107 protein-coding genes, 4 tRNA genes and 2 rRNA genes (2 of these 113 running past the window's edge) are annotated in these 112,329 nt (G+C 40.9%); 51 read left to right on the top strand and 62 right to left on the bottom strand.

Features of this window, described 5'->3' with window-relative positions; all coding sequences use genetic code 11:
• On the bottom strand, positions 1-272 hold the start of the coding sequence (locus tag D2V08_RS09320; protein ID WP_119607819.1) for a hypothetical protein. The gene continues 1,609 nt to the left of window position 1, outside the view; the window shows 272 of its 1,881 coding nt (coding positions 1-272); it begins with the start codon at positions 270-272; the stop codon falls past the left edge of the window.
• Between the two features lie 226 nt (positions 273-498).
• Between D2V08_RS09320 and ftsY the strand changes: the two genes are divergently transcribed.
• Positions 499-1,455 (top strand): signal recognition particle-docking protein FtsY, encoded by a 957-nt coding sequence (gene ftsY / locus D2V08_RS09325; RefSeq protein WP_119607820.1) that lies wholly within the window; start codon positions 499-501, stop codon positions 1,453-1,455.
• A gap of 6 nt (positions 1,456-1,461) precedes the next feature.
• Positions 1,462-3,123: an amidase family protein gene (locus tag D2V08_RS09330; protein ID WP_119607821.1), complete on the top strand. Its 1,662-nt coding sequence runs from the start codon at positions 1,462-1,464 to the stop codon at positions 3,121-3,123.
• Here D2V08_RS09330 and D2V08_RS09335 read toward each other — a convergent pair.
• Positions 3,120-4,208 carry a serine hydrolase domain-containing protein gene (locus tag D2V08_RS09335; RefSeq protein ID WP_119607822.1) on the bottom strand — a complete coding sequence of 363 codons (1,089 nt, stop codon included), beginning with the start codon at positions 4,206-4,208 and terminating at the stop codon, positions 3,120-3,122. The genes D2V08_RS09330 and D2V08_RS09335 overlap by 4 nt on opposite strands.
• A 127-nt stretch (positions 4,209-4,335) precedes the next feature.
• On the opposite strand from D2V08_RS09335, the gene rimO reads away from it, so the two are divergent.
• From rimO to D2V08_RS09350, 3 genes are all read left to right on the top strand, one after another.
• Complete coding sequence (rimO, locus tag D2V08_RS09340) at positions 4,336-5,637, top strand: 30S ribosomal protein S12 methylthiotransferase RimO (RefSeq protein ID WP_119607823.1); 1,302 nt, start codon at positions 4,336-4,338, stop codon at positions 5,635-5,637.
• Between the two features lie 312 nt (positions 5,638-5,949).
• Positions 5,950-6,429, top strand: a complete 480-nt coding sequence (locus D2V08_RS09345) for a DoxX subfamily (protein ID WP_119607824.1) — start codon at positions 5,950-5,952, stop codon at positions 6,427-6,429.
• Positions 6,426-8,045, top strand: a complete 1,620-nt coding sequence (locus D2V08_RS09350) for a Gfo/Idh/MocA family protein (RefSeq protein ID WP_119607825.1) — start codon at positions 6,426-6,428, stop codon at positions 8,043-8,045. The genes D2V08_RS09345 and D2V08_RS09350 overlap by 4 nt, the downstream gene beginning before the upstream one ends.
• A gap of 111 nt (positions 8,046-8,156) precedes the next feature.
• Here D2V08_RS09350 and D2V08_RS09355 read toward each other — a convergent pair whose 3' ends face one another.
• Both D2V08_RS09355 and D2V08_RS09360 read right to left on the bottom strand, forming a co-directional pair.
• Positions 8,157-8,912: an anti-sigma factor domain-containing protein gene (locus D2V08_RS09355; protein ID WP_119607826.1), complete on the bottom strand. Its 756-nt coding sequence runs from the start codon at positions 8,910-8,912 to the stop codon at positions 8,157-8,159.
• Entirely contained in the window at positions 8,909-9,472 is a 564-nt protein-coding gene (locus D2V08_RS09360) for an RNA polymerase sigma factor (RefSeq protein ID WP_119607827.1), read from the bottom strand. Before D2V08_RS09360 ends, D2V08_RS09355 begins: the two co-directional genes overlap by 4 nt.
• A 118-nt stretch (positions 9,473-9,590) precedes the next feature.
• On the opposite strand from D2V08_RS09360, the gene D2V08_RS09365 reads away from it, so the two are divergent.
• Positions 9,591-10,109: a fasciclin domain-containing protein gene (locus D2V08_RS09365; protein ID WP_119607828.1), complete on the top strand. Its 519-nt coding sequence runs from the start codon at positions 9,591-9,593 to the stop codon at positions 10,107-10,109.
• Between the two features lie 64 nt (positions 10,110-10,173).
• Here D2V08_RS09365 and D2V08_RS09370 read toward each other — a convergent pair whose 3' ends face one another.
• The 3 genes from D2V08_RS09370 to D2V08_RS09380 are packed head-to-tail and all read right to left on the bottom strand — an operon-like array spanning position 10,174 to position 12,036.
• Positions 10,174-11,307: a serine hydrolase gene (locus tag D2V08_RS09370; protein ID WP_119607829.1), complete on the bottom strand. Its 1,134-nt coding sequence runs from the start codon at positions 11,305-11,307 to the stop codon at positions 10,174-10,176.
• Positions 11,308-11,319: 12 nt separating this feature from the next.
• A complete protein-coding gene (locus tag D2V08_RS09375; protein ID WP_119607830.1) occupies positions 11,320-11,577 on the bottom strand; it encodes a hypothetical protein in 258 nt (85 codons plus the stop codon).
• Between the two features lie 6 nt (positions 11,578-11,583).
• Complete coding sequence (locus D2V08_RS09380) at positions 11,584-12,036, bottom strand: SRPBCC family protein (RefSeq protein ID WP_119607831.1); 453 nt, start codon at positions 12,034-12,036, stop codon at positions 11,584-11,586.
• A 191-nt stretch (positions 12,037-12,227) separates the two neighbouring features.
• Here D2V08_RS09380 and D2V08_RS09385 point away from each other — a divergent pair, with 191 nt between their 5' ends.
• The 6 genes from D2V08_RS09385 (at position 12,228) to D2V08_RS09410 (ending at position 18,954) form a co-directional block, all read left to right on the top strand.
• Positions 12,228-13,034 carry a peptidyl-prolyl cis-trans isomerase gene (locus D2V08_RS09385; RefSeq protein WP_245980554.1) on the top strand — a complete coding sequence of 269 codons (807 nt, stop codon included), beginning with the start codon at positions 12,228-12,230 and terminating at the stop codon, positions 13,032-13,034.
• Complete coding sequence (locus D2V08_RS09390; RefSeq protein WP_119607833.1) at positions 13,018-14,418, top strand: peptidylprolyl isomerase; 1,401 nt, start codon at positions 13,018-13,020, stop codon at positions 14,416-14,418. The genes D2V08_RS09385 and D2V08_RS09390 overlap by 17 nt, the downstream gene beginning before the upstream one ends.
• 4 nt (positions 14,419-14,422) lie before the next feature.
• Positions 14,423-15,376 carry an AAA family ATPase gene (locus D2V08_RS09395; RefSeq protein ID WP_119607834.1) on the top strand — a complete coding sequence of 318 codons (954 nt, stop codon included), beginning with the start codon at positions 14,423-14,425 and terminating at the stop codon, positions 15,374-15,376.
• A gap of 105 nt (positions 15,377-15,481) precedes the next feature.
• Positions 15,482-17,749: an aconitate hydratase gene (locus D2V08_RS09400; RefSeq protein WP_119607835.1), complete on the top strand. Its 2,268-nt coding sequence runs from the start codon at positions 15,482-15,484 to the stop codon at positions 17,747-17,749.
• 81 nt (positions 17,750-17,830) lie between these two features.
• Positions 17,831-18,391: a TlpA family protein disulfide reductase gene (locus D2V08_RS09405; RefSeq protein WP_119607836.1), complete on the top strand. Its 561-nt coding sequence runs from the start codon at positions 17,831-17,833 to the stop codon at positions 18,389-18,391.
• Positions 18,388-18,954 (top strand): TlpA family protein disulfide reductase, encoded by a 567-nt coding sequence (locus D2V08_RS09410; RefSeq protein ID WP_119607837.1) that lies wholly within the window; start codon positions 18,388-18,390, stop codon positions 18,952-18,954. Before D2V08_RS09405 ends, D2V08_RS09410 begins: the two co-directional genes overlap by 4 nt.
• 1 nt (position 18,955) lies before the next feature.
• Here D2V08_RS09410 and D2V08_RS09415 read toward each other — a convergent pair whose 3' ends face one another.
• The 5 genes from D2V08_RS09415 to D2V08_RS09435 all read right to left on the bottom strand — a co-directional run bounded on the left by D2V08_RS09415 (position 18,956) and on the right by D2V08_RS09435 (position 22,865).
• The gene (locus D2V08_RS09415; protein WP_119607838.1) at positions 18,956-19,408 is read right to left on the bottom strand and encodes a sterol desaturase family protein; all 453 of its coding nucleotides are present in this window, start codon (positions 19,406-19,408) and stop codon (positions 18,956-18,958) included.
• Entirely contained in the window at positions 19,405-20,247 is an 843-nt protein-coding gene (locus D2V08_RS09420; RefSeq protein WP_119607839.1) for a phytoene/squalene synthase family protein, read from the bottom strand. Before D2V08_RS09420 ends, D2V08_RS09415 begins: the two co-directional genes overlap by 4 nt.
• Positions 20,244-21,704 carry a bifunctional phytoene desaturase/3,4-desaturase gene (gene crtID / locus D2V08_RS09425; RefSeq protein WP_119607840.1) on the bottom strand — a complete coding sequence of 487 codons (1,461 nt, stop codon included), beginning with the start codon at positions 21,702-21,704 and terminating at the stop codon, positions 20,244-20,246. Before crtID ends, D2V08_RS09420 begins: the two co-directional genes overlap by 4 nt.
• 6 nt (positions 21,705-21,710) lie before the next feature.
• Positions 21,711-22,610 (bottom strand): MerR family transcriptional regulator, encoded by a 900-nt coding sequence (locus D2V08_RS09430; protein ID WP_119607841.1) that lies wholly within the window; start codon positions 22,608-22,610, stop codon positions 21,711-21,713.
• Positions 22,611-22,781: 171 nt separating this feature from the next.
• Positions 22,782-22,865, bottom strand: a tRNA-Leu gene (locus tag D2V08_RS09435).
• 210 nt (positions 22,866-23,075) lie between these two features.
• Between D2V08_RS09435 and D2V08_RS09440 the strand changes: the two genes are divergently transcribed.
• Positions 23,076-24,326 (top strand): mechanosensitive ion channel family protein, encoded by a 1,251-nt coding sequence (locus D2V08_RS09440; protein ID WP_119607842.1) that lies wholly within the window; start codon positions 23,076-23,078, stop codon positions 24,324-24,326.
• A gap of 126 nt (positions 24,327-24,452) precedes the next feature.
• Here D2V08_RS09440 and D2V08_RS09445 read toward each other — a convergent pair whose 3' ends face one another.
• Both D2V08_RS09445 and ftsH read right to left on the bottom strand, forming a co-directional pair.
• Positions 24,453-24,842, bottom strand: coding sequence for a hypothetical protein (locus D2V08_RS09445; RefSeq protein WP_119607843.1), 390 nt, complete (start codon positions 24,840-24,842; stop codon positions 24,453-24,455).
• A 67-nt stretch (positions 24,843-24,909) separates the two neighbouring features.
• Positions 24,910-26,916, bottom strand: a complete 2,007-nt coding sequence (gene ftsH / locus D2V08_RS09450) for an ATP-dependent zinc metalloprotease FtsH (protein WP_245980556.1) — start codon at positions 26,914-26,916, stop codon at positions 24,910-24,912.
• 227 nt (positions 26,917-27,143) lie between these two features.
• Between ftsH and D2V08_RS09455 the strand changes: the two genes are divergently transcribed.
• From D2V08_RS09455 to D2V08_RS17320, 4 genes are read left to right on the top strand one after another with little or no spacing between them, the layout of a single operon-like run.
• Entirely contained in the window at positions 27,144-27,755 is a 612-nt protein-coding gene (locus D2V08_RS09455; RefSeq protein WP_119607844.1) for a flavin reductase, read from the top strand.
• Positions 27,752-28,924 (top strand): M20 family metallopeptidase, encoded by a 1,173-nt coding sequence (locus tag D2V08_RS09460; protein ID WP_119607845.1) that lies wholly within the window; start codon positions 27,752-27,754, stop codon positions 28,922-28,924. The genes D2V08_RS09455 and D2V08_RS09460 overlap by 4 nt, the downstream gene beginning before the upstream one ends.
• A 10-nt stretch (positions 28,925-28,934) precedes the next feature.
• Entirely contained in the window at positions 28,935-29,963 is a 1,029-nt protein-coding gene (locus D2V08_RS17315; protein ID WP_182835512.1) for a hypothetical protein, read from the top strand.
• Complete coding sequence (locus D2V08_RS17320) at positions 29,960-31,675, top strand: adenosylcobalamin-dependent ribonucleoside-diphosphate reductase (protein WP_182835513.1); 1,716 nt, start codon at positions 29,960-29,962, stop codon at positions 31,673-31,675. Before D2V08_RS17315 ends, D2V08_RS17320 begins: the two co-directional genes overlap by 4 nt.
• Before the next feature lie 8 nt (positions 31,676-31,683).
• Here the strand turns inward: D2V08_RS17320 and deoD are convergent, their stop codons facing one another.
• The 4 genes from deoD to D2V08_RS09485 all read right to left on the bottom strand — a co-directional run bounded on the left by deoD (position 31,684) and on the right by D2V08_RS09485 (position 33,910).
• Positions 31,684-32,388, bottom strand: a complete 705-nt coding sequence (deoD, locus tag D2V08_RS09470) for a purine-nucleoside phosphorylase (RefSeq protein ID WP_119607846.1) — start codon at positions 32,386-32,388, stop codon at positions 31,684-31,686.
• 8 nt (positions 32,389-32,396) lie between these two features.
• Positions 32,397-33,035 (bottom strand): deoxyribose-phosphate aldolase, encoded by a 639-nt coding sequence (gene deoC, locus D2V08_RS09475; protein WP_119607847.1) that lies wholly within the window; start codon positions 33,033-33,035, stop codon positions 32,397-32,399.
• 1 nt (position 33,036) lies between these two features.
• Positions 33,037-33,441: a hypothetical protein gene (locus D2V08_RS09480; RefSeq protein ID WP_119607848.1), complete on the bottom strand. Its 405-nt coding sequence runs from the start codon at positions 33,439-33,441 to the stop codon at positions 33,037-33,039.
• A gap of 88 nt (positions 33,442-33,529) precedes the next feature.
• Entirely contained in the window at positions 33,530-33,910 is a 381-nt protein-coding gene (locus D2V08_RS09485) for a hypothetical protein (protein ID WP_119607849.1), read from the bottom strand.
• 211 nt (positions 33,911-34,121) lie between these two features.
• Here D2V08_RS09485 and D2V08_RS09490 point away from each other — a divergent pair, with 211 nt between their 5' ends.
• The 3 genes from D2V08_RS09490 to D2V08_RS09500 are packed head-to-tail and all read left to right on the top strand — an operon-like array spanning position 34,122 to position 36,677.
• On the top strand, positions 34,122-34,904 hold the full coding sequence (locus D2V08_RS09490; RefSeq protein ID WP_245980557.1) for an MlaE family ABC transporter permease: 783 nt from the start codon (positions 34,122-34,124) through the stop codon (positions 34,902-34,904).
• On the top strand, positions 34,904-35,686 hold the full coding sequence (locus D2V08_RS09495; protein ID WP_119607850.1) for an ABC transporter ATP-binding protein: 783 nt from the start codon (positions 34,904-34,906) through the stop codon (positions 35,684-35,686). Before D2V08_RS09490 ends, D2V08_RS09495 begins: the two co-directional genes overlap by 1 nt.
• A gap of 19 nt (positions 35,687-35,705) precedes the next feature.
• The gene (locus tag D2V08_RS09500) at positions 35,706-36,677 is read left to right on the top strand and encodes an MlaD family protein (RefSeq protein ID WP_245980558.1); all 972 of its coding nucleotides are present in this window, start codon (positions 35,706-35,708) and stop codon (positions 36,675-36,677) included.
• A gap of 8 nt (positions 36,678-36,685) precedes the next feature.
• Here the strand turns inward: D2V08_RS09500 and D2V08_RS09505 are convergent, their stop codons facing one another.
• From D2V08_RS09505 to D2V08_RS09515, 3 genes are read right to left on the bottom strand one after another with little or no spacing between them, the layout of a single operon-like run.
• Entirely contained in the window at positions 36,686-37,363 is a 678-nt protein-coding gene (locus D2V08_RS09505; protein WP_119607851.1) for an ABC transporter ATP-binding protein, read from the bottom strand.
• Positions 37,364-37,371: 8 nt separating this feature from the next.
• Positions 37,372-38,634: an ABC transporter permease gene (locus D2V08_RS09510; protein WP_119607852.1), complete on the bottom strand. Its 1,263-nt coding sequence runs from the start codon at positions 38,632-38,634 to the stop codon at positions 37,372-37,374.
• Positions 38,631-39,716, bottom strand: a complete 1,086-nt coding sequence (locus D2V08_RS09515) for an efflux RND transporter periplasmic adaptor subunit (protein ID WP_119607853.1) — start codon at positions 39,714-39,716, stop codon at positions 38,631-38,633. The genes D2V08_RS09510 and D2V08_RS09515 overlap by 4 nt, the downstream gene beginning before the upstream one ends.
• A 178-nt stretch (positions 39,717-39,894) precedes the next feature.
• Here D2V08_RS09515 and D2V08_RS17495 point away from each other — a divergent pair, with 178 nt between their 5' ends.
• The gene (locus D2V08_RS17495; RefSeq protein ID WP_119607860.1) at positions 39,895-40,380 is read left to right on the top strand and encodes a hypothetical protein; all 486 of its coding nucleotides are present in this window, start codon (positions 39,895-39,897) and stop codon (positions 40,378-40,380) included.
• Between the two features lie 12 nt (positions 40,381-40,392).
• Positions 40,393-40,764, top strand: coding sequence for a GerW family sporulation protein (locus D2V08_RS09525; protein WP_100817613.1), 372 nt, complete (start codon positions 40,393-40,395; stop codon positions 40,762-40,764).
• A 97-nt stretch (positions 40,765-40,861) separates the two neighbouring features.
• On the opposite strand, the gene D2V08_RS09530 is transcribed toward D2V08_RS09525, so the two are convergent.
• Entirely contained in the window at positions 40,862-41,482 is a 621-nt protein-coding gene (locus D2V08_RS09530; protein WP_119607862.1) for a WG repeat-containing protein, read from the bottom strand.
• 359 nt (positions 41,483-41,841) lie between these two features.
• Between D2V08_RS09530 and D2V08_RS09535 the strand changes: the two genes are divergently transcribed.
• The 6 genes from D2V08_RS09535 to D2V08_RS09555 all read left to right on the top strand — a co-directional run bounded on the left by D2V08_RS09535 (position 41,842) and on the right by D2V08_RS09555 (position 47,523).
• Complete coding sequence (locus D2V08_RS09535) at positions 41,842-43,086, top strand: spondin domain-containing protein (protein WP_119607864.1); 1,245 nt, start codon at positions 41,842-41,844, stop codon at positions 43,084-43,086.
• Positions 43,087-43,324: 238 nt separating this feature from the next.
• Positions 43,325-43,468, top strand: a complete 144-nt coding sequence (locus D2V08_RS17330) for a hypothetical protein (RefSeq protein ID WP_182835515.1) — start codon at positions 43,325-43,327, stop codon at positions 43,466-43,468.
• Between the two features lie 283 nt (positions 43,469-43,751).
• Positions 43,752-45,140, top strand: coding sequence for a mercuric reductase (locus D2V08_RS09540; RefSeq protein WP_119607971.1), 1,389 nt, complete (start codon positions 43,752-43,754; stop codon positions 45,138-45,140).
• 6 nt (positions 45,141-45,146) lie between these two features.
• On the top strand, positions 45,147-45,428 hold the full coding sequence (locus tag D2V08_RS09545; RefSeq protein ID WP_182835516.1) for a DUF427 domain-containing protein: 282 nt from the start codon (positions 45,147-45,149) through the stop codon (positions 45,426-45,428).
• Positions 45,428-46,576 (top strand): ergothioneine biosynthesis protein EgtB, encoded by a 1,149-nt coding sequence (egtB, locus tag D2V08_RS09550; RefSeq protein ID WP_119607868.1) that lies wholly within the window; start codon positions 45,428-45,430, stop codon positions 46,574-46,576. The genes D2V08_RS09545 and egtB overlap by 1 nt, the downstream gene beginning before the upstream one ends.
• Before the next feature lie 5 nt (positions 46,577-46,581).
• Positions 46,582-47,523 carry an L-histidine N(alpha)-methyltransferase gene (locus D2V08_RS09555; protein WP_182835517.1) on the top strand — a complete coding sequence of 314 codons (942 nt, stop codon included), beginning with the start codon at positions 46,582-46,584 and terminating at the stop codon, positions 47,521-47,523.
• A 113-nt stretch (positions 47,524-47,636) separates the two neighbouring features.
• On the opposite strand, the gene D2V08_RS09560 is transcribed toward D2V08_RS09555, so the two are convergent.
• The 5 genes from D2V08_RS09560 to D2V08_RS09580 are packed head-to-tail and all read right to left on the bottom strand — an operon-like array spanning position 47,637 to position 53,267.
• The gene (locus D2V08_RS09560; RefSeq protein ID WP_119607869.1) at positions 47,637-48,665 is read right to left on the bottom strand and encodes an alpha/beta hydrolase; all 1,029 of its coding nucleotides are present in this window, start codon (positions 48,663-48,665) and stop codon (positions 47,637-47,639) included.
• 10 nt (positions 48,666-48,675) lie between these two features.
• The gene (locus tag D2V08_RS09565; protein WP_119607871.1) at positions 48,676-48,987 is read right to left on the bottom strand and encodes an AtuA-related protein; all 312 of its coding nucleotides are present in this window, start codon (positions 48,985-48,987) and stop codon (positions 48,676-48,678) included.
• Positions 48,988-48,990: 3 nt separating this feature from the next.
• A complete protein-coding gene (locus D2V08_RS09570) occupies positions 48,991-50,337 on the bottom strand; it encodes an acyclic terpene utilization AtuA family protein (RefSeq protein WP_119607873.1) in 1,347 nt (448 codons plus the stop codon).
• Between the two features lie 3 nt (positions 50,338-50,340).
• Positions 50,341-51,642, bottom strand: a complete 1,302-nt coding sequence (locus D2V08_RS09575) for a CitMHS family transporter (protein WP_119607875.1) — start codon at positions 51,640-51,642, stop codon at positions 50,341-50,343.
• On the bottom strand, positions 51,639-53,267 hold the full coding sequence (locus D2V08_RS09580; RefSeq protein WP_119607876.1) for a carboxylesterase/lipase family protein: 1,629 nt from the start codon (positions 53,265-53,267) through the stop codon (positions 51,639-51,641). Before D2V08_RS09580 ends, D2V08_RS09575 begins: the two co-directional genes overlap by 4 nt.
• 91 nt (positions 53,268-53,358) lie before the next feature.
• On the opposite strand from D2V08_RS09580, the gene D2V08_RS09585 reads away from it, so the two are divergent.
• Positions 53,359-54,096, top strand: coding sequence for an NUDIX hydrolase (locus tag D2V08_RS09585; RefSeq protein WP_119607878.1), 738 nt, complete (start codon positions 53,359-53,361; stop codon positions 54,094-54,096).
• Positions 54,097-54,327: 231 nt separating this feature from the next.
• Positions 54,328-55,365: a sugar kinase gene (locus D2V08_RS09590; RefSeq protein ID WP_119607880.1), complete on the top strand. Its 1,038-nt coding sequence runs from the start codon at positions 54,328-54,330 to the stop codon at positions 55,363-55,365.
• 122 nt (positions 55,366-55,487) lie between these two features.
• Here the strand turns inward: D2V08_RS09590 and D2V08_RS09595 are convergent, their stop codons facing one another.
• Genes D2V08_RS09595 through D2V08_RS09605 form a run of 3 tightly spaced genes read right to left on the bottom strand, consistent with a single transcriptional unit; the run spans position 55,488 to position 59,997 of the window.
• Positions 55,488-57,140, bottom strand: a complete 1,653-nt coding sequence (locus D2V08_RS09595) for a sodium:solute symporter (protein ID WP_119607882.1) — start codon at positions 57,138-57,140, stop codon at positions 55,488-55,490.
• Between the two features lie 34 nt (positions 57,141-57,174).
• Positions 57,175-58,500 carry a xylose isomerase gene (gene xylA, locus D2V08_RS09600; protein WP_119607883.1) on the bottom strand — a complete coding sequence of 442 codons (1,326 nt, stop codon included), beginning with the start codon at positions 58,498-58,500 and terminating at the stop codon, positions 57,175-57,177.
• 12 nt (positions 58,501-58,512) lie between these two features.
• Complete coding sequence (locus D2V08_RS09605; protein WP_119607885.1) at positions 58,513-59,997, bottom strand: xylulokinase; 1,485 nt, start codon at positions 59,995-59,997, stop codon at positions 58,513-58,515.
• A gap of 272 nt (positions 59,998-60,269) precedes the next feature.
• Here D2V08_RS09605 and D2V08_RS09610 point away from each other — a divergent pair, with 272 nt between their 5' ends.
• Entirely contained in the window at positions 60,270-61,307 is a 1,038-nt protein-coding gene (locus tag D2V08_RS09610; protein ID WP_119607887.1) for a LacI family DNA-binding transcriptional regulator, read from the top strand.
• Here the strand turns inward: D2V08_RS09610 and D2V08_RS09615 are convergent.
• Genes D2V08_RS09615 through D2V08_RS09640 form a run of 6 tightly spaced genes read right to left on the bottom strand, consistent with a single transcriptional unit; the run spans position 61,304 to position 68,449 of the window.
• Positions 61,304-62,590, bottom strand: coding sequence for a TRAP transporter large permease (locus D2V08_RS09615; RefSeq protein ID WP_119607889.1), 1,287 nt, complete (start codon positions 62,588-62,590; stop codon positions 61,304-61,306). The genes D2V08_RS09610 and D2V08_RS09615 overlap by 4 nt on opposite strands.
• The gene (locus D2V08_RS09620) at positions 62,580-63,056 is read right to left on the bottom strand and encodes a TRAP transporter small permease (protein WP_245980559.1); all 477 of its coding nucleotides are present in this window, start codon (positions 63,054-63,056) and stop codon (positions 62,580-62,582) included. Before D2V08_RS09620 ends, D2V08_RS09615 begins: the two co-directional genes overlap by 11 nt.
• Positions 63,056-64,030 carry a TRAP transporter substrate-binding protein gene (locus D2V08_RS09625; protein ID WP_119607891.1) on the bottom strand — a complete coding sequence of 325 codons (975 nt, stop codon included), beginning with the start codon at positions 64,028-64,030 and terminating at the stop codon, positions 63,056-63,058. Before D2V08_RS09625 ends, D2V08_RS09620 begins: the two co-directional genes overlap by 1 nt.
• Positions 64,027-64,698 (bottom strand): bifunctional 4-hydroxy-2-oxoglutarate aldolase/2-dehydro-3-deoxy-phosphogluconate aldolase, encoded by a 672-nt coding sequence (locus D2V08_RS09630; protein ID WP_119607893.1) that lies wholly within the window; start codon positions 64,696-64,698, stop codon positions 64,027-64,029. The genes D2V08_RS09625 and D2V08_RS09630 overlap by 4 nt, the downstream gene beginning before the upstream one ends.
• A gap of 53 nt (positions 64,699-64,751) precedes the next feature.
• Positions 64,752-66,170, bottom strand: coding sequence for a glucuronate isomerase (gene uxaC / locus D2V08_RS09635; protein WP_119607895.1), 1,419 nt, complete (start codon positions 66,168-66,170; stop codon positions 64,752-64,754).
• Positions 66,171-66,190: 20 nt separating this feature from the next.
• On the bottom strand, positions 66,191-68,449 hold the full coding sequence (locus D2V08_RS09640) for a glycoside hydrolase family 3 N-terminal domain-containing protein (protein WP_119607897.1): 2,259 nt from the start codon (positions 68,447-68,449) through the stop codon (positions 66,191-66,193).
• 176 nt (positions 68,450-68,625) lie between these two features.
• On the opposite strand from D2V08_RS09640, the gene D2V08_RS09645 reads away from it, so the two are divergent.
• The 5 genes from D2V08_RS09645 to D2V08_RS09665 all read left to right on the top strand — a co-directional run bounded on the left by D2V08_RS09645 (position 68,626) and on the right by D2V08_RS09665 (position 75,511).
• On the top strand, positions 68,626-70,806 hold the full coding sequence (locus D2V08_RS09645) for an alpha-glucuronidase family glycosyl hydrolase (protein ID WP_119607898.1): 2,181 nt from the start codon (positions 68,626-68,628) through the stop codon (positions 70,804-70,806).
• Between the two features lie 16 nt (positions 70,807-70,822).
• The gene (locus D2V08_RS09650) at positions 70,823-71,563 is read left to right on the top strand and encodes an SDR family NAD(P)-dependent oxidoreductase (protein ID WP_119607900.1); all 741 of its coding nucleotides are present in this window, start codon (positions 70,823-70,825) and stop codon (positions 71,561-71,563) included.
• 27 nt (positions 71,564-71,590) lie between these two features.
• A complete protein-coding gene (gene uxuA, locus D2V08_RS09655) occupies positions 71,591-72,751 on the top strand; it encodes a mannonate dehydratase (protein ID WP_220473398.1) in 1,161 nt (386 codons plus the stop codon).
• 152 nt (positions 72,752-72,903) lie between these two features.
• A complete protein-coding gene (locus tag D2V08_RS09660) occupies positions 72,904-73,140 on the top strand; it encodes a carbamoyltransferase N-terminal domain-containing protein (protein ID WP_119607904.1) in 237 nt (78 codons plus the stop codon).
• Positions 73,141-73,387: 247 nt separating this feature from the next.
• Positions 73,388-75,511 carry an elongation factor G gene (locus tag D2V08_RS09665; RefSeq protein ID WP_119607905.1) on the top strand — a complete coding sequence of 708 codons (2,124 nt, stop codon included), beginning with the start codon at positions 73,388-73,390 and terminating at the stop codon, positions 75,509-75,511.
• Positions 75,512-75,719: 208 nt separating this feature from the next.
• Here D2V08_RS09665 and D2V08_RS09670 read toward each other — a convergent pair whose 3' ends face one another.
• From D2V08_RS09670 to D2V08_RS09690, 5 genes are all read right to left on the bottom strand, one after another.
• Positions 75,720-76,022 carry a type II toxin-antitoxin system RelE/ParE family toxin gene (locus tag D2V08_RS09670; protein WP_119607907.1) on the bottom strand — a complete coding sequence of 101 codons (303 nt, stop codon included), beginning with the start codon at positions 76,020-76,022 and terminating at the stop codon, positions 75,720-75,722.
• Positions 76,009-76,260, bottom strand: a complete 252-nt coding sequence (locus D2V08_RS09675; RefSeq protein WP_119607909.1) for a type II toxin-antitoxin system ParD family antitoxin — start codon at positions 76,258-76,260, stop codon at positions 76,009-76,011. Before D2V08_RS09675 ends, D2V08_RS09670 begins: the two co-directional genes overlap by 14 nt.
• 270 nt (positions 76,261-76,530) lie before the next feature.
• On the bottom strand, positions 76,531-76,992 hold the full coding sequence (locus D2V08_RS09680; RefSeq protein ID WP_119607911.1) for a nucleoside deaminase: 462 nt from the start codon (positions 76,990-76,992) through the stop codon (positions 76,531-76,533).
• A gap of 138 nt (positions 76,993-77,130) precedes the next feature.
• Entirely contained in the window at positions 77,131-78,303 is a 1,173-nt protein-coding gene (locus D2V08_RS09685; RefSeq protein WP_119607913.1) for an alpha/beta hydrolase-fold protein, read from the bottom strand.
• Between the two features lie 62 nt (positions 78,304-78,365).
• Entirely contained in the window at positions 78,366-79,247 is an 882-nt protein-coding gene (locus D2V08_RS09690; protein ID WP_220473394.1) for an MBL fold metallo-hydrolase, read from the bottom strand.
• Positions 79,248-79,909: 662 nt separating this feature from the next.
• On the opposite strand from D2V08_RS09690, the gene D2V08_RS09695 reads away from it, so the two are divergent.
• The 3 genes from D2V08_RS09695 (at position 79,910) to D2V08_RS17570 (ending at position 85,241) form a co-directional block, all read left to right on the top strand.
• On the top strand, positions 79,910-81,817 hold the full coding sequence (locus D2V08_RS09695; protein WP_119607917.1) for a 2-oxoacid:acceptor oxidoreductase subunit alpha: 1,908 nt from the start codon (positions 79,910-79,912) through the stop codon (positions 81,815-81,817).
• A 161-nt stretch (positions 81,818-81,978) separates the two neighbouring features.
• On the top strand, positions 81,979-82,800 hold the full coding sequence (locus D2V08_RS09700; protein ID WP_220473395.1) for a thiamine pyrophosphate-dependent enzyme: 822 nt from the start codon (positions 81,979-81,981) through the stop codon (positions 82,798-82,800).
• Entirely contained in the window at positions 82,800-85,241 is a 2,442-nt protein-coding gene (locus tag D2V08_RS17570) for a ferredoxin (protein WP_119607921.1), read from the top strand. Before D2V08_RS09700 ends, D2V08_RS17570 begins: the two co-directional genes overlap by 1 nt.
• Before the next feature lie 232 nt (positions 85,242-85,473).
• Here the strand turns inward: D2V08_RS17570 and D2V08_RS09710 are convergent, their stop codons facing one another.
• From D2V08_RS09710 to D2V08_RS09755, 10 genes are all read right to left on the bottom strand, one after another.
• Complete coding sequence (locus D2V08_RS09710; RefSeq protein WP_119607923.1) at positions 85,474-85,689, bottom strand: DUF6500 family protein; 216 nt, start codon at positions 85,687-85,689, stop codon at positions 85,474-85,476.
• A gap of 14 nt (positions 85,690-85,703) precedes the next feature.
• Complete coding sequence (locus D2V08_RS09715; protein ID WP_100818064.1) at positions 85,704-85,997, bottom strand: type II toxin-antitoxin system RelE/ParE family toxin; 294 nt, start codon at positions 85,995-85,997, stop codon at positions 85,704-85,706.
• Positions 85,984-86,226: a type II toxin-antitoxin system ParD family antitoxin gene (locus tag D2V08_RS09720; RefSeq protein ID WP_100818947.1), complete on the bottom strand. Its 243-nt coding sequence runs from the start codon at positions 86,224-86,226 to the stop codon at positions 85,984-85,986. The genes D2V08_RS09715 and D2V08_RS09720 overlap by 14 nt, the downstream gene beginning before the upstream one ends.
• Positions 86,227-86,369: 143 nt before the next feature.
• Positions 86,370-86,657 carry a hypothetical protein gene (locus tag D2V08_RS09725; RefSeq protein WP_119607925.1) on the bottom strand — a complete coding sequence of 96 codons (288 nt, stop codon included), beginning with the start codon at positions 86,655-86,657 and terminating at the stop codon, positions 86,370-86,372.
• A 28-nt stretch (positions 86,658-86,685) separates the two neighbouring features.
• Positions 86,686-87,189, bottom strand: a complete 504-nt coding sequence (locus D2V08_RS09730) for a hypothetical protein (protein WP_119607927.1) — start codon at positions 87,187-87,189, stop codon at positions 86,686-86,688.
• 45 nt (positions 87,190-87,234) lie between these two features.
• Positions 87,235-88,260 (bottom strand): hypothetical protein, encoded by a 1,026-nt coding sequence (locus D2V08_RS09735; protein ID WP_119607929.1) that lies wholly within the window; start codon positions 88,258-88,260, stop codon positions 87,235-87,237.
• A gap of 88 nt (positions 88,261-88,348) precedes the next feature.
• A complete protein-coding gene (locus tag D2V08_RS09740) occupies positions 88,349-89,863 on the bottom strand; it encodes a fibronectin type III domain-containing protein (RefSeq protein WP_147374085.1) in 1,515 nt (504 codons plus the stop codon).
• Positions 89,864-89,986: 123 nt separating this feature from the next.
• Entirely contained in the window at positions 89,987-90,529 is a 543-nt protein-coding gene (locus D2V08_RS09745) for a hypothetical protein (protein ID WP_119607933.1), read from the bottom strand.
• A gap of 82 nt (positions 90,530-90,611) precedes the next feature.
• Positions 90,612-91,286: a recombinase family protein gene (locus tag D2V08_RS09750; protein ID WP_119607935.1), complete on the bottom strand. Its 675-nt coding sequence runs from the start codon at positions 91,284-91,286 to the stop codon at positions 90,612-90,614.
• A 270-nt stretch (positions 91,287-91,556) separates the two neighbouring features.
• Positions 91,557-91,629: transfer RNA gene (locus tag D2V08_RS09755), tRNA-Lys, on the bottom strand.
• A gap of 118 nt (positions 91,630-91,747) precedes the next feature.
• Between D2V08_RS09755 and D2V08_RS09760 the strand changes: the two genes are divergently transcribed.
• Positions 91,748-92,260 carry a shikimate kinase gene (locus D2V08_RS09760; protein ID WP_119607936.1) on the top strand — a complete coding sequence of 171 codons (513 nt, stop codon included), beginning with the start codon at positions 91,748-91,750 and terminating at the stop codon, positions 92,258-92,260.
• On the opposite strand, the gene D2V08_RS09765 is transcribed toward D2V08_RS09760, so the two are convergent.
• Both D2V08_RS09765 and D2V08_RS09770 read right to left on the bottom strand, forming a co-directional pair.
• Positions 92,252-92,749 (bottom strand): phosphoribosyltransferase family protein, encoded by a 498-nt coding sequence (locus D2V08_RS09765; RefSeq protein ID WP_119607938.1) that lies wholly within the window; start codon positions 92,747-92,749, stop codon positions 92,252-92,254. The two genes, D2V08_RS09760 and D2V08_RS09765, sit on opposite strands and share 9 nt — an antisense overlap.
• A 36-nt stretch (positions 92,750-92,785) precedes the next feature.
• Positions 92,786-93,157 carry an RNA-binding S4 domain-containing protein gene (locus tag D2V08_RS09770; protein ID WP_119607939.1) on the bottom strand — a complete coding sequence of 124 codons (372 nt, stop codon included), beginning with the start codon at positions 93,155-93,157 and terminating at the stop codon, positions 92,786-92,788.
• 78 nt (positions 93,158-93,235) lie between these two features.
• Here D2V08_RS09770 and D2V08_RS09775 point away from each other — a divergent pair, with 78 nt between their 5' ends.
• Positions 93,236-94,183, top strand: coding sequence for an FKBP-type peptidyl-prolyl cis-trans isomerase (locus D2V08_RS09775; protein ID WP_119607941.1), 948 nt, complete (start codon positions 93,236-93,238; stop codon positions 94,181-94,183).
• Between the two features lie 67 nt (positions 94,184-94,250).
• Here D2V08_RS09775 and D2V08_RS09780 read toward each other — a convergent pair whose 3' ends face one another.
• Genes D2V08_RS09780 through D2V08_RS09790 form a run of 3 tightly spaced genes read right to left on the bottom strand, consistent with a single transcriptional unit; the run spans position 94,251 to position 96,730 of the window.
• Entirely contained in the window at positions 94,251-94,862 is a 612-nt protein-coding gene (locus tag D2V08_RS09780) for an outer membrane beta-barrel protein (protein ID WP_119607943.1), read from the bottom strand.
• Positions 94,863-94,914: 52 nt separating this feature from the next.
• Positions 94,915-95,868 carry a transketolase family protein gene (locus D2V08_RS09785; RefSeq protein ID WP_119607945.1) on the bottom strand — a complete coding sequence of 318 codons (954 nt, stop codon included), beginning with the start codon at positions 95,866-95,868 and terminating at the stop codon, positions 94,915-94,917.
• Positions 95,869-95,884: 16 nt separating this feature from the next.
• On the bottom strand, positions 95,885-96,730 hold the full coding sequence (locus D2V08_RS09790; RefSeq protein ID WP_119607946.1) for a transketolase: 846 nt from the start codon (positions 96,728-96,730) through the stop codon (positions 95,885-95,887).
• 156 nt (positions 96,731-96,886) lie between these two features.
• Between D2V08_RS09790 and tgt the strand changes: the two genes are divergently transcribed.
• From tgt to D2V08_RS09815, 5 genes are all read left to right on the top strand, one after another.
• A complete protein-coding gene (gene tgt / locus D2V08_RS09795) occupies positions 96,887-98,017 on the top strand; it encodes a tRNA guanosine(34) transglycosylase Tgt (RefSeq protein ID WP_119607948.1) in 1,131 nt (376 codons plus the stop codon).
• Positions 98,017-99,099, top strand: coding sequence for an LptF/LptG family permease (locus tag D2V08_RS09800; protein WP_119607950.1), 1,083 nt, complete (start codon positions 98,017-98,019; stop codon positions 99,097-99,099). The genes tgt and D2V08_RS09800 overlap by 1 nt, the downstream gene beginning before the upstream one ends.
• Positions 99,100-99,213: 114 nt before the next feature.
• Entirely contained in the window at positions 99,214-100,167 is a 954-nt protein-coding gene (locus tag D2V08_RS09805) for an acetyl-CoA carboxylase carboxyltransferase subunit alpha (RefSeq protein ID WP_119607952.1), read from the top strand.
• 167 nt (positions 100,168-100,334) lie between these two features.
• On the top strand, positions 100,335-101,882 hold the full coding sequence (gene dnaB, locus D2V08_RS09810) for a replicative DNA helicase (protein ID WP_119607953.1): 1,548 nt from the start codon (positions 100,335-100,337) through the stop codon (positions 101,880-101,882).
• Positions 101,860-103,173: an asparagine synthetase B gene (locus tag D2V08_RS09815; RefSeq protein ID WP_119607955.1), complete on the top strand. Its 1,314-nt coding sequence runs from the start codon at positions 101,860-101,862 to the stop codon at positions 103,171-103,173. The genes dnaB and D2V08_RS09815 overlap by 23 nt, the downstream gene beginning before the upstream one ends.
• On the opposite strand, the gene D2V08_RS09820 is transcribed toward D2V08_RS09815, so the two are convergent.
• Complete coding sequence (locus D2V08_RS09820) at positions 103,170-104,057, bottom strand: dienelactone hydrolase family protein (RefSeq protein ID WP_119607957.1); 888 nt, start codon at positions 104,055-104,057, stop codon at positions 103,170-103,172. The genes D2V08_RS09815 and D2V08_RS09820 overlap by 4 nt on opposite strands.
• Before the next feature lie 82 nt (positions 104,058-104,139).
• On the bottom strand, positions 104,140-104,931 hold the full coding sequence (locus tag D2V08_RS09825) for an HAD family hydrolase (RefSeq protein ID WP_119607959.1): 792 nt from the start codon (positions 104,929-104,931) through the stop codon (positions 104,140-104,142).
• Positions 104,932-105,030: 99 nt separating this feature from the next.
• Between D2V08_RS09825 and D2V08_RS09830 the strand changes: the two genes are divergently transcribed.
• Entirely contained in the window at positions 105,031-105,453 is a 423-nt protein-coding gene (locus tag D2V08_RS09830; protein ID WP_119607960.1) for a secondary thiamine-phosphate synthase enzyme YjbQ, read from the top strand.
• A gap of 118 nt (positions 105,454-105,571) precedes the next feature.
• Here the strand turns inward: D2V08_RS09830 and rplT are convergent, their stop codons facing one another.
• From rplT to thrS, 4 genes are all read right to left on the bottom strand, one after another.
• The gene (gene rplT, locus D2V08_RS09835) at positions 105,572-105,916 is read right to left on the bottom strand and encodes a 50S ribosomal protein L20 (RefSeq protein WP_014033571.1); all 345 of its coding nucleotides are present in this window, start codon (positions 105,914-105,916) and stop codon (positions 105,572-105,574) included.
• Positions 105,917-106,007: 91 nt separating this feature from the next.
• Positions 106,008-106,205 (bottom strand): 50S ribosomal protein L35, encoded by a 198-nt coding sequence (rpmI, locus tag D2V08_RS09840; protein WP_014033572.1) that lies wholly within the window; start codon positions 106,203-106,205, stop codon positions 106,008-106,010.
• A 48-nt stretch (positions 106,206-106,253) separates the two neighbouring features.
• Positions 106,254-106,805, bottom strand: coding sequence for a translation initiation factor IF-3 (infC, locus tag D2V08_RS09845; protein ID WP_198519716.1), 552 nt, complete (start codon positions 106,803-106,805; stop codon positions 106,254-106,256).
• 36 nt (positions 106,806-106,841) lie between these two features.
• A complete protein-coding gene (gene thrS, locus D2V08_RS09850; protein ID WP_119607962.1) occupies positions 106,842-108,782 on the bottom strand; it encodes a threonine--tRNA ligase in 1,941 nt (646 codons plus the stop codon).
• 431 nt (positions 108,783-109,213) lie between these two features.
• On the opposite strand from thrS, the gene D2V08_RS09855 reads away from it, so the two are divergent.
• The 4 genes from D2V08_RS09855 to D2V08_RS09870 all read left to right on the top strand — a co-directional run.
• Positions 109,214-110,739 (top strand): 16S ribosomal RNA (locus D2V08_RS09855).
• 108 nt (positions 110,740-110,847) lie between these two features.
• Positions 110,848-110,921, top strand: a tRNA-Ile gene (locus D2V08_RS09860).
• A gap of 100 nt (positions 110,922-111,021) precedes the next feature.
• A tRNA-Ala gene (locus D2V08_RS09865) sits at positions 111,022-111,098 on the top strand.
• Between the two features lie 170 nt (positions 111,099-111,268).
• A 23S ribosomal RNA gene (locus tag D2V08_RS09870) occupies positions 111,269-112,329 on the top strand; it runs 1,759 nt beyond the window's last position.
• The 16S and 23S rRNA genes sit together here with 2 tRNA genes alongside, the layout of an rRNA operon.

The following is a 112,329-nucleotide window of genomic DNA, read 5'->3' on the forward strand; positions in this document are numbered from 1 at the left end:
GCTGTAGAATAGGAACTTAAATCTGCCGATCTTCTAATATTTTCAGACCATATATATGCAAACCTTAACTCATTGTTGGTTACCCTTATATAACCATTTGCAGGATTGTTGTTATCATTGAACTCTTGCCAATTGGAGGACCAATTTTGGGTTCCATCATTGTTTGCGTATGATACCGAGCTAAAGGTATCCGAAAATGTATCTTGTGCTGTAATTGTTATGGAAAACAATGCCAACAACAATATTACTATCCTTTTGATTGGATTTTTCATAGAATTTTGAGAGAACTAAACCAAGATAAAAGTAAACAAGTGTCCCAAGGCACTCTAATATTTGTTGTGTAGGTATGCATTACATCGGCAAAACCTTGAGGAATTGAGGTTTGTACTTTTTTATAAAATAAGATTATGTTTATGCGATACTTGTATTTTGGGTGCATTTTGACTTAACATAACTCCCCTTACTTTCCTATCTTTGACTATTCTCAAAGAACATAGGATGAGCTTATTCAAAAATATATTTTCAAAGGACAAAAAGGAGACCTTGGACAAGGGGCTCGAAAAATCCAAGACCAGTTTTTTCGGTAAGTTGGGGAAAGCTGTAGCAGGTAAATCCAAAGTGGATGATGAGGTGCTGGATAGTCTCGAGGAAATCCTGGTTACTTCAGATGTAGGTGTGAATACCACTCTAAAAATTATTGATCGCATTGAAGAGCGTGTTTCTCGTGATAAATACATGGGAACCGATGAACTCAATACCATTTTGCGTGAAGAAATAGCCGGACTACTTTCTGAAACCCAAGCAGGGGAGGACAGTGAAATTACCATCCCAAAGGATAAAAAGCCTTATGTGATTATGGTGGTGGGCGTAAACGGTGTAGGTAAAACAACTACGATCGGTAAACTGGCCCATAAGTTTAAAAACAAGGGAATGAAGGTGGTTTTAGGAGCAGCCGATACGTTTCGAGCAGCAGCCATTGACCAATTGGAAGTTTGGGCCAAGCGAGTTGATGTACCCATCATAAAACAAAAAATGGGAAGTGACCCTGCTTCTGTAGCGTTTGATACCCTAAACTCTGCTGTGGCGGAAAATGCCGATGTGGTTTTGGTGGATACCGCTGGACGTTTGCACAATAAGGTCAATTTGATGAACGAACTTTCCAAGATAAAGCGAGTAATGCAAAAGGTTGTTCCAGATGCCCCACATGAGGTCCTTTTAGTGTTGGATGGTTCTACGGGACAAAACGCTTTTGAACAAGCGAAGCAATTTACTAAGGCGACCGAGGTAACCAGTCTGGCTGTGACCAAATTGGACGGAACCGCAAAAGGAGGAGTTGTTATAGGTATTTCCGATCAATTCCAGATTCCCGTAAAATATATCGGAGTTGGCGAGGGTATTGAAGATCTTCAGGTGTTCAATAAATATGAATTTGTCGACTCATTTTTCAAAATATAAGCTACTATGTACAAATACCTTTTTTGTTCTTTTCTACTGATAGGATTCATTTCATGTAAACAAAAAAACTCGGAACCAAAGGAAGATATTGTCCTATGGACACCTTACAATGATTCATCGGAAGTAGCTGCTAGTGTGGATAACAAAAGTCCACGGATGCGCTATAAGTTTATCCAGAGCAAGGTCTTGGATAAGAACGAGGTGTTTTTACCCTTGTACGATGAAGTGTCCAAATTTACTGAAGAGCAATACGAAAAAATGAAACCTTTGGTTTTGGAGCAGGATATTCCAACCATTCAAAACCATATAGATTCAGGAGCGTTTACCTACGAAGATTTGGTGTTGTTCTATTTGCACAGAATCTATAAATATGAATTGCCTAACAATACAACCCTCAATACCATAATTGCACTGAATCCCAATGTGCTGGAAGAATCACGACAGCTGGATGAAAGCAAAGGGACCCACCACCTTATTTATGGTATGCCTATTTTATTGAAAGATAATATCGGAACAGCCGAAATGAAGACTACGGCTGGTGCCATCGCTCTAAAGGAAAACCAGACTGATGATGCTTTTATCGTAAAACGTTTGAAGTCAAAAGGAGCATTGATATTGGGGAAGGCAAACCTTAGCGAGTGGGCCAATTTTATATGTGGTGTATGTCCCAATGGACAAAGTGCCGTAGGTGGACAAACTTTGAATCCTTACGGTAGGAGAGTCTTTGATACAGGAGGTTCCAGTGCAGGTAGTGGAACATCCACAGCGGCCAATTATGCAGTTGGTGCCGTGGGAACCGAAACTTCAGGGAGTATACTTTCCCCATCGAGCCAGAGTTCAGTGGTAGGATTAAAACCAACCATTGGTTTATTGAGCCGAACTGGAATCGTACCTATTTCCAGTACCTTGGATACCCCTGGTCCGATGACCAAAAGTGTGACGGACAACGCTATTCTCTTGGATGCGATGTTGGGCAAGGATGAGGCAGATTATAAATCGATAAGTGCAGAACCCGGAATTTTATCCGCTTGGATGCATCCTGAGCTTCTTAAAGAAACCCGTCTTGGGGTAATGACAAGCTTAATGGAAAGGGATTCCATTTATGCTGCCAATGTGGAAGCTTTGCGAGAAGCAGGGGCGCAAATCATAGAATTTGAATCAGAGAATATTCCATTGGAAGGTTTCACCACCTTGTTGAACTTGGATATGGAACAGGATTTACGTGCTTATTTGAACGCAGAGGTGAAAGATAGGGACGCTGTGAAAGTAGAATCAGTGGAGGATGTGGTCATCTTCAACAAGCAAGATTCTCTAGTTAGGATACCCTATGGACAAGCTCGTTTTGATGGTATCTTGGCAGATTCGACCACCGCAGAACAATTTGAAAAAATAAAAAAGGATTTAAAAGAATCAGGAAGAGCCTTCTTCAAAATAATGGAAGACAAGCAGCTAGATGCCGTGTTGAGTATCAATAATTACCATGCAGGCTACGCCGCTGTGGCAGAATATCCGGCCCTGACCATTCCGATGGGGTACAAAACTGATGGCGAGCCCGAAAGCTTGACCTTTATCGGAAAACCATTTTCAGAAGCACACTTGCTTCGCATTGGAAAGGCATTTGAAGAGCTGACCAAGGCTCGAAAAATTCCAGAAGGGTATCAGAACTAATCGATGTAGGCACTTAATTTTTCCCAAAGCTGATTATCAAAACTGGAGAGGCCGAGCGAATTTTCACCAGCATCTTCGCCCATCCTTACAATCACAAGGTTTTCACTGGGGACGATGTATAGTTTTTGGTCATTTTTGCCCAACCCTGCATACAAATCATTAGGCGCATTAGGAATTAACATACCTTCAAATTCAATTTGTAGACCCGGTCCACGATAACTTTCTTTGCCGTTCAACCACCACAAATACCCATAAGATTTGTTTAAACTTTGGGAAGTATTCTTCATGGCACTTAAATAATCTGTATCAGCTAATATAGTTTCTCCATCCCAAACACCATTGTTCAAGTTTAGTAGGCCAAATCGAGCCATGCTACGAGCTGTGCTGAAATAGACATTGTTGGTCCCCGAAGTGGAAAACCAAAATCCATTCATGCCAATTCTATCCCTTAAGCGAGAATTAAAATAATCGGTCCAACCCATATCCGAGGCATTGGAGACAACACTTTGTAAAAGGGTGTAGGGCCCATTGTGATAGGCCCAGCGAGTTCCCGCATCTGCCAAATACGTAAGGCATTCTGGCGTAACGCAATCAAATTCTGAATCATCCATGCCACTGGTCATTGTTAGTTGATGCCAAATGGTGATCAAGTTTTCTTTTTCCGTGGTTAAACTGGTCCAACCTTCACCCAAATAGTCCGATGAGGAACCTTCAATGTTCAGTAAACCCTCTTCTTGGGCCAAACCTAAGGTGAATGTGGTCAAAGTTTTTCCTGCGGATGCCCAATACCAACTCGTGTTTTGGTCGTGGTCATCAAAATACCATTCCACTGCAATCTTTCCATCTTTTAAAATTATAAATGCCTTGGTGGATTTTTCAACCAATAGGTCTTGAAGTTCTTGTTCTGCATCAGTATTCCAAGATAAATCCGAGGGAGACACTGTTTCCCATTCAGCTGTTCTGGAAGGAGGAAAGTAGAATTGGCTTTCTTCAGGGTTAGGAGCAGGGTCACTTACTACTTCGTCAGAAGCGCAACCCAAAATAAGGAACAAACCTGTAAGAAATAGTAAGTAGAAATGCTTCATGGTGCTGGAATTTAGACTTTTGACTACAATCGGGGCTATTGGTTTAACGAAGAAGTGCTAAAAATATGCAGGCAATTCGATGTAATGCCCTGTGTTATTGTATTTTTGCACTCCATTTAAAAGATCTATGCGCACAAAATCACTCAAAAAGAATAAAATCAATGTAGTAACCTTGGGTTGTAGCAAAAATGTCTACGATTCCGAAGTATTAATGGGACAATTACGTGCCAACAATAAAGAGGTAGCTCATGAAGAGGAAGGCAATGTTGTAGTGATCAATACCTGCGGATTTATTGCCAATGCCAAAGAGGAAAGCGTTAATACTATTTTGGATTATGTGCAACGCAAAGAAGCAGGCGATGTGGACAAGGTTTTTGTTACGGGTTGTTTGAGCGAACGTTACAAACCGGATTTGGAGAAAGAAATTCCCAATGTGGACGAGTATTTCGGTACCAGTGATCTTCCCAATTTGTTGAAAGCACTGGGTGCCGATTACAAACACGAGTTGATAGGTGAACGTTTGACGACTACACCCAAAAACTACGCTTATCTTAAAATTGCCGAAGGTTGTGATCGACCTTGCTCTTTCTGTGCAATTCCTTTGATGCGTGGAAAGCATAAGAGCACACCCATTGAAGATTTGGTGGCCGAGGCTGAAAAGTTGGCAGCAAACGGCGTAAAAGAGCTCATTTTGATAGCTCAGGACCTTACCTATTACGGTCTTGACCTGTATAAGAAAAGAAACTTGGCAGAATTACTTAAAGCCTTGGCCAAAGTTGAAGGAATTGAATGGATTCGTTTGCACTATGCTTTTCCAACAGGTTTCCCGATGGATGTTTTGGAAGTGATGCACAGCGAGCCCAAGATTTGTAATTATATTGATATTCCGCTTCAGCATATTTCGGATTCCATACTTAAAAGTATGCGTCGCGGTACCACTCAGGCCAAAACAACTAAATTACTGAAGGATTTTAGGGAAGCCGTACCCGAAATGGCCATTAGAACTACATTGATTGTTGGTTATCCTGGAGAAACAGAGGAAGACTTTGAGACCTTAAAAAAATGGGTGCAGGAAATGCGCTTTGAGCGTTTGGGTTGTTTCACTTACAGCCACGAAGAGAATACCCACGCTTATAATTTGGAGGACGATGTTCCCGAAGAAGTGAAACAGGAAAGAGCCAATATTATCATGGAAATTCAATCCCAAATTTCTTGGGAATTGAATCAAAAGAAAATCGGGGAAACTTTTCGTTGCATTATCGATAGAAAAGAAGGAAACCACTTTGTGGGCCGTACCGAATTCGATTCACCTGATGTGGACAACGAAGTACTTATTGATGCCACTAAACATTACGTTAAAATCGGGGACTTTGTGAACACTAAAATCACGGATGCTTCGGATTATGACTTGTTCGGGGAGCCTGCCTAAATTTCCGCCAAAGACAATACTTTTTTTTAAAGCATAGTTGCCAATATTCATACATAGGTGACCGTATGTCTTTACATTGCTTTTAACTCTTCTTAAAATAGATACGGCTTAAAGTGTTTTAAGCACTTAAAATCTATTTTGTATCTTTTTCTGTTTTTTAAAACTGACAATGGTCATGTTAATTATACATGGGTATAGGTACTTTTAATACTTCAAAAAAAGTATCATTCATTCAGGTGTATCCCAATTCATGATTCCAAGCTCAGAAAAAGAAGATAACGCAAAGATTATGTACAATTAACTATAATAACTATGAACCAAAATCAAAATAAGCTGAAAGCAAGTGTTACCCTGCTTCGAATTTTTATAGGGTGGCACTTTTTATTTGAAGGTGTGGTAAAGATGTACAATCCCGAATGGACATCCTTTGGGTATTTGGCCACCGCACAAGGACCATTTGAAGGGGTTTTTACGATGCTCTTAGGAGATGCAACCATTGGCTGGGTGGATACTTTGAACATTGTAGCCCTTATGATTGTAGGAGTAACCTTTACGTTGGGAATTTTTGAACGTATCGGAGCCATTGTGGGTGTTGGTCTATTGGCGCTTTATTTTCTGGCGCATCCACCGTTCCCTGGTTTAACACAAATGAATGTGGAAGGGAACTATTGGTTTGTCAATAAGAACCTAATTGAACTTGTGGCAATTATTGTAATTTATCAATTACCAACTGGCGCGTACTTCGGCCTGGATTACCTTAGAAAAAACAAACTTAAAACTCAGGAACAATGAAATGGACTAGAAGAGACCTTTTAATAGGATTGGGAGGCTTGCCCGTACTTGGAGCTGTATGGTGGGCTGGGGCCGCAACTGCTGTTGGGTCAAGAAACAAACGCTCGGAAATATTGGAACAACTCAATATAAAACCTTCATTGCCACCTGCGGTTCCTGGAATAGGAGGAGACCCTGTTCGAATTGGTGTAATTGGTTTTGGTATTCGAGGCGAACAATTAACAAGAGCCTTGGGTTTTGCTACCGATGAATGGAAAGAAGAAATGCGTTTGGCGGCCGAAGAAGACCCCAACAATAAAAGGTTGGAAGATTTTGAAGCACAAGAACGACTCAATGTAAAACTAGTAGGTATATGCGATGTGTTCGATGTGCGAGCAGAAAAGTTCATCAACTCGTTTTCTACCGATGATAATAAGATTAAAAGATACTTGACCTATAAGGACATGATTCAAAGTGGTGAGGTGGATGCCGTGGTAATTGCAACGCCAGATCATTGGCACGCACCTATGTCCATTGAAGCTTTGAATAACAATGTGCACGTTTATGTAGAAAAGCCTATGACTCACACCGTTAGTGAGACTTATACGTTGCGTGAGGCTGCTCAAAAATCAGATGCGGTTTTTGCCGTAGGTCACCAGCATAGACAAACATTGAGTTTTAGCACTGCCCGTGATATTGTTGAAAAAGGAACGCTAGGTCATGTATCCTTGATTCAAACAAATACAAATAGGAATGATGACAATGGAGCTTGGAACTACGATATCCACGAAAAGGCCAGTCCCGAGACCATTGATTGGGAACAATTTCTAGGATCAGCACCAAAAGTACCTTTCAATAAAAATCACTTTTTTAGATGGCGTAAATGGTGGGCCTACGGCTCTGGACTTTCTGGAGATTTGTTGACCCACGATTATGATCGTTTAAATTGTGTGCTCAATATGGGTATTCCAACTTCCGTTAGTGCTTCGGGTGGTATTTACACTCATAATGATGGAAGGAACGTTCCGGATGTGATACAAGTGAACATGGAATTTCCGGATTATAGTACAGGAAGTAGTCAAACCAAAGGCAAAGAAAAAGGTATGACCTTCTGCTATAGTGCTACTTTGGGCAACGGATTTAACAGACCTACGATTTTAATGGGGCACGATGCTACCATGGAACTGGGTAATAGATTGACCGTATGGCCTGATGGTGCATCCACCCGATATGCCGATATGCTTGAAGCTGAAAAAATGAGGCCCAATGTGCCTATCTATCAATATGATCCGGCGGCCAATGCTACGGATGCCGTTTCATCAGCTACATCACAATATTTTGCAGACAAAGGGCTTATGTGGACCTATATTGACGGGGTTCGTGTAGATTCTACCTTCCTCCACATGCGTGAGTGGTTGAGCGTGATAAAAAATGGAGGAAATGTAAGTTGCGGTATTAAAGAAGGTTTTGATGAAGCTATATCTGCGCATATGGCAGGTTTGTCTTGGAAATTGGGAAGAAAAATAGAATGGGACCCAGCAAGTCAAACATTAAAGCCTATTGAAGGAATTGATTTTGACCAAGTACTCTTGGCAAATGGAACCTGGAACGTGCAACCAGAAGAAATGGTTGGATAAAGTTTCATGATTTTAAATGATTCTAGTCCAGAAAGTGGGATGTTGCCGATAAGAATTTGATTATCGGAGTAATGTCCCACTTTTGATTGCAAATATTCAGAAATTGGTCGATTATAGTATGACGTAGGACACTAATTCTTCCACCGTTGGGTGGTCGCTCCCACCGGCTGGTTCAATAGTGATATTTAACGATTCGGCATTTTCAATATACTTTAGAGGCACTAGCTCGTTGTCGGTGTTTAAAGTTCCCATATTGATCATTTCACCATTAACATCACTCCACATTTGATACGTTTTATCCTTTGGCAATGAGGGCAGTCCTTTGGGGTTAACAAGTACCAGTTGACTTTTATGGTTAACGTAGGCTACTGCTTTTCCATTGGGTGCCTTTTGGTTTCCGTAGAGGACCAAAGGAAGAACATCAGCGTTATTGATGCTTTTAAAACGATTGGAAGTGAGTCTAAACTCTGATTCTAGGTTGCCCACTTGACGCTGTAATTGACTGGTCTGTGATTGAAGCGTACTTAAGTTGCTTTCTGCATTTTGCCACTTAACGTATAACCAAAAGGTGCTTAGGCCAAAAATCAAAGCAAAACCTGCCGCAATCGATAAGGGCAACCAGTTCGTTTTTGTTGTTTTTGTTTGATCAATGGTATTATTTAGCCTAATTTTTACCGCAGTTGACGGGGCTATGGCCTGTTCCATGCCCATTCTTTCAAAATCGGCTTCCAACGCATCAAAATGCTCCTTGAGCGATTTGTCTTGCTCAAGGGCTTCTTCAACAGCATCCGTTAGTTCCTCTGAGAGCTCTCCGGTCAGATAAAGCTCTAGAAGTCCTTCTTCCAATATCTTTTTCTTTTCCATCATGCCATTAATTCTAAAAAGATCCAAATATAAACCAACTTCTTAGTGTAGGTTTCCCTCAATTGTTTTAAAGCCTGTCTTACATAAGACTTAAAGGTGCCCAGAGGTACGCCCATGGCCTTGTGAGCCTGTTTATGGGTATAACCTCTATAATACACCAGGGTTATTGCTTTTTGGTGATGGGGTTCCAGTGTTTTTATGGAACCTTTTAGTTCCGTATAGTCCGGTACCTCTTCGTTCGTCTCCTTATTATCATATACACTCAAATCATCGGTTTGGATGAGCTTGTCCTTGGTGCGCATCGAATTTAACGTGGTGTTGCGCGCTATCCGATAGGCCCAGGTGTAAAACCTTCCTTTGGAAGCATCATAGGTATCGATACTGTTCCAGATTTTCACAAAAGTTTCCTGAAGAAGGTCTTCTGCCTTTGTCCGATCTCTGCACATACGGAGAATTACCCCGTAAAGCGCTCCGGAATATTTATCATATAACTGGTAGAGGGCCGTGTCGTTACCTGAAATCAAACGAGTGATTACCTCATGGTCTTCAAAACTGTTCTTCATTGTTATTGTTAAAGATATGATAAAAATCCACGGTCTTCATCCATTAGGTAAAACCATGTGTAAATAATAGTAGAAAGCGCTTTAAAACAATAATCATTAAAAATTTAAAACAGAAAAAATGAAAAAATTAATCTTTGCTTTAGTTGCCTTTACAATATTGATAGGCACGCAACAAACCACAGCTCAAAAATCAAACGATATTGTAGATGTGGCTGCTTCTGTAGATGACTTCTCAACATTGGTAACAGCCTTAAAAGCCGCCGATTTGGTCGGCGCACTAAAGGGGGACGGACCTTTTACCGTGTTCGCTCCTGTTAATTCCGGTTTTGCCAAAATCGATTCTGAAACTTTGAATGCCCTATTGCAACCGGAAAACAAGGAAAAGTTATCTGCAATTCTAACTTATCACGTGGTGCCGGGTAAGTTAATGGCTTCCGACGTAGCTGCTGCATTGACTAAAGGAAATGGAAAAGCAGAACTTACAACTTTGAACGGTGGGAAATTAACTGCTATGAAAAAGGACGATGGCATTTATTTAAAAGATGCCAATGGAAATTGGAGTAAAATCTCCAAAACAGATGTCGTAGCCTCAAACGGAGTAATCCATATTATTGAGGACGTTGTAATGCCCAACTAATTAAAGGTTGTTTGTTTTGATGTTGAAAAGCACCGCATTGCGGTGCTTTTTTATTTTGGTCCTATTATCTTTTTCGGGCCAATTCCATTTGATAAAGCTCTCTACCTAACTGTGCTAAAAATGGTATGCCCACTTCGTCGTATTCGTAGGTGTTGTCGTTAAAAATACCGTTGCTGTTGACCAGTATGGTTGCAGTGACCATAAAATCGACATTGTTTTTTGTGTCTTTAATATAAGCGCAATCTGTAAGTGTGCCATAAGCATAACCTACCTTGTTGTAAATTTTAATGTGCTTGGGCATTGGTTCCGTGCTATCCCCGAACATGAAGAACTTTACATAACTGTCATAAAACGCTTCTGCGTCATACCCAAGTTTTGAAGGTAGCGTGTGCATAGCGGTCAACAAATACTTACGTTGATTGACGCTCAGGTTGAACTGCTGTTCCTTTGGAAATGCTTCTGGAAAAATAATACGTTTCAATAAAGCACTTTGAGCCTTGATGGGATAATAATTCTTTAAACTGAAATTAAAAGGTCCTTCTTGGTATGATTCATCGGCAATAAATCCGATCCCTTTTCTTATTCTATTTAAGTCAAGGGGATTTATCGCCGAGTTTATTATGGGGCTGCTTAATGAAGTTGTGGAATCATTAAGATAAAATACAAGAGGTTTTGTGGTCACATCATCCGCATTGTTAGTGGATAAACGATGGGCAATCCGAATGGGGGGAACACCTCTTTTTTGAATTCTTTGATTCAGGGCATCCTGCCCTAAAAATTCGATTAACCGATTGTTGGCGGCATTGTCCGAAACGGAAAAAATTTCTGAAATTGACTTGGCAAATGTGGTTTGTACCGAATCTCCTTCCACAAAAAACCGGGTTTTGATGGAGAACGAATCAATTTCGTTGAGTTTTTCCAAAGCGGCTACTGCTGCAGGAAACTTTACGGTGCTGGCAGGGTAGAAATAGTTATTTTCATCGACCTGAAAATCGAAATCAGTGAAAATAATACTGTCGTTTCTTCGGTCAATTTGGGTGTATCGGATTTGCACCTCATGCTCTTCAAGATCATCCATCACATTTTTAATTTTGGTGTTCTGTGATGAAAGCGCTTGTACCAAAGGGTTGGTTGGAGGGTTGCTGGAGCAAGATGTCACCAACACCAATAAACTTAAACTTACAAACCTATCCAACATAGGCGCAAACTTTTAAATTTCCTTGTTGTACACTTGGCCCCGATGAGGCTTGAGTATGCTTCGTACTTCTTCCAATTCAAACTCGGCAACTACTAAATAAGCAATACTATGGGTGGGACTAAAATGCTCTACGCCACCAAGGTCATATTTTAATTCTTCTACTTCTACAAATTCCTTGAGGTGCTTTAGGTAGTGTTCGGCAGTATGTGCTGCAGCTGGGCCTCTAAAATCCCAAATAATTTTAATTTTTCTATCCAAAAGTTTTTCCATTGTGTTTTATGAGTTAAGCACAGATTCACCTTTCTCGGCGAATGCCTTATAATCTTGCATATATTTTAGTGATTGTTTTTTAAAAGCGCCCGGCATGAAAAATGCCATAAGTTTCATTCCAAATCCAGAGAATTGGAACTCAGTTTCAGAAACCCATCGGGTTTTGTCACCTTCTTCCTTAAAATAGTTCTTTTGGATGTTATGGACTCCTTTGGTATCGTAGGTCATATACAGTTCATCTGGCAGGTTCCTTTTTATAATGGTCTCCACTAAGTTCATTTCTCGTTTGCCCATTTTATAGCTAAGACTCATGCGTGCACCTTCTTGTCCAGGATTTGTGGACAATTGTTCGTAGCCAATAAGCCCCTGTTGCCAATGCTTCATGTTTTCGGGGTCGTCCATTTTTTTGATAAATTCCTCCCGCGGAACATCAACCACAATTTCGGTAGTGTACTTCATGTTTGGATTGGTTTTGTACTAAAGTAGCGATTTCTGGCCATCTATTTCTACTAAAAAATCTGTTAATGAAATTAGAACCTTCTTGTAGGGGATTTTGTAATTGTTATTTTTGCGAAATGCTTAAGCTCCAAAAAAATACGCTGTACTTCCTTTGTGCCTTGGCAGCAATGTTAGTTTACTCATGCGAGGGTATGTTTAATAAGGTCGAAGAGAAAGAACCATTGGCAAGGGTTGACGATACTTTTTTATACAAAGAGGATGTTGCCTCTTTTATCCGTGATGACATGACGGATGAGGACAGTACTATTTTTGTGACCAATTACATCAATAATTGGGCATCCAAGCAGTTATTATTGTCCAAATCAAAAATAAATTTGCCCGATGAAAAGTTGGCGGAGTTTGACCGTTTGGTTTCGGACTATCGTGCAGACCTATACACTAGGGCCTATATTGAGGCTTTGGTAAATCAATCCCAGGACACGGCCGTCACTAAAAGTCAGCTAGAAGAATTCTACGAACGTGAAAAGGAAAATTTCAAGCTGAATGAAAAATTGGTCCAGCTTAGGTTTGTAGGTATGTCCAATCAATTTTTAGACAGGGATGGTGTAGAGGACAGAATAAAAAAATGGGACGATTCCGATAAAAGATATTTGGATTCCATAGCGGTTCAGTTCAAAAAAATACATTTTAACGATTCCATTTGGGTAAGTGCCACGCGGGTAATTGAAGAAATTCCCCCATTAACTCGGTCAAATGAAGAAACCCACTTAAAAAAATCACAATTTTTTGAGCTACAAGATTCCTTAGAGGTATATTTGGGCTTGGTGACCAATGTATTGGAAGTCAATGAAACAGCTCCGTTCGATTATGTGGAGCCAGATATAAAGCAATTGATTTTGAACCGGCGAAGATTGAATTACGTAAAGAAACTGGAAACCGAAATTATTGATGAAGCTATTAAGAAGAACGAATTTGAGGTTTATGATAAAGAAAATTAAAGGACTTTTCGTTGTATTTATTGCAATGATGGGAATGGTCCAAGCACAGGAAACCGATGAGGCAATGGGCGTAAAAGATTCCACAAGCTCGACCAAAAAAGTAAAATTGGACGGTATTGCCGCAGTTGTAGGGGATTATGTGATCTTGGAGTCGGATATTGATAAAACCTTGATCGACCTTAAAAACCAAGGCGCATCAACAGAAGATATTACCCGTTGTAGTCTCTTGGGTAAACTTATGGAAGATAGGCTTTATGCACACCAAGCTGTGCAGGATAGTTTGTTGGTCTCCGATGATATGGTAAATGCCCAAAGTGATAGACAGATTCAGCAACTTACCCAACAAATTGGAAGTGTTGAAAAGATGTTGAGTTACTACAAAAAGGCAGATATGGAAAGTTTCCGTGAAGAGCTTTTTGAAATCAACAAATTGCGAATGCTCTCGGAAAAAATGCAGAGCAAGATTGTTGAAGAAATTGAGGTGACACCGGAAGAAGTGCGCCAGTTTTTCTACAAAATCCCGGAAGATGAAAGGCCTGTTTTTGGTGCTGAATTGGAAATAGCCCAAATCGTTAAGCTGCCTGAAGCTCCCGAAGAAGAAAAGCAGAAAGTAATCAATCAATTAAAGGAGATTAGGCAAGATGTGTTGGAGAACGATGCCAGCTTTAATGTAAAGGCAATTTTGTATTCTCAAGATCCAGGTTCCAAATCCAAAGGTGGATTCTATAGCATGACAAAGGAGACTCCATTTGTAAAAGAATTTAAGGATGTTGCCTTCAGTCTTCAAGAGGGAGAGATTTCGGAGCCTTTTGAAACTTCATTTGGATATCATATCATCTACATTGAAAAGATAAGAGGTCAGGAATTAGACCTTCGGCACATACTTATGATTCCAAAGATTCCTCAAAGTGCGATTGATAAAGCAACCCATGAACTGGACACTATCCGTCAACAGGTTTTGGATGGAAAGTACACTTTTGCCGAGGCGGCTTTGAATTTTTCAGATGAGAAAGAGACCAAGTTTGATGGTGGATTACTTCGTAACCCCATAAATTTTGATTCCCGTTTTGAACTTACTAAAATGGACCCAACCCTTTATAACCAAGTAAGGGATTTAAAGGATGGCGAAATATCTAGGCCTATTCGTGAAGATGACCAAAGAGGAGGTCCTCCCAAGTTTAAGATCATGAAGATTTCCAATCGTTATGACGAGCATGAGGCAGATTTCGCAAAAGATTACATGAAAATTCAGGAACTAGCGTTAAGGGAAAAGCAGTTCAAAGCTATAAAGGAATGGATGGAAGAGCATATCGATGATACTTACATTCATGTAGATGCTGAAAGTCGAGATTGCGGTTTTGCTAACAATTGGGTAAAGGAATAAATATATGTCGGATGTAGATGCGGTAGAAAAGCTGGTAAAAAAACACCAAGACTTAAAAAAAGAGATTGCCAAGGTCATTGTAGGCCAAGAAGAGGTGATTGAACAAATACTGTTATCCATCTATACAGGAGGACATTCCCTCTTGATCGGGGTTCCTGGTTTGGCAAAGACCTTAATGGTCAATACCATTGCGCAAACATTGGGATTGGACTTTAAAAGAATACAATTTACCCCGGATTTAATGCCCAGCGATATTTTAGGAAGCGAGGTATTGGACCAAAACCGAAACTTCAAATTTATAAAGGGACCCGTTTTCGGAAACATTATTCTTGCGGATGAGATCAATAGGACACCGCCCAAAACGCAAGCCGCTTTGCTGGAAGCCATGCAGGAAAGGGCTGTAACCATAGCTGGGAAACAATACAAGTTAAAGCGGCCCTACTTTGTTCTGGCCACCCAGAACCCAATAGAACAAGAAGGAACCTATCCATTACCGGAAGCACAGCTGGACCGTTTTATGTTCGCCATAGAACTAAAATACCCTTCAATTGAAGAAGAAATACAAGTAGTAAAATCCACTACTACCGATGATGAGGTCCGGATAGATACACTTTTCAATGCAGACGAGATTATAGAAGTACAGCATTTGGTTAGGCGAATTCCTGTACCGGATAATGTTGTGGATTATGCGGTAAGATTGGTAAACAGAACACGCCCAGATCAAGAAGGCGCTTCTGATTACGTAAAAAATTACATTGATTGGGGGGCTGGACCAAGAGCATCACAGAACTTGATATTAGCTGCCAAGGCACATGCAGCCATCCATGGAAAATTCTCTCCGGACATCGAGGATGTTAAGGCAGTTTCCTTGGGAATTCTTCGACACAGGATACTAAAAAACTACAAAGCAGAAGCTGAAGGTATCACTGAGGAAAAAATTATCACGGAATTGTTGTAAAAAATAAGAAAGTCAACACTTATTTAGTGCGATTCTAATTCCAAATTACTACTCGATTTAGTAAATTTACCGAATTACGAAAATCTTAAAAAACTCAATTGTACAATGGCATTTGATATAGACATGATTAAGGGTGTTTACGCTTCCATGGGGGAACGTGTAGAAAAAGCCCGTGAATTGGTAGGTAAGCCCCTGACTCTTTCCGAAAAGATTTTATACTCCCATCTTTGGGACGGTAAACCTGAAAAAGCCTTTGTAAGAGGTAAGGATTACGTTGATTTTGCCCCAGATAGAATTGCTTGTCAAGATGCAACGGCACAAATGGCCTTGCTTCAGTTTATGCAAGCTGGTAAAGATAAAGTAGCAGTGCCTACAACGGTTCACTGCGATCACTTGATTCAAGCTAAAGATGGTGCTGCCGCAGATTTAAAGCATGCCAACGAAACTAGTAAAGAGGTGTTTGATTTCTTGGGATCTGTATCTAACAAATATGGTATTGGGTTTTGGAAACCAGGTGCTGGTATTATTCACCAAGTAGTATTGGAAAATTATGCGTTTCCAGGAGGTATGATGATTGGAACCGATTCTCACACGGTTAATGCTGGTGGTTTGGGAATGGTCGCTATTGGTGTAGGAGGAGCAGATGCTGTGGATGTAATGGCCGGAATGGCTTGGGAGCTTAAATTTCCTAAATTGATCGGTGTAAAATTGACAGGTAAACTTTCCGGTTGGACAGCCCCAAAGGATGTTATCTTGAAAGTAGCTGAAATTCTTACCGTAAAAGGTGGAACAGGCGCTATTGTAGAATATTTTGGCCCAGGTGCAACATCTATGTCTTGTACAGGTAAAGGAACCATTTGTAACATGGGTGCTGAAATTGGAGCAACAACTTCAACTTTCGGTTACGACGAATCTATGGAGCGCTACCTAAGGGCTACGGATAGAGAAGATGTTGCCGATGAGGCAAACAAGGTTAAAGAACATTTGACTGCTGACCCAGAGGTGTACGCTAACCCAGAGCAATATTTTGATCAGGTTATCGAAATTAACCTTTCAGAATTGAAGCCTTTGTTAAATGGTCCATTTACCCCTGATTTAGCTACAGAAGTAGGAACAATGACGGATAAAGCCACCGAAAATGGTTGGCCTTTGGCTGTTGAGTGGGGATTGATAGGTTCTTGTACCAACTCTTCTTATGAAGATTTGTCGAGAGCGTCTTCCATTGCACAACAAGCTTTGGACAAAAAATTAAAAACAAAAGCTGAATTTGGTATCAACCCAGGTTCGGAACAAGTAAGATATACTACCGAGCGTGACGGTATCCTTGAGATATTTGAAAAATTGGATGCCAAGATATTTACCAATGCCTGTGGACCGTGTATTGGTCAGTGGGGCCGTTATGAGGACCCAAAGAACGCTCCAAAGAACAGTATTGTGCATTCTTTCAACCGAAACTTTGCAAAGCGTGCCGATGGTAACCCGAATACACATGCATTTGTGGCTTCACCAGAAATGACTGCAGCAATTGCGATTGCAGGTCGTTTGGATTTTAACCCGTTGACAGATACGTTGATCAACGAAGATGGCGAAGAAGTAATGTTGGATGAACCAACAGGATGGGAATTGCCGCCAAAAGGTTTTGAAGTAAAGGAAAACGGATACGAAGATCCACTTGAAGACGGAAGTGGAGTAGAGGTTAAGGTAGCTTCAGACTCTGAGCGCCTGCAATTGTTGGAGCCTTTTGTTCCAATTAAGGCAAGTGACCTTCAAGGGATGAAATTGCTGATTAAAGCCTTTGGTAAGTGTACAACTGACCACATTTCCATGGCAGGGCCATGGTTGCGTTTTAGAGGTCATTTGGATAACATTGCCAACAATACTTTGATTGGAGCGGTAAATGCCTTCAACCAAAAAACCAACTTCGTAAAAAACCAGTTGACAGGAGAGTACGGAGGTGTTCCGGATACGCAACGTGAATACAAGAAAAAAGGAATCATGACTGTTGTTGTGGGAGACCACAACTACGGAGAAGGGTCATCAAGAGAACATGCAGCTATGCAACCAAGGCACTTGGGTGTTGCCGTTGTTATTGTAAAATCTTTTGCAAGAATTCACGAAACCAACTTGAAGAAACAAGGAATGTTGGCTTTGACTTTTGCCAATGAGGATGATTACGATTTGATTCAGGAAGACGATACATTCAACATTGTTGATGCGGCAGAGTTTGCTCCGGACAAACCTTTGACACTTGAAGTGGTGCACGCCGATGGAAGTAAGGATACCATAATTACAAACCATTCGTACAATGATGCTCAAATCAAGTGGTTCAACGAAGGTTCGGCCTTGAACTTGATTAAGAAACAGAATGCTTAATAGTATTTAAAATAATCTGTAAAAAACTCCTGATGTTGTTTAAGATGTCAGGAGTTTTTAATTTTTGATAAATAATTTTCAATGAAGATTAGTAAAAAGACCATTCTCAATGTAGTACTGATTCTTTTTATCCTGTCGTTTTTTGTGACTCCAATTGGTTACTACGGGAAAATTTGGTTGAACAGAGTGTTTGCATTTTCTCCTGGAATCATCGAAAAAACCGAGCAGAAAAAAATCAACGATTACGATTGGAAACTAAAGGATGAAGAATGGAACTTTTTCAACTTTGAAAAATCAAGGGGCAATGTAATCCTGATCAACCTTTGGGCCTCATGGCGATTGCCTTCAGAAGCCGAGCTTGCAAGTATTCAAGAGTTATACGACAAATATAAAGGCAAGCTGGATTTCTATATCATCACTAATGAGGAGAGGGAGCCTGTTGAAGCCTTTATTGCAGAGCATGAGTTTACATTTCCCGTAACGTATTTGATCATAGGTGATAAAATGCCTATTGATGCTAGCAAAGTACCTGCTTCTTATTTGATTGATAAATCGGGAAACATTGTGATTCATGAAGAAGGAATTTCTGATTGGAGCACAGGAAAAGTATATAAACTATTGGATGAATTGATTGCAGAATGAAAATTACGAAGGAACAGATCAGCAATGGAATATGGATTTTGGCCATTGTCCTTATATTATTTACCCCCTTGGGTTTTTACCCACGTGTATGGGTAAATAAAATCGTGGTGACTGTGCTAAGTCCTAGCACTATTGACAAGGACGAACAAACCACTTTGAAAGATTATAATTGGAACCTTGTTGATTTGGATGGTAAGCAAACTAATCTACAATCCAAAAAAGGTGAGGTAGTGGTAATTAATGTTTGGGCAACTTGGTGTCCGCCTTGTGTGGCTGAACTACCTGGCTTTTTAGAACTGTATGAGGATTATGGTGATAAGGTGACCTTTGCTTTTGTGGCCAATGATGAAAAACAAAAAGTTGAGGCATTTCTAAAGAAAAAAGAATATAATTTACCCGTGTATTTTCAAGCTTCCACTACGCCACGAGAACTGGAGAGCAGCAGTATTCCAGTTACTTATATTCTTGATAAGCAAGGTAATATTGTGGTGGACAAAACTGGTGCTGCCAATTGGAATTCCGATAAAACCAGGTCTCTCTTGGACAAACTAATAGCGGAGTAGTTTATTTTTTTCTAAAATATTTAAAGGGAACCAAAAGCATCCCAAAACATTCCCCGTCTTCTTTCCCCAAGTGTTTATGGTGTATTTTGTGAGCTCTTCTTACCCCGCGGGCATACCAATTATTGGCATTTCTAAACATCTTAAAGCGTTGGTGGATAAAAATATCATGAACTGTAAAGTAGGCAATTCCATAAGCAAGTATGCCAAAACCTAAAGGCCATCCATACCAAAAAGTAGTATAACTGCCTAGGTAGAATAGCGTCATGCTCACTATAGCGTAAAAAATAAAGAATGCATCGTTTCGCTCAAACCACGAATCATGATCTTTTTTATGGTGGTCTTTGTGGAGACTCCATAAAAAACCATGCATTACATATTTATGGGTAAACCAAGCCATGAATTCCATAAAGCAAAAGGTTGCCAAAAATATCAATATCCAAAGTGCTACTTTCATTGTACCAATTGTAATTTATAATTAACATAAGATTGTGCCAATAGTCCAAATTTTTGATAATTGGGCACACGAATCCGTGTGTTTTTAATTTCCAAGGGAGGAGTGCTCTGTAATTTTTGAAGCAACTTTTTATAATAACGATAAGCCGTATATACGCCAAACTTTGCCTGTTCCGGGAGATGGATAATACCAGAGTATCCAAGTGCAAAATCTGCCTTTATTTCATCTACGATACGTTTTTTGGACAGTTCATCAAGTTCCATCAAATCGGTATTTGGAAAATAGGTCCTGTTCAAATCTTCGTAGTCAGCTTTTAAATCACGAAGAAAATTTACTTTTTGAAAGGCGGAACCCAAAGCCATGGCTGATTCTTTCAGCTCTTCGTATTTCTCTTTGTCCCCTTTTACAAAAACACAAAGGCACATCAACCCAACAACATCGGCAGAACCATAAATGTACTCACGGTATTCATCAAAGGTCTCGTACCTTTTTTTGGTAAGATCCATTCGCATACTCTTCATAAAGGATTCCACCAAGTGATGGGGGATGTCGTATTTATGATATGTATGTTGAAAGGAATTTAAAATTGGATTCAGGCTAATTTTATCCTCGATAGCTTGTTCCATATCTTTTTCAAAAGCATCGAACAGTTTTCTTTTATTGTAGTCGTGGAACGTATCCACAATTTCATCTGCAAAACGTACAAATCCATAGATGTTGTAAATATCCAAACGGATGGAAGGAGCCAACATTTTGGTTGCCAACGAAAAAGAGGTACTGTAGGAACTGGTTACAATTTTACTACAGCTATAAGAAACGTTATCAAAAATAGTTTTCATCTTTTTTCTTCTTTAATGATTAAATCAGCCACCAGTTTACCGGATATCAGGGATGGTGGGACCCCTGGTCCGGGAACGGTCAACTGACCGGTAAAGAACAAGCTTTTTACTTTGCTACTTTTGAGATTAGGTCTTAAAAAAGCAGTTTGGCGCAATGTGTTTGCCAAACCATAGGCATTGCCTTTATAGGAATTGTACTGCTCAATAAAATCGTTAACACAGAAACTTTCCTTAAAAATTACTGAATTTTTTACAGTTTGCTTGGTTAAATTTTCAAATCGGTCCATCACAATATCAAAATATTGGTCTCGTAGTTGTGGTGTATCCTCCAACCCAGGAGCAATGGGTACCAAGAAAAACCCTGTTTCTTTTCCTATGGGAGCCATTGATGCATCTGTTACGGATGGGAAATTGGCATAGAACAATGGGTTACTGGGCCATTGCGGGTTGTCATAGATTTCTTGGGCGTGTTTTTCAAAATCGGTGTCAAAAAACAAATTATGGTGATTGATGTTTTTTAACTTTTTATCAAAACCGATATAAAACAATAATGAAGATGGGGCATAAGTTTTTTTGTCCCAATACTCCTCGGAATATTGTCTATATTTTTTATCGAGCAAAGTCTCGGAGTGATGGTAATCTGCACCACTCACTACATAATCACCTAAATGATTTTTTCCTTGGCTCCGAATGCCTAAAACTTCTCCATCCGAAACTAAAATATGGGTTGCGGGACTATTGTTATGTATGGTAACGCCCAGTTCCTCGGCCACGCTTTTCATAGCTTTTATAATTTCGTACATACCACCTTTTGGGTGCCAAGTACCCAAACCAAAGTCTGCAAAATTCATAAAACTGTAAAAGGATGGAGTGTTACTTGGTTTGGCTCCCAAAAAAAGTACGGGAAATTCTAATGTGCTAACTAATTTTGGATTTTTGAACCGTTTTCGTACTTGCTGACTAATGGTTTTAAAAAATTGGTCAACTTTTAAAACCGTCTCTTTGGTTACCAATTCCAACGGGGAAAGACCCGGACGAAGAACTACTTTATTTATAGCAATATCGTAGTTTTCCTGTGCCTGGCCTATAAACTGTTTCAAGTGTTCACTACTACCAGCCTCGATACGTTCAAACTCTTCACAAATACTCTCCATACAATCACCAATGGTAACAATATCGTCTTGGAAGAAAATTTTATATGCAGGATTCAATTTGTCCAAGTGATAGTAATCGGAAGTCTTTTTGCCAAAGTCACCAAAAAACTTTTCAAAAATATCGGGCATCCAATACCAACTGGGGCCAATATCAAAAGTAAAGCCATCTTTAACCAACTGCCTTGCCCTTCCTCCGACGGTATCATTTTTTTCGAACATTTCTACCTCGTACCCAGCTTTAGCCAGATAACAGGAAGCGGAAAGCGATGAAAAACCAGAACCAATAACTATTACTTTTTTCATTTGGGATTAGAGCAATTCTATCAGTTGATTAATAGATTTAAATATTTTAATGGGTCCTTTAGGCTTATTTTCACCAATCTCTTGAATCTGGTGGCCGAGAACCCAAAGTTTAGAATCTGGAGACTTCTTCAATACCTCTCCAAACTTTTTAAAATAATCATCAATATCGTCCTTTGTCGGTGAAACGGTGAAATAGGAGACAAACCTTATATTATGGTAATATTTGAGCAAATCTTCTAGGCTATCAATAGGCATTGTCTGTCCTAAGTATATGGTTTTATATCCATGTAAGGCCAACTGATAATTAATATACAAAAGGCCTAATTCATGTATTTCGTTCTCAGGGAGAAACAGCACGTAAACCTCGTCATTTTTTGTGGGGGCCTCAAACTGGAGTTTCTCTGTATGGATATATACTTTTTGTTTGATTAAATTAGATATAAAGTGCTCGTGGGCAGGACTTATGGTATTGGTTTGCCATAATAATCCAAGTTCGTTCAACAATGGAATAAAGACATCATTAAAAATCTGAGTGAACGACTTTTCTTCCATCAGTTCGTTATAGGTACTTAGGAAGAGCGATTGGTCAAAATTGAGCATCGCCAATTTAAAAGAATTTATGGCGTGGCTCTTTTCACTTTTTAGAGTAATAATTTCGTTGACCAGTAAAGGTATTTTTTCATCACCTAACTTGGCAATTTTGGAAATTTTATACCCATTCTTATAAAGAAGGGTAACGTTCAATAACTTTTGTAGGCTTTCCAGATTGTAAGTGCGGATGTTGGTATCCGTTCGTTCGGGACTGAACAAATTGTATCTCTTTTCCCAAATTCGAATGGTATGGGCCTTGATTCCTGACAGGTTTTCCATGTCTCGAATACTAAAGGAAGTTTTTACGTTGTTCATCTTTTAAGTTTAAACGTTAAACAAATTTACGATTTAAAAGACGTCATCCTAGTTTTTTATCATAAAATTTAGATTCTTCCTTATAAATATCAGTGTTTTGGGAAAAGATTTAAGGATTTTTCAGGGAGTGTTTAAAACAAAAAAACCGCAATCTCTTGCGGTTTTCTTTCGTGCCCACGACTGGAGTCGAACCAGCACGTCCTTTCGAACACTACCCCCTCAAGGTAGCGTGTCTACCAATTCCACCACGTGGGCCTTTGGAATTTTAGGTGTGCAAATATAATTTTTTTGCCTAAAACGGCAGGATTTAAATGGTATTTTATGATTAGTTAAATGTCTTTGGTTTTTTAATCGAATTATTTTTTGCTCTATAGCCATTAGCCCTTACATAAAATGATAATTTACTTCTATTGGGAGGTGGATTAAATCCCTTAATTTTGTATTGTATTTCTTCAATGGAAAACTATGGACAAAGACCTAGGTCGTTTACTGTACAATTATCTTTTAAAAACCGGAATGGGGGAGGGATTGGCCGCTTATCTCAATCTGTTTCTTCTTTTGATTGGGGTGCTAATCCTTGTATTGATTTTGGATGTGCTTATTTGGAAAGTTTTACGGGGTTTATCCGTTAAAATAGCTAGAAAGTCCAAAAACAATTTTGATAATTTTTTGGTAGCCCACCGTGTGCCTAGGTATGTGGCGCATATTGTGCCATTTATAATTGTCCTTGAGTTTATTCCAGTGGCCTTTATAGACTTCGATTATGCCGAGAATATTGCATTGAAGACTACCAAAATCCTCTTCGTTTTTCTAATATTGATTATTTTCCGGAAGTTTTTTAAAAGCGTAAATAGCTATTTAAAAACACTTTCCAGATTTAAGGATAAACCAATAGATAGTTACGTTCAGGTTTTCATGATTTTTGCCTGGGCAGTCGGTTTGTTGACCATTTTTGCCATTGTTACCGATACCACGGTATGGAAATTTTTCACCGCTCTCGGTGCCGCTTCGGCAGTAATCCTTCTGATATTTAAAGACTCTATTTTAGGTCTTGTGGCCAGTATTCAGGTTACTATTAATGATATGGTCCGCATTGGTGATTGGATTACATTTGAAAAGTATGGTGCCGATGGTGATGTGGTCGAGATAAGTTTGGCCACTGTAAAAGTTCAGAACTTTGATATGACCACCACTACAATACCCACTTATGCCCTGATTTCCGATTCGTTTAAAAACTGGCGCAGTATGCAGGCTTCGGGTGGTCGACGAATAAAAAGGTCTTTGGTTATCCGCCAAAATAGTATCAGGTTTTTAACGGATGAAGACATAGAGGGATTAAAAAAAATTCAGTTGGTGGGAGCTTATATCAACACTAGAAATGAGCAAATCAATTCCTATAACGAATCAAACGAAATTGATAAGGAACTATTGGTAAATGGAAGAAACATGACCAACTTTGGTGTATTCCGTAAATACGTGACCAATTATCTTGAAAGTCATTCCGCTATTAACAAGCAAATGACCTTGATGGTTAGGCAATTACAGCCTACTTCGCAAGGTATTCCTTTGGAGGTTTATGCATTTAGTTCCGACAAACGTTGGGAAAACTATGAATACGTAATGGCCGATATTTTTGATCATCTATTGGCTGCCTTGCCATACTTTTCCCTTGAGCTGTTTGAGTTGCCTGTTTCATTGGACTCCATGCATAAATAAAAAGTCTATACCTTGAGTGATTTTGAGTAACTACATAGGTGACTTTACCCTGGTCATTTATAGGTGACACAGAGTATAGATTGATGTTGAAGATAACGGCCTTAGGATTTTAAGAATGTCATGTGACTATGTCCAGTATTCGGTTAGAAATTCAAAAAAATCCTTTTTAAGCTCAGCATAGATTTGACGTTGGGCTTCCATTTTCTTTCTAAATTTCACATGCTTTTCAACTAAAGAGACATCTAAAGCCTCTTCACCCACCTTACTATGTTCGGCCATATTGGATTCGTGCTCTTCGATGGTTTCCTTAAGATCGTTTATGACCCCTTCGTGTAAAATGAATTCATTTTGATAATGTTCCAATTTGGCAAGCACTTTTTGGTCTTCGTATCGGCCAATAAGTTCACTTAATCGGTTCTTAAAAGTTTTTAGCTCGTCTTTCCAAAATTCAAGCTCACGTTCCCATTGTTTGTGTTCAAAATGGAGGTCCAAATCGTAAATTAATGTATTTTCCATGACTCTTTATTTTATGTTCAAAAAAGCTTGTAACTGCTTATTTGAATGGTTCTCTAAATTTGTTCTTTTAATCATTAAAATAATTTACCAGAAAGTTGGGGTTACTTGGTTTTTCAGTACCCTTACCCAATAATTTTTCACCTCTCTTACCCAAGAGTTTTTCAAGATCATCTTTATCTACCACTTCTTTTTTTAATAGCAGTTGTGCTAAATTGTTTAACTCTTCTTTATGTTGTAACAGTAATTTTTTGGTTCGTTCATAGGCAGATATGATCAAATCACGTACTTCATGGTCAATTTGCTTGGCCATATCTTCACTATAGGGTTTTCCAAGTAAACGTTCGTTATCACCTGTAGAGTCATAAAAACTGATAGGGCCTATTTCATCATCCAAACCATAGTAGGACACCATGGTATAGGCTTGTTTGGTTACTTTTTCAAGATCGTCCAAGGCCCCGGATGAGGGTTCTTTAAAGATTATTTCCTCCGCGGCCCTTCCACCAAGCGAGGCGCACAGCTGATCTATAAATTGCGATTTGGTTACAATTTGCCGCTCTTCCGGTAAATACCAAGCAGCTCCGAGTGATTTCCCCCGAGGGATTATCGAAACCTTTACAAGGGAATCTACATGTTTTAGGTGCCAACTTGCAACGGCATGACCGGCTTCGTGGTAGGCAACAATTTCTTTTTCTTTTGGAGAAATGATCTTGCTTTTACGCTCCATCCCCACAATGACCCGGTCTCTTGCGGCCATAAAATCCTCTTGCTCCACTTCATTCTTTTTATTTCTTGCAGCAATTAGGGCGGCTTCATTACAAATATTGGCAATGTCTGCTCCGGAGAATCCCGGACTTAATTTGGCCAGAACTTCAATGTCTACATTTTTTGAAAGTTTTAAAGGACGGATATGAACCTTAAAAATTTCAGCACGTTCCGATTGGTTGGGCAGCTCCAAATAAATATGACGATCAAACCTTCCTGGGCGTAAAAGTGCCTTATCCAGCACATCGGGGCGGTTGGTGGCGGCCAAAACAATAACACCTGTGTTATCCCCAAAACCGTCCAACTCGGTAAGTAGTTGGTTCAAGGTGCTTTCGCGTTCATCATTGGCTTGAAATGCATTGATTTTTCCTCGAGAGCGTCCAACAGCATCAATCTCATCAATAAAAATAATGCTTGGTGCTTTTGCCTTAGCTTTTTTAAACAAATCTCGCACGCGCGATGCGCCAACTCCAACAAACATCTCTACAAACTCGGAACCCGACATGGAGAAAAAAGGAACTTGAGCTTCACCCGCAACAGCTTTGGCCATCAAGGTTTTTCCCGTACCGGGTGGTCCTACAAGCATGACACCTTTGGGGATTTTAGCACCTAACCTGGTGTAATCTTCCGGGTTTTTAAGGAAATCCACAACTTCCATTACTTCGGCCTTGGCTTCTTTGAGGCCGGCAATATCATTAAAGGTTACCTTGCTTTTGGTTCCTTTTTCGGTAAGTTTTGCCGTTGATTTCCCAAAATTGAACAAAGGGTTACCTCCTTTACCTCCTCCACCTATTCTTCGGAGTAGGAACATCCAAATAAAGATGAAAAAAGCTAAAGGTAATAACCATGATAAAATCGTAATTAAATTGGTCCGATTTTCATACCGTACATCAATTTTTTCAGATATACCGGCATTCTCTTGTGCTCTTTGTAGTTTGTTCTCAAAACTTTCGACGGAACCAATGGTGATGTAGTATTGGGGTCCCGAGTTAGAGGAAAGTAAACCGTCATTGTCCTCTTTGAAATCCGGGTCATCCAGAAAACTTTTTTTAAGGTATATCTGTGCCACCTCTTTATTGATGACAATAATCCTTTCAATGGCGTTTTTGGCCAAAAGGGTATCTTCTAATTTAGACCAGCCAATTTCTTTGGATGCCCCAACGTTTTTGGTGAAAAATGGAAAAGCTATAAGAAAAAATAGAACTACCCAATATATCCAACTTATATTGCTTCTCCCTTTGGGAGGTTTTGGACTTTCATCCATATTCCTCTCATAGTTCTTGGTGTCCTTATATTCGGAATTGGTAGACATTTTGCTCCCATTTACTTACTCATGTGGTGATGTAACCCATCGTAATGGATTATCTCAAATCTAGCTTACAATACTTTCATTTGAAATGATTTAGGTCATTCATGTTAACTTGAATTCTGTACTATAAATATTTGATAACCCTATTATTTGCCTAGAAGTGTTCCTGATTTAGGTCATAGGAGACCCTGATTCATAATTGTATTTTTAGAAAGACCAAAGCAGTTGTCATGGACCTTCTTCAGGATAAAAAATACGTTTCATTGGATACCCGTAATCCTATATGGGATAGGATATTCACAGTGGCTCCTTTGGTGGTGGTGGGGACTAAAGAAAGGGATGGTTATGACCTGGCTCCAAAACATATGGCAACCCCTCTTGGGTTTGACAACTATTTTGGATTTGTGTGTACCCCTAGGCATGGGACATATCAAAATGTAAAAAAGACTGGAGAATTCACAGTGAGCTTCCCTACACCTGATCAAGTAACAACCACTTCCTTGAGCGCTTCGCCCAGAACGGAAGCATTGGCCAAATCACAACAAATTGTAGAAGCCTTGCCCTTGATTAAAGCGGCCTCCATGGATGCCCCTTTGGTAAAGGATGCTTATTTGTACTTGGAATGTGAATTGTTCAAGATTATTGATGGTTTTGGTGAGAATAGCATCATAACGGGAAAAATAAAAGAGGCCTATGTGCACATTGATTATTTGAGGGTTTCAGAAAAGGACGAACAAGAACAATTAAAAAATAATCCGTTGCTGGCATATATTTCATATGGTCGTTTTGCCAAAATCGAAGAAACCTACAATTTTCCTTTTCCAAAAGATTTTAAAAGATGACTTCCAAGGTAACACATATTGCAGATGGTATCTTGAATCAGCTCAAATCAAGGGAGAAGGAAATGTTGAATTTTTTGGAGGAACTTGTTTCGTTGGAATCACCTTCACGTGACCCTAAGTCCCAATATCAGATTTTAAAATTTATTGCGGAAGAGTTGAAGAAACTTGGTTTTTATACACTTCATGTACCAGGAAAGGAAACAGGTGGATTTTTATATGCCAGACCTTTAAATAGGGATAAAAGCAAAGCTTCACAATTAATGATAGGCCATTGTGATACCGTTTGGGCACTCAATACGCTAAAGAAGATGCCATTGCGAAAAGATGGCCAAACTTTGAGCGGCCCTGGTGTTTATGATATGAAAGCGGGGCTCACCCAAATCATTTTTGCCTTGAAGGCTATTGATGCATTGAATCTGAACTTGCCCCTAACACCGGTTATTTTAATCAACTCCGATGAAGAAATTGGAAGCAGGGAATCCCGAAGCGCCATTGAACGATTGGCCAAAGTTTGTGAGCGTGCCTATATTATGGAGCCTCCTTTGGGCTTGACGGGTAAACTGAAAACCGCCAGAAAAGGCCTTGGACGATTTACGATTACCGTAAAAGGTAAAGCTGCCCATGCTGGATTAGATCCTCAAAAAGGAGCCAGTGCTATCGTAGAGCTTTCCCATCAGGTACAGCAGTTATATGCCATGAACGATTTTGATAAAGGTATTACGGTCAATGTAGGGATGATTGAAGGCGGTGTCTCGCCCAATGTAATTGCACCAGAAAGCAAAGCGGTGGTGGATGTCCGAGTGTTGAACAAAAAAGATGGAGAAAGGATTACAGAACAAATTCTTTCTCTCAAACCTACCTTGCCAGAGGTTGAAGTACATATAGAAGGAGGAATAGGAAGACCCCCAATGGAGCATACGGCAGGTAATCGTATGCTGTGGAAATTGGCCAAGGCAAAAGGAAGCCTTTTAGGCTTGGACTTGGAAGAAGCCACCGCAGGTGGAGGGTCGGATGGCAATACCACAAGTTTGTACACCGCCACCTTGGATGGATTGGGTACAACAGGGGATGGGGCCCATGCCCAACACGAACACATTTTATTGGACGAGTTTCCGGTTAGGACAGCATTACTGGCTCTTCTTATGCTGGCTGAAGCAGGAGACAATTAAACTTTTTGTTATGGACCACAAATATATTTATGCATCATTGACCCGAATATCCGATTTGGCAGAAAAAGGATTCGAACTAAAAGCGTTGCCCAGGGACAAATGGGGAACAGGCGATTATATCGTTTGTGAAATTTTGAACGAAGGTGGGGAGAGCTTAAAAATGGAACTTCCCAATGGTAGGATGCGAGGGGTTATAGCTGGCGAGCATATTGTCGGCGCATTAGGGGAACGTTATGCTACTTTGGAAGCCACCGGGAGCTGGAGAAATGTAGCGGACGATTTAAAAATGACGGTGCTTACGGGTGCAGGGCTTCTGGGGAAATTGACGTCCAAGTCCATGTTTATTCCCAAAATGATCAAGGTGATTTATAAGGGGCATGCCTTTAGGGATGGCAAAAAAGTAACTATGGATGATTTTGTTGAGAAGATACCTAGGATTCCTTTTAATACACCAGTAATCGTGTTTGTGGGAACCTCTATGTCAGCGGGTAAAACAACATCAGCCCGAATTGTAACAAACATTTTTAAGCAAGCAGGATATAAAGTGGTCGGTGCAAAACTAACTGGAGCAGGACGTTATAAGGATATTTTGGCCTTTAAGGATGTGGGGGCAGATAGGATATTGGATTTTGTGGATGTGGGACTTCCTTCGTCCATTTGCCCAAAAGAGCGCTACAAAGAAAAGTTTGAACAGATGCTCAGTAGAATAGCCCAAGAAAATGCTGATGTTGCCATTATAGAAATTGGAGCCTCGCCTTTGGAGCCTTACAATGGGGATGTCGCCATAAATGCGCTAAGGGAACATATTAAGTGCACTATTTTAAGTGCTTCGGACCCTTATGCTGTTTATGGTTTGATGAAAGCCTTTGAACTGGTTCCAGATATTGTTACCGGGGTGGCCTCGAATACTTTGGCGGGAGCTCGAATGGTAAAGGAATTGTGTGGTGTTAGAGCGTTGAACTTGATAGATTCCACTACCACAAAAGCATTAAAAGAAATTTTGACGGAGAAAACAGGTATGTCACTCAAAACAAAATGAAACTTTCAGAAAACGCAAAGCAATTACTCAATGCCAGGTATTTGCTGAAGAATACGGAGGGAAAAATAGTGGAATCCCCGAAAGAACTTTTTTGGAGAGTGGCCAAGTATGTGGCAAGTGTAGAAAAAGAGGATAGAAAAAAATGGGAAAATAAATTTTATGCCCTACTGGCCAATCTCCATTTTTTACCCAATTCACCAACCTTAATGAATGCTGGACTACCGAATGGACAATTGAGCGCGTGTTTTGTTTTACCAGTGGAAGATAGTTTGGATAGCATATTTACTACTTTAAAAAACATGGCCATGATTCATCAAAGTGGGGGAGGAACAGGATATAATTTTTCCCAGCTTCGTCCGCATGGAGATATGGTTTCATCATCGGGAGGGGTTTCCTCGGGCCCCATGGCGTTTATCAAAATTTATGATACCGCAACGGAACATGTAAGGCAAGGAGGAAAACGAAGAGGAGCCAACATGGGAATTTTGAATGTGGACCATCCCGATATCGAAGAGTTTATCCTTTCAAAATCTGAAAGTAACACATTGCAAAATTTTAACCTTTCCGCGGGGATTACCGATGATTTTATGAAGGCGGTCCAAAGTGGGACAGATTGGAAATTGATAAACCCGAGGACAAAAAGGGTTACGAAAATCATCAAAGCCAGTAAGCTCTGGGATCAAATAGTTTCACAAGCTTGGGCTACAGGAGACCCAGGACTTATTTTTTTGGATACAATAAACAAACACAATCCAGTACCCGAACTAGGTAGAATCCAGAGTACCAACCCCTGTGGTGAAGTTCCCTTGTTCGAATATGAAAGTTGTAACCTGGGTTCCATCAATTTATCAAAAATGGTAAAACTTGAAGGAGATCAGGGAGAAGTGGATTGGAAGGTTTTGGAAAATACCATTGTCGTAGCCGTTAGGTTTTTGGACAATGTGATTTCGGCAAACCATTATTTATTGTCTCAAATAGAACAAGAGACCAAAAGCAATAGAAAAATTGGACTTGGAATAATGGGGTGGGCCGAAATGTTAGCTTTGCTTAATATTTCCTACGCCTCGGAAGAAGCAGTTTTACTGGGAGAAAACCTTATGAAATTTGTTCAGGAGAAAAGCTATAGGACATCGGCAGAATTGGCTAAAGAACGGGGTGAGTTCCCCAATTGGAACAAAAGTGTTTTCTACCCTAATAAACCCATGAGAAATGCTACATGCAATAGTATAGCGCCTACGGGCAGCATTTCAGTAATCGCGGACACCTCGTATTCTATTGAACCTTTGTATGCCTTGGCCTACAAACGTGTTGGTATATTGGAAAACCAAACACAAATGGAGGTAAATCCGATTTTTGTGGGTAAAATGAAAGAATTGGGCTTATGGACCGATGAGGTTAGGGAAGAAGTACTGGGTACAGGAAGTATTCAACAACTGAAGCATATTCCAAAAGAAGTAAGAAGAGTGTTCGAAACCAGCTTGGAGATTCCATGGGAATATCATTTGCAACATCAACGAGCTTTCCAGAAATATACGGACAATGCCGTATCAAAAACCATTAATCTTTCGAAAAATACCTCAAAAGAAACTGTTTCCAATATTTATAAGACTGCTTGGAAGTATGGACTAAAGGGAATAACGATTTACAGGGATGGGAGCAAGGCCAATCAGGTTTTACAGGCCTGCCATTTAAATAAAAGCGCCAACTGTTGAAAGTTTCTTTAGGATATGGCAGCGGCCAAAGCAATTTGGACCATGTCTTTAAAAGTGGTTTCACGGTCATGCGCAGAGAGTTTTTCATCTGTTACCAAAGAGTCGGAAATGGTTAAAATAGTCAATGCCTTAATGTTATATTTAGCTGCAATCGTATATAATCCAGCGGTTTCCATTTCAACGCAAAGCACGCCATATTGCGCCCAAAGCTTGTATTCTTCTGGGTCATCGCTATAAAACTCATCCGAAGAAAGTACATTTCCTGCTTTTATGGGTATGTTGTTTTCTCGAGCATAATTGACGGCTTTTATAAAAAGATCAAAGTCAGCAGTTGGGGAATAATCCGAGTTAATGAACCTGGAATTGTTCATGCCCGAAGTGGTAGAAGCGGCCATGGCCAAGACTACATCATTGAGCTTTACATCTTTTTGGTACGATCCTGCAGACCCTACACGTATTATGTTCTTGACTCCATAATCGTTGATAAGCTCGTGAAAATAAATCATGGCAGAAGGCATTCCCATTCCACTTCCTTGTACAGAGACTCTTTTTCCCTTATAGGTACCGGTATAGCCCAACATTCCCCGAATTCGGTTGTAGCACACGGGATTTTCCAGAAATGTTTCCGCAATCCACTTGGCCCTTAATGGATCTCCGGGCATTAGAACGGTTTCGGCAATTTCGCCTGGTTTAGCTTCTATATGCGTGCTCATGGATTTTCTTATTTGATTAAATTAGGGCCGGAAGATGTACCAATTCTAGATACACCTAACTCAATATATTTTTGGGCAGTCTCTTTGTCTTTGACCCCTCCAGATGCTTTTATTTTTGCCTTGTCTCCTGCAGCTCTTTTCATCAGTTTTACATCTTCAAAAGTAGCGCCACCGCTTCCAAAACCAGTTGAGGTTTTTACAAAATCTGCATGGGCCTCGACAGCCAAAACACATGCCTTTTCTTTTTCTGCCTCGGTGAGGTAGCAGGTTTCAATAATTACCTTCAAGATTTTATCCCCGATAGCCTGTTTTATAGCTTTGATTTCATCGCGAACGGCATCGTACATCTCCGACTTCAACCATCCAATATTGATGACCATATCAACTTCATCCGAACCATTTTCAATACAGTCCATAGCCTCAAATACCTTGGCTTTGGTAGACATAGCTCCCAATGGAAACCCAATTACTGCAGCAACTTTTACGGGGCCATTTTTCAATGCCTTTTTGGCGATAGGCACATGGCAACCACTTACGCATACGGCATAAAAACCATAGGTTTTGGCCTCCTCGCATAATTTTTGAATATCCGCAATAGTAGCGGTAGGCTTTAAATTGGTGTGATCTATAAAATCTGCTATTGCCATATTAGTGGTTAAAGAGCTGTTTGAGCTTAAATATAGTCAACATCTCCGATCTATTTTTTCCAGCAAACGAACTAGCAATGGACTCAGCAGTTTCAACAATCAGCTTCTTGATGGTTTCCGGAAATTTTTCATGATGTTCCTTGTAGAACTCCTTAAACTCCTTAAAATACTCTTCCCCGTCTTTTTCCTCCTCATCCAACCAATCAAAAACAATCTCAATTTGATAGGCCGCATCTGTATGGAATTCATCCTCAAATTTGTCTACCTCTAACCAATATTGTCGTACATATTTTCGTAACCGCTCCACCTCTTTGGGCCTTACATTGTTGTCGGCCATGGCTACGGCATAAAATAACTTTCCAAGGTTTTGGTAGAATTCGTTTCCTATTTTCTCAGAATTAAGCATAACCTTAATTTTTAGTTCATATTAAAATTAGAACTAATACTACTTAATTTTTATGACATTACTCAACAAAAAGTTTGGTGTAGGATGTTTAATTATTCTTTCGGCTTACACTTTTATTGCTACGTCCTCTATTGCTATTGTTTTGATTATGGTAACGCTCGATATTATCGTCGTAGTAGTTATGTACCCTCTCGTATCTTGATCTATTCAGGTTGTAGGAGCGGTAACGTGAAGGCAATACCCTGTTCCTTCTCCATACGCCACTATCTAAATAAATATAGTTTCTTGTTGAGAGATCATAGTAGATACTGAACTCCGGAAAAAATACATATCGAACGGTTTCAACCCTATTCGGATAAAACCAAGGGGGTGGTGGGTCTGCCAATCGATGCGAAACAATCACGGGGCCACAGGCCTGAAATCCTGATAATGCCAAGAATAATCCAATGAGTAAAATTGTCTTTTTCATGATGCTAAATTTTATTCAGTAAGGTAGTGTTATCATGAAATCCAGTAAATGACCTGAGTCATTTCAATCTTTTGGCTATCTTAAATTCAGCATCAATAAAAGGTTGAGTTCTTGTTTGCATCTCGTTGATTGAAAGTTTCTTAATGACATTGGTCATTTGAAAACAACCACAACAAACCTATTTTTGAAAGGACCGAAATAGGTGATACATATGGCCATGGCATTGGAAATGATCAAAAAGACCAAGGAGTTTTTTATTGAAATAGGAGACCTTTCCTATTTCGCCCTGCGTTTTTTTAAACAAGCAGCAACACCTCCTTTTGAGTTTAAGGAATTACTTAAACAAAGCTACCAAGTTGGTAACAGGTCTTTATTATTGGTGGCCACTACTGGATTTATTATTGGTTTGGTATTAACGCTCCAGACTCGTCCCACCTTAATTGAGTTTGGAGCGGTCTCTTGGATGCCCAATATGGTTGGTATTTCCATAGTCAGGGAGGTTGGTCCAGTGATTACAGCCTTAATATGTTCTGGGAAAATTGCCTCTGGTTTTGGGGCTGAATTGGGTTCTATGCGGGTGACAGAGCAAATTGATGCCATGGAGGTTTCTGGCACCAACCCGTTCAAATATTTGGTAGTGACCCGAATTTTGGCCGCCACGTTAATGCTACCTTTATTAGTAGTATTTGGAGATTTAATAGCCCTTTTTGGTTCGTCCTTAGTTGAATTTATGAAAGGGAACGTATCCTTTAGGTTGTACTTTAATACCGTTTTTGACGCATTGTCCTATGGAGATTTGATTCCGGCGACCATAAAATCCTTTTTCTTTGGCTTTGTAATAGGGTTGACCGGCTGCTACAAGGGTTATAAAACGGGAAGAGGCACCGCAGGTGTCGGTATTGCGGCCAATACAGCTGTGGTAATGGCCTCCCTGCTTTTGTTTGTGGTGGATTTTATCGCCGTATTCGTATCTGATATTTTTTATGAACTGTAATGGATGTAAAAGAAAACATAGCGCCCCTTCAAAAGGAGAATACCTCAGAAGAGATTGTAGTTCGAATACAAGATCTTTATAAGAGTTTTGGTGACAACAAAGTATTGAATGGTTTTAATATGGTGTTGCGCAAGGGTGAAAATTTGGTGGTGATGGGAAAATCCGGGTCCGGAAAATCGGTGATGATCAAATGTCTTGTTGGTTTGATGGTTCCAGATAGGGGGGTAGTTGAGGTTTTGGGTGAGGACATAGCTCGTTTAAATCAAGTAGATTTGGATGAACTTCGTTCGGATATCGGATTCCTTTTTCAAGGAAGTGCCTTGTACGATTCCATGACAGTAAGGGAAAACCTGGAGTTTCCGATGAGGCGGCACCGAAAAAAGTTTGAAGGGGTTACAGATACGCTGCCATTGGTGCAAGAGGCTCTGGAAAATGTGGGCTTGGCCCATACCATGGATTTAATGCCCGAAGAATTATCAGGAGGTATGAAAAGGCGTATTGCGCTGGCCCGGGCAATAATACTAAAGCCAAAACTGATACTATATGATGAACCTACCAGTGGTCTGGACCCCATAACGGCCAAGGAAATAATTGGACTTATGAGGAGTATCCAAAAAAAATATGGTACCTCGGCACTGATTATTACACACGATGTGGATTGTGCAAGGGTAATTTCCGAGAGAATGATTTTGTTGGTCGATGGAATTAATTATGCAGAAGGTGCTTATCAAGAACTGGTGACATCATCAGACCCTAAAATAAATGCTTTTTTTAAAAAATGATATGACAACTAAAACTCCAATGCAGAATCTGAAACTGGGCATTTTTGTTGTGCTCGGGACCGTTTTGTTGATAATTGCGGCCTATCTTATCGGAAACGGTCAGAGCCTGTTTGTGAAGAAATTCACCGTCAATGCGGTATTCAGTAATGTAAATGGATTGCAAGTTGGAAACAATGTGCGTTTTTCGGGTATTGACATTGGTACTGTGGACAATATTGAAATGCAGAACGACAGCACCATAATTGTTTATATGGCCATCAACAAAAAAATGAAAGCACACATTAGAAGCAATGCGGTGGCAACTATTGGTTCCGATGGCCTGGTAGGAAGTATGTTGGTGAACATTGTGCCCGGTAAGGGACAGGCTTCTTTGATAGAAGATGGTGCTAGGTTAAAATCCTATAGTAAGATTTCTTCCCAGGACATGCTTAATACGTTAAGTGTTACCAATGAAAATGCCGCCTTGTTAACCTCGGATTTATTAAAAATTACCCAATCGTTAACGGAAGGGAAAGGTACTTTGGGATATTTACTGAACGATACTGTGATGGCCAATGACCTGAAGCAAACCATCACAAACTTAAAGCTAAGTAGCAATCGGGTGAATACAACTTTGAATGAGCTGCAAAAAACAGTAAAAGCCATTAACTCAGGCGATGGTGTTGCGGGAGTTTTACTGTCCGACACTTTGTCTGCACAAAAAGTTAGAAGCATCATCCAAAACTTGGAAGTTTCAAGTAATGATATAAACAGGATGACCACAGATTTGAATTCGGTAATAGGAGATATAAAGGATGGTAAAGGAGTTCTCAATAAGGTTGCAGCCGACACCATTCTGGCCAATCAATTAATGAAAACCATGAAGAATATCGAAGAAGGCACCGAAAAATTCAATGAGAACATGGAGGCCTTAAAGCACAATTTTTTGACCCGAGGATACTTTAGAAAATTGGAAAGGCAACAAAAAAAACAAGCAAAACAAAATCAGTGATTCCTGCTTTAATGTCGGATAATCATACCATCCTCCATTTCTATGATACGGTCGGTGCGGTTGGCAAAATCTACATCGTGGGTAACTACCAAAAGCGACAGACCTTGCTGTTCCTTTAAATTTTTAAAGATGTTGAACACATTTTCTGAGTTATGACTGTCCAGGTTTCCCGTGGGCTCATCACCCATTAAAATGGCAGGGTCATTGATCAGGGCCCTTGCAATGGCGACCCGTTGTTTTTCACCCCCTGAAATTCTGGAGGCTCGTTGGTTGGCCAAATGGCCAATATGCAACATTTCAAGCTTTTGTTTTGCATTCTTCTCGATTTCCGCATGCGACTTTTCTGCAAGTTTTTTGGCAGGAAGCATTACGTTTTCCAGAACACTGAATTCAGAAAGCAAGTAATGGAATTGAAATACAAAACCTATGTTTCTGTTTCTGATTCTTGACAGTTCTTTTTGAGACTTACCCGTTACAAGTTGGTCGTTGAGGTGCAGCTCACCCGTATAGTCGGTATCCATTGTGGAAAGAATATATAGCAAGGTGGATTTTCCCGAACCTGATTTCCCCATAATTGAAGCAAATTCACCTTGTTTTACCCCAAATGAAATATTTTTTAGCACATGGAAGTCCTTCGGCTTATGAAAATGCTTGTTGATATTTTTTGCTTCTAGTACAAAGTTCATATGTGGTGCTAAGTTCCTCTAATAATTTTTACGGGGTCTATTCTTTTGGCTCTGTTTGATGGCAAATATCCTGCTATACAAGTGGAGATTAGAGCAAATGCAATCCCTATCACATAATAGGTGGCATCAAAATTTACAGGGTATGTTGTTATCGTGGGTAGGGCTTCGGTTTCAAAAGGGGTGTTGTCTATAAGATGAGAAAGGCCAAATCCAATCAATAACCCCAGAACACCTCCTAGAACTCCAATTAGTAAGGCCTGGGCCATAAAAATGTATTGTACATCTTTACCGGAAAATCCAGTAGCCTTTAAAATGGCAATATCTTTCATTTTTTCATAAATGAGCATGTTCAATATATTGTAAATGCCAAACCCTGCCACAATAAGAAGGGTGATGGAAACCGCATAGGTGATAAGGTTCCTGATATTGGAGCCTGTTTCGAATTGTGCATTGGCTTCATTAATGTCAACAGCCTTTACATTGAATTGTTTTTCCAAGATACGGGCCATCGGTTCGGACTCATCAATATTCAACAATTTGATATTGATGTCGGTCACATAGTTTTCGGACTCTCCCAATATGCGCTGTACGGTGTTCAGATTGGCAAAACTTTGCACATTGTCTATTTCCGCGATTCCACTTTGGTAGATACCGACAATTTTTAGAGGAAAAATATCTCCCTTTACAGTGCTTATCTGAACCCTGTCTCCCACGGAAAGGGACATCTTTTTTGCTAGCCCAGCACCCAAAACAATCCCATTAATATTATTTCTTAGTGCTTCCGGAGTGCCTTCTACAATGTTATCCTGAATGTTGGAAAGGCGAACTTCCTCCATGACATCCACTCCTCCAAGGTTGCCACCAAGTTCTATGGAGCCAGACAGGTAAAAGATTTGTGCCCATAATTGGGGGGTCGCTCCCCGTACATTGGGGTGTTTTTTTAGGTAACTTAGAATGGGGAGGGCATTGTGTATTTTTTCTTGGTTTTGTTTAGGCTTTATGGAGTGTACAAAATTCATGGCACCCTTAAAGTCTTGGTAACGGGAAATGGGCTGGGTATCCGAAGGACGAATTTCGTTGTACATGTGTATATGGGGTGTTTGGTTGAGTACCAAATCATCCAGCATACCATTTAGTCCAGTCATAAAACTTACCAAGGTAATATAGGCCCCTATTCCAAAAGTAACCCCGAGTGTTGCGGTAACCGTGGATTTCATCTTGGTGACAAGATGGGTTTTGGCGATGCCCAATATCACGCTCCAATTGATCATTGCTCAGGTTTATAGATTGCGGTGTTTTCATCAATACCGTCCAAAATTTCTACCCTATCCAAATTTTGTAATCCCACACTAACCTCCATTTCACCATTATCTGTAAGTACTTTGGATGTATCGATGAGATATTCTTTTGGAATGGTCAGGGTTTCCTCCTTTTTTGAAATAACAATGTTCCCTTCACCAGATAATCCAGGATATAATGTAATGGGCGGGTCTTTGAACAATGCCTCAACCTTAAAAGTTTGGGAACGTTCATCTTTTCTTGGATAAATTTTGTCCAATGTGGCTTCGAATACTTTGGAATTGTAGGAGTCCAGCGTCAGGAATACTTGTTGTCCTATTTTCAGTTTTACAATATCCACTTCATCCACCAACAACTCTATAATAAACTTGTCACTTTTGCCTATAGCTGCAACAGGTTGTTGAGTATTTACTATTTCGCCTGGATTTTTGTAGATGGCATATACGGTACCATTTATTTTACTTTTTATAGTGAAATCTTCCGAGGTGGTCAACGAAGTTCTGTAATTGTTCTCAGATTGTTTTAATTGGGTTTCGAGCTCGTTTTTTGTTTGCCAATATTTTCTTTGGAGCAGGTTAAGGTTGTTTCTTGACAGTTCATAATTGAGCTTTCGGTTATCGTACTCCACCTTGGAGCCAATATTTTGGTCCCAAAGATTTTTTTGTCTGAAATAATTAATAGAATCATTGATGAACTTGAGTTCTGCAGCTTGAATCTCATCTTGTATTCCGCTTAGTACAGCGGCATTTCCGCTATAATTTTCGCGGGCAAGCTGTAAGGCCAATTTGGCGTTCTCTGCATTTAATTCCGGCGAGGTGTTGGTGATTTGAAGGATAGGGTCACCTTTCTTTACCTTATCGCCTTCTTCGACCCATGTTTTATCCAAAATACCGATTACTATGGAATAAGCTTGGTATAAACTATCAGGTTGAACCGTGGCCGATGCATATACGGACTCGGTCAAAGGCATTTTGGTCGGGTAGGTTTTCTCTTTGTTTTCACTACAGGAGAAAAGATTGAAAGTTATAATATAAATAAACAAGGAATACTTCATTGGTCGCAGTATAATACTGCTATCAAATTACCGATAAAAAATGGATTTGGAATATGAGTTAGGTCAGTCTTAAAATCAGCCTAAAAAAAGTTATCAACTTTATCCAATTATTTAGGCTATCCTGACCTAGATCATTGCATAAACAGCAGTGTCATGGTTCCTTTGCAGCAAAAAGCTAATGATACTGACCGTGGTAATATTATTAGTTGTGCTCCTTGCCCTTGGGCTACTATTTGTTCCAATACAAATTTTTATTGATACCGATACAGGAAAGTATTATGCAGGCTTAGGGGGCTTGGCAAAGGCGAGTTTCGAATCTGATGAGAAAGAGCTTTTAAGAGTACGGTTAAAAGTACTTTTTTATGAACACTGTTTTTATCCCTTAACAAAACCTTCAAAACCAACCAAAAGCAAGAAAACCAAACCAAAGAGGAGGATCAAGTTTAGGCAGATGGTTCGATTGTTAAAATCGTTCGAGGTTAAACGATTTGCTTTGGATATGGATACGGGCGATTATGTGGTCAATGCAAAAATGTATCCCATTTTTGTATTCCTCAATCAATATGTAGCTTCTTTCCATATCAATTTTGAAAACCACAACAGATTGGTCGTGGATATTCGAAACAGACCTTACAGAATTCTAAAAACATTTATTAATCATTAAAAATTTAAGGTCATGGAATTACATTTTGAAGAATTATTAAGCAAGGTGACTGACTTTATCAAGTCAGAGGCCAAAACAGAGACCATTATTGGTGAACCCTTTCAGTTGGGTGAATTTAAGTGTGTGCCTGTAATTAAAGTAGGTTTGGGATTTGGCTCTGGAGGAGGCGAAGGAGTTGAAGGCAAAACAAGAAAAGGTGAAGGAGCAGGTGCTGGAGCCGGTATTGGTATTCAGCCTATCGGCTTTTTGGTAACCAAAGGGGATGAAATCTCATTCTTGGAGGCAGGAAAAACCCACGGTTTGGCGGCCGCATTTGAAAAAGTGCCCGACTTAATTGAAAAAATTGTTTCTGAACGAAACAAAAAAGAAGAGGTTGTTGCCTAATCGAGGTCATCAATTAAAAAGAACTGGATTGTCTATTCTTTAAAGTTTAGACAATCCAGTTCCGAATGTTTACGAGACTTGTTCGCTTTCTGTTTGATTATAAATCTAATTTTTTGATTTCCCAATGGTTGTCCTTTTCAACCGCTATTAAGTTTCCGTTTAAAATTTTAGATCGTATTTCGGGAATATTATATCTTCTTTTTGTCATTTGAATGTTATGCCTGCGGTTCAGGAACTCGATAATGTTTCCGTCGGCATCCATCAATACTTCATGAAACTTGAACTCGTAAATATCTAGCTTGAATTCATTTTTACCTCGGAAAACCTTTTCAAAAATGATTCCAGTGGTTAGACCATTTTGGAATGGGGCAACATTTAGAAAATTATGTTCGATCACTAATTGTCCGGTAGTATCAATAAAACCAAACATTGGTATACCGTCCACTATTTTTTGAACCACACATCTACCGCTCGAAAATTGAGGGTAGGCCATGGCTCTAATATCATTATAAGATGCTTTGGCATCTGTATTCCAATAAAAGTCATCCCTATAGTCAATAGCGATGTTTCCGGTATCATCCACAAAAGCCCATTTGTTTTCTTTTTGTATTGCTGCAAATCCTTCATGGAACGGGCTAACATAATCCAAACTGTCAGGAAGTTGGGCGCTTAGGCCCATATAAATAAAAGCAGCAATTAATGTTGTTATTTTTTTCATGGCAATTGCTTTTTATCATCCTACTAATATCCTATGAATTGGTTGTAAATCAAATGACTTGCGTCATCTTAAAAAATGACTTCGCAATAGAGGGAGAAGTACAAACAAAAAAACAGGTAAACTTAAGTTTGTTTGCTTTTTAATGTGGTCTGACTGCGTTCAGAACCTTGAATTACCAAATACGTTTCTAAACAAAAAGCTACCAACTGAAGTCGATACCCGTCCGATAACAAAAACGCTGAAATTTACTATTGCCGTAAAAAAACTTATTACACATTTTAGTAAGGTGCCCTAATCATAGCCGACAAGATTCCAAGTCGGGACGATATTCCGATGTTTTTTAAACAAAAAATAAATAAATGAAAACAAATTTAATTTTAAGGCTCTTAGCCTTGACTACATTATTTAGTTTAACAAGTTGTAGTGATGATGATGATTCCACAGAGATAACAACTGGCAATTTTGTAGTTACTATTGAAAACACATTTGAAGGCAAGGAGTATTTTGCAAATGGCACTACTGGATTTATAGCGCCGGGAAATTCAGAATCCTTTTCGTTTAATGCGGGTAAAGGACATTATTTAAGCTTTGCCACCATGTTCGTTCAATCCAATGACTTGTTTTATGGTTTTGATGAAATGGGAATCGCCCTTTACGATGAAAATGGCAATGCATTGACTGGTGATGTTACCTCAATGGTAAGTCTTTGGGATGCTGGAACGGAAGTCAATGAGGAACCGGGAGTCGGACCGAATCAAGCTCCACGACAAACAGGACCAGATACGGGTGCCGATGAAAATGGGACTGTAAAACGTATTACCGAAGTGAATGATGGTTTTGCCTATCCTAATGTATCCGATGTTATAAAGGTAACATTGGTCCACGATGGGGGAACAGAATTCACAGTTACCCTAGAGAATGTTTCGGGGTCTGCAAGTATCACGACACCTTTGGCACCAGGAGTATGGGTGGTAAACGGTGCAGAACAAACACCTTTGTTTACAGTGGACAATGCAGCTTCAGAAGGTTTGGAACGAATTGCAGAAGATGGTGACAATAGTATTTTAGATACAGATTTTACTATGGCGAGTGGCCTTGTGTCACCCTTTGCTCCGGGTGCTTATGGTATTAACAATGCTGTATTTGTTATCGATGAAAGCGCTACGGGAGCATTGGAAGCACTGGCAGAGGATGGTAATCCGTCAGGATTTTCAAACATATTTAATACTCCTGTAGGTGCATCGGGGCCAGGACCAATTTTTCCGGGAGAATCTTATTCTTTTGAGTTTACCGCAAGTGAAGGTGACGTTCTATCGTTTGCAACCATGTTGGTTCAATCTAATGACTGGTTCATTGGTGCCAATGATATCGAGTTGTTCAACAACGGAATCTCCACCACAGGCGATATTACAAATATGCTGGAACTTTTTGATGCAGGTACAGAGGTTGATGAATATTCAGGAGCTGGAAATAACCAAGCGCCACGTCAAAATGCTGCAAACACGGGTGCTGATGAAAATGGAAATGTAGCAATGGAAGAAAGTGCCAATGCTCATGTACCATCAGTAGCCGAAATGATAAAGGTTACCATTACGACTAACTAAAAAGTTGTTGATAGTTTAGGTTTTTGGAAAGGCCATTTTTTTAAAAAAATGGCCTTTTTTTGGTGGGTTGAAAAATAAAAACCGCTAAAGCTGTTACATTGTAATATCTTATATTTTAATCTAGTGAATTGTTTTTCAGTAATTTAACTGCAATGATTTTTTCCCGCCGAAGGTGATAAACCGTATTCTTTTTTTATATTCTGGATGCTTAATTCATTAACCGTTTAATATTATTAAAATGAAAAATACATTACTGATTCTTTTAATTCTTATAGCCATCGCTATGATTTTCATCTCTTTTAAAGGGGGCATTCCTGCTCCAGGTCTTACAGGTGTAGGCTTTATTGTCATCGCAGCCTTGTTGTACCAAAACAAGGAATAATAAAAACCCAGAGCGAAGGAGAAATACCATTTCATTGCCCAAATTTCCAGTGGATGGCATAGCCTTGCGGCCTATGAATCAAAGTACATGATCTAAAAGAAGTTTACAATCCCTATGGGTGTTGTGAGAGATACCTTTGTTGAAGAAAAATAGAAAGTAGCACAAAAAAAGTGGCGTTAGATGACAATTTGACCTAAGAAAAGCGACAAAGACTTATAGGAATCGTAGCCAAATACCCTGTCAACAAAACGCTTCGTTTGGGGTAACATTAAAACAGTAAATGATGAACAGTAATAAAATTAAGACCTTCGATGCTATTGTAATCGGCTCAGGGCAAGCAGGGACCCCTTTGGTTTTCAAACTAGCTTCCCAAGGTCAAAAAGTAGCTTTTATTGAAAAGGAGCATTTTGGAGGAACTTGCCTGAATGTAGGTTGCACACCCACCAAAACCTATGTGGCCAGTGCTAGACGTATGTGGGATGCACAGCACGGCGAAGAATTAGGGATTGAAATTCCAGCTGGAGCCAAAGCCAATCTTCAAAAAATTAAAGCAAGAAAAGATGCATTGATAAAAAAATCTGTAGATGGTATTGCTCAAGGTGTGGAAAAAAATGAAAACATTATCTTTTTTAAAGGTAAAGCCCGTTTTGATGGCAAAAAAATCGTTGCGGTAAACAACGAACTATTGACTGCTGATGAAATTTATATCAATGTTGGCGGTAGTTCTTTTATTCCCAATGGATATGAAGACATTCCTTATCTTACAAATCAAAGTATTCTGGAATTGGAGGAACTGCCCGAACATTTAGTGGTGATCGGTGGAAGTTATATCGGTTTGGAATTTGGTCAAATGTTTGCCCGCTTGGGCTCCAAAGTCACTATTATCGAACAAGGAAACTCAATTATCGGTAGGGAAGACGATGAAACCAGCCAAACCATTCAACAAATTATGGAAGAAGAAGGTGTAGATTTCAGGCTAGGAGCAGAATGTGTTGCTGCAACTAAAAATGAGAATGGAGGCATTTCTGCCCGGATTAATTGTTCCAAGGATGGAGTGATAGAAATTAAAGGAAGCCATCTTCTGCTGGCCGTTGGTAGACGCCCGAATACAACAAATTTACAACTCGAAAAAACAGGTGTAAAAACAAGCGATAGGGGATTCATAGAAGTAAATGACTACTTGGAAACCAACGTGAAAGGAATTTATGCCTTGGGAGACTGTAATGGGAAAGGATCATTTACACACACAGCTTACAATGACTACGAAATTATTGCAGAAAATAAATTTGAAGAAAAAAATCGTAAGGTTTCGGATAGACTTATCACCTACGGGCTTTATGTAGATCCGCCCCTTGGCAGAGTAGGTATCACCAAAAAGGAAGCATTGCAAAAAGGATTGGATGTACTGATTGGTCATCGTCCGTTCAGTAGAATTGCTCGCGCCAAAGAAAAAGGGGAAACCAAAGGTTATATGAGTGTAGTGGTAGATGCAAAAACCAAAAAAATATTGGGTGCCACCGTGCTTGGTGTGGGTGGAGATGAAATCATAAGCGGAATTATCAACATTATGAACGCGGACAAGAGTTATGAAGTAATAAGGGACTCCGTACAACCACACCCTACCGTTTCGGAACTTATCCCTACGATGCTGGAATCACTAACAAGAGTATAGAACATTATGAAAGCTATTTGGAACAATCAAATTGTCGCAGAGAGCGCTGACACAATTCTTATAGAAAACAATCACTATTTTCCTCCCGAAAGTATCCATTCGGAATATTTTAAGGATAGCGACACCAGTACCTCCTGCCACTGGAAAGGTACGGCCGAGTACAAAACACTCGTCGTGGATGGGGCGGTCAACGAGGATGCCGCGTGGTACTACCCAGAACCCTCGGCATTGGCAAAAGGAATCAAGGACTACTTTGCTTTTTGGAAAGGCGTAAAAATTGAAGAATAATGCAACTTTTAAAACAGTTTTTAAAAACTCGACTGGAAACAGAGACCATTTGTAGTCCATTACAAACGGAAGATTATTTGGTGCAGCCCATTACCGATGTGTCTCCGCCAAAGTGGCATTTGGCACATACCACTTGGTTTTTTGAGCAGTTTATTTTGGTAAAATATGACGAAAACTATGAGGTGTTCCATCCAGATTTCGCCTATTTGTTCAATAGCTATTACAACAATATGGGCGAAAGAACAATTCGGCAAGATCGTGGATTAATGACCCGACCCGGTGTTTCTGAAATTTATGAATATCGGAAATATGTCACCGCAGCCATCAAAAAAGTATTGGAAAACAAACCTGGTGCTGAAGTGTTGCACTTAGTGGAAATAGGTGTCAACCACGAACAGCAACATCAAGAATTATTGGCGTACGATATCAAATATATTTTGGGAACACAACCCACATTTCCCGACATTGGAAAATATTTCACCTTAGAGGAAGAAAGCCAAAGTCACCAATGGCTCTCCTTTTCGGAAGGCATATATGAAATTGGCCATCAAGGAAATGATTTTTGTTTTGACAATGAATTACCTGTGCATAAGGTCTATGTGCAAGATTTCGACATCAGTAACAAGTTGGTAACCATTGGCGAATTTTTGGAATTCATGGAAGATGGTGGATATGATAACTTCAACTATTGGCATGATGAGGGATGGCATTTTATTCAGAATAATGGCATAACACACCCGCTTTATTGGCATTTCAGGGATGGAGAATGGCAGCATTACCATTTCAATGGCTTGGAAAAGCTAAATCCCAACCTGCCACTTTCACATGTTTCTATGTACGAAGCCTATGCATTTGCCAATTGGAAAGGAATGCGATTACCTACCGAGTTTGAATGGGAAGTTGCAGCTCAGAAATTACGTTGGGGCCAACTCTGGGAATGGACAAATTCGGCCTACCTGCCTTACCCTGGCTTTACCCAGGCCGAAGGTGCACTTGGGGAGTACAATGGCAAATTTATGCTCAACCAAATGGTATTGCGTGGTGCTTCGGTTGCCACGCCCCAAGGTCATCAAAGAGATACATACCGTAATTTTTTTCACGCTTCCAGCAGATGGATTTTCTCTGGAATAAGACTTGCAAAAAAGTAATCGAAATGCAGGAATTTTTTGAACACGTAAAAAAGGGGCTCAGTAAATCACCAAAAAAAATTGCTTCTCGCTATTTTTATGACGCCAAAGGGGATGCTCTTTTTCAGCAAATAATGCAATTGGAGGAATACTATCTTCCACGTTGCGAAATGCAGATTATTGAAAACAAAAGTGAGCAAATAGGCCAAGATATTTCAGCAGTCCATTCCAATTTGCAAGTTGTAGAGTTGGGTGCGGGCGATGGTACAAAAACCAAACATCTGATTAAACAGTTTGAACCACATTTTGATTCACTGGAGTATGTTGCCATGGATATTTCCGATAACGCATTGTCCATTAACAAAAAAGAAATAAGTAGCGAAGCCGAACAGGTCAAGTATATAGGTGTAGCAGGTAATTATTTTGATACCTACAAAAGCTTACCATCAACATCTGATGGAAGATTGGTACTGTTTTTAGGAGCTAATATTGGTAATTACCCTACTCCAGATGCCATTGGATTTTTTAGGTTTATTCAATCAAAGCTAAAAGAAGAAGATTATTTTTTAGTTGCTTTCGACCTTGTCAAGCACCCTAGAAAAATCCTGGCCGCCTATGATGACAGCCAAGGCATAACCAAACAATTCAATCTTAATTTGTTGGAAAGAATGAACAGGGAATTAGGAGCTAACTTTAACATTCATCAATTTGATCACTTTCCCTTTTACGATCCATTGACAGGTATTGCTTCCAGTCAAATTGTAAGTTTGAAAAAGCAAACGGTAGAATTTTCTGATGGTTTCTCAGTTTGTTTTGATCTTTTTGAAGCTGTTCACACCGAAGTTTCCAAGAAGTTTTTTTGGAGCGATATAGAGGAAATTGCCAATAAGTCAAAAATGGACATCGCTCAAACTTATTATAATGCCAACAAAGGATACACTTTTGTTTTGTTCCGTCCCCAAGGATAAGCAATTATAGAGTTAATAGATCAGTCATCTCGACTTAACCTTTTCACGTAAAATCAAAACAGTATTAATCATTTGATTAATACTGTTTTGTGTTTTTATGCATATAGTTTGAACTATTGAAACTCAAGGTAGTATTCAAAAAACGGCAACACCTGTTGTGGAATACGTCCATCTTTCGTGTATATATTGTTCACGTGTGTTCCAATATATTCTTCTGCAAAATGTTTTATACCTAAATTCTCCAACTTTATACTGAACATCTTGCATTGCTGGGTAAATCGCTCTCCAGCGTTTCGTCCCCAATCCATTTTAATGGCTTTTAAACTTTTGAGGTTGTCTATGTAATTTTCAAGATTATAGAAAGGCATGTTGTCTTGCCATTTTTTAAGTGTTTCTTGGTGTATGACCAATTCTTCATTTTCATATCCGAACGGAAAATCACAATAAAAAGGCGGATTATCGGGATTAGGCGACCAAGAGCGGGCAAAGGCCACCATAACCTTGCCAAAGTAGGTTTTTTCCAACTCTTCATACGTAGATATTTCGGCAAGTTCTTTAAATGTATTGCTGTTAGGTCCATATTCACGCACTATGGCCAAAGCTCCTGGACTTATGGCATATACGGTATTGAAAACATCAGGGTGTTTCATGGCAATGTTCAAAGCGCCATAACCACCCATACTGTGCCCGGTTATTCCACGGCTTTCCTTTTTTGCTATGGTTCGATAATTCTCGTCCATATAAGATACCAAATCCTGAACGGTAAAGTCTTCCCAGTTTCCAAATACACCCGAGTTGGAATAAAAACTGCCTTCATAGGTCGTTTTTTGGTTGGGAATGACCAAAATAAAGGGCCGGATACGTTTGGTCGCTATGGCGAAATCCAAGATTTCCTTCATGGGTTCCAACATCGTATGATCACCATAAAATCCATGTAAAAAATAGATTACGGGATATCTTTTGGTTCCCTCCCCGTAGTTTGGGGGCAGGTATACACCAACTTCCCGTGTAGGGTTTTCTTCAAAATCATTGACCAAGTTCTCCGAGTATATGGAATCGATTACAATGGTTCCTTTTGCAGTTTGTGCTTGAGTCACCTGAAAGGTAAGGATGACCAATATTAATTTTAAAAACGTTTTCATCAATCTGGTTTTAATGTTTAGTATCCATGGTCATTTCCAACAAAATCGAGGATAATGTTTTGCCATGTTTGTCCATTCGCAGTGAGCGGGTGACTCCGCCTCTTAGGGCTTTTTGCACGACAAAATTCATCGCTGCCAATGTAGGCAGCTCATATCGGGTCACTTCACCCAGTGCGGTCCCCCCAAGAAACTCCTTCACTTTTGTTGAGGTAACCTGTTCTAACAATAAGGGATAATCCTTTTCATCAAAGGCAATTACAGAGATATTGATAATATCTCCCTTGTCCCCCGTACGTGAATGTGCTATATCTTTTAGTTTCATAGGTCAACTTTTAAAGTATTCGACTTTTGGTGCCACCTTGCTTTTGTTTATTAAAATGGATTGTATGGCTATGATTTCCGTAACAACTTTTGAAACACCGCCCCCAGCTGCTGGACCATTGGTATATAATGTTTCTACTTCGTTCAACAATTGTACTGCAGCTTCCCTGGTCTTTGTTTTGGCCGCTACGCGCAACCGTATTTCTTGGGGAATTGCAGGGGAGGTAGCTTCTTTAAAAAGGCTATTGAGTCCGATAAGGTCGAAAAGGATATCCTCTACCACTAGATTCTTGGTGCGAAGTCGCTCCTTTATAATTTCAATGGCCAATCGGCTTCTTTCTAGCGCATAACTGCCACCATAGCTTATCTGGGCATCTGCCATATATCCGTCACGATAGCCAACGGATACCTTTAATTTTCCAGTCAATGGTTTTCCTGTCGCGCCAGTGACCTTTACTATATCCTTGTCCAATTCTTGGAATGAAACTCCAGAAAAATCAGCAATCACGTCCGGTGTCAGATACTCAGCAGGGTTATGTACTTCGTACAATAGCTGTTCTTTGCAGGTTGCAGTGGTCACCATTCCTCCAGCATCTTTTAATTTGGTAATGTAAAAGGAGCCATCTTCTAAGATTTCTGCGATAGGAAAACCAAGATTTCCCAGATTTGAAACCTTTTTTTTGGCCCCATCTGCAAAATATCCCCCACATACCTGTCCGGCACATTCCATTAAATGACCTAAAGCTGTTCCTTTTCCCAATAAGGGATAATTCTCCAATGACCACCCAAATTCATGGACAAGGGGAGCCAAAAACAAAGAAGGGTCGGCGACTCTGCCGGTTAAGATAACATCAGCTCCTTCTTTTAGCGCCATTAAAATTCCTTCTACACCTAAATAAGCGTTTGCGGAAATGATTTCATCCTCTAAAACCGATAAGGAATCGCCACTTTCCAAAAAGTTCTGTGTATTGAAGTTGAGCATCGATATAACATCATCACCATACACGGCTGCTATCTTTATTTTTTTTAGCCCCAACTCTTTGGCCAAGGCGGCTGTTTTTTTGGCTGCCGCTGCAGGATTCGCGGCACCCATATTGCTTATGAGTTTCACGCTGTTTGAAACGCAAAGCGGTAGGCAGGCTTTCATTCTGTCTTCCAACAAAGGGTCATATCCCAATGTTGGATCCTGCATCTTCTGTAATTGAGCCAATGCTATGGTTCGCTCCGCTAGGCATTCAAAAACGATATAATCTAAATCGCCTTCTTTTATAAGGTCCGCAGCGGGTTCGATACGGTCTCCCGAATAGCCTGCCCCTGATCCAATGCGAATTGTTTTTTCTTGTTTGATCATAATTTATATGGGAATGGTTCCGATTAAAATGGAAACAATGGTCATGACTATGGTTATGCCAAAGGCATATTTAAAAGTGAACCGTTGGTGTTCCGCTAAATCTACTTTTGCCAAACCAATGAGCAAAAATGTTGTAGCTGTCAATGGGCTCAATGGAAATCCAGTGGTCATTTGTCCCAAAATAGCGGCCTGTCCTACGCTAATGGGCTCCACACCAAACTGGCCCGCAACTTCCGACAGTACTGGTAGAAATCCAAAATAGAAGGAATCCGGGTCAAAAACAAAGCTCAAGGGCATACTGGTAACCGCCATGATGACTGGAATTTGTTTTCCTGCACCGGCAGGAATGATATCTGCGGCCGCACTTGCCATTTCAGCAATCATACCGGATTCGGTCATGATACCTGTAAAGACACCTGCAGCCAATAAGATACTCGCCATCAGCAAGGAGGCTTTGGCATGCGAATCTATTCGGGATGCCTGGTCTTTAAGATTTGGATAATTTACAGTTAGGGCAATAATGGTACCCAACATAAAGGGCAGAGCAGGGGCAACAACACCCGTAATCAGGAATGCGATGACAGCAATAGTTAACAGGATATTGAACCAGAATAATCGAGGTCTCCTAAGATGCATTTCATCTTCTGTTATTTTTCTCGAATAACTCTTGCCTCTATTTTCCATGGAATCCAAATGAAGTCGTTTGGCTTCCTTGGAGCCTAAATACCATGCAATGACCAAAACGAACAATATCCCGAACAATTGGGGTATCATAACAGGAGTGTACAATTCTGTAATCTCGACCTGCAATGCCGTAGCTGCCCGAATGGTAGGGCCTCCCCAAGGAACCAAATTCATTGTTCCAGCACCGAGGGCAACTACACAGGCCAATACCCGCTTATCCATTTTAAGTTCCTCAAAAAGGGGTAGCATGGCAGGAATGGCAATTAGAAAAGTAACCGCTCCGGAACCATCTAAGTGAACAATCATTGATAGAATAGCCGTACCTATGGTAATTTTAACCGGATTGCGCCCCACCAACTTAAGGATGGTATTGATAATGGGGTCGAACATGCCAGCATCAGTCAAAACACCAAAAAACAATATTGCAAAAACGAACATGGCCACCACGGGTGCAATGTTTTTGATGCCCTGTATGGCAAAATCAGCAGTATCCAGACCGAAGCCTGCCATCAATGAGCCTATAATGGGCACAATAATCAAAGCGGAAAGGGCACTTACCTTTTTGGAAAGAATAAGTGCCAGCAGTACCACTGTTATCGCTATGCCCGCAAATAGTATCAATTTTTGTAGACTTTGTCCAAAAAGTTATAGCGCGCATCGTTTTCCGCCTTGGTCGATCCGCTCTCCGTATCGATGACCATTACGGGAGGCTCACTCTCATTTGCTTTGGCAGCATCCCAGTTGGGAACTTCATCGCCATTGGGATTTCCAGTTTTAATGAAATTGGCAAAAAACTCTTGCATAGTGCTGGAGGTTTTGTAATCATCCGCTGTCCAGGCATAATCATCTACAAGAGGCAAATTGCCCATGGCATACTCTATTTCTGCAGCATGTGGTGCCCCAATCGCTTTGGGCATTTGAGGCGCATTGGAATCCCGTTCCACGGTTCCGCCCGCTAATCCCGAGGCCAGGTTTTGATCACGCAAAGGTGGGCGTATCTTACTGTATAGATAACGGTAAACGGGTTGGTCTGAGTTTTTACGATGTAAATCGAACCATTTCCAGGTACTGTAAGCAATAAAGTTATCGGATGCCAAATTGGTCGCAGCCCATTCAACCTCCGTGGATGTACCATGAGGGTAGAGTTCCAAAACCTCCTCGTATTTCTTGGGGTAATTTTGCTTTACCTTTTCCACAAATGCTTCTTTTGTAATCGGACCCTGTGTAAATGCCATACCGGGTATTTCCGCAGAATTCCAACCTACCAATAAAGGCACTTGGGCTTGTTGTTCCGAGGCAAATATTTCGGGCAGTGTTTTTGGCAGTAGATAACCATCAATAACCATGGGGAAACCAAACCTTTGGGTGTCGTTGTACTTTTCATAAATCTCTCTTGTACTCAGTTTTCGCAATGCATCTATGCTTTCTACACCTATGCTTTCAAGAAATTGTGTTCCTTGTTTTTCCGCTTCTTCCAAGGAAACGGGCGCCATGGTCGGAGTAATGGCTGCCCCGCTTTCCCCAATCGCTCCTGCAATAAGATTTTTTGATAGGGGAGATGCCATCTGGACACTGACCCCTATTGAACCGGCAGATTCCCCTGCAATGATTACTTGTTCTGGGTTTCCCCCGAAAGCGGCAATATTGTCCTGTACCCATTGAAGGGCCATGTTCTGATCCAACTGGCCATAATTTCCAGAGGCTTTATATGGGGCCTCCGCTGTCAACTCTGGATGGGCCAGATTTCCAAAAACGTTCAAACGATAGTTGGTAGTCACCACTACAATGCCTTTTTTGGCCATACTCTCACCATCATAACGGTATTCAGAGGCATCGCCTGCCACATTGCCCCCACCATAAAAGTAAACCAAAACGGGAAGATCCTTGTCATCGTGCTTGGCAGGTGTCCACACGTTGAGGTATAAGCAGTCCTCGCTCAACCCATTCGATCGAGATTTCATATCCCCGAACACCATGGCCTGTACTGGACGTGGCCCAAATTCTTTGGTTTCCTTAATGCCTTTCCAGTTATCTAAGGGTTGTGGAGCTTTCCATCGCAATTCGCCCACAGGAGGCTTTGCAAAGGGAATACCAAAATATTTTTGAATGCCGGTATGGGTGTCGTAGAGTCCCTCTATCGTTCCGTTCTTTAGGTCAATCTGAACGGGAAAAGCATTGTCGTCCTGAGCTGTTATCGTAAGGCCAAAACCCAGTATAACCAGAAAGCTTATAGCTAATTTTTTCATTGTGCGTTTGATTATTCGTTATTGTAACAATTTGTTACAATAATAATTTGTTTTTACGACTTTTCATGCTTTATTTACAAAAAATCTTATTTTGAATACTGATAAGCATTCGCAAAACCTTAAAAAAGAAGACTATCTTTCTCATATCGCATTTGATTCGGTCATATTCGGTTTCAATGGAAAAGATTTAAAAATACTGGTATTGCAATACCATAACACAGGCCTATTTGCATTGCCCGGAGGTTTTGTGCGGCGAAACGAAAGCTTGGACGAGGCGGTATCTAAAGGTGTGGTAGAACGAACTGGAATCGACAATATATACTTGGAACAGTTCCAAACTTTTGGAGGACTTGATAGATTTGATTCCAAAGCTATGGAGAGGATATTGAAAATGAACGGGCTAGACCCCAAGGCCAATGAATGGCTATTGGACCGATTTATATCCATCGCCTATTATGCACTGATTAATTTTGAAGAAGTCAATCCAGTGCCTGATGCCTTGGCTGACAGCATTGAATGGTATTCCTTTGAGGAACTTCCCCCTTTGATGATGGATCATGAGGAAATTGTACAAAAAGCACTTGAGACCCTACGCGCAAATCTCGACAGAAAATTATTGGGGATGAACCTGTTGCCTGAGAAATTTACGATGAGAGAGCTGCAAAATGTCTATGAAAAAATCATGGGCGAACCGTTCAAGCGAACCGCTTTCCAAAGAAAAATGTTGGCAACCAACGCCTTGATCCGTCACGAAAAAAGGTTTACGGGAGGTGCCCATAGAGCCCCTTACCTGTATAGCTTCAAAACCATGGTAAAGGATAGGAGTTGATATGTAATCCATTGAGAAAACATTCCTGAATGAACAAGCTGTTTAAACCTAACATTTGAAAGGTCTGATATTTCCCAAAGTGCCATTCAAATTTGTACTAGAACAGATATGTTTTTGAACTTTCAAAATGAGTTGAAATTGTTCCAAAAATCTTGATGAAATCCAATCATATTTCCCAAGAATATAGTAGTTTGCTTGGTCTAGTAATTTATGTTTAACAAAACAGCTAAAATGAAGAAAATAGTAACATTTGGAGAGATTATGCTGCGATTAGCGCCCAAAGAAAACCTCCGGTTTTCACAGGCATCGGAGTTTAATGTGATCTATGGGGGTGGCGAGTCCAACGTTGCGGTATCCTTGGCCAATTATGGCCTGCCGGTGGAGTTCGTGACGCGTTTGCCAAAAAATGACATCGGGGAATGCGCACTCATGGAAATGAGAAAACGTAATGTCGGAACCAATCATGTTGTGTTTGGTGGCGACAGATTGGGTATTTATTTTTTGGAAACCGGAGCCGTAAGCAGGGGAAGCAAGGTGGTTTATGATAGGGCACATTCTGCAATGGCTGAGATTGAACCCGGTACCATTGACTGGAAATCCGTGTTCAAGGATGCCCATTGGTTCCATTGGACGGGAATAACCCCTGCAATTTCACAAGGAGCGGCAGATACATGTTTGGAAGCAGTAAAGATGGCAAGTGAGATGGGACTTACCATTTCCACCGATTTAAATTATCGGGCAAAATTGTGGAACTATGGTGTGGAACCCGAGACCATTATGACTCCCTTGGTTTCTTATTGCGACGTGATTTTAGGGAATGAGGAAGATGCCCACAAACACTTTGGAATTCATCCAAAAGGCTTGGACGTACATAAAGATGGAAAGGATGTTACAGCGGAAGCGTTCCTATCCGTTTGCGAACAAATGATGGAGAAGTTTCCAAGGGCAAAAAAAGTAATCACCACATTAAGAGGTTCCATCAGCGCCTCTCACAATACATGGGCAGGTGTGATGTACGATGGACAAAAAATGTACAAATCCCCAACATATCAAATTACGCATATTGTAGATAGAGTAGGGGGAGGAGATAGCTTTATGGGAGGTCTGATTTATGGTTTGAATACTTACGAGGATGACCAAAAAGCATTGAATTTTGCCGTGGCAGCTTCTTGCTTGAAGCATACCATTTATGGCGATGCGAATTTGGCGACCATTGCGGAGGTTGAGAAGTTAATGGAAGGTGACGCTTCCGGACGAGTGGCCCGATAATTTTTTTATTTACTAGGCTACGCAATCGATTGTGTTTGCGAGTGAGGAGTAATGGAAGTTGGATGTCATTAAATAAAAAGCCCCGTACAACGGGGCTTTTTTATATAACTTTTCTAAGCTCCTTATCCCGTAAAGTAGGATAGAATGGCAATTACTATAATTACCAATAAAACTGAAAGTATTATATCAACGGTACTGTAACTGTCCTTGGAGTTTACACGATCTTCTGGAGATAGTGTCCCAAAGGATAAGCCTTTGATCGTAGCATAGTTCGGTGGAGAGGTTGCCAAGGTGACCGCAATACACAGTGCCACTGAAAATATGAACATAAAAATGGCCATATGAGCAAAATTGACAGTTGCAAATTGGAACATAAAGCCAGAAGCCTCTGTTCCTGTCGTAATCTGTGGCTGATAGTAAATCTCGGACCCCAATCGTAAAATCAATAGTATTAACCCAGCAAATAATGTGGTAATGGCCGCTTTGGAATTTACCCTTTTCCAAATGATTCCCAACAGGAATACCGTGGTCACAGGTGGAGCAATGTAAGATTGTACATTTTGCAAATACTGGTACATGACTCCGCCACCAATTTTGTCCATAATAGGAATCCAAATGATACCAAGTACTACAATAATCCCAGTGGCAATCTTACCTATGGTCAATAGTTCCCTTTCAGATTTTTCTGGACGTAACTTTTTATAGATATCTATGGTGAAAATCGTAGAACAGGAGTTAAATACCGATGCCAACGAACTCATCAAGGCTGCCATAAGACCACCCGCTACCAAACCTTTCAATCCTACAGGAAGAAGTGTTTTTACCAACATGGGGAAAGCCCTATCGGCTCTTTCAACACTAAAAACCTCAGGATTTTGGATGGTCAATGCAAATGCAATGATACCGGGAATCAAGAAAATCAAAATAGGCATCAATTTAAGATAGGCCCCAAAAATGGCCCCTCTTCTCCCAATTTTAATATTATTGGCCGCTAAGGTTCGTTGCACAATATATTGATCCGTACACCAGTACCAGATACCCACAATGGTTCCACCGAACAACAATCCTGTCCATGGAAAGTCGGGGTCGCTCATAGGTCTCCACATATTAAAGTGGTCAGGGCTTACCGATGTTACCGTTTCATGCAGTTGGTTCCAGCCACCTACTTCTTGCAATCCTAAATAAGTAATGATCAAGGAACCCATTATCAGGATTACCGTTTGCAAGGTTTCGGTATAGATTACGGCCTTCATTCCACCTATAACTGTGTATATTCCAGTGAATATCACCACTCCGATGGCTCCATACCAAAATGGAATCCCCAAAAGTTCGGAAACTACGATTCCACCGGCATAAATGGTCACCGAAACCTTGGTCAATACATAGGCAACCAAAGAAAAAATGGACAAAAACCAGCGCGATTTGCTATCGAAACGTTTTTCCAAAAACTCGGGCATTGTAAATGCCCCGCTTCGAATGTAGAAGGGAAGGAACAACCAGCCCAGCAGCAGTACGATCCATGCGTGCAGCTCGTAATGGGCCATTGGGGTACCTGATTCAAATCCGGTACCTGCGAGTCCCACAACATGTTCTGAGCCAATGTTGGAGGCAAATATGGAGGCACCTATGACGAACCATCCCACGTTTCTTCCAGCCAAAAAATAGTCTTCCGTGTTCTTATTTTTCTGTGATACTACCCACACAGCAACTCCTATCAAGGCCAAAAAATAAATGCCAAGTACGATCCAATCCGGCCTTTCTAATACTGATTCCATTTTAACTATTGGTTTGCTTGATCAAAATCCGCAATTAAATATATTGGTTGATAATGTTCTCAAACAATTCCTGCTTACCGCTACTCTTTTTAATGTCTTGGTTTGCAGAGGCATGTTTGTGAAGATCTTCCAAACGGAGTTTGCCATCTTCAAATGACTTTCCGGAACCGGAGTCGAATGATGCATAGCGCTCTTTGCGCATTTGGCTGTATTTTGAATTTTCAAGAATATCGCTGGCTGCCATCAAAGCTCTGGCAAAAGCGTCCATACCGCCAATGTGAGCGTGGAAAATATCCTCCAAATCGGTCGAATTCCTTCTGATTTTGGCGTCAAAGTTTACACCACCTCCTTGGAAACCGTCTGCTTCCAAAATAATCAACATGGCTTGGGTAAGTTCATAGACATCCACGGGAAACTGATCGGTATCCCATCCGTTTTGGTAATCGCCTCTATTAGCGTCGATACTGCCCAGCATGTTGTTGTCCGCGGCAATTTGAAGTTCGTGCTCAAAGGTATGTTGGGCCAATGTTGCATGGTTTACCTCTATGTTAAGTTTGAAATCGTTTTGGAGGCCATATTTGTTCAAAAAGCCCAGTACAGTAGCTGAATCAAAATCATACTGATGCTTTGTGGGTTCCATGGGCTTTGGCTCAATAAAGAAGGTTCCCTTAAAACCTTGTGCACGGGCGTAGTCCTTGGCCATATGAAGGAATCTCGCCATATGATTCTGTTCACGGCCCATATCGGTGTTGAGCAGCGACATATATCCTTCACGTCCTCCCCAGAAAACATAGTTTTCACCACCTAATTTTATAGTGGCATCCAAAGCATTCTTTACTTGGGCACCGGCGTAGGCCACCACATCAAAATCTGGATTGGTCGCAGCACCGTTCATATATCTTGGGTTACTGAAGCAATTTGCCGTTCCCCATAGCAGTTTTACTCCGGAATCTGACATTTTCTGTTTGGCATAGTCAGTAATGATTTCCAATCTTTTTTCGGATTCGGCCAATGTTTTTCCTTCATCGATCAAATCAAAATCATGGAAGCAGAAGTAGGGAGCTCCAATTTTTGTAATGAACTCAAATGCCGCATCCATTTTGTCCTTGGCCTGTTGTATAGGGTCTGTGTTGGTCAACCAAGGAAAATCTTGGGTAGGTGCTCCGAAAGGATCGCCACCAGTTCCGGTAAAGGTATGCCAGTAGGCAATGGCAAATTTAAAATGCTCTTTCATTGTTTTACCAGCGACTACTTTATTCTCATCGTAATATTTAAAGGATAACGGATTGTCCGATTTTTTCCCTTCAAATGAAATTTTACCTATTCCCTTGAAAAATTCCTTATCTCCTGTTATAATCATAATATTTAAAATTCAATTGTGTATGTATTCGTTTAGATTATTTTTCCATGATTGATAAGCTTCTTGGTATTTTTCTGCAGAAGCATCTGGTTCGTATGTCTGTTGAACCTTATCTGTGGCCGTTGCTTCTCCAATACTGTTGAACTCACCGGAGGCATAGGCCGCGGCCCTCGCGGCTCCAACAGCACCCGTGGTTTCAACAATATCAATTTTACTATTGGAAAGTGTGGCTATTGTTTTTGAGAAAACACCGGCCCTAAAAAGATTGTCGTTCCCTGCTTTGATAGATGTGATGTCTACACCATCATTTTTTAAAATTTCCATCCCATATACAAACGAAAAAGCAATCCCTTCCAATGCAGCCCTGTATATGTGGGATGCTTTGTGAACGTTGAAATTGATGTTCAACATGCGAGATCCTTTGTTGATATTGTTCAACATGCGTTCCGCGCCGTTTCCAAAAGGTAAGATATGAAGTCCGTCCGACCCTATCGGAACCGACTCGGCTTGTTGGTTCATAACATCATAACCGATACCTTTGCTCAGTTCGGAACGTACCCAACTGTATTGTATTCCTGTACCGTTGATACATAACAGTTTGCCTATTCTTGTGTCTTCTTTTGAATGATTTACGTGGGCAAAACTGTTGATTCGGGTGTGTTCCTGTGTTTTTTTCTGTCCCGATATGGCATACACTACGCCCGATGTTCCCCCGGTGGCAGCAATTTCGCCTGGTTCCATAACATTGAGTGCCAATGCGTTGTTAGGTTGGTCGCCGGCCCTGTACATTACGGGTATTCCATCGGGCAGCCCCGATTCGGCAGCCCCTTGTTTGTTTACAACCCCTTGTTCAGAAAAGGAGGGACGAATTTCGGGGACTGAAGCTGGATCTATACCGGCATCTTCCAACAACCATGAGGCTACTTTGTTTTCATTAAAATCCCACATGATTCCCTCGGAAAGCCCCGATGGCGTAGTGACACATGAGCCGGTAAGCTTCATGGCCAAGAAATCACCGGGCAGCATAAACTTATCTATTTTGGCAAAGGTGTCAGGTTCGTTATCCTTTACCCACTTTAGTTTGGAAAGGGTAAAATTGCCAGGAGAATTCAATAGATGGTCTACGCATTTGGATTTTCCTGAGTTTTGGAACAATTGTTCGCCAATGTCCACGGCCCTGCTATCGCACCAAATAATGGAAGGCCTAAGTACATTTTGGGACTTGTCCACCACGACCAATCCGTGCATTTGGTAGGATATTCCAATACCTTTGATCGTATTTTTATCAATGGAGTTCTTTGAGATGATTTGCTGTGTTGCCAAGCAGGCATATTTCCACCACAGGTCGGGGTTTTGTTCGCCCCAGCCAATGTTTATCGAATCGATTGGCATTTCTTTTTTAGGTTCTTGCACAACGTCCTTTACTTTGCCAGTCTTGGCTTCCACCAGGGCAACCTTTATCGAGGAACTACCAATATCATAACCTATCCAATACATTGATCAAAAATTACGTATTTTTTAATTATATTTTTCAAATATAGTTAACGGAATCGATTGCGTAAATTAAATTTTAATTTTCTTTTTGTGAAGTAGCCAATATAGAGGGTTCCCCGTCTTTTTACCATCCTGTAAATGTGTTCAAAAGCGGAGATTTTAGAAATTCGATTTTAAAAAATTATTGTATAAAAAAACTAAAAGTTAATTTAGTCACCAATAGTTCAAGTCCATTAGCATTCCTCGACTTGAATAATCTAATTGCAATTTGAACAATGAAGATTAAAAAAGAGGTTACCATATACGATCTTGCTAAAGAGTTGAATTATTCTCCCTCTACCATTTCAAGGGCACTGAACAACCATAAGAGCATTAGCAAAAAAACCGTAAAACTGATTAAAGAGGCCGCGGAAGAAATGGGGTATCGACCCAATAACTTGGCAGCCGGATTAAGAAGCAACAAAAGTAATACCATTGGAGTGCTCATTTCCAGGATAAATAGGCCATTTGTCTCTTCACTGATCAGCGGTATCGAAAATACGGCCCGAAAGGCAGGTTACAATGTGCTGATAAGTCAGTCCAATGATAAATACCAAAGTGAAATCAACAATAGCAATGCCCTTTATGATAGTAGGATCAGCGGTCTTATTGTCTCTTTATCCATGGAGACCATCGATATGGGGCATTTTGAAAAATTTATGGAAAATGGTATTCCAATCGTTTTTGTGGATAGGGTTCCCAGCAATTTCAATTCTTACAAAGTGGTCATCGATAACTATACTGCAGGATATTCGGCTACAAAGCATTTGATAGAGCAGGGCTGTAAAAGAATTGCACATTTTGCGGGAGCCAAGCACCGTAATGTATACTTGGAACGAAAAAAGGGGTATTTGGATGCACTTCGTGAACACGGACTTCCCATAGAGGATAAACTAGTAGTTAATTTTAAGACCTTGAGTTTTGATGAAGGTACCAAAGCCACCGAAAAATTGTTAAAAATGACCAACCCACCGGATGGTATCTTCGCTGCCAACGATACTACGGGGGTTAGTGCGATTATGTGTGCTAAAAAATTAGGGGTAAAGGTTCCGGACCAATTGGCAGTTATCGGTTTTAACGATGACCCTATTTCATCAATCGTGCAACCATCATTATCCACAGTATCGCACCCTGCAAGTAAAATGGGTGCAATCTCTGCCAAAAGAATACTTGAGCATTCGGCACAGAGTTACGATGCCGACCTTTCTGAAATCACCGTATTGGGAACCGAAATTATTGCACGTGGTTCCTCATTGAGAACGGTAAAATCTTAAAACCCGAAGAGGCTTGGAAGCCATAGGCTCAATTCTGGAAAAACACTCACCAATATAAGCGCTAAGATCATAGCCAAAAATAACGGGAGCAATGGGCGTATCACTTTTTGGATGGTCGTTTTGCCGACCCCTACACCTATAAAGAGCACAGAGCCTACCGGGGGCGTGCATAGACCTATACACAGATTCAAAACCATTATGATTCCAAAATGTACAGGATCTATTCCTATAGCAGTCACCACTGGCAAAAATATGGGGGTAAATATTAATACCGCAGGTGTCATGTCCATAAAAATACCAACGACGAGCAGAATAATGTTGATTAGGATGATCACCATGATCTTATTATCGCTCAATCCCAACAATAACTGGGTCACCGTTTGGGGGATGTTCTCGTAAGAAAGTACCCAGGACATGGAAATGGAGACTGCAATAAGTAGCATCACAATGGCAATGGTGGATGCCGATTCCACCAAAATAGGCCTAATGTCCTTGAGGGATATTTCCTTATAGGCCATTGCCAAAACAAGGCAATAGATAACTGCTACCGATGACGCTTCCGTTGCCGTAAATATTCCAGCTACGATGCCTCCTATTACTACAATCAAAAGAAACAAACTGGGAAGAGCATTTAAAAAAGTGGTCAATATGGTCTTGAAAGAAGTGCGGTCTGCCGTAGGATATCCTTTTCGTTTGGCCCAGATGTATGCCACGATCATTAAAAAAAGCCCAGTGATGATTCCCGGGAGATAGCCAGCCAAAAACAATGCCCCGATACTTACACCCCCACTTGCTACCGAATAAATAATGAATATATTGCTGGGAGGGATTACAAGCCCTGTAGTGGCCGAGGTAACGTTCACAGCAACCCCAAATCCCTTATCGTAACCTGATTCTTCCATTTTGTCGGACATAAATCCTCCAATTGCAGCGGCAGCCGCACCGGCCGATCCTGCAATGGCCCCGAACAACATGGCGGCCACAATGTTAACATGGGCCAATCCGCCAGGTAGGGCGCCTACCAAACTTTTTGCAAAGGCAATCAACCGCTCAGCAATACCCCCCTTGTTCATGATGTGCCCTGCCAAAATAAAAAATGGAATGGCTAGGATGGAAAAACTGTCCAACCCCGTCACCAATCGTTGTGCAATGGTGGTTAATGCGGGAAATGTATCAACACTGACCAATAAGGTCAACATGGATGAAACCCCGAGGCTCCAAGCAACAGGTACCCGGAGGGAAATCAATATGAGAAAGCTTAGGACAAGAATACTAATTTCCATTCTTCATGTTTTTTAATAGATCAAAGAGTTCTGAAAGTTTGTAGTAAAGGATAAAAATACCTGATATGGGTAATACCATATTTACAAAGCCTATAGGTAGTTGTAGCGCCGGTGAGGTTTGGCCCAACGCAAAGGAAATATAAACGTACCGCAGTCCTCCTATCAAAAAAACCAACACCGCAAAAAGCAATACCATACTATGAACAATGAGGTTCAAGTAATTTTTTTTCTTGGGGTCAAGGTTTTGGGGCCAAAGATCAATTGCAATATGTAGTTTTCTTCCCGAAGCATAAGCGGCTCCCAAAATACTGAGCCAAACCAATAAAAATCGAGCAAGCTCATCGGTCCAAGAACTTTGGCTTTCCAACAAATATCTGGTGAACACCCCCCAAACAACATCAAGGACCATCGCCGCCAATATTATGGCCAGCACCCATTCCAGAAAAGTATCAATGCGCTTTTTCATTAGTGTACTTTTTTAATTTCTTCCACCAGCTCATATAAATGGCTGTCTTTTTCTTTTAAGGACTGGAGCATTGGTTCCGCTTTTTCTTCAAAACTAGATTTGTCAGGGTGTGATACATGCACCCCCGCCTTTTTTATTTCGCTCAAGGCTTCGCGTTCGGCTTTTTCCCAAAGCTCCCGTTGCAAAACTGTAGCTTCCTGAACCGCTTCCATCAACCACTCTTTCTCTTGTGGGTTCAATTTGTTCCAAGTTATTGTTCCGATCACCAAAATATCCGGTATGGAGCTGTGTTCGTTAAGGGAGAAATATTTACAGACCTCATAATGTTTGGACGTGTAGAAGCTGGGGAGATTGTTCTCTGCGCCATCCACAACACCTTGCTGCAGCGAGGTATAAAGCTCTGCCCAGGAAATTGGAGTAGGGGAGCCACCGAATTGTTTAACCATTTCAATGGCAGTGGGGCTTTGCATCACCCGAATTTTTAGTCCCTGAAGATCTTCAGGTTTATTAATTGGGGTATCCTTGGTATAAAAAGATCGGTTTCCGGCATCAAAATAAGTCAATCCTTTCAACCAATATTGTTCAGACCCCGAAAGCAATTTTTTTCCGATACTACTGTCGTATATTTTAAATCGATGTGCATTATCACGAAATATATATGGGTAACCCAGAACTTTAAGGTCCGGTGAAAAGTTCTCCATTACCGCAGCGGATACCTTGGTCATGCCCAAACTTCCAATTTGTAACAATTCCAAGGATTGCTTTTCCGAACCCAATTGACTACTGGGGTAAATTTCAATTTTAAGCTTGCCCTCTGATTTTTTTTCTACCAGGTTGGCCATATACACCATCGCCTCGTGTACAGGATGGTTTACACTGAGACTATGTGCCAATTTAATGGAATTGACATCCTTGTTCTCTGGTCGGCAGGAAAGGAGAAAGACAAAAATTATGGGGAACCACCACGATTTCATACTTTTTTAATCTGTTGTATGATAGCAAGTACTTCCTTCACTTTTTGGGTGATGAGGTTGAAATTCCCTTCAACCAATGCTTGTTTATCTATGAGCTTGGAACCCATGCCAACACAGGTAGCGCCAGCATCGAACCAACTGGTCAAATTTTCCTTGGAGGTGTCCACTCCACCCGTGGGCATAATATTGGTCCAAGGTTGTGGTCCTTTGACCGCTTTGATAAACTGTGGCCCATAGACTTCTGCAGGGAATAGCTTTACCACTTCGCATCCCAATTCCTCCGCCCTTGTAATTTCGGTAAGGGTACCGCACCCAGGAGACCAGAAAATCTTTTTTCGATTACAGATAATGGCAATGTCCTCGCGCAATACGGGGGTTACCACAAATGAAGCTCCCATATTGATGAAATTGGATGCTGTGGCAGCATCGGTAACGGAACCTACTCCCAAGATCATTTCCGGGCATTCCTTATTGCAGAAGTCCACCAATTGGGAAAATACCCGCTCTGCATTTTCACCACGATGGGTAAATTCAAATAATCTTGCACCGCCATCATAACAAGCTTTTACCACCTGTTGTACCATTTTGGGGTCGGAATTATAGTATAGTGGGACAAATCCTGTATCGCCCATGGTTTTAAAAACCTCGTTTCGGGTATATTTTTTCATGTATCTACTAATGTTTATTTAGTCAAAAGATTTTTTAGGTAACGGTATGATTTTCAGCTATTTTTTACTGCATTGGGAAGTTGAAAAAATGTTTTAGCATTCTTGTAGGTTATGTCCTCCACGATTTTTCCGATCCATTCAATGTCATTGGGTAGAAGTCCCTCCTTAAGATCATTGCCCAGCATGTTGCAGAGCACTCTTCTGAAATATTCGTGCCTGGGAAGGGACAGTAAACTTCGGCTATCGGTGAGCATACCTACCGAACAGCTTAGCAATCCTATATTGGACAATGTGTTCAATTGGTTTTCGATACCTTGTTTTTGATCTAAAAACCACCAAGCAGCACCAAATTGAACCTTCGATTTGATTCCTTCTCCCGTAAAATTTCCGGCCATAGTGGCAAAAACCTCATTGTCCGATGGGTTGGAATTATATAGAATGGTCTTGGGCAGACTGTCGTTCATGTTCAATTGGTTCAGTAAACTGGCCAGCTGTTCAGCATGTTGATAATCCCCGATGCTGTCCACTCCGGCATCGATACCGACTTTCTTCAGGATTGCTTTGTTGGTATTCCTTATCGGGCCCAAATGCAATTGCATAACCCAATTTTTCTCATGGTATAATTGTCCAAGGATATTTAGAATTGCAGTTTTGTATATGGCAACCTCCTTCTTGGAAATTGATTTTTCACCCAAGCGAAGCGATAAAATAGTATTCACTTGATCTTCGGTATATTCAACTCCATGCGCATGAGATAAACCGTGATCGGAGAGTCTACATCCATTTTCATGAAAATAATCGACTCTTTTTCGAATCACTTCTTTTAAGGAATCAAAATCGGTGATTTCGATACCTGTAATCTTGGACAAGGTGTTTAGATAGTCAATAAAATCGACCTTTTCAATGTCAATCAATCCATCGGGCCTAAAAGTGGGCAGTACGTTTACGGAATAGTCAGATTCCGCCAGTTGGGAATGATAACGTAAATCGTCCAAAGGGTCATCCGTTGTGCAGACTACCTCCACATTCATGCGCCGAATTAGATTTTGTGATGAAAAATCTGGATTTTCAAGTTGTTTGTTGCAGTCACGGTAAATATCGGAGGCGCTTTTGGCATCCAATAGCTCATCAATGCCGAAATACCTGCTCAATTCCAGGTGTGTCCAATGATACAATGGGTTTCTAAGTGAATAGGGTACCGTCTCGGCCCACTTTTGGAATTTTTCTTCGTCGGTGGCATTGCCCGTAATGTATTTTTCTTCGATACCCAAGGCTCGCATGGCCCTCCACTTATAGTGATCCCCTTGGATCCAAATTTTGGTCAAGTTTGCAAAATTTTTGTTTTCTGCAATTTCATTGACTGGAAGATGACTGTGGAAATCTATTATGGGTTGATTTTTTGCGAAGTTGTGATATAGTTCTTTTGCGTAATCCGTTTGGAGCAAAAAATCGTCCTGTATAAATTTTTTCATGCTTTGATTTCTAGATAGGTTTAATTTAGGGTGATGGTTCCAGTGCTCATTTGTGGAGCTCCCAGTTCAAAGCTCCGTTGCATGGGACTGCTACCACCTACATACACCTTAAAATTTCCCGGTTCAAAAACCCTTTCGCCCTCGTTGTTCACCATTTGGAAAACCGAAGGCTCTAAAGTGAAGGTAATTTTTTTAGAGCTTTTAGGTTCCAGACTTACCCTTTGTACCCCGAATAATTGAAAATTTGGAACAGCCACAGAAGCCTCGGTATCTGATATATAAAGTTGTACTACGTCATCAGCTGTAACCTCGCTTTCATTCGAAATATCAAGGGATACAGATACTTGGTCATTCTTGGTAATGGATGTTTTTGAAATACTGAGGTCGCCATATGAGAATTCCCCATAGCCAAGGCCATAACCGAAAGGGTAAAGTGGCTCTTGATCCATGTATTTATAGGTTCTTCCTTGCATGGTATAATCTTCATAATCGGGGAGTTGGTCCAAGGATTTTGGAAAGGTAATGGGCAATCTTCCAGAAGGGGAAACATTGCCAAAAATAATATCGGCTATGGCGTTACCACCTTCTTCGCCGGGATACCAAACCAAAAGCACGGCATCGGCCAGGTCATGTACCTCTGCCAAGTTGATAGGGCTACCACCCGTAACAACAGCAATAATAGGGCGCTCTCCCGCGGCGTCGCGCAACTTTCTTAAATAGGTAATTTGGTTTTGTGGAAGGTTGTAGTCCAGTCGGTCTCCTGCTGTGGCGGATGCCAGAGCGGCTCCTTCTTCACCTTCCAAAAGATTGGAAATGCCCAATACCGCAATGGTGGCATCGCTTGTACCCGCATTTGGGGAAGCCCAATCCTGAGGATTAAGTGATTCCCTGTCCAATAAGGCTCCCTTTCTATACTGTAATTGGCTTCCTGGATGAATAGCACCGGCCACTCCTTCCAAAACGGTCACCATTTTTGGATTTACACCATAATAGTTGCCTAAAAGGACTTCGGTATTGGAAGCGTTGGGACCTGTTACAAAATATCTGGAAAGGTCATTCTTTAAGGGAAGCACGCCATTGTTCTTTAGCATAACGATACTTTTCTGTGCTACTTCCCGCGCTAGATTTCTATGCTCGTCGCTGTCAATCACATCGGTCGGGATATCGTCGTAGGGATTGCTTCCTTTTGGGTCGAAAAGTCCCAATTTAAAACGGGTGCGAAGCAAAATGGCAAGTTGCTCATCAATCTCTTCCTCGGTAATGAGTCCTTGCTTTACAGCCTCTGGTAATCCTTCTAAATAGGTACTGCCACAATTAAGGCTCACACCGCTTTTAACGGCAAGGGCTGCTGCTTCGGCCGGAGTATTCACGACGCCATGTCCGCCATTTTCCGGAGAATTATAGAAATCTTCCAGTGCCCAGCAATCGCTTAGCACATGGCCTTCAAAATTCCAAGTGTCCCGGAGTACATCCGTGATCAAATAATTATTGGAACAACAAGGTTCTCCGTTGGTGCCGTTGTAGGCACACATTACGGCTTCAACATCGGCGTCCACTAAAGACTTGAAAGCGGGCAAATAGGTTTCCCAAAGATCTTTTGGGCTAGCTGTGGCATTGAACTCGTGGCGTAGTTTTTCAGGTCCGCTATGCACGGCATAATGTTTGGCACATGCAGCGGTCTTTAAGTATTTTGGATTCTCCCCTTGAAGCCCTTTAACGAACGAAGTGCCCAGAATCGAAGTAAGAAAAGGATCCTCGCCATAGGTTTCCTGGCCGCGACCCCAACGAGGATCCCTAAAAATATTAATGTTGGGTGTCCAAAATGTGAGTCCGCTATACCTAAGATGGTAGCCTTTGTCCTTTGCTGCATTGTGCATGGCTCGGGCCTCGTCAGAAATGGCAGAACTCACCCTAAAAGCAAGGTCGCTGTCAAAAGTAGCACCGAGTCCAATGGCCTGCGGAAAAACAGTGGCAGTACCGGACCGTCCTACTCCGTGCAATGCTTCGTTCCACCAGCCATATGGAGGTATTCCCAAACGTTCTATTGCAGATGTGTTGTGCATCATCTGATCCGCTTTTTCTTCCAATGATAATCTCGAAATCAAGTCCGTTACGCGATCATCTATAGATAATGAAGTGTCGTAAAAAGGGAATTCATACTCTGTATTCCCTTCGCCGGTTGCTATATTGTTGGTGGTTGAATTATCCGTTTTTTGGTTGCATGATGAAGATAATAGGGGGATCACAGCATACAAGAAGAGTATCTTAAAATGTTTCATTGGTTGGCATTTTTTAATATTTTTCTTCAAATAAATTTCAAATTTCGTAAAAATATCGATTTTTGCAATCGATTGCACTGTACATTTTGTTAATCTATGAATTTTTTAGTTATTTTACTCAACGCAATTGATTGATTTAATAATAAATCAATTTTTTTTTGTGCATTTCCAAAATGATGAGACATATTCTTAAAGTAATAAAGCTATTCCTTTTTTGTTCTACTATTCTTCTGAGCACCACCGTGTTTTCCTTTTCCAATGGGTACGATTTATGGCTCAAATACCATATAATTTCCAATGTTGAACTACTTGAAAATTACCGAAAAAACCTTGAAAGTGTTTATTTGGAAGATGGAGGGGAGACCTTGGACATTATTCGTAAAGAGCTGTCCATGGGTCTTGGAGGTCTTTTGGATGAAACGGTTAGTTTTAAAGCTTTTGATACGGCTGAAAACCAATTGATTGTTTCCAAGTTTGGAACCCTCCCGGAAGTTTTTAAGAATGAGGTCAAAATGGATCTTTTGAAAAAGGAAGGATACATTATCAAATCGATAAAACAGGGAAATCAATCCTATGTTTTGGTTACCGCAAATAGCGATCTAGGGCTACTTTATGGTACCTTTCATTTACTTCGTGCCCTGAAAATGCATGAATCTTTGGACGGGCTTGATATAAAAGAGTCTCCAAAGGTCGATGTACGGATGTTGAACCATTGGGACAATTTGGATAGAACTATCGAAAGGGGTTATGCTGGATTTTCTATATGGAACTGGCAAACCTTACCCGATTACATTGATCAGCGATATATTGATTATGCCCGGGCAAATGCATCAATAGGAATTAATGGTACGGCCTTGACCAACGTCAATGCAAATGCCCTTATTATAACTCCGCAATACCTCGAAAAGGTAAAAGCTTTGGCCGATGTTTTCAGGCCATATGGTATAAAGGTATACCTCACGGCTAGATTTTCCGCTCCCATGGAAATAGGTGGACTGAGTACCGCAGATCCTCTTGACCCCGAAGTGATTCAGTGGTGGAAGGATAAGGCAAAGGAAATCTATAAAAGTATACCCGATTTTGGAGGATTTTTAGTAAAAGCAAACTCTGAAGGCCAGCCAGGTCCTCAAAATTACGGGCGAACCCATTTAGATGGAGCCAACCTTTTGGCTGATGCAGTGGCACCTTATAATGGAGTGGTCATGTGGCGGGCTTTCGTTTATTCCGAACACGATGCCGAAGACAGGGCCAAGCAGGCTTACACTGAGTTTGTTCCGGACGATGGAAAATATAGGGACAATGTATTGATTCAGGTAAAAAATGGTCCCATAGACTTTCAGCCAAGAGAACCGTTTCATCCATTATTCGGGGCTATGCCCAATACCCCGCTGATGATGGAGTTTCAGATAACAAAGGAGTACTTGGGTTTTGCCACACATTTGGTATACCTCCCCAAACTATTTGAGGAAGTGCTGCAGAGCGACACCTATCAAAAAGGGAAAGGTTCTCTGGTCGCCAAGGTGGTGGACGGTTCCCTGAACAACAAAAAACTAACGGGAATGACAGGTGTTGCCAATATTGGAACAGATATCAATTGGACAGGCCATCCGTTCGGACAGGCAGATTGGTACGGATTTGGAAGGTTGGCATGGAATCCTTACATGGACTCCAAAGAGATAGCTGATGAATGGTTGCGCTGTACTTTTGGCAATGAAAAACAATTTTTGGAACCCGTCAAAAAAATGATGATGGAATCTAGGGAAGCGGTAGTCAATTACATGAATCCGCTTGGCTTGCACCATATTTTTGATACCAGTCACCATTATGGTCCAGGTCCTTGGGTGGGCAATCTATCACGTCCAGAATGGAACCCTGTTTATTACCATAAAGCAGATGAGGAAGGTATTGGTTTTGATAGAACAAAAACAGGCAGCGATGCGTTGTCACAATACGCTCCAGAGTTGGAAAAAATGTACGCCGACCTAGATACCTGCCCCGAGGAATATCTGCTGTGGTTCCACCATTTGCCTTGGGACTATAAGCTCAAAAGCGGAAGAACCTTATGGGATGGTCTTGGAATAAAATATCAAGAGGGAGTGGACCAAGTACGCGAGATGATCACAATTTGGGAAAATATGAAATCTTACGTTGATAGTGACACCCACCATCAGGTAAGCATGTTGTTGGATATACAGCTCAAGGAAGCCAAATGGTGGCGAGATGCTTGCATGCTATATTTTCAGACATTTTCAAAAATGGATTTTCCGAAGGAAATGGAAACTCCGGAGAATACCTTGGAATACTATAAATCTTTGAAATTCCCCTATGCGCCAGGTATACGCCCGCGCTGGGATTAAATTTTAACAATACCTAATGAATAAAAAAACAGCCATAGTAACTGGAGGTAACTCTGGACTTGGATATGCAACTGCCAAGAAATTTTGTGACCAAGGCATCAAAACCTATGTGATAGGCCGCACCAAGGAACGTACCGAAAAGGCCTGTGAGGAAATGGGACCAAATGCAGTCGCATTGATCTTTGACTTGACAAAACTGGATGAGATTCCACAAATCGTTCAAAAAATATACGATGATGAGGGACATATTGATATACTTGTCAACAATGCGGGTATCAATATGAAAAAACCATTCATAGAGGTAACCGATGAAGAATTTGAACGAATAGTGCATACCAATCTCTTTAGCGTTTTCGCCATCAGTAGGGAAGTGGTTAAAAAAATGAAAGAAACCGGTGGTGGAAGTATAGTCAATATCAGTTCTATGGCCGCACAATACGGTCTACCTCAAGTAATCGCATACTCGTCCAGTAAAACGGCCATTGAGGGTATGACACGTGCCATGGCCGTGGAACTTGCCCAGTTTGGCATAAGGGTGAATTGTATAGCCCCAGGTTTCATCAAAACAAAAATGACAGCGAAGGCATTGGACTCCGATGCAGATCGTAAAAATAAAGTGTTTTCCAGGACACCAATGGGTAAAATGGGACTGCCGGAAGATATTGCGGATGCCGTTTACTTTATGTGTTCAGATGAATCCAAGTTCGTGACAGGGACCGTTTTGCCTATTGATGGTGGGAACAGCATTGGTTTTTAAAATATGGGAGAGAGACAGATGATCACCATGCAGCAAAATATGCGTTGGTATGGCCCCCATGATGGTATACGTCTTCGTGATATCAGACAATGTGGGGTAACGGGTGTAGTTACCGCACTGCACCAAATTCCCGTAGGGGAAGTTTGGAGTGTGGACGATATTCAGGAAAGACAGCGCATGATTGTTGAAGAGGGCATGGAGTGGACCGTAGTGGAAAGCTTACCGGTCCACGAGGATATCAAAAGACAAGGAGGGGACTACCAGCAATATATTTCCAATTACAAAAAAAGCCTTGAGCATTTGGCCGAATGTGGCCTAAAAGTGGTGGCATATAATTTTATGCCCATTTTGGATTGGGTCCGCACCGATCACGCATTTGTTAACCCCGACGGAACCAAAGCGCTTCTTTTTGATGAGATAGCCTTTATATTTTTTGATGTCTTTTTGTTGAAAAGACGCGGAGCGGAAAGCGATTATTCCAAAGATAAGGTGGAAGAAGCTTCGGAATATGGAAAAACTTTGAGTAAAGATCAAAAGGACCAACTATTTAAGAATGTATTGTTGGGATTGCCTGGAAGCGATGAAAGTTTTACCCCAGAAAAGATTTTGGAGCTACTGGATGCCTACAAGGGAATTGATGACCAAACACTGCGGAGCAATTTGGTTCATTTTCTTTCCGAAGTCGCTCCTGTCGCTGAAAGAGTGGGCATAAAGTTGGCGATACACCCGGACGACCCTCCTTTTTCGGTTTTGGGCTTGCCAAGGGTGGTATCCACAGAAGAGGATTTAGCGCAAATTTTGTCGGAAGTTCCTGTAAATGCGAATGGACTGTGTTACTGCACAGGTTCTTTGGGTGCACATCCCGATAACAATCTTTCACGAATTATAGATACACATGGTGACCGCATTCATTTTTTGCATTTAAGAAATGTCAAAAGGGAAGATGGGAAACGCTTTAGGGAATCCGAGCACCTTTATGGTGACAATCCTATGGAAGAAATTATTGAGAAACTACTTTTGTTGATGGACAAGAACGGAGCAGCACTCCCAATGAGGCCCGATCATGGATTCCTGCACTCTTTGGAAGGTGCGGAAAAGTACCCTGGATATTCTTTAATAGGAAGACTTAAAGGATTGGCGGAAATAAGAGGAGTGGAGCTAGGATTGGCCCATAAACTAAAAATATAGGTCAGGTCTGACTCGGTACATATGTAAAACAATGGTTGCCAGTGAAGCTTTCATAGGAGGCTTAAACATCATTGTATCTCTAATAAGAAAGCATTTACAACTATTTCTTGTTATTTTAAAGTTCATATTGCCCAAAAACATAAGCAAAGGGTATGAAAATTCTTGGTATTTCGGCTTACTATCACGATTCCGCAGCGGCTATTATTGTTGACGGTAAAGTGCTGTTCGCAGCCCAGGAAGAAAGATTTACGAGGATAAAGAACGATGCATCCTTTCCCGAAAATTCAATACAATTTTGCCTTTCCGAATCAGGGTTTGCCATTAACATGGTTATCGATAAAACTATAGTCACCTTGAATAATTTTGCGGTTTTCTTCCTGCCTAACTAAAAAAAACCTGATGACATGGACCACCTTAATCAAAGTCCGGTCCATCCCATGCCATATCTTCGTTCATGCTCTTTGTCCCGTTTATTTCTGGCCGTTGGCTATGTTTTGAGATAATATCGCTTTCAGGATCCAATCAAAGGATAGGACCACACTCTTTTTTTATTGATACACGTGGATAAAAGTCATGTTTTTTGTTAATCCGTAGCTTTATTTTTAACAATACGAACTGAAAAAACAAATAACAATCATGAAAGTTTACGATGACAAGCATATCAAAAATGTGGTATTTGTAGGTGCCCATGGAAGCGGTAAAACCACGCTCGCCGAAACAATGTTGTTCGAGGCGGGCCTGATCAAACGCCGCGGAACGGTAGAGAACAAGAGTACCGTATCAGATCACCATGATATAGAACACGAACGCGGGACTTCGGTCCTTGCCACCCCACTGCATACCGAGTGGCGAAACTACAAGATCAACATTATCGACACCCCCGGACTTGACGATTTTATCGGCGAGATCCTTTCTTCCATTCGCGTGGCCGATTCTATCGTAACCGTCATCAATGCCCGGTATGGAGTGGAGATAGGCACAGAGATCATTTGGAACTATATTGCCCGCTACAACAAACCCACCATCTTTGTCATCAATCAAATCGATCACCCCAATGCGAATTTCGACGATAGTTTTAAAGGAATCCGTTCCCTTGTGGGATCCAATGCCGTAAAAATTCAATATCCCTTGGTCATCGATGGGTCACAGTGTATCGTAGACGTACTTAAAATGAAGCTTTACAAATTTGGTCCCGACGGTGGGAAACCCGAAAAATTGCCCATCCCCGATAACCAAAAAGAACTGGCGAACCAATTGCACAACGAATTAGTAGAAAAGGCCGCTGAAAACGACATGGACCTATTGGAACTTTTTGTGGAGAAGGGAACTTTGAGCGAAGAAGAATTGCGACAAGGCATTAAACTAGGCATGCTCAATCATGAACTTTTTCCTGTTTTCTGTGTTTCGGCCCTTCAGGATATGGGCAGCGGCCGACTTATGGGCTTTATTGATAATGTAGCCCCGGCTGCGGCCGATTTGAAACCGGAGCAGAGCGTAGAGGGTAAAGCGGTTAAGCCATTGCCTACGGAACCTACAGTGCTTTTCGTATTTAAGACGGAATTTTTGCCAAATGTGGGCCAGATTACGTTTTTTAAAGTAAAATCCGGAGAACTCAAGGCAAACGACAGGCTGGTCAATGTCCAGAACGGTGAAACGGAGACATTGAATCAATTGTTTATCATGGACGGCAAGGAGCGCCGGCCCGTTTCAAAATTGAACGCAGGTGATATCGGCGCCTCGCTCAAACTAAAACATACCAAAACCAATGATACTTTGCATGCCGAAGGGCATCCGGTAACCATCAAGCCCATTCAATATCCCGAGGCCCGTACCCGGAAGGCGGTGGCTGCTGTTGAGAAGCACGATGAAGAAAAAATGATGGAGGCCCTTAAAAAGATACACCTTGAAGATCCCACGGTCGTCGTTTCCTATTCTCATGAATTAAAACAGCAGATATTGGCTTGTCAAGGCGAGTTACAACTATCCGTTATCAAATGGTCCTTAGAAAACGAGTATGGAGTCAAGGCTGATTTTTCACGGCCCCGTATTGCGTACCGCGAAACCATAACCCGACCTGTTACGACCAGCTATCGCCATAAGAAACAATCGGGCGGGGCCGGTCAGTTTGCGCAGGTACATATGAAAATCGAACCCTGGCACCAGGATATGGCCGAGCCCGAGGGCTTTAGTATACGGGGCAAAGAAGAGGTAGAACTGCCCTGGGGCGGTAAATTGGTCTTTTATAACTGTATCGTTGGCGGCGTTATCGATCTGCGGTTTTTGCCTTCGATAAAAAAGGGAATTTTGGAAGTGATGGAATCCGGTCCTTTGACCGAATCCTATATCCGTGACGTTCGTGTCATGGTCTATGATGGCAAGATGCACCCGGTCGATTCCAACGACATTGCTTTCAAGATTGCTGGAGCCCACGCTTTCAAGTCCGCCTTTTTGAATGCAAGGCCCAAACTTCTGGAACCCATCCGTAACCTTAACGTAAAAGTTCCGGAAGATACTGTTGGGCAGGTCATGACCGATCTGCAATCGCGTCGGGCCGTTATTTTGGGAATTGAAAGTGCCGATCAGTATCAGATTCTCCGATGTACCGTCCCTGAAGCGGAACTTTACGGGTATTCTACCGAGCTAAGGTCGCTTACCCAAGGTAAAGCCACATTCCATGCTACATTTTCGGCATTTGAGCCCGTTCCAGGAAACATTCAGGAAAAAATCGTAAAAGAAAAAGATCAACCTGTGGATGCATGATTTGGATTTAGTCTCCAAATAGGGTGTCGGACGCTACGGTTGATCCTTCTCGGTCTTTTGTACTGATGGGCTGGAGCTTTTTGACCATGCCGGATATTGGCAAGCATTAAAAGCAACCTCATGAAAAAAGTCTATGGTTTAATTTGAAGAAAGTCTAAATGAATGAAACCACATTTTGAATGAGTAAGAAGAATCGTTTATTTGAACTTTACTTAAGGTGTTTTGGAAAATCCATCCGACCGCCCAAAACTCTTACAATGAATATTTTCTCATTTTCCACAAAATAGAATATGACATGTGCCTTGTACCTATAGCGTAGCAACATTTTGTCCTTTACTGCCACATATCTCTTTCCGAGTTCAGGGTTGTCGCCCAAATCAGTTATAATAGTTTTGAGTCCCTGGGCATATTTTAAAGATTGCCCCTCACCGAACTTTTTTATTGTGTATTTGGCAATGGCCTTCAAATCTGCCTTTGCCTTTGCACTAATGACAAATTTATTTTCCGGCATTGTGCTCGTTTATAGCTTCTTCCCAAATACTATCGATAGTAGCATCGGTCGGACCGCTTTCAATTCCTTCGATCAACGCTTCGTTCAAATCAACGATACGTTTTCTACGCTCTTGATCCTTTCGAATTATGTCCCTGATATATTCACTGTCGTTCGTGTAGAACCCTTGCTCGATCAAACTTTTGACAAAGGCATCTTGTTGTTCCGTAAAAGTGATAGATTTTCTAATTACCCCCATATTGAACCAATATTATTAATAATGATTCAATTTAAGCAAATAATTTGGTATAGACAACAATGGAAAAAGTAAACTCTTTATGATTAATGAAGTTATATTAAGGTGAAAGTTAAATAAAAACGGTGATTTAAATTTAATTAATAAAAATTGTCTCCAAATTTTATTATCCTGGTAACAGAAAGCATATCCATATGGTCAAAAGTTACCTATTCGGTAACCTTTTTTTTTGGATAAAAGGGTTAATATTTTTGTTACCGTATCTGATTTCCGTTACATTTTATGAAGCCTGGAAGCCTCTTTCTCTAAAAACGGCCCAAGGACCTCTACCTTTCTTCCTCCTTTTGCCAACACATCCCTAATGGGAATTTCAAAAACCCAATTGGGGTCATTTCTACCTACAATTTGATAATAGGTTTCTTTGCTCAATCCATAGACAATTTTACCAATGCCGCTCCAGTAAATGGCCGATGTGCACATGGGACATGGCTCATCACTGGTATAGATGGTACAATTGTTCAAAAAGGAATGATCATATTTTTTGCTTGCTTCCCTGATCAAATTAATTTCGGCATGGGCCAAACAATCCTTATCAGTGGCAATGGTGTTTTCACCTTTCAAGAGTACTCGACCATTCCCAGTGACCAGAATACAGCCAAAAGGCAGATTACCTTTTCTTTTTGATTTACGGGCGGTTTCAATCGCCATTTGGATAAATTTTTTATGTTTCTCCATGGATTGATTTTAATTTTGATGTCTTATCGCTTTTGCTCATTGCACTTCAATACCACCTACATGATTTCCTCCCCACTTATTCGACATGACTTGCTATATTTTTTAAAAACTATATCGAAATCTTTTAGCAACACTGTTTTATTCCCTTTTTTCCAGTTCTGATAATTTCATCTTGACATGTTCGTTCTTTGGATTCAGTTCAAGGGATTTTGAGTAGTTGTCTATGGCCTTTTTCTTATCTCCAAGCGCTTCATAGGCTTCGCCCAGACTATCAAAAGCATTGTATGAATTAGGGAAATTCTCCGTATTCAGGATAAAGAATGCCAAGGCCTTCGACATTTCACTTTTATTCCTGCTTCGAAGCAATCCATATCCTATTCGGTTGACAAGCTGTTCCGGCGGTCTAAAATCCCACGAAAGTCGGTGTGAAATCGATTGAAAGTGCTGAATCAACTGTTCCTTGCTTTTCACATCACGATAAGAAATACCATAACCATCAAATAGAGTGGAGATGCCATTGTAAAAAGCGATTGGGGGCACAGAAGCATGGTTTTCATTTTCGAAATATTCCATTTTGGCCGGAAAATCACCTTTACATATGCTGTTCAACCCTTCATATAATCTCACATGACGATCACGGTTTCTAATATTCCTCTTTCCCCAATTTGCTGTGGCCAAATAAAGAAATCTTTTAAAGGATTGGTCGGTAACTGCTTCCAATTTTTTGTCCAGGGTTTCTACATCCCAAGTGCCAAAACTGGGATCCACTGCAATAAAAGCACTAAAAAGGGATTTTTCCTTCATATAGGCATGGGTGGTCAATAAAGCACTTAAAGAATGTCCAAAAAGAATTCGGTATGGATCGCTTCTATACTGGCTGTCCAATTCGGGAATCAGTTCATCTTCCAAAAATCTCAAAAAATTTTCCCCTCCCCCCGAATTGTTCTTTCTTACAGTAATGACTTTATCAGGGGTATAGTCCCTTCTGCGATCTACATTCTGAACACCCACCACAATCATTTCCGGAATTTTCCAACTTCGGTATGCATTGGAACTGAGATAATTTACCACCCCAGCTATACTTTTAAAATGTACGTTCCCATCGAGAACCATAAGTACTGGATAGCGCTTGTGGGATGATTGTTCATCATTGTAAGAGTCCGGCAGGCTGATCCAATACCCTCTGTCTTCATCCAAAATATTGGAGTGGAGCATATGTTTTGTTCCCAACATGATGGATTCGGTATCCTGAGACTTGATCTGCCCAATGCCCATGCATATAAAAAGTAATACAATGATGTTTTTATTCATTTTGTTGATTTTTTAAAATCGGTATGGACCACTGTTTTGCTCTTTGTTTTTTCTGAAGGTCTTTATTGCTGCAAACTATACATCAGTTTGACATGCCGTTCAATTTCATTATCAAAATCTTGATAAAGGGATTTGTATTTTGGCGCAAGATTAGCCTTGACACGCAATAGGGTTTCATTGAATTTCATACCATTTTTATGGTCCGTATGAACCCGCTTCCAAACAGTCGATAACAATTCCGCATCCCTCATTATTGCTTTTACGGTCGTTGCTTTACCGTGTCCCGTTAAGACAATATCAGGACCTAGCTCTGCAATTTTATGAAGCGTATCAATCATATTTGGAACATTACCGTGATCCGTGATCATCGGCATCCAATCTGAACTCAGAACGTCTCCCCCGAATATAATTTTTTGTTCGGGCAACCACATTAAAATATCTCCGGGTGAATGAGCACTATTGCTGAAAATAAATTCAACGTCCATCCCTCCGAAATTACGTTTTTGTCGTTGAACCAATAAAATATTGGGATACTTAAGCTGCGTGGTTCCGATTGCACCATGGGTCACTTTGGCATAAAACTCAACATCATCTTGACCATATTTTTTCATTGTAGAAACCGACTGTTCACTAGCAATAATTTCAACCACGGTATTGGTAAATGCCGCATTGCCCAACCAATGATCTGCATGACTGTGCGAATTGACCACCCAACGGACAGGAAGGTCCGTAACCGTTTTAATGGCTTTTTTGATGTTGTTGCCTATTGTTTCAGATGAACCGGTATCAAAAAGGAGTACGCCCGTTTCGGTAACAACAAAATGAACATTGGAATTCCATCCCTTGTTTTTGGGGGTGGGCAATCCTATGGATGGCGAGATGATGCTATATACATTTTCTGTGATGGTTGTCACCACAAAATCGGATTTGATATTCTTTGCCATGGAAATTTGGCCGATAAGCAGAAATCCAAAGAGATTAAAACGGAGTATTCTCATTTACTTTATAATCTTTTCATTTTTTTGTGTTTGCAATGTAGACTATACAAACCCAAAAATGTTACAATGGAATCAAAAAAAGGTTGTAATCGGAGCCATTTCGAACCTACCGGAATCTGGACGGAAAAAGAAATCGTTTATTTGAACTTTGATTTGGTGAATCCAATCATTTTGAATTAGGACCGTCATTGAAAAACTTTAATACTCTTAAGAATTGTTCGGTCATTTTGAGTTTCCCACACACAATATTCGGTAAGATCTTCATAAAGTCCAATTTGAAATCGTCGATAGCCATTATACCAAGTTTCGGACTTTTTTGGTTTTGACATGTTTTCAAAGTTAATTCAAACAGTCAACATGTTCTTTTCTCAATGTCCAGTCAAATGTTGTAAGTCCAGGTGGCACATACATATTAAAAAAGGAAAGCATGTTACCTCATTATGTCGGGATGACCGAACTAAGGTCATTCCTAAAGTTAATGAACTACTCCTACCCAGAGCGTCGAGGAATTCTTTAGGCACATAATTTTAAAAGTTGATATATATCATTTAATGTAAATCTGGCTTTTGCTACTTTAAAGCTGCTTTTAATCAAAAGGCCAAGAGAATATGGATTACATTGACAGTGGTGATATCTTGAACGAGGGCGACCGGATTAAACCCAGGAAAATCAAACAAGCGATTGTTGAAATCGTAAGCGATTCAGGCGAGGGAGCCCAAAAATGTGGACAGAGCTTCGGGGCAATCTCCGCGAAAATGGGAAATGGTGTTTGGACCGTTGAGATCATTCCGGCAGAAATACAACCACCCGCACGCTCCCGAGAAGGCGCTTCCGGAATCCGGGTGCGTATCGGTTCCGATAAAGTGACCAATATGGGAAATCACGCTGACTTGGTGATCGCCCTCAATGAGCAGGTGCTGTACGGTCGGATCCGCCAAGATGCCTATAATGAGAATACCCTGATGTTTATCGAGAATAAATGGGCCAAAAGCGAACAGGAATCCGTTAGACAGCAGTACTCGGAAGCATTATTGAAATTTAAGGAATTGGGCATTCAGGTGATCGAGATCTCCATGGAAGAGGAATGTCTGAAACTAATGCCCGATCCCCGCAAAGGTAAAAACATGTGGATCCTGGGCCTGCTCTGCTATATGTACGATCGTGACATCCCTAAGGCCGAGAATCAGATCCGAAAAATCTTTAAAAAGAAAACCGATGAGGTAATAGATTTGAATATCAAGTTGTTGCAAGCGGGATATGATTGGGCCAGAGAAAATCTTCCCTTTCATTACGAGGTGACGCCGATGGATGTGGATGATGATATGGTGGTCATGAACGGAAATGAAGCCCTCAGTTTGGGTGTCATGGCATCGGGTATTGAACTGTGTTCGATGTATCCGATAACGCCTGCGACATCCGTATCCCATCACCTGGCCGAATATTTTGAAAGGGTCGGGGGTATCGTGCATCAGGCAGAAGATGAGATTTCTGCTATCGGATTTGCGATCGGTGCTTCTTTCGCAGGGAAACCAGCAGTAACGGTTACCTCGGGACCGGGATTGGCACTCAAGACCGAGTTTATCGGCTTGGCCGTCATGGCAGAAATCCCGCTCGTGATAATTGATGTTCAGCGAGGGGGCCCCTCTACCGGATTGCCGACGAAGGTTGAACAGAGCGACTTGTTGGCAGCGATTTACGGGGAGGCAGGGGATGCCCCAAAAATTGTGCTTGCAGCCGCAACTATCGAAGAGTGCTTTCACTTTGTTGTTTTGGCACGCAAGCTTGCCGAATCATTCCGCACGCCCGTCATATTATTGAGTGATGCGAACCTGGCAACAGGGGTACAACCCTTCCCGCGTCCAAAAATCGACCCCTTGTGGCTGACCAATCCCATCGATCAGAGCCCATGGAAGGATGGGGCCTGGCCATTTGGATGGGATGAAAAAACAGGAACCAGCAAAAGACCGATTCCGGGGCAGAAAGGCGGTATGTATACCGTAACGGGACTGGCCCATGGACAGACGGGAAAGGTGGCATACGACCCGGAGATTAATCAGGCCAGCGTCGAAAGCCGAAGCCGAAAGATCGCCTCTTTCCAGAAAAGCCTAAAATCACCAAAGATCAACGGTGACCCGGAAGGTGATATTCTGCTGGTTGGTTGGGGATCTACACTTGGTGCCATAGAGGAAGCCGTAGCCGATGCCCGTGCCGAAGGACTAAAGGTAAGCAGCCTGCACTTGCGATTTCTCTTTCCCATCGTTCCGGGGTTGGTAGATATCTTCAAAAGATTCAAAAAAGTCATCACCGTTGAGATCAATTATAGCGATACCCTGGGCCACCCAATGGTCAATCAGGAGAATCGCCGTTATGCCCAGTTGGCGTGGCTCCTTAGGGCACAAACACACATGGATATTGATTGTTTCAGCAATGTCTATGGGCAACCCCTGAACCCTGAAAAGGTATTGAAAATGATCAAGCGCGAATTGAAAATTGAAAACTCCGAAGTCAAAGTATAAAAACTTGAAATGCTATGCTTGTACAAACTCATGAATTATGTTCTGTCCCCTCCCTTGACCATGATTATGGCATGGAGGATTATGGTAAAGGCGTAGCCCGCTGGTGTCCGGGTTGTGGAGGCCACTCCATACTCACCACGGTACAGCGCGTCTGTAAGGACATGCAATATGAACCTGAAAAAACGGTGGTGGTCTCCGGTATCGGATGCAGTGGTCGATTTCCACATTATATGGGAACCTATGGGTTTCACGGCCTTCATGGAAGAGCATTCCCGGTAGCCAGTGGCGTGAAATTCAGACGACCCGACCTCAACGTTTTTGTTGTAACCGGAGATGGGGATTGTTGCTCAATTGGTGCAGCACACTGGGTACATGCCATTCGGTACAATATGAAAATGGTGGCATTGCTCTTTGATAATGGCATTTATGGTTTGACCAAAAAACAAACTTCTCCCACCAGCCCGTTAGGCACCCATTCCAATACGCACCCTAGGGGTTCCGTCCTTCCTCCGATCAACCCGATACAAACTACCTTGGGATTGGCCAATGTCTCCTTCGTGGCGCAGACCGTGGATTGGAATTCTGCTCACCTCTATGCGACCATACGAAAAGCGGCCGAGCATCCCGGCCTCGCCTTTGTACGCATCGTTCAACGGTGCCCTGCGTTTATGCGCGATCTCTATGGTGATATTGCTGTCAACCCGAAAAACCTTATCCTGCTCTCACACGAAAATGGGATCAATCTGAAACCTAAGGCCAGGCAAGCCTTTGGTCGAGTGATCGAACACGATCCTTCCAATATTCACAAGGCTAGGGAACACGCAGAGATCAATAATGGCATCCCGATCGGTTTGCTATATCAAAATACCGACAACGCCCGCTATGATGAATATGGAGCTCACAATATTGGAATGGGCGTTGAGGAAAAAAAACAGAATCTGGAATCCCTATTGGATCAATATAGTACTAGTAATTCAGTGTAATGAACGAAATAAATAATTCATATGCGGATCAGATCCTCGACTGTTATGCCGATAGGAACGTCGTGCTTACTAGAGAGCAAGAACCCGCACCTCAGAATGAGGAATTGAAAAGCTATCGCGATCAATTGCACAAGTACTTTGTACAGGGTGTAAAAACAGACTTTTGCCAAAATATTAGCGTGGCGCCGATTTTGTCCGCCCCGTGCTTGCGGGGCATAGTACCTGCCATGCACTATCCGGTACTGTTCGATTGGGAAAAAAGCAATCTCTGCAGCCTTCATGAGCGACTCGAAGTATTGATCTCAAATCATTGTGCTGCGGATATCAGTAGTGTCTTGATCGAGAAACTCCCTTCCATCCTCTTGTCACTTCAAGGGAAACTGCAAGTGGCTGAACCGGAACTTAATTATGGATTCCAGGTACATGAATTGATGGAAATATTGGGCAATGCTCTGGGCGACGACACACCCAAGGATTTTCAAAAACAATTAGATCCAATAAAACAAAAACTCTTATCCTACAAAGGGCCCATCATGGGTTTTGGTGCACGGACTCCTTTTCATCTGCTCCATATTCATTTGAAAGCGCGAATTGCAACTTTTTCAGAGTTCATTGTTGATATCCAACGGAAACTATCCGGATTGAGTGAAATTGTCGACCTTCAGGATAAGGGCCGGGAAAAGGACAGTACGCATTTTGAGTTTGCCAGGGATCTTTTGTCTTTGGACGAAGTACAGGATGTCGCACCTCGTAAGGTTAGTTCAAATCTGCCAAAGGCGAGACTCGAGGGAATTCGGGATAGCATAAAAGTACTTTCCAACGCTGTGAAATCTTATACGGAGAATCCCACTAAGATCTTTATTACAAAAAAACTACTGGAAAGCTACGACCTCAATGAGGTGTTTGGTCAGGCAACTATGGAAGTTGTGGAATCTGACGCCATATCGCATGCCAATACCTATTTAAAAAAGGAATTGTCGAACTTTGTAGCACTGATCCGGGCGATGCGTTTGGCGGAGCTTGAGATAGGACAGACCTACGATGAATCTTTGCACGATGCCTATTTTGCAGGATTCGCCCAGTCCTATCTGAATGACGGGGATGTCAAATATTTCCCCCCCGTTATTGTCATTGACGAGAGCCGCAATATTGCCGACCAGCCAAAGGATTTTCTTTCCCTTTTGTCAGACGGTGCCTTTGTTAAGGTTTTCGCCATCAACACATTGAACGACATCAATTTGCCTGTAGCTTCTGAGTTGGAAGAAAGCTCACTGGAGATTGCATCACTGGCCATCTTTCGCAGAAATGCCTATGTGTACCAGGGAAGTATTGAAGACCCCTACGCTTTTGAAAATGCCTTGCGTGATGGGCTGAACGCCACCGCACCGGTACTCTGGAACGTATTGCTGCCGGATGCCGGATCGGAATATGGCCCCGGTTGTCCCATCAGGATCCATAGGGCGATCGAAAGCCGGCAATTTCCACGCCTGACTTACGATATCGAGGCCGGGATGGATTTTGGAAGCCATTTCAATTTGGAGGACAATCCGCAATGCGATCTATTATATCCAAATCAAGTTCTGGAAATCAAGATTCCACGTGGAAAGCATACGGAACAGATTAGTCTGAGCTCAGCGGATTATCTTGCTATGGAAACGCGCAATTTGCAAGCCCTTGAGATTATTCCCGACTGGTATCAAAAGGAAAGTCTGGTATCTGTAGTAGACTATCTTTCAGCCGATCCGGAGTCCCAGATAGGAAAGATACCCATCATTCGGGTAGTGGATGAAGACTACAAACTGCATAGGGCGGCCATTCCTGCATCCTGGCTTCAACGGATAAGAAGTAGGCTGGACTATTGGCGTTTTTTACAGGAACTCGGAGGTGTCAAGAGCCAGCATTTTGAAAACAAGTTGTCGAGGTCCAAAGCTGAGTGGACACAGGCCAAAGAAGTAGAACTAAAAGAACTGGAAGCGCGGTTATCCGAAGAGTTTGAAACCCAAAGATCCGCTGACATTGAAAAAGCCATCCACAATATACTCTTTGCACTCATGGAGGGAAAAACCGATTTGGCTAGCCTTGCGATCAATTCAACCGCTCCGGGGCCTGTTAGCGGATCATTGGAAGCGGATCAGGAATCCGTTGAAACAGTGCCGGCTCCGAAGGAAACACTTAAAGAAGAAGTATTGGTGAGTAAAGTGACCTGGGTGGAAAGTGATGAATGTACTTCTTGCAACGATTGTATCAACGCGGTACCCAATGTTTTTAAATACAATAGTAATAAACAAGCCCACGTGCACAATCCAAAAGGCGACACCTACGCAAAGATCGTTGCTGCAGCAGAGAAATGCCCGGCCATGTGCATCCATCCGGGTTTACCCCACGACCCGAATGAACCCGGGTTGGAGAAATTGTTGAAAAGAGCGGAGAAATACCAATAACCCAGTTGGCCTGTTAAAAACTGTAAATGATATGGGCAGTAGCAGATACCCCTGTTGCCCCACTATTCCCATCGTTTGGCAAATAGACCACCATCAACTTCAAAAGCTAAGCATATTTTTCACTCCCCTGTTTTTTATAAAAGGGAAAAGAAGAAGGCCTAAGGAGTTTGTTTAAAAAGGACATTTGTGATAATTATGAAATGTTGGAAAATTAGGACATGTGGGGCATCGTTTATTTGAACTTTACCATTTCCTTAATTTTTACTGCCTTCTCAAAATGGTTCAGTCTGTTTTCCATAATCCACCATTTTGCCACTTCCATTAAAAGCTCTGGATTGTCATTCTTATTTTTGAAAAATGCATAAAATGACAGGCCAACATTTTCACCTTTTGATGAAATTTTACTTTCACAAACTTCAATAATTTTCTTTCGAATGGCTGTATTCATCGTTTTTATGAACTTTAAAGATGCTCAACAAAATTCATGCGTTTGCCCAACACCCGAACAATAAAAATTTCGTTAACACTATCAAATTGGTAGAAAATGACATGAGCTTTATAGCTGTAGTATTTTAAAGGGCCGGAAATGGCCGATGCGTCTTTGGCCAATTCTGGGCGTTCGGCGAGTTCCTCTAAAAAACTTTCCAAATTCAATAAATACTTGGAGGCCTGTTCAGGACCAAAAAACTTTATACCGTATTTATAAATGCCAACTAAGTCATATTGAGCCCTGGTAGATAAATTATAATTCCCCATTATCAACTTTTGCGATAATGTCACTTATTTTGAGATTACTTCTGCCACTTTGCAATCCATCATCAATTGCGGCCTTAAGCTCCGCGAGTTTCATGTTCTCTTCCTGGTCCTTTCTTACCAAATCCCTTATATATTCACTATCATTGGTAAAGTCACCTGATTGAACCCTAAGCTTTATCCAACCATCTTGTTGATTTGTAAAAGTGATTGACTTTCTAACTGTTTCCATAAACCCATGTTTGTGATGCAATATAATACTTTTTTGCACCACTTATGATATGTACGGTACTTTTTAAAATTTATAGTGAGAATTTACTCCTCGCTAATAGGTTAGTCAGCTATCGTTTATTTGAACTTTAAAATCTTACTCATTTATAATTTGTCAAAAAACAGCATTACCGATATATAGCCTATATAAACAATCCCAATAATGCTTATTACCCAGTTCCATTTTCGGATAAAAATTCTTGAAATCAAATAAACCAATATAGTTATACCTCCAAAAACTGCTGGAAAGAACAGATTCGCGAGTCCTCCAAGCCCTGCTGTATCCAAATTCGGTGCTGACATTGTAAAAATTGTAAATGCGATTACAACGGCTAAAATCAGTCCTATGTTGTTCCAAAGTTTATCAATAACAGTTTTTATGTCCTTGTTCATTTTTCCTATAGAATCGTTTTATTGAACTTTAAAATTCTTTAATACGTGCTTTCAATATTCTCTTTAATTCATTGATGGATTTTTCTTTCTCGGAATTAAAGCCAAAATAAACCAATGCAATTCCAAAAGCGAGCATTATTAGCGGGATTATTGTCACGGCAGGATTTGCCTCATGTGATATTATTGCATAAATAGAACCTAACAAAGCCAACGAAACCCCACCTAGCCAAACAACCATAAAGGCTACCACGAAGCCATGCAGTTGAAGCTTGGCCATAACTGTTGTTCCGCTCATACTTTCACTCACGGTTCCTTTAATTTGTGGAAGAAATGAATTTTTATAGTTGATGGCCCTTTGCATCTCAAATTGTCCATTTGCAAAATATCCCTCAAATGGCTTTTCAATCTTTGCTTTTGAAAATCTGAGTTCAATTCCTCTTTTTGGTCCGATATTATTCATTAGGATACTTTCAACTTCTTCCTTTGAAAATGAAGTTAATAGTTCAATGTCTACGGAAGGGATTAATTTCATAACATATTTAATTGTCTCATGGTTATCGTTTATTTGAACTTTGATTTATCTCAGTTCTTTATTGTAAGGCGTTTCCAATAAATCCTTAAACTCAGCATTCTTGTCTACGTGTAATACTAAATTCCTGTATTTGCACTTTGTTCCATAAAGTCCGGTCAGTATATTTTCTTCTTTCAAACGAATAATGATATTATGGCTTTCCAATTCTCCCAAAAATGATAGTTTTCGGGTTTCCTTGTTCAATTCAATATCCTTGGACGAAAGTTCTATAGAGTTAATGTTATCAATGCTTATTATGGTTTCGTTCATAATACCATATCTAAGGAACAACTTGCCGTTTTTAATTAATATCGGTCTTTTGTACATTGACTTTAAGAACCCCAAAAGCTGAACTCCGGAATAAACGCTAACCGAGGTCAAAATCCAGGCCGCAACATTACTCCATTTCGTTAGAAGGGTGTGTAACACGAAAGTCTCTATTGCGACGATGAAAATTATTGCAATGAGCAAGGTTATTGTTCCACTCTCTTTGTGATAGGAAAATTCATTTTCATCTAATTCCCTCTTCTTCCAATAGACAAAGCCATAATAAAAAACTGAAATTTCAGTCACAAAGGGGATGACCGCTATTTTTGGCAGCATCTCATAGCAAGTAGTTTTCAGGGTCGTAAAAAAATCAGCCGATTCATTTTTGTTTGACTTATACTGCTTAACCGCTTTGCTTACATTGTGGATAATATAGGATACTATAGAAAGTTCAACGATTGGAAGTATCCAGGTCTTAAAAAGTTCAAGATAGAATTGATTTTCTTCCGGGAGTATAATTGAGCAAATTAGCATTCCAACAATGATGATAGGCACAACCGTTGTTTTGGGAATACTCGTTTTTCTAATCAACATTAAATAAATGACAGGAACGGTCAATAATAAGTCGATTGTGATTCCGATTGAAAGACGGTTCGGGTGGACCTCAAAAAATGATGATTTTGCAATGAGTACCAATATTCCGACAATCAATATCGGTATACCAAAAATGATTAGATTTTTTTGAATGTTCAATGATTCGTTCATCTTTTGTTTTTTAATGCCTTACTTACACAATTAGGTTCATCGATTACTTGAACTTTGATTTATCTCAGTCCTTTGTTGGCAATAGTTTTTACTTATAATTGCCAAAAGGGTCAGTTTTATAGATTAATAATAATGGTTTTTCTTCGCCATAATAGTAAATCTTGTTGAGATTACCGGCTATTCTGTAGCCCCCATCTTCTTCAGATATAATTGACCAGCCTCTCAAATAGGTAAAAGGCTCTTGAAAGCCCTGATTCCATTCTTTGTTGCCAGAAGAGTCAAATTTGAATATTCCTAATGCACCGTAATTTCCAAAGTCGACATGGCCAGTGGTTATAAGTCCATTATCTTGTGTTTCAGTTATTGAAAATGTTGAAGATAGTTCATTTGTATTTTTCCAAATTTCATTTCCTTCGGTATCGATTTCAAAAATCCTACCAGAACTTATATCATATGCTCCCCAACTGTAACCAGCAAATACATAATTGCCATTTTGTTTAAGGATTATTTGACTTGGGAAATCATATCCGCCATCTCCATATGTATTTTTCCAAATAATATCACCTTCATGATTTACGTTCAAAATCCAAAAATCAATTTGTTCATCTTGGGTCGAAGTAGCGTTATTAGTTTCGGTTGAACCAAGGACTAAGAGATTTCCCGTGTTATCTAGAATTATATCATTAAAATAATTTCGCCTCGAAGGCTCATACGTCTTTTCCCATAAAATAGAACCAAAAGAATTTAGTTTTGTCAAAACTCCTTGTTCCTTAATATTTGGATTTTCAGAGACTCTTCCACCAACTATGTATATGTTCCCATTAATATCTTCAACAACTGATTTTAATTGACCAATTGTACTCAAAAAGCTATAACTCAAATCAAGATAGGTATCAATTCTTTTGTCCCATAGGACATCACCATCAATGCTAAGCTTTACCACAAAAGGTCCGCCAACTAATACAAATCCATTGTCATTTGTTTGAATTATTTTGAAATTCCAATCATCACCAAGTTCATAATCATAGAATCTTTTCCAAATCTGATTACCATCATAATCAATTTTTAAAACAAAAAAGTGCAATCCATCTCCGTTAGGTCTAACAGATTTTCCTGCTATTATATAATTTTTATCAAATGTCTTCAACATTGAGTAAGGAGTACCTGAAGCATACCCTGTACCGTAGTTTGTGTCACCAAATTCATAAGTTTTCAAATATTTCAAATAATATTTCTCTGTTTGAAAAGAGAAATTGGATTCTGTTTCGTTATTGTAGACATCTTTGGCAATTATTTTCCCAGAGTAGTTAGTTAGCTCTTCAAGTTCAATAAACTGGTATGTGCGTTCTGTAATATTTTCAACAATTAGGGATTGGTTTAAGTATATACTGTATGTAACGGTATCGCCTTCGGGGTCTTCGGCCTCAGTCCAATTAATTATTGCTCCAGCATCTGATATATTAAGAATTTCTAAATCAAAATTATTCGGTGCAAGGTTTACTATTTCCTCTTCTCCCTTTTCTGTAATTTCATTAGCATTATTATCTTTCGAACATGCCATTAATAAAAAAGCGATAAGTAATGTAAAATGAAATTTTTTCATTTTCTCGTTTAATTGTTGCTAACTTGTTTTTATGAGGATAAACTACATCTATATAAACCCAAGAAGGAATATAATCGATGTATTTGATCATCTTCTATTGGAATCGTTTATTTAAACTTTGATTTAATTCTCAGAATCCTCAACCTTATTCTCCTTAGTGGTAAACAAGTTCGAAATCCTTTTATAATTGGTTAAAATTACAAACCCGATTAAAACGTTTAAACCAGAAATCACCCACCAATTATAATCTAATTGTTGGTCGAGCATCAGGCCATCGATTTCATCAAGTCCGTTTGCCGAAATCTGTTTTTTGAATATCAAATAACAGTAGTTTAAAAATTGGGCAATGTTATCTGCAATCATTAACAGTCCGATTAAAATCAAACCAAGTTTTAAAATCCCTTCCTCATTTAAATGAGAGGTATCAATATTTTTGGTATCAAAACCTTTCTCAAGGCGAAACAACTTTATTATTCTGTCCGTTCCAAATAATAAAAGGAAAGCAATAACTCCAGTAATTAACAAGTAAAACAAACTTACCATCAAACTGAAGGAATAAAAGCCACCTGAAAAAGAAATATTCGGAATCGAACGGAAGAGAGCCTCAATAAAACAATAAACCCCAAAGATTTTAATGATGGCTCTGAATAGGTCAGTTTTGGTCATTGGTAGGTTATATGATTTGTTTAAATGTAGGAAATTTCTATAAATCAAAAATTGGGTTTTCGGTGAAAGGGGAGTAAAACAGTCAATCGGGTTTGATTTTCTTCTTGTGCTTTTTGCAATAAGCTTTGTCCATATCCTGTCTCTTGTCCCAAAATAGATTTCCACATTCAATACACTTTCTTCTGCCTTGATATGCCAAATATTTATAGAGGGTCTTTTTAGAGCCAACATCAATGAGTTTCATGATTTCCTCAATACTCAACTTGTTATCTCTATAGTAACGTTCTGCCAGCATGGCTTTATGTAAAGCTTGTTTGCTAAGTCCAGGTTTTCTTCCGATTTTCAAGCCACGCCTTCTTGAACTTTCCAATCCAGCCCTTGTCCGTTCTATAATGATGTCCCGTTCCAATTGGGCAACCGAAGCAAACAAGTTGAAGATAAACCTGCCGTGTGGGGATGTCGTATCAATGAAATTCTCCTGAATGCTCTTGAAGTGGATTCCCTGTTGTTCGAAGTCCTCGATGAGTTTGGTCAGGTGCGAAAGGCTTCTAGCGATTCGGTCCAGTTTCCAGACCACTATGGTATCTCCGTCCCTCACATATTTTAAAAGTTTGCTCAAGCTCTTCCGCACTTCCTTGGTGCTCGATACTTTGTCCGTGTAAATGTTCTTTTGTGGAATCCCTTCTTTCAGCAATGCATCCAATTGAAGGTCCAAACTTTGTTCCATGGTACTCACCCGTGCATATCCAAAAACCATAACCTGAAAGTTTAAATTAACGTTAGAATGTAAACTATTTATTTAGTACGGGGAAATGAACTTTAACATACCAGTGGACTCGGTTAACAATGAATGTTCAATAAAACGGTGGCTTAGAAACCCCTTTCATGCAACTAGAAATCGATATAAAGGCGAACGGAACGCAGTGGTTTGCCGCAAGCCACAAATTTGACACTCAGTTTTTGGTCAAAAAAGAAAAACCCTGTAAAGTACATTACAGGGTTTGCTATCTTATGGTTTTTTAAAAAGTGACCTGACTGGGGCTCGAACCCAGGACCCTCTCCTTAAAAGGGAGATGCTCTACCAACTGAGCTATCAGGTCTTCAAGTTGTGCTCAGCTGTTTGGCTAAGCGGGTGCAAATATAACATCAATAATTTATTTTCCAAGGTGAATTAATGATAAATTTGTGTTTTTTTGAAATCGGATAAAATTCTCGAAAATGAAAGTAGTTTTACTGGGATATATGGCAAGTGGAAAGTCGACCGTTGGACGATTGTTGGCCAGGCAATTAGGATTAGAGTTCATTGATTTGGATGAGTATATTGAGGAGCATCAAAAAAAATCCATTAAAAATATTTTTTCTGAAAAAGGTGAAATATTTTTTAGAAAACTTGAGCATCAAATGCTGTCCGAAGTTTTGGATAAGGAAGAGTCTATTGTCCTCTCAACAGGAGGGGGGACTCCATGTTATGGAAATAATATGGAAACCATTTTAAAAGAATCAGACCTTTCTGTATATCTTAACTTGAGTATTCCAAGTTTGGTGGAAAGACTTTCAAAAGAAAAAGAAGATAGACCTTTAGTGAAAAACATTGGGGAGGAAGAACTGCCAGAATTTATTGGAAAGCATCTTTTTGAACGAAGGCCATACTATCTCCAAGCAAAGCATACCTTAGATTGTAACGGTATTGATGCAGAAACAGCGGTAGAGCAAATCAAAAAATTACTCTAAGTAAACTGCATTGTTCTTAGGTTCAAACTCCACTTTAATATGTTCGTTTAGGGATGTTGAGAGTGATATACCCTTAAAATCTGCCTTAATAGGATATTTTTTATGGTTCCTGTTTACCAATACCGCCGTTTTTAACTGTTTTATCGGAGTCTTTAGAAAGTGATGGGTTCCATAGATCAATGTGGTTCCCGAGTTTAGTACATCATCAACCAAAACAATGGATTTATTAGTGTAATCCTCTACTTTAAGGGAAGTGCTGACCCCACTTTCCAAAGGATTCTTTTTGTCCATATCCACTTTGCATAAAATTATCTCCGCGTCTGTGATTTTTTTTAGGACAGTGATTATTTTCTTGGCGAAACTTTCTCCGCCACCATTAATTCCTGCAACCACGATTTCCTTTTCATCTACATTGGTTTCATAAATCTGGTAAGCGATTCGTTTTGCAATGTGCTGTATTTGATCGTGGGTAAGAATACGGTTTATCATAGTGCTTAATGCTTGGGTTAAAGATATAAAAACAGTTTATTCCGGTTCGTCGATAAAGTCGTCCAAATCTCGACGATCTTTTTTCGTAGGACGCCCCAAACCTTTTTTTCGATAATGCTTTTTGGCGTACTGTAGCAATTCATTGTGTTCAAAAGCTTCTTTTGGTGTGGTGTCTTTACGGTAAATATCCACCAATTTTGCCCCTACACGACTTTCTGGAATGTCCAAAACTGTAAGTCGATAATCAATTTGGTTTTTCCGAACAATAATTTTGTCCATTGGGAATACATCTCTGGATGGTTTAACAGCACTTCCATTGACTTTTACATGTCCTTTTTTCACAGCATTGGAGGCAATGCTTCGAGTTTTAAAGTATCTAACGCACCAAAGGTACTTGTCTATTCGCATAGTCTTCGCAATTCTTTGTTAATGGACAAAGCAAAAATAATGGAAAATTGTATCTTGCGCGCCTAAATATCAGACTTGATGAAGTACCGAGTTTTAGTTTTCTTATGTTTTGCAGCCACACTCTTATCGTGTAACAAAGATGATGATGATGATGTTGTTGTGGTGCCACCAAGCTTGTTAAGTGATGTTGCACCGGAAGACGACGAAACCATTAGGGAGTTTTTGAGCACCCATTTTTACAATTATGAGGATTTTATTACCCTCCCAGAAGGGTTCGATTATAAAATTGTAATCGATACGATAGCTGGTGAAAATGCGGACAAAAGACCATTGATTGAAGATGCCTCGGCCATCACACTTAATGTTTCTTCAAGTCATTTAGCTTTAGGCGAAGATGAAGAGGATATACCACATACTTACTATTTTATACAGGTTAGAGAAGGTGAAGGTGGGAGTCCAACCTACGCAGACTCTACCTTGGTAAGGTATCAAGGGTCAGCCTTGGACGGAACTTTATTTGATGAGAGTCAAGATTTTGTGTGGCAAGAACTTCCATCAACTTATAGAGGGTATGGAGATGGAATTTCTAATTTGAAGGCAGGAACTTCAGATCAGGTAGTTGAAAATCCAGATGGGACCTATCAGGTTACAAACAGCGGTTTGGGTATAATTGTAATGCCTTCAGGTTTGGCGGCGTTTAACAGGTCTGTAGGTGCTGCTGGTACGTATGCTCCTATCCTTTTTAAAGTAGAACTTGGGTTGTTTGTTGAGAATACAGATAGTGACAATGATGGTATTCCTTCCATTCAAGAGGATTTAAACAGCAATAGGTATCTAAAAGATGATAATACAAATGCAGATGAAGAACCTTTTAATCCTAGCCCAAATTATTTGGACGCTGATGATGATGGCGATGGAGTTTCCACGCGGAATGAGATAACAGATGAAAATGGGATTATTATCTTCCCTTATCCAGATTCAAACGGTGATGGAACTCCCGATTACTTGGATCCGGATACCAACTAATAAAATGATATTAAATAAAAAAACCCCTGTTGCAGCAACAGGGGTTTTTTTCTACTTAAAATATATGTTACAATTTGAGTGATAACGCAAAAATAATTTGGGAAGGTCTCGAATCTACCCTTCCTTCAACATTGGCAACATTGGTGTCGATAAATTCGGCTTCGTTCTCCGAGAAACCTCTCTCATACCTTACATCCAATCCTACTTTGCCCAGGTTAACGCCTACACCGGCATTAAGACCTACCGTAAAGTCGTTCTTTACATCTTCGACCTGTAAGTCGCCCAAATCATTGTTTAGTGTATATTGAAAAGCAGGCCCCGCAAAAATGTGCAGAGGACCAATTAGCTTATATCCCAAAAGTACGGGCATATCTAATTTTGAAACATCGTAATCTTGTGAATTACCATCTACATCATACGAACTTTTTGTTTTGGAATATACCAACTCTGGTCTTAGGTAAATCTTTGGAAAATCCAATTTTCCCCAAAATCCAAAATGGTAACCTGTCTTACCTTCAGCTCCTTCGACAATATCTTGTCCTCCATCTCCAACAGAACTGATGAGGTCACCGTTCTTGTTGTAGGATAATCCGGCTTTGACACCAAAACCTGAGCCGCTTTGAGCCATTACAGCAGAACCAATTAAGGCAAATACTGCTACTAGAAAAGTTTTTTTCATACGTGTTATTTTAAAAGGTTGAAGATACCCCTAAAGGGATATCTCATCGAAACTATTTACGTTTCAACACTTTTAAAACGGCAGCTTCTATGGCTTTATTGTTCAACCCGTACTTCTCCATAAGTTGTTCTGGGGTTCCGCTTTCACCAAAGGTATCTTGCGTGGCCACAAACTCTTGAGGGGTAGGGTGGTGGGTTGCCAATACACGGGCAACACTTTCTCCAAGTCCACCTAAATAATTGTGTTCTTCGGCAGTTACCACACAACCTGTTTTCTTAACAGAATCCAAAATCGCTTTATCGTCCAATGGTTTTATGGTGTGTATATTAATTACTTCTGCGGAAATCCCTTGGTTTTCCAAACTCTCGGCAGCAAGTAGTGCTTGCCATACCAAATGTCCTGTAGCAATAATGGTAACGTCGGTACCTTCATTAAGCATAAGGGCTTTGCCGATTTCAAATTTTTGGTCTACAGGGGTAAAGTTCGCCACTTTTGGTCTTCCAAAACGCAAATAAACCGGGCCATGGTGTTCTGCTATGGCAATGGTTGCTGCTTTGGTCTGGTTAAAATCACATGGATTGATAACGGTCATACCCGGTAACATCTTCATCAAACCGATGTCTTCTAAAATTTGGTGCGTTGCACCGTCTTCACCCAAGGTTAACCCAGCATGGGAAGCACATATTTTAACGTTTTTATCGGAATATGCAATAGATTGACGGATTTGGTCATACACACGGCCAGTTGCAAAGTTTGCAAAGGTAGAGGCAAAAGGGATTTTTCCACCAATGGTTAAACCAGCAGCGATGCCCATCATATTAGCTTCTGCTATACCTGTTTGAAAGAAACGTTCTGGGCTTTCTTTAATAAAAGTTTCAATCTTAAGCGAGCCTACCAAATCAGCACAAAGTGCCACTACGTTTGGATTGGTCCTTCCCAGTTCCGTCATTCCCGCACCATATCCGCTTCGGGTATCTTGTTTTCCTTGATCTGTATATTTAGTCATTGTGTCTTTTTAAAAATTAGTAATCGCCTAAAGTTTCTGGGTTTTGCTCCAATGCGGTAGCCAATTGCTCATCGCTTGGCGCTTTACCGTGCCATGCATGGGTATGCATCATAAAATCAACACCATTACCCATTTCAGTCTTCATAACAATACATACCGGTTTTCCTTTTCCGGTTCTGCTCTTGGCTTCATTTAAGCCAGCAATTACTTGCTCTAGGTCGTTTCCGTTTTCAATTTCCAAAACATCCCATCCAAAGACCTTGAATTTTTCGCCAACATCACCCAAGGGAAGAACATCTTTGGTAGCACCATCAATCTGTTGTCCATTACGGTCTACCGTGGCAATTAAATTATCTACTTTGTTACCTGCGGCATACATAATGGCCTCCCAGTTCTGGCCTTCTTGCAATTCACCATCACCATGCAAACTGAATACCAGGTGATTATCACCGTTCAGTTTCTTGGCAAGTGCAGCTCCAATGGCAACGGACATTCCTTGACCCAATGACCCAGAAGCTACACGTACGCCTGGCAATCCTTCATGGGTGGTAGGGTGACCCTGCAATCTGGAGTCAATAAGTCTAAAGGTGTTCAATTCTTCGATAGGGAAGTAACCTCTTCGGGCTAAAACACTATAAAAAACTGGAGAAATATGTCCATTGGAAAGGAAGAAGAGATCTTCTCCGATTCCATCCATATCAAATCCGTCCTTTAAATCCATTACCTCGTTGTAGAGTGCTACTAAAAACTCAGTACAGCCCAAAGAACCCCCTGGATGCCCCGAATTTACCTTATGGACCATTCGTAAAATGTCCCTTCTTACCTGTACTACCAGGTCCTGTAATTCTTGCGTGTTCGGCATTGTGTTTTTAATTTAGAATTCAAATGTAATGGCATTATTCGTGGAAAACAAGTGTTAAATACACATTTATTAAATGGCTTATGCTCAGAAACTTTATTTTTTTGTTAAGGAACAACGATACTGAGTTAGTTATATTTGCGGTTCTAAAACTTACAATTGGATTTTACCTTAATACAAAAGGATAACAAAACTAAGGCTAGAGCAGGGGAATTGACCACTGATCATGGTATTATCGATACTCCTATATTTATGCCTGTTGGCACCGTTGCCTCGGTAAAGGGTGTTCATCAACGTGAATTAAAAGATGAAATTAATCCTGATATAATTTTAGGAAATACATACCATCTTTATTTAAGACCTAAAACTGGAATTTTACAAGAAGCTGGGGGACTCCATAAATTTATGGGGTGGGATAGACCAATTTTAACCGACAGTGGTGGATATCAAGTTTATTCATTGTCCGACAATAGAAAGATAAAGGAGGAGGGTGTAAAGTTTAAATCCCATATTGATGGATCCCGTCATCTTTTTACACCTGAAAATGTAATGGAAATACAGCGTACCATTGGTGCGGATATTATTATGGCTTTTGATGAGTGCACACCTTATCCTTGCGATTACCAATATGCCAAACGCTCCATGCACATGACGCACAGGTGGCTGGATAGGTGTATCAATCATTTGGAAAAGCTGCCCTATACTTATGATTATTCCCAAAGTTTTTTTCCTATTGTACAAGGTTCGACTTACAAGGATTTAAGGAAACAATCTGCTGAATATATTGCTTCTGTAGAAGCGGAAGGTAATGCGATTGGTGGACTTTCGGTAGGGGAACCTGCTGAGGAAATGTACGAGATGGCCGAGTTGGTATGTGATATTCTTCCAGAAGACAAACCGAGATATCTCATGGGTGTTGGTACTCCAATCAATATTTTGGAAAATATTGCGTTGGGTGTAGATATGTTCGATTGTGTGATGCCTACCCGTAATGCTCGAAATGGTATGTTGTTTACGGCTCATGGTACCATCAACATCAAAAACAAAAAATGGGAAAACGATTTTTCGCCTTTGGATGAGATGGGGATTACTTTTGTGGACACCGAATATTCTAAGGCCTATCTTCGCCATTTATTTGCTGCCAATGAATATTTGGGCAAGCAGATTGCCACCATTCACAATCTTGGTTTTTATTTGTGGTTGGTGCGTACGGCAAGAGAACGTATTTTAGCCGGAGATTTTTTGGAGTGGAAAACCAAGATGGTTAACCAAATGGATAAAAGACTGTAATGTTCACCATACTCGATAAATACATCCTAAAACGCTACTTGATCACCTTTATGGGGATGCTTTTGCTTTTTGTCCCTATCGGTATCATGGCGAACTTGGCGGAGAAAATCGGGAAAATCATCGACAATGAGGCTCCTTTGTCCGAGGTGATTGTGTTCTATGGCAACTTTACCTTGGTAATCGGGAATTTATTGCTGCCCATTTTCCTTTTCTTATCGATTATATTTTTTACATCAAAACTGGCCAGTAACACCGAGATTGTGGCCATTTTAAGTTCAGGGGTATCTTTTTGGCGTTTTTTAAGACCCTATTTTGTAGGAGCCACCTTGGTCGCCATCCTTATTTTTATGATGGGAATGTTCATTGTACCAAATGCTAGTATTGGTTTTAACGAGTTTGAGTACAAATACTTTAAAAAAGGAAAGCAGACAAGGGAAACGGAGAATATCTTCAATCAATTAAACGAGAGTGATTATATCTACGTGAGTAGTTTTGACCCTAACCGTCAGATTGGTTATAATTTTACCTACGAACATTTTGATTCCATAGGCAAGTTGGACTATAAAATTTCGGCCAGTAACATTCGATGGATAGAGGACGATAGTATTTATAGATTGACGAATTACGAAAAGCGGGAAGTACGGAACGAAACTGAATATATCAATGCAAGGCGACGTTTGGATACTGTTTTTTCTTTTCAGATAGATGACCTTACCCCGGTTTCTTATGTGGCAGAGACAAAAAACCTTTTTGAGCTGAATGATTTTATAGAGGACCAGCGTAGAAAAGGAGCATCCAACATAAATGCCTATGTTTTGGTAAAGTATAAACGTTGGGCGCTTCCTATAGCCGCGTTTATCCTTACCGTAATAGCAGTTGCCGTGTCCTCTATAAAACGCCGAGGCGGTATGGGACTTAATTTGGCTTTTGGTATTGGTGTCGCTTTCGTCTACATTTTCTTTGATAAGGTTTTTGGAACGTTGGCAGAGCAATCTGGTTTTTCACCCTTGTTGGCTGTTGTGATTCCCAACCTTCTTTTTGGTGTTTTTGCCGTTTATATGCTTATGAAAGCCAAGCGATAATCCGTTAATAATCTTGTATATTGTTGGCGTTAAAAGACTTGTGTGATTCATGGGAGTATCCCATAAAGTTATATATTTGTCCCCATTGTTTTTCATGAAAATAAAAGACTTCCCATGGAATATCTAGAATTTGAACTCCCCATCAAAGAACTTGAAGACCAACTTCAAAAATGTATGGTAATTGGGGAAGAAAGTGATGTAGACGTTACAGAAACCTGCTCTCAAATCGAAAAAAAACTTGCGCAGACGCGTAAGGATATCTATAAAAACCTTACCGCTTGGCAAAAGGTACAGTTGTCAAGGCACCCCAATCGTCCTTATACCATGGATTACATAAATGCCATTTGTGGAGATACCTTTTTGGAGCTTCACGGTGATAGAAATGTAAAAGATGACAAGGCCATGGTGGGCGGACTTGGAAAAATTGGAGACCAAAGCTATATGTTCATTGGTCAGCAAAAAGGGTATAACACCAAAACCCGCCAGTACCGAAATTTTGGTATGGCTAATCCAGAAGGATACCGTAAAGCGCTTCGATTGATGAAGTCTGCCGAGAAATTTAAGATACCCGTAGTTTGTTTTGTGGATACCCCAGGTGCCTATCCTGGTATTGAAGCAGAAGAAAGGGGGCAAGGTGAAGCCATTGCACGTAATATTTTAGAAATGACACGCCTTAAAGTGCCGATTATTGTTATTATTATCGGCGAAGGAGCTTCTGGAGGTGCTTTGGGCATTGGTGTAGGAGACAAGGTTCTTATGTTAGAGAACACGTGGTATTCCGTTATATCTCCAGAATCCTGTTCATCTATCCTTTGGAGAAGCTGGGAATACAAAGAGCAAGCCGCCGATGCGTTGAAGTTGACCGCTACTGATATGAAAAAGCAGAAATTGGTTGATGAAATTGTAAAAGAACCTTTGGGTGGAGCACATTCCAATAGAGCAAAAACATTTGAAACGGTCGCAAACAAAATTTCTTCCCATTTTGAAGAACTCAAAAAGTTATCACCAAAAGAATTGGTGAAAACGCGCATGGAAAAATATGCGGATATGGGAGTTTTTAGCGAATAAATCTTGTTTTTCAAGGGTTCACCTTTTTCATTAGGTTATATCCTCATTTTTTTTTATGTTATTAACAGGTATTTTAAGTTATCAACAATTCAATTGTTGAGTACCTGTGGAAATCGTATCCGTTTAAACTAAAGTTAACTAAAGGTTAATTAGCTACTTTCGCATTCATGGAAAAACCTAGCCCCATCGTAGGACGTCGTGTGGAAAAATCCGCCCTTATCAACCTAGAGAGAGGTAAAATACCGCCTCAAGCTGTTGATTTAGAGGAAGTTGTATTGGGCGCCATGATGATTGACAAGAAAGGGGTGGATGAAGTAATTGATATTCTTCATCCTGATGTTTTCTACAAGGATTCCCATAAATACATTTACGAGGCCATCTTCAATTTGTTTGAAACTTCCGAACCAGTGGATTTATTAACGGTTTCATCTCAATTAAAGAAAGATGGTAAGCTGGAAGCGGTCGGAGGTGATTTTTATTTGATAAAACTTACCCAAAAAGTAGCTTCTTCTGCTCATATTGAGTTCCATGCAAGAATTATTCTTCAGAAATATATTCAAAGAAGCCTCATTAAAATATCCAACGATATTATTGAGGAAGCCTACAGTGATGCGACCGATGTCTTTGATCTTTTGGACAATGCGGAGGCAAAATTGTACGAGGTTACCCAAGGAAACTTAAAACGTTCTGCTGAAACAGCACAGAATTTGGTGATTCAGGCCAAGAAAAGAATTGAGGAAATTTCCAATAAGGAAGGATTGAGTGGAATTCCATCCGGCTTCGATAAGTTGGACAAGCTGACCTCAGGTTGGCAACCCAGTGATTTGATCATTGTGGCGGCACGTCCAGGTATGGGGAAAACGGCTTTGACCCTTTCCATGGCCCGCAATATTGCAGTTAACTCGGAAATTCCAGTTGCCTTTTTCTCTTTGGAGATGTCATCGGTACAGTTGATTACCCGTTTGATTTCTTCAGAAACGGGCTTGTCCTCAGAAAAACTTAGAACCGGAAAACTGGAAAAACACGAATGGGAGCAGTTGAACGTTAAGGTGAAGACCTTGGAAAAAGCCCCTTTGTTTATCGATGATACCCCATCACTTTCTATTTTCGACCTGCGAGCCAAAGCAAGGCGATTGGCTTCACAGCACAATATCAGGCTTATTGTTATTGACTATTTGCAGTTGATGACGGCTGGAGGAAGCCAAAAAGGAGGTAACCGTGAACAGGAGATTTCAACGATTTCAAGAAACTTAAAGGCCTTGGCAAAGGAATTGAATGTTCCCGTAATTGCCCTTTCCCAGCTATCGAGGGCCGTGGAGACGCGTGGAGGTAGTAAACGACCTATCCTTTCGGATTTGAGGGAATCTGGGGCGATTGAGCAAGATGCGGATATTGTATCCTTCATTTACAGGCCGGAATATTATAAAATTGACGAGTGGGACGATGAAGAGCGCACCCCCACGCAAGGTCAAGCAGAATTTATTGTTGCTAAACACCGTAATGGAGGTTTAGAAAATATTAGGTTAAAATTTGTGGGCGCTCTGGGTAAATTTGATAACTTGGATGACTTTGATTCCCCATTCGAATTCCAATCGAAGATGAATGCGGACGAAGAAAATCCCTTTGCAACACCAAACCTTCCCAGTGCGGATGATGCTTTTGGTAGTTCAATGAACAGTGAAGATGGCCCAGATGATAACGACGTACCTTTCTAAAATAATAACTTTCCTGTCACCTCGAACACAGTCGAGAGGTGTACTTTTAGCATTCTTTTTATTACTTACATTTCAATCTTTTGCTTCTGTTATCCTTATCCCGATGGATGATGAAGGGCAAGAAAATCATTTGAAAGCATACGGAATTACCTATTGGGTACTTGCGAAACAGCAAAAAGTACAATGGTTGCTCAACTATCGAGGCGGTTCTTTTATGTTGCCCGATGGTGAAACCATTCGCAAAGAATGTCAAATTCGAGGCGTTTCTTTTGAGGTCCTTTCTGATGGTCAGGCAGCACAGATTTTGGAGGATATAAGTAGTCCTTCCCAAAATCAAGATGCAGTTATATTGGAAAAAGCACCGAAAATTGCGGTGTATTCCCCAAAGGGGAACCAGCCTTGGGACGATGCCGTTACCATGGTGCTCACCTATGCCGAAATACCTTATACCACTATTTATGATACTGAAGTATTAGGAGATAAATTGGCGCTATATGATTGGTTACACCTGCACCACGAAGATTTCACAGGACAGTATGGCCGCTTTTATGGCCATTACAGGGCTGCTCCATGGTATATTGAAGATAAGGCCAAAGCTGAAGAGCTGGCACAAGGTCTGGGGTACTCCAAGGTGTCTGAAGAGAAATTGGCGGTGGCTCTAAAAATTAGAAACTATGTGATTGGTGGAGGTTTTATGTTTGCTATGTGCTCTGCCACCGATAGTTTTGATATTGCCTTGGCCGCAGAGGAAGTTGATATCTGTGAACCCATGTTCGATGGTGACCCTTCGGATGCGAACTATCAGGCTAAACTGGATTTTAGCAATACGTTTGCGTTTACCAATTTTACCTTGGAACGCAATCCTATCCGATATGAGTTTTCTTCCATTGACATGACCAATAAAAGGGCAAATGTCCCTAAAGAGTCCGATTACTTTTCATTAATGGAATTTTCTGCCAAATGGGATCCAGTTCCCACTATGTTGACACAAAACCATACCAGTTTGGTGAAAGGTTTTATGGGGCAGACCACAGCATACACCCGAAGTCAAATTAAGCCAACGGTGATGATTCTCGGGGAGAATAAGATCAATGGAGAGGCGAGATATATCCATGGTATTAAAGGAAAAGGGTTCTTCACCTTTTATGGAGGTCACGATCCAGAAGATTACCAGCACAGGGTAGGGGACCCCAAAACGGAACTGGAACTACATCCAACCTCACCTGGGTATCGATTAATTTTGAACAATGTCTTGTTTCCTGCTGCCCGAAAAAAGAAACAGAAGACCTAACTCAAGTGTTCTTTAAAGAATTCGATGGTTCTTTTCCATGCCAAATCGGCTGAAGCTTCATCAAAACGTGGCGTTGTATTGTTGTGGAACCCATGATTGACATCGGGATAAAAGTGAACCTCGTAATCCTTGTCTAGCTCTTTCAGTTTGGCTTCATAGTCTTCCCACCCGGCATTTACTCTTTCGTCCAATCCCGCATAATGAATTAATAAAGGTGCATTGATCTGTGCTACTTCATCATCCGCAGGTTGACTTCCATAAAATGGAACCGCTGCGGCTAAATCGGGAACTCTTACAGCCATCATATTGGAAATCCATCCACCGAAACAAAAGCCGACAACACCTACTTTGCCATTACAATCCTTATGGTTTTTGAGATACTCGTAGGCGGCGATAAAATCTTCCAGCATTTCATTACGGTCTCGTTGCCGTTGAAGTGTTCTACCATCATCATCATTGCCGGGATAACCACCAAGTGGCGTAAGGGCATCGGGCGCCAAGGAAATAAATCCTGCTTTAGCAGCTCTTCTTCCTACATCTTCAATATAAGGATTGAGTCCACGATTTTCATGTACTACTACAACACCTCCCATTTTACCTTTGCTATCTTTTGGTTTAGATAATAATCCTTTGATATCACCACCGCCTTTTGGGGAATTGTAGGTAATGAATTTGGAATCCAATTCTGGGTCGTTGGGAGATACAGTTAGCGTGTCTTTGTAGTTGGGCATTACAAAACTCATCAAAGAAGCCATGGTGATACCACCAACTGCGTAAACGGAAAGTTTTTCCATAAACTCTCTACGGTCTAACTGGTTGTGTGCATATTTATCGTAAAGATCAAAGACTTCTTGTTTGATCTGTTCTTTTTTTAAGGGTGCCATAGTGTTGCTTTTGTGGTTTGCCCTTTAAGGTACAAATTTTACAAAAGCAAATCGCTTCGGTATCTGATCAAAGGATTGATTGCTAAAGCAACTTCTCCAAAATCCGCTCTACACCAAAGTCATCATTGCTGTGAGTAATATATTTGGCGGTTTTTAAAACATTGGGATGGGCATTGGCCATAGCGAAGCTGTAGTCAGATAGCTCCAACATCTCGAGGTCGTTGTTGTAATCTCCAAAGACCATGATTTCGTTGGATTCAATTTGAAAATCATCCATCACCTTTTTTAGGGCATATCCCTTATGGGCATTCAAATCGGAAACATCCACCCAATTGGCTCCGGAAACTTTTACTTTCAAGTCACCTTCCAAGTGTTTCATATTGGGATAAATATGTTTTTCAGAATTTTCAAAATGGTAGATAGCAATTTTTAGCACTTCTTCGTCTACCTGTTTTTGATTTTCTACAATTTCAAACTCGGAATAGTATTCACGGAGCATATCAATAAACTCGCTGGAATCGCCACCTACAAAGGCATTGTTTTGGCAACAAAGCACTGGATGTACATTTTCCAACGGTCTTACGGTATCAAGAATTCGATTGACTTCAGACTTATTTATGGGAGTGGTAAGTAAGGTTTCTTCTTGCTTTTTGATTAAGGCACCATTTTCTGCAATGACCAAGATTTCATTTTTGATGGACTCCAATTTATCGACCATACTATGATATTGTCTTCCACTAGCAGCAACAAAAGCAATATTTTTCTTTTTGAGTTCTTCGTAAATTTCAAAAAACCGGGGGCTTACCTCATGTTTGGAGTTCAATAAAGTTCCGTCCATATCGGTAACCACCATTTTTATTTGTGATAGGTCCATTCCAACTAATTAAGCTGCAAAGTTATTTGTTATTCACGGAACCGAACCCTTGTTTTGGTAAACTTTATATTAATTTCGGGGGGCAAAGAATGTTTTTACATGAACTTTTATCAGAAGGAAATACAATTACGATCATATTCTCGAGGGTTTCATTTGATAACAGATACGGTAATTGGGGCCGTGCCTGAACTGCGAAAGATTAAAGTAGGGTTTCTTCAGGTGTTTATTAAGCATACCTCGGCCAGTTTAACCATAAATGAAAATGCGGACCCAACGGTACGAACCGATTTTGAGAGTCATATCAATACAATGGTGCCCGAAAATGCACCTTATTATGTACACAATTATGAAGGTCCGGACGATATGCCAGCTCATATAAAAGCGTCGTTGATGGGATCTTCGGTACAGGTCCCTATAACACAGGGCAGATTAAATATGGGTATTTGGCAGGGCATTTATCTATGCGAGCACAGGAATCATGCTACAGGGAGAAAGTTGGTGGTTACGGCCTATGGACAATAGAAATATGGTTGTTAATTCGGGCACAGTATAGAATAAACTGTTTATGGAAAAGCCGTAAAATAAAAGATCCCGCACAAGGCGGGATCTAAATAAGCGGGGTAAGTTTATATTAACTTTTTTACTTTACTTTCTCAACAATTGCTTTAAAAGCATCTGGGTGGTTCATGGCCAAATCGGCAAGAACTTTTCTGTTAAGTTCAATTCCATTGGCTTTAACCTTACCCATAAATTGAGAGTAAGACATTCCGTGCATTCTGGCACCAGCATTAATACGGGTAATCCATAGGGAACGGAAAGTACGCTTTTTGTTTCTTCTATCGCGGTAAGCATAAAGCATAGCTTTTTCTACCGCATTTTTGGCTACTGTCCAAACGTTTTTACGTCTTCCAAAGTAACCTTTGGCTTGCTTCATCACTTTTTTTCTTCTAGCTCTTGAAGCAACTGAATTTACTGATCTTGGCATAATGTGTCATTTTTTTGTAGCAGGCGTCTCAATTATTGAGAACTTTTATGAGCCTGACTCCATGGTTAATAAATAATGTACCGGCGAACAATTATTTTAAACGTAATTGTTCTTTGATGTTGTCCTCATCCGCTTTGTGAACCAAAGTGGAATGGGTCAACTTTAGCTTACGCTTCTTAGATTTTTTAGTCAAAATGTGACTCTTAAAAGCGTGCTTTCTTTTGATTTTACCAGTTCCTGTCAGCTTAAAACGCTTCTTGGCACTGGATTTTGTTTTCATCTTAGGCATTTTCCTAGTATTTAACTCCGCTTATTATACCGAACCAAGGTTCAGTTTTTATTTTTTGTTTGTCTTGGGCGCAATGAACATGGTCATACGCTTACCTTCTAATTTAGGCATTTGCTCTACCTTTCCAAGCTCTTCGAGTTCTTGGGCGAGTCGGAGCAATAATATTTCGCCTTGATCTTTATAAACGATAGATCGTCCTTTAAAGAATACATAGGCTTTTAGTTTGGCACCATCTTTCAAGAACTTTTCTGCGTGTCTTTTCTTGAATTCATAATCATGGTCGTCCGTCTGCGGTCCAAACCTAATTTCCTTTACGACAACTTTACTTGCTTTGGCCTTCATGGCCTTGTCGCGTTTCTTTTGTTCGTAAAGAAACTTTTTATAATCCATAACCTTACAAACTGGAGGTTCAGCATTTGGTGATATTTCAACCAAATCCAACTCCTGTTCGTTGGCTATTTCCCTTGCTTTTGAAATGGGGTAAACACCCATTTCAACATTATCGCCGACAAGCCTTACTTCTCGGGCTTTTATTTTCTCATTGATGTTATGAGGGTTTTTATTTTCCCTCCTTGGTTGGGGTCTAAATCTTCTTCTAATTGCTATGACGTAAACTTTTTAATTAAACTTAATTTTTTAGAACGACTTTAAGGTACTATTTATTTCAGTAGTTACCAAGTCCGAAAATGTATCTACGCTCAAACTACCCAAATCCTCACCTCCATGTCTTCTTACAGAAAGGCTGGCAGACTCTTCTTCCTGTTCCCCAACAATGATCATGAAAGGGATTTTTTTGAGTTCTGCCTCACGGATTTTTTTCCCTACCGTCTCGTTCCTATTATCAATGAGCGCGCGAATTTCGTGATTTTCTAGCGAATTCAAAACTTTTTCAGCATATTTTTCATGTTTCTCGCTGACGGGCAGTACGATAGCTTGTGTTGGAATCAACCACAACGGGAAGTTTCCACCAGTATGCTCCAGTAGTAGTGCCACAAATCGTTCCATGCTACCAAATGGGGCACGGTGAATCATTACTGGTCTGTGCAGTTCGTTGTCGCTTCCTTTATAGGATAGATCAAAACGTTTAGGAAGATTATAATCTACTTGAATGGTACCCAATTGCCAGTTTCTTCCGAGGGCATCTTTGATCATAAAGTCCAACTTTGGACCATAAAAGGCAGCTTCACCACTTTCAACCACATAATTCAAACCTTTTTCTTCTGCGGCATCAATAATAGCTTGCTCCGCTTTTTCCCAATCCTCGGTATTTCCTATGTATTTTTCAGGGTTGTCCAAATCCCTAACAGATACTTGGGCAGTAAAATCTTCAAACCCTAAAGAATTCAATACATATAAGGTAAGGTCGATTACATTTTTGAATTCATCATTAAGTTGTTCCGTTGTACAGAAAATGTGGGCATCATCTTGAGTAAACCCCCTTACTCTTGTTAGTCCATGTAATTCACCACTTTGTTCATATCTATATACGGTACCGAATTCGGCGTAGCGTTTGGGTAAATCTTTATAACTAAAAGGTTGACTGTTGTATATCTCACAGTGGTGAGGGCAGTTCATGGGTTTCAGCAAAAACTCTTCATCCTCCTTTGGGGTATGAATTGGTTGAAAGCTATCCTCTCCATATTTTGCGTAGTGGCCAGAAGTTACATATAGTTCTTTTTGACCAATATGTGGAGTTACAACCATTTCATAGCCTGCTTTCTTCTGGGCTTTCTTTAAAAACTGCTCCAAGCGTTCGCGCAGGGCGGCACCATTGGGCAACCATAAAGGAAGACCTTGGCCCACTTTCTGTGAAAAAGTGAAAAGCTCAAGTTCCTTACCTAGTTTTCTGTGGTCTCTTTTCTTGGCCTCTTCCAAAAGTTGAAGGTACTCCGTAAGTTCTTTTTGTTTAGGGAACGATATGCCATAGACTCGAGTCAGTTGGGTGTTTTTTTCGTCACCTCTCCAATAAGCGCCCGCAACACTTAATAGTTTTATTGCTTTTATGATACCAGTATTTGGAATATGTCCTCCGCGGCACAAGTCGGTAAAAGTGCTGTGGTCGCAAAAAGTGATGGTGCCATCATCAAGATTTTCGATGAGTTCCACCTTATATTCATTCCCTTGTTCTTTATAATAGGAAAGAGCATCATCTTTGGAAACACTTCTCATAGTATAGTCGTGCTTTCCTCGGGCAATTTCCAATGCCTTTTTCTCGATGTTTGGAAAATCCTTCTCGGAAATGGTCTCGTCGCCAAAATCTACATCATAGTAAAAACCATTTTCTATCGCAGGACCAATGGTCAACTTTATGCCAGGATAGAGTTCCTCTAAGGCTTGGGCCACAACGTGGGAGGTGGAGTGCCAAAATGCTTTTTTGCCCTCATCATCTTTCCATGTATATAAAGTAAGGGTGCCGCTTTCCTTTAAAGGTGTTACGGTTTCAACAGTGGTGTCGTTGAATTTTGCCGAAATAACATTTCTGGCCAATCCTTCACTAATGCTTTTAGCAACCTCCATGGGTGTAGTTCCTTTCGGAACTTTCTTTACTGCGCCATCTGGCAATGTAATATCAATCATCTACGCTCCTTTAATTTTGGATGGTGTCAAAGATACTATCTTGATTTGATGCTGACAATAGGGAGGGGTCGCATTTGTAAGTCGTGTTCAATCAAGGTCTTATATATATGTATGATTTTTATTGAATTGATTTTTGTCGCAGTTTAAAATTTTTCGTATATTAAAAAGTTGAAAATCAGTGAAATGCATTTTTTTTAAAAAAATATTGAAAAACATTTTGCGGGAAGAAAATAAGGTGCGTATATTTGCACCCGCTTAGCTGATAAGGCAGGGCGTTAACGAGAGGGGATTTGATGAGAAGAGAGTCCTTTTGAGTTTAAAAAAAGTAAAGAAGTTCATATACATATTGTAACGACAGCGTAGAATTAAGAATAAACCATTTTGATGCGGGGACTCGGATTTCCGGGTGTCGGACAGACATTCAAGGAAATACAATGAAGAGTTTGATCCTGGCTCAGGATGAACGCTAGCGGCAGGCCTAACACATGCAAGTCGAGGGGTAACATAGAAAAGCTTGCTTTTTTGATGACGACCGGCGCACGGGTGCGGAACGCGTATGGAACCTGCCCCTGTCAGGGGAATAGCCCAGGGAAACTTGGATTAATGCCCCATGGTATCGTTTTATCGCATGATAAGGTGATTAAAGATTTATCGGACAGGGATGGCCATGCGTACCATTAGTTAGTTGGTGAGGTAACGGCTTACCAAGGCAGCGATGGTTAGGGGCCCTGAGAGGGGGATCCCCCACACTGGTACTGAGACACGGACCAGACTCCTACGGGAGGCAGCAGTGAGGAATATTGGACAATGGGCGGGAGCCTGATCCAGCCATGCCGCGTGCAGGATGACGGCCCTATGGGTTGTAAACTGCTTTTATACGGGAAGAAACGCACCTACGTGTAGGTGTCTGACGGTACCGTAAGAATAAGGACCGGCTAACTCCGTGCCAGCAGCCGCGGTAATACGGAGGGTCCGAGCGTTATCCGGAATCATTGGGTTTAAAGGGTCCGTAGGCGGGCCTGTAAGTCAGGGGTGAAAGTTTGTGGCTCAACCATAAAATTGCCTTTGATACTGCAGGTCTTGAGTCATGGTGGGGTTGCCGGAACATGTGGTGTAGCGGTGAAATGCATAGATATCACATAGAACACCGATCGCGAAGGCAGGTGACCAACCATGTACTGACGCTGATGGACGAAAGCGTGGGTAGCGAACGGGATTAGATACCCCGGTAGTCCACGCCGTAAACGATGGATACTAGCTGTGGGGACTTCGGTCTCCGTGGCCAAGCGAAAGTGATAAGTATCCCACCTGGGGAGTACGTTCGCAAGAATGAAACTCAAAGGAATTGACGGGGGCCCGCACAAGCGGTGGAGCATGTGGTTTAATTCGATGATACGCGAGGAACCTTACCAGGGCTTAAATGCAGGCTGCATGGGGTGGAGACACCCCTTTCTTCGGACTGCCTGCAAGGTGCTGCATGGTTGTCGTCAGCTCGTGCCGTGAGGTGTCAGGTTAAGTCCTATAACGAGCGCAACCCCTACCGTTAGTTGCCAGCATGTAAAGATGGGGACTCTAACGGGACTGCCGGTGCAAACCGTGAGGAAGGTGGGGACGACGTCAAATCATCACGGCCCTTACGTCCTGGGCTACACACGTGCTACAATGGCCGGTACAGAGGGAAGCCACCCCGCAAGGGGGCGCGGATCTACAAAACCGGTCACAGTTCGGATCGGGGTCTGCAACTCGACCCCGTGAAGCTGGAATCGCTAGTAATCGGATATCAGCCATGATCCGGTGAATACGTTCCCGGGCCTTGTACACACCGCCCGTCAAGCCATGGAAGCCGGGAGTGCCTGAAGTCCGTCACCGCAAGGAGCGGCCTAGGGCAAAATCGGTAACTAGGGCTAAGTCGTAACAAGGTAGCCGTACCGGAAGGTGCGGCTGGAACACCTCCTTTCTAGAGAAAGAGATGTCCGGAATATCCTTGTCCCGCACGAGATGGTTTTATCTCTGCGCTGTCGTTTATAATATGTTTTTTGATATACAGGCAAATTAAGGCCAAGACAGTCTCATAGCTCAGCTGGTTAGAGCGCTACACTGATAATGTAGAGGTCGGCAGTTCGAGTCTGCCTGAGACTACGAAAGAAGTTCATTGGGTATTGAAATAAGGAAATTCTAGGTGTTGGGTTACCGTTATATAGTACTGTTAACTGATAACTGTTAACTGACAACTGATAATGGGGGATTAGCTCAGCTGGCTAGAGCGCCTGCCTTGCACGCAGGAGGTCATCGGTTCGACTCCGATATTCTCCACCACGGCAAAAGTCGTCCGCCGATCTTGTATCGGAGGCGATGTGCCAGAAAGTTCATTGACATATTGGGACGGAGCGATACGGTTTTACCGTAATTGCGAAGTCAAAGAAGAAACACGAAGTAGAATAGAATATATAAGGATTACGAGAGGGCATTTGTACTTAGGTACAGGTGCGACAAGCAAAAGAAGGGCGTATGGGGAATGCCTAGGCTCTCAGAGGCGATGAAGGACGTGATAAGCTGCGAAAATCCACGGGGAGCTGCACATGAGCATTGATCCGTGGGTGTCCGAATGGGGCAACCCGGCTGGTTGAAGGCCAGTCACACCGTAAGGTGGGCGAACCCGTTGAACTGAAACATCTAAGTAGACGGAGGAAGAGAAAACAAGAGTGATTCCGAGAGTAGCGGCGAGCGAAATCGGACTGGCCCAAACCGTTGTTGTTCCGGCAATAACGGGGTTGTAGGACCACAATGTTCTTTGCGCGACGAACTGGAACCCTTTGGAAAGAGGGGCCGTAGACGGTGATAGCCCGGTACAGGCAAGGAGCGTTAAAGATAGTGGTATCCTGAGTAGCGCGGGGCACGTGAAACCCTGTGTGAATCCGGCGGGACCATCCGCCAAGGCTAAATACTCCTGGGAGACCGATAGTGAACCAGTACCGTGAGGGAAAGGTGAAAAGAACCGTGAATAACGGAGTGAAATAGACCCTGAAACCATACGCCTACAAGCGGTCGGAGCCAATTTATTGGTGACGGCGTGCCTTTTGCATAATGAGCCTACGAGTTACTTTTACCGGCAAGGTTAAGCACTTATGGTGCGCAGCCGTAGCGAAAGCGAGTCTGAACAGGGCGCCATAGTCGGTAGTAGTAGACGCGAAACCGTGCGATCTACCCATGGGCAGGTTGAAGCTGTGGTAACACATAGTGGAGGACCGAACCCGTTGACGTTGAAAAGTCTTGGGATGACCTGTGGGTAGGGGTGAAAGGCCAATCAAGCTCGGAAATAGCTCGTACTCCCCGAAATGCATTTAGGTGCAGCGTTCTGATAGTTATATAGAGGTAGAGCTACTGATTGGATGCGGGGGCTTCACCGCCTACCAATTCCTGACAAACTCCGAATGCTATATAATGTTTCAGGGCAGTGAGGGCATGGGTGCTAAGGTCCATGTCCGAGAGGGAAAGAACCCGGACCATCAGCTAAGGTCCCCAAATATGTGCTAAGTTGACAAAACGC

Origin of the sequence: Flagellimonas lutimaris, assembly GCF_003581615.1 — a bacterium.
Lineage (GTDB): Bacteria > Bacteroidota > Bacteroidia > Flavobacteriales > Flavobacteriaceae > Flagellimonas > Flagellimonas lutimaris.

Excerpts from the sequence above, each read along its gene's own strand:
- ftsY (WP_119607820.1), top strand. The coding sequence starts at position 499 with ATGAGCTTATTCAAAAATATATTTTCAAAGGACAAAAAGGAGACCTTG.
- D2V08_RS09330 (WP_119607821.1), top strand. The coding sequence starts at position 1,462 with ATGTACAAATACCTTTTTTGTTCTTTTCTACTGATAGGATTCATTTCA.
- D2V08_RS09335 (WP_119607822.1), bottom strand. The coding sequence starts at position 4,208 with ATGAAGCATTTCTACTTACTATTTCTTACAGGTTTGTTCCTTATTTTG.
- rimO (WP_119607823.1), top strand. The coding sequence starts at position 4,336 with ATGCGCACAAAATCACTCAAAAAGAATAAAATCAATGTAGTAACCTTG.
- D2V08_RS09345 (WP_119607824.1), top strand. The coding sequence starts at position 5,950 with ATGAACCAAAATCAAAATAAGCTGAAAGCAAGTGTTACCCTGCTTCGA.
- D2V08_RS09350 (WP_119607825.1), top strand. The coding sequence starts at position 6,426 with ATGAAATGGACTAGAAGAGACCTTTTAATAGGATTGGGAGGCTTGCCC.
- D2V08_RS09355 (WP_119607826.1), bottom strand. The coding sequence starts at position 8,912 with ATGATGGAAAAGAAAAAGATATTGGAAGAAGGACTTCTAGAGCTTTAT.
- D2V08_RS09360 (WP_119607827.1), bottom strand. The coding sequence starts at position 9,472 with ATGAAGAACAGTTTTGAAGACCATGAGGTAATCACTCGTTTGATTTCA.
- D2V08_RS09365 (WP_119607828.1), top strand. The coding sequence starts at position 9,591 with ATGAAAAAATTAATCTTTGCTTTAGTTGCCTTTACAATATTGATAGGC.
- D2V08_RS09370 (WP_119607829.1), bottom strand. The coding sequence starts at position 11,307 with ATGTTGGATAGGTTTGTAAGTTTAAGTTTATTGGTGTTGGTGACATCT.
- D2V08_RS09375 (WP_119607830.1), bottom strand. The coding sequence starts at position 11,577 with ATGGAAAAACTTTTGGATAGAAAAATTAAAATTATTTGGGATTTTAGA.
- D2V08_RS09380 (WP_119607831.1), bottom strand. The coding sequence starts at position 12,036 with ATGAAGTACACTACCGAAATTGTGGTTGATGTTCCGCGGGAGGAATTT.
- D2V08_RS09385 (WP_245980554.1), top strand. The coding sequence starts at position 12,228 with ATGTTTAATAAGGTCGAAGAGAAAGAACCATTGGCAAGGGTTGACGAT.
- D2V08_RS09390 (WP_119607833.1), top strand. The coding sequence starts at position 13,018 with ATGATAAAGAAAATTAAAGGACTTTTCGTTGTATTTATTGCAATGATG.
- D2V08_RS09395 (WP_119607834.1), top strand. The coding sequence starts at position 14,423 with ATGTCGGATGTAGATGCGGTAGAAAAGCTGGTAAAAAAACACCAAGAC.
- D2V08_RS09400 (WP_119607835.1), top strand. The coding sequence starts at position 15,482 with ATGGCATTTGATATAGACATGATTAAGGGTGTTTACGCTTCCATGGGG.
- D2V08_RS09405 (WP_119607836.1), top strand. The coding sequence starts at position 17,831 with ATGAAGATTAGTAAAAAGACCATTCTCAATGTAGTACTGATTCTTTTT.
- D2V08_RS09410 (WP_119607837.1), top strand. The coding sequence starts at position 18,388 with ATGAAAATTACGAAGGAACAGATCAGCAATGGAATATGGATTTTGGCC.
- D2V08_RS09415 (WP_119607838.1), bottom strand. The coding sequence starts at position 19,408 with ATGAAAGTAGCACTTTGGATATTGATATTTTTGGCAACCTTTTGCTTT.
- D2V08_RS09420 (WP_119607839.1), bottom strand. The coding sequence starts at position 20,247 with ATGAAAACTATTTTTGATAACGTTTCTTATAGCTGTAGTAAAATTGTA.
- crtID (WP_119607840.1), bottom strand. The coding sequence starts at position 21,704 with ATGAAAAAAGTAATAGTTATTGGTTCTGGTTTTTCATCGCTTTCCGCT.
- D2V08_RS09430 (WP_119607841.1), bottom strand. The coding sequence starts at position 22,610 with ATGAACAACGTAAAAACTTCCTTTAGTATTCGAGACATGGAAAACCTG.
- D2V08_RS09440 (WP_119607842.1), top strand. The coding sequence starts at position 23,076 with ATGGACAAAGACCTAGGTCGTTTACTGTACAATTATCTTTTAAAAACC.
- D2V08_RS09445 (WP_119607843.1), bottom strand. The coding sequence starts at position 24,842 with ATGGAAAATACATTAATTTACGATTTGGACCTCCATTTTGAACACAAA.
- ftsH (WP_245980556.1), bottom strand. The coding sequence starts at position 26,916 with ATGTCTACCAATTCCGAATATAAGGACACCAAGAACTATGAGAGGAAT.
- D2V08_RS09455 (WP_119607844.1), top strand. The coding sequence starts at position 27,144 with ATGGACCTTCTTCAGGATAAAAAATACGTTTCATTGGATACCCGTAAT.
- D2V08_RS09460 (WP_119607845.1), top strand. The coding sequence starts at position 27,752 with ATGACTTCCAAGGTAACACATATTGCAGATGGTATCTTGAATCAGCTC.
- D2V08_RS17315 (WP_182835512.1), top strand. The coding sequence starts at position 28,935 with ATGGACCACAAATATATTTATGCATCATTGACCCGAATATCCGATTTG.
- D2V08_RS17320 (WP_182835513.1), top strand. The coding sequence starts at position 29,960 with ATGAAACTTTCAGAAAACGCAAAGCAATTACTCAATGCCAGGTATTTG.
- deoD (WP_119607846.1), bottom strand. The coding sequence starts at position 32,388 with ATGAGCACGCATATAGAAGCTAAACCAGGCGAAATTGCCGAAACCGTT.
- deoC (WP_119607847.1), bottom strand. The coding sequence starts at position 33,035 with ATGGCAATAGCAGATTTTATAGATCACACCAATTTAAAGCCTACCGCT.
- D2V08_RS09480 (WP_119607848.1), bottom strand. The coding sequence starts at position 33,441 with ATGCTTAATTCTGAGAAAATAGGAAACGAATTCTACCAAAACCTTGGA.
- D2V08_RS09485 (WP_119607849.1), bottom strand. The coding sequence starts at position 33,910 with ATGAAAAAGACAATTTTACTCATTGGATTATTCTTGGCATTATCAGGA.
- D2V08_RS09490 (WP_245980557.1), top strand. The coding sequence starts at position 34,122 with ATGGCCATGGCATTGGAAATGATCAAAAAGACCAAGGAGTTTTTTATT.
- D2V08_RS09495 (WP_119607850.1), top strand. The coding sequence starts at position 34,904 with ATGGATGTAAAAGAAAACATAGCGCCCCTTCAAAAGGAGAATACCTCA.
- D2V08_RS09500 (WP_245980558.1), top strand. The coding sequence starts at position 35,706 with ATGCAGAATCTGAAACTGGGCATTTTTGTTGTGCTCGGGACCGTTTTG.
- D2V08_RS09505 (WP_119607851.1), bottom strand. The coding sequence starts at position 37,363 with ATGAACTTTGTACTAGAAGCAAAAAATATCAACAAGCATTTTCATAAG.
- D2V08_RS09510 (WP_119607852.1), bottom strand. The coding sequence starts at position 38,634 with ATGATCAATTGGAGCGTGATATTGGGCATCGCCAAAACCCATCTTGTC.
- D2V08_RS09515 (WP_119607853.1), bottom strand. The coding sequence starts at position 39,716 with ATGAAGTATTCCTTGTTTATTTATATTATAACTTTCAATCTTTTCTCC.
- D2V08_RS17495 (WP_119607860.1), top strand. The coding sequence starts at position 39,895 with ATGATACTGACCGTGGTAATATTATTAGTTGTGCTCCTTGCCCTTGGG.
- D2V08_RS09525 (WP_100817613.1), top strand. The coding sequence starts at position 40,393 with ATGGAATTACATTTTGAAGAATTATTAAGCAAGGTGACTGACTTTATC.
- D2V08_RS09530 (WP_119607862.1), bottom strand. The coding sequence starts at position 41,482 with ATGAAAAAAATAACAACATTAATTGCTGCTTTTATTTATATGGGCCTA.
- D2V08_RS09535 (WP_119607864.1), top strand. The coding sequence starts at position 41,842 with ATGAAAACAAATTTAATTTTAAGGCTCTTAGCCTTGACTACATTATTT.
- D2V08_RS17330 (WP_182835515.1), top strand. The coding sequence starts at position 43,325 with ATGAAAAATACATTACTGATTCTTTTAATTCTTATAGCCATCGCTATG.
- D2V08_RS09540 (WP_119607971.1), top strand. The coding sequence starts at position 43,752 with ATGAACAGTAATAAAATTAAGACCTTCGATGCTATTGTAATCGGCTCA.
- D2V08_RS09545 (WP_182835516.1), top strand. The coding sequence starts at position 45,147 with ATGAAAGCTATTTGGAACAATCAAATTGTCGCAGAGAGCGCTGACACA.
- egtB (WP_119607868.1), top strand. The coding sequence starts at position 45,428 with ATGCAACTTTTAAAACAGTTTTTAAAAACTCGACTGGAAACAGAGACC.
- D2V08_RS09555 (WP_182835517.1), top strand. The coding sequence starts at position 46,582 with ATGCAGGAATTTTTTGAACACGTAAAAAAGGGGCTCAGTAAATCACCA.
- D2V08_RS09560 (WP_119607869.1), bottom strand. The coding sequence starts at position 48,665 with ATGAAAACGTTTTTAAAATTAATATTGGTCATCCTTACCTTTCAGGTG.
- D2V08_RS09565 (WP_119607871.1), bottom strand. The coding sequence starts at position 48,987 with ATGAAACTAAAAGATATAGCACATTCACGTACGGGGGACAAGGGAGAT.
- D2V08_RS09570 (WP_119607873.1), bottom strand. The coding sequence starts at position 50,337 with ATGATCAAACAAGAAAAAACAATTCGCATTGGATCAGGGGCAGGCTAT.
- D2V08_RS09580 (WP_119607876.1), bottom strand. The coding sequence starts at position 53,267 with ATGAAAAAATTAGCTATAAGCTTTCTGGTTATACTGGGTTTTGGCCTT.
- D2V08_RS09590 (WP_119607880.1), top strand. The coding sequence starts at position 54,328 with ATGAAGAAAATAGTAACATTTGGAGAGATTATGCTGCGATTAGCGCCC.
- D2V08_RS09595 (WP_119607882.1), bottom strand. The coding sequence starts at position 57,140 with ATGGAATCAGTATTAGAAAGGCCGGATTGGATCGTACTTGGCATTTAT.
- xylA (WP_119607883.1), bottom strand. The coding sequence starts at position 58,500 with ATGATTATAACAGGAGATAAGGAATTTTTCAAGGGAATAGGTAAAATT.
- D2V08_RS09605 (WP_119607885.1), bottom strand. The coding sequence starts at position 59,997 with ATGTATTGGATAGGTTATGATATTGGTAGTTCCTCGATAAAGGTTGCC.
- D2V08_RS09610 (WP_119607887.1), top strand. The coding sequence starts at position 60,270 with ATGAAGATTAAAAAAGAGGTTACCATATACGATCTTGCTAAAGAGTTG.
- D2V08_RS09615 (WP_119607889.1), bottom strand. The coding sequence starts at position 62,590 with ATGGAAATTAGTATTCTTGTCCTAAGCTTTCTCATATTGATTTCCCTC.
- D2V08_RS09620 (WP_245980559.1), bottom strand. The coding sequence starts at position 63,056 with ATGAAAAAGCGCATTGATACTTTTCTGGAATGGGTGCTGGCCATAATA.
- D2V08_RS09625 (WP_119607891.1), bottom strand. The coding sequence starts at position 64,030 with ATGAAATCGTGGTGGTTCCCCATAATTTTTGTCTTTCTCCTTTCCTGC.
- D2V08_RS09630 (WP_119607893.1), bottom strand. The coding sequence starts at position 64,698 with ATGAAAAAATATACCCGAAACGAGGTTTTTAAAACCATGGGCGATACA.
- uxaC (WP_119607895.1), bottom strand. The coding sequence starts at position 66,170 with ATGAAAAAATTTATACAGGACGATTTTTTGCTCCAAACGGATTACGCA.
- D2V08_RS09640 (WP_119607897.1), bottom strand. The coding sequence starts at position 68,449 with ATGAAACATTTTAAGATACTCTTCTTGTATGCTGTGATCCCCCTATTA.
- D2V08_RS09645 (WP_119607898.1), top strand. The coding sequence starts at position 68,626 with ATGAGACATATTCTTAAAGTAATAAAGCTATTCCTTTTTTGTTCTACT.
- D2V08_RS09650 (WP_119607900.1), top strand. The coding sequence starts at position 70,823 with ATGAATAAAAAAACAGCCATAGTAACTGGAGGTAACTCTGGACTTGGA.
- uxuA (WP_220473398.1), top strand. The coding sequence starts at position 71,591 with ATGCAGCAAAATATGCGTTGGTATGGCCCCCATGATGGTATACGTCTT.
- D2V08_RS09660 (WP_119607904.1), top strand. The coding sequence starts at position 72,904 with ATGAAAATTCTTGGTATTTCGGCTTACTATCACGATTCCGCAGCGGCT.
- D2V08_RS09665 (WP_119607905.1), top strand. The coding sequence starts at position 73,388 with ATGAAAGTTTACGATGACAAGCATATCAAAAATGTGGTATTTGTAGGT.
- D2V08_RS09670 (WP_119607907.1), bottom strand. The coding sequence starts at position 76,022 with ATGCCGGAAAATAAATTTGTCATTAGTGCAAAGGCAAAGGCAGATTTG.
- D2V08_RS09675 (WP_119607909.1), bottom strand. The coding sequence starts at position 76,260 with ATGGGGGTAATTAGAAAATCTATCACTTTTACGGAACAACAAGATGCC.
- D2V08_RS09680 (WP_119607911.1), bottom strand. The coding sequence starts at position 76,992 with ATGGAGAAACATAAAAAATTTATCCAAATGGCGATTGAAACCGCCCGT.
- D2V08_RS09685 (WP_119607913.1), bottom strand. The coding sequence starts at position 78,303 with ATGAATAAAAACATCATTGTATTACTTTTTATATGCATGGGCATTGGG.
- D2V08_RS09690 (WP_220473394.1), bottom strand. The coding sequence starts at position 79,247 with ATGGCAAAGAATATCAAATCCGATTTTGTGGTGACAACCATCACAGAA.
- D2V08_RS09695 (WP_119607917.1), top strand. The coding sequence starts at position 79,910 with ATGGATTACATTGACAGTGGTGATATCTTGAACGAGGGCGACCGGATT.
- D2V08_RS09700 (WP_220473395.1), top strand. The coding sequence starts at position 81,979 with ATGCAATATGAACCTGAAAAAACGGTGGTGGTCTCCGGTATCGGATGC.
- D2V08_RS17570 (WP_119607921.1), top strand. The coding sequence starts at position 82,800 with ATGAACGAAATAAATAATTCATATGCGGATCAGATCCTCGACTGTTAT.
- D2V08_RS09710 (WP_119607923.1), bottom strand. The coding sequence starts at position 85,689 with ATGAATACAGCCATTCGAAAGAAAATTATTGAAGTTTGTGAAAGTAAA.
- D2V08_RS09715 (WP_100818064.1), bottom strand. The coding sequence starts at position 85,997 with ATGGGGAATTATAATTTATCTACCAGGGCTCAATATGACTTAGTTGGC.
- D2V08_RS09720 (WP_100818947.1), bottom strand. The coding sequence starts at position 86,226 with ATGGAAACAGTTAGAAAGTCAATCACTTTTACAAATCAACAAGATGGT.
- D2V08_RS09725 (WP_119607925.1), bottom strand. The coding sequence starts at position 86,657 with ATGAACAAGGACATAAAAACTGTTATTGATAAACTTTGGAACAACATA.
- D2V08_RS09730 (WP_119607927.1), bottom strand. The coding sequence starts at position 87,189 with ATGAAATTAATCCCTTCCGTAGACATTGAACTATTAACTTCATTTTCA.
- D2V08_RS09735 (WP_119607929.1), bottom strand. The coding sequence starts at position 88,260 with ATGAACGAATCATTGAACATTCAAAAAAATCTAATCATTTTTGGTATA.
- D2V08_RS09740 (WP_147374085.1), bottom strand. The coding sequence starts at position 89,863 with ATGAAAAAATTTCATTTTACATTACTTATCGCTTTTTTATTAATGGCA.
- D2V08_RS09745 (WP_119607933.1), bottom strand. The coding sequence starts at position 90,529 with ATGACCAAAACTGACCTATTCAGAGCCATCATTAAAATCTTTGGGGTT.
- D2V08_RS09750 (WP_119607935.1), bottom strand. The coding sequence starts at position 91,286 with ATGGTTTTTGGATATGCACGGGTGAGTACCATGGAACAAAGTTTGGAC.
- D2V08_RS09760 (WP_119607936.1), top strand. The coding sequence starts at position 91,748 with ATGAAAGTAGTTTTACTGGGATATATGGCAAGTGGAAAGTCGACCGTT.
- D2V08_RS09765 (WP_119607938.1), bottom strand. The coding sequence starts at position 92,749 with ATGATAAACCGTATTCTTACCCACGATCAAATACAGCACATTGCAAAA.
- D2V08_RS09770 (WP_119607939.1), bottom strand. The coding sequence starts at position 93,157 with ATGCGAATAGACAAGTACCTTTGGTGCGTTAGATACTTTAAAACTCGA.
- D2V08_RS09775 (WP_119607941.1), top strand. The coding sequence starts at position 93,236 with ATGAAGTACCGAGTTTTAGTTTTCTTATGTTTTGCAGCCACACTCTTA.
- D2V08_RS09780 (WP_119607943.1), bottom strand. The coding sequence starts at position 94,862 with ATGAAAAAAACTTTTCTAGTAGCAGTATTTGCCTTAATTGGTTCTGCT.
- D2V08_RS09785 (WP_119607945.1), bottom strand. The coding sequence starts at position 95,868 with ATGACTAAATATACAGATCAAGGAAAACAAGATACCCGAAGCGGATAT.
- D2V08_RS09790 (WP_119607946.1), bottom strand. The coding sequence starts at position 96,730 with ATGCCGAACACGCAAGAATTACAGGACCTGGTAGTACAGGTAAGAAGG.
- D2V08_RS09800 (WP_119607950.1), top strand. The coding sequence starts at position 98,017 with ATGTTCACCATACTCGATAAATACATCCTAAAACGCTACTTGATCACC.
- D2V08_RS09805 (WP_119607952.1), top strand. The coding sequence starts at position 99,214 with ATGGAATATCTAGAATTTGAACTCCCCATCAAAGAACTTGAAGACCAA.
- dnaB (WP_119607953.1), top strand. The coding sequence starts at position 100,335 with ATGGAAAAACCTAGCCCCATCGTAGGACGTCGTGTGGAAAAATCCGCC.
- D2V08_RS09815 (WP_119607955.1), top strand. The coding sequence starts at position 101,860 with ATGATAACGACGTACCTTTCTAAAATAATAACTTTCCTGTCACCTCGA.
- D2V08_RS09820 (WP_119607957.1), bottom strand. The coding sequence starts at position 104,057 with ATGGCACCCTTAAAAAAAGAACAGATCAAACAAGAAGTCTTTGATCTT.
- D2V08_RS09825 (WP_119607959.1), bottom strand. The coding sequence starts at position 104,931 with ATGGACCTATCACAAATAAAAATGGTGGTTACCGATATGGACGGAACT.
- D2V08_RS09830 (WP_119607960.1), top strand. The coding sequence starts at position 105,031 with ATGAACTTTTATCAGAAGGAAATACAATTACGATCATATTCTCGAGGG.
- rplT (WP_014033571.1), bottom strand. The coding sequence starts at position 105,916 with ATGCCAAGATCAGTAAATTCAGTTGCTTCAAGAGCTAGAAGAAAAAAA.
- rpmI (WP_014033572.1), bottom strand. The coding sequence starts at position 106,205 with ATGCCTAAGATGAAAACAAAATCCAGTGCCAAGAAGCGTTTTAAGCTG.
- thrS (WP_119607962.1), bottom strand. The coding sequence starts at position 108,782 with ATGATTGATATTACATTGCCAGATGGCGCAGTAAAGAAAGTTCCGAAA.